This window comes from Flavobacterium sp. NLM (genome assembly GCF_002210235.1).
GTDB lineage: Bacteria > Bacteroidota > Bacteroidia > Flavobacteriales > Flavobacteriaceae > Flavobacterium > Flavobacterium panici.
This window is the reverse complement of record NZ_LIAC01000010.1, coordinates 57,672-173,014: the sequence shown is the minus strand read 5'-3', so window position 1 is coordinate 173,014 and position 115,343 is coordinate 57,672. Positions and strand designations below refer to the sequence as shown.

Below are 115,343 nucleotides of genomic sequence, written 5' to 3'. Positions count from 1 at the left end.
AAGCTCCAAACTCTTTGGTACGATTTAAAAGGAGATAAAAAATTTCCTTAAGTGTTTTATCCGTTTGCCAAAAAGCGGCAACTTCACTATTGAATAAATCTCTTGCTTTAATAGAATCGTTTAACGGGTTGTTTGTGTCTTCAGTCTGAAGTTTATCATCTTTTAATAAGGAATGGTAAGGCTTAGTTGGAAATAACAAAGGAGATAAATGTAAAGTGTCAATTATATTTGAAGGGTTAATACCAGCATCATAAATTGCTTTGCCTATATATTTTATATCGTGATTTAAAATGTTGTGTCCGCATATATAATCGCCACCTTTGAGGAATTGGACAAAATCCCCTAAAGATGCTTTATGAAATTGATTACCGTTATCTTTAATTGCTCCTATATCAAGGATTTTGCCCTTTGCTGGTTCAATTTCGGTATCAATGAAGGTAATTAAACGGGTATTATTTTGTTCATCTATTAGCATTAAACTCAATAAGATTATGTTTTGGTTTTTTATTAAGATGTAAAGACGCAAATATTTAAAGGCGAGGATGATAGATAGCTAATTTAGGGTTTAATTTCTAAATTTGAAATAGTTTAAATAAGATTTTTTATGTTAAATGAATTTAAGAGATGGATATAGGTCCTCTCAATAATAAGTTTAATAAAAAGCTTCAGAGAAATCTGGAGCTTTTTTATTGCAGGGAACCATTCTGACAAAAACTTTAGAATTAAAAACTGAATTCGTATATTGTTCTTCTAAAATTAAAATAGTTGCCTTCAAACTTTTTCAGTTCATTTTAATAGAAATCATCTAGATTATGAAAAAAACATTAATGCTCTTTATTGCAATCTTAGCTTTTACAGCGTGTTCAAAACATCAAGAAAAGAAAAATGTTGCTATCACCGGAATAGATTCTACATTGCGGCCTGGTAATGATTTTTTTAAATATGTAAATGGAAAATGGTACGATTCTGTATCAATACCAGCATCTCAAGCAGGAGTTGGTGCTTACATGTTTATGAATTTCCCACAACGAATGCGCCTGCAGGGAATACTGGATAGTGTTTCGAAAAGCAAAAATGCAACAGGAAGTATAGCACAAAAGGTAGGAGACTTTTATGCATCTGGTATGGATACTTTAACCATTAACAAACGCGGTTATGAACCTGTCAAGCCTCTACTTGCAAAAATTGAAGCAATTAACGATTTGCCGTCATTAATGAACTTTGTAGTTAATGAAGTAAAAGTGGGCAATTCTTCTATTATAGGTTTTACAGTCACACCCGATGATAAAAACAGCAAAATGAACATTGCTCAACTTTATCAAACAGGCATCGGATTGCCTGACAGGGATTACTATTTCAAGTCAGATTCATCAACTGTTGCCATACAGGGATCATACAAAAAATACCTTACAGCCTTATTTCAACAAACAGGAAGCAATGCACAAGAAGCTAAAAAGAATGCTGATTTAGTTTATGATATTGATAAAAAACTTGCTGTTTCGCATAAAACAAAAGTTGAACTTAGAGATGTGCAGGCAAATTATAATAAAATGGCTGTGGCAGATCTTGTAAAAAAACATCCCAACATAAACTGGACTGCTTTTTTAAATAATTTAGGTGCTAAAACCGATTCCATTAATGTAGGCCAGCCTGCTTATTATGATGTCCTAAATAAACTTTTAAAAACCATTCCCATTGATAATTGGAAAATTTATCTGAAAGCAAATTCTCTGGAACGATATGCAGATGATTTAAGTAAACCTTTTGTAGATGCTTTATTTGAGTACACCAAAGTGCTTTCTGGTCAGGCTGTTCAAAAATCACGCGGCGAAAAAATGGCTAATGTCATTGACAATTATTTAGGCGAAGCGCTTGGTGAATTGTATGTGAAGAAATATTTTTCTGAAGATGCCAAAAAACGAATGTTGGTTCTCGTGAATAATTTGCAAAAAGCCTATGCCAAAAGAATTGATAAATTAGAATGGATGAGCCCTGCTACAAAACAAAAGGCTAAAGAAAAATTGTTTGCCATTACTAAAAAAATAGGATATCCAGATAAATGGAGAGACTATAGTAATGTACAAATAGGCAGGGATACTTATTTTGAGAATATGGTTTCGGCCTCTAAAGCTGCATATCACTTTCAATTGGCAAAATTGGGCAAACCAGTCGATAAATCAGAATGGTATACTACAACTCCAACAGTTACAGCATATAATAACCCTACTGCAAATGAAATTGTTTTTCCTGCAGGTATTTTACAAGCCCCATATTTTGATAATAATGCAGATGACGCACTTAATTATGGAGGAATTGGAATGGTTATAGGTCATGAAATAACACATACTTTTGATGATCAGGGTGCTCAATATGATAAAAATGGAAACCTGAAAAACTGGTGGACAAAAGAGGATTATGCGCAGTTTAAGTCAAGAATACAACAGGTGATTAATTTGTACAATACCTATACTGTTTTAGGAGATTTACACATTAATGGCGCAATGACAGTTGGCGAAAATACAGCAGATATTGCCGGAATAGCAGTTGCTTATGATGCTTTTAAAATGACCGAACAAGGAAAAGGAAACACAAAAATTGATGGTTTTACGCCAGACCAGCGCTTCTTTATATCTATAGCCAAAATATGGAGAGTAAAAATGAAAGACGAGTTCCTGCGTTTGTGGATTAACAATAACCCACATTCGCCGCCAAATTGGCGCGTTAATGGTCCTCTAATGAATACGACTCCTTTTTACAACGCATTTAATGTAAAACCTGGAGATAAAATGTTTTTGGCAGAGAAAGACAGAATAACGATTTGGTAATAATCTCGTTTCTCGAAATATTTAAAGTTTGTACTTTTGGCGTATGAATGATAATTTTATAAATGAATACTTTGGTATAGGAATTCAAAATGGTAAAACACCTGAAAACTTGGGAGTTTTATGGCGATCGGCTCAAAATATGGGTGCTACTTTTATATTTACAATTGGGAATCGATATGCGAAACAAGCATGTGATACTCATGATGCAGTAAAAGCAATCCCTTATTTTCATTATGAAACTTTTGAGGCTTTCTTTGAAAATTTACCTAAAGGTGCCAGATTGGTTGGTGTAGAATTAGCAGAAAAATCTTCTGATTTAGAAACTTTTGAACATCCAAGAAGATGTGTTTATTTATTAGGGGCAGAAGATCATGGATTGTCTAAAAAAGCAATGGATAAATGTCATCATTTGGTAAAATTTAAATCAGAAAAAAGTCTAAACGTGGCCGTGGCAGGAACTATTATTATGTATGACAGAAATTTGTCAAAACCACGTTCTTAAAACAAAAGCTTCAGAGAAATCTGAAGCTTTTTTTATTTATTATATGTGTGATACTAAACTCAAATTTTACTTGAATTAATATCTTTTTATAAAGTTTATTTATCGTTTAATAATTTCTCTAAAACCTTAATATGTTCATCTTTGGTTTTCAAAAGCTCCAAATTTAAACGCTTAATTTCCTCTAAAGCTTCGATCCATTTTTCTATTGGATTTACATTGAATGTTGGACTATGCCCTGCATTCAAATAGGCTCCATTATCAAATGTATTTGAAATAATATTAATTGCCTGTTCCTCATCAAAATTCTGAAAAGCTTCAACTGGAATTTTTAAAACTGCAGAGATTTGTTTCAACAGATTTTCTTCAATTACATCTTTCTGCTCCAGTAAAGAAATTTTCTTTTGGTTCCATTCTTCGCCCAAATCATAAGCTAATCCTTCCTGTTTTATGTTAAGCATTTCTCTGAAACGTTTTACGTTTCTTCCCTGATGTATTTTCTGTTCCATAATGAGTGTCAATTTTTCTAAAGGCTCAAAGACAAAGCCGTTTCAGATTAAAAATCCTGAGTTTCAAAGATAAAAAAATATCCCGTAAATATTTCTTTTGTCAGATATTATAACCAAATCTGTAATATTTTATTCATTTGAAAGAATGTATTCTTAGAAGGTATTTTGATTTAAATAATTGAACAAAAGCTGCAAAATGAGGTAAGTCCGTAAAAAATCAATATTTAGATAAGATATATTCGTACAATGTAAGTTTTCCCTAAGAAATAACCATGACTGAATTAAAATATTTTCTAAATGATTTTTCAGAAGAAAAAGCATTTGAGAAGAGATTTAATTCAAAATAAAATATAGAAAAAATTCTTGCGCGAGGATAGACAAAAATCCCAAGTGTCTTTAAATGATTGGGGTATTAACTAAATTTTTAAAACCTTAGATTATGTTAAAAAAAATTTTAAAATTAAACGGAGCTCAAGAATTATCTAAAGATGAGCTAAAAGCGGTAAATGGCGGAATAACAGAAATTTGCGTTAAAGGGATTGCAAGTGGACTGGCCATTTTAAAAACTGGACCATGTCCTCCAAATTATCCTCTAGAGGGTGGAGGATGTTGCTTCGCAGATTAATAATTAATTTCACAAAAAAATATTTATTGTAAGACATGGAAAATTTAAGAGGTTAAGCTACCCCATACAAAGGCAGTTAAATTTTCAAACAAAAAACTTAAACTAATGCTCTTACTTTGTTGATTGTATAATAATGATATGCTATCTTCAACAATAAATTTATATTTTTTAAGAAGAGAGGAACTTATTTCCTCTCTTTTTATTTCTTTAACAGTTTACGTAAGATATTAGTTAATATTCTATACATTTGATGCATTAATTTAACAAAAATTTTGCCTATGAAACTAAAGCTACTATTTATACTATTTTTGGCTAGCGTATCTTCCTTTGCCCAATACACCCTGATCCCCGATTTGTATTTTGAAGCAGAACTAATCCGTCAGGGAATTGATTCCGGCGTACCGGATGGTAAAGTTTTGACTTCAAATATAAACACCCGGACTACTTTGAATGTTAGGGGAGTAAGTCTCATTACCGATTTAACCGGAATTCAGGATTTTACTGCTTTGAAATCTTTGCTTTGTGATACCAATCAATTAACTTCTTTAGATGTTTCTAAGAATACTGCTTTAACATACTTGAGTTTTGGAAGCAATTACTTAACGACTATAGACGTTTCTAAGAATACTGCTTTAACAGAGTTACGTTGTTATCATAATCTATTAACAACTTTAGATGTTTCTAAGAATCCGGCTTTAACAATTTTACATTGTTATGAGAATCAATTAAAGGCTTTAGATGTTTCTAAGAATCCGGCTTTAACATACTTGGATTGTTCTGACAATGAATTAACGGGACTGAATTTGAAAAATGGAAATAATTCTAAATTATCGACAAATAGTTCCTTTAATGCTAATAATTTAAGTTGCATTCAGGTAGATAATGTGGCTTATGCTAATGCAAATTGGGCTTCAGCCAAAGATCCTCAGGCAAGTTATAGTTTAGATTGCTCAATTGTTGTTCAATACACTCTTATTCCTGATGTTAATTTCGAAAAAAAGTTAATTCAACTTGGTTATGATTTTGGAACTCCTGACGGAAAAGTTCCAACATCTAAGATTTCCGGAGTAACGACTTTAAATATTTCCGGTAGTTCTATTACTAATTTAACAGGAATTCAAGATTTTGCGGCTTTACAGCAATTAGATTGCAGCAATAATCAATTAACGGCTTTAGATTTTTCTAAGAATATTGCTTTAACAAATTTAAGTTGCAATTCTAATAAATTAACAACTTTAGATGTTTCTAAGAATGTTGCTCTAACCTATTTATATTGTTATTCTAATAAATTAACAACTTTAGATGTTTCAAATAATACTGCTCTAATATATTTATATTGTTATGAGAACCAATTAACGGCTTTAGATGTTTCTAAGAGTACTGCTTTAACAAATTTAAATTGTTATTCAAATCAATTAACAAGCTTAAATGTTTCTCAAAATGCTGCTTTGAAAGAATTACATTGTTATTCTAATAAATTAACAAGTTTCGATATTTCGAAGAGTATTGCTTTAACAAAATTATATTGTTATTCTAATCAATTAACAGCTTTAGATGTTTCTAAGAATACTGCTCTAATATATTTATATTGTAATGAGAATCAATTAACGGCTTTAGATACTTCTAAGAATACTGTTTTAAGATATATAGACTGTAGTTCAAATCAATTAACGAGTTTAAATTTGAAAAATGGAAACAATACTAATGTTAGTTCCTACAATTTTACAAACAACCCTAATTTAAGTTGTATTCAGGTAGATAATGATTATTATTCTAGTAACAGTTGGAAGTCATATAAAGACGCTACGGCAAGTTATAGTAAAGACTGCCTAGCTTCCACCCTTATTCCTGATGTGAATTTTGAAAAAAAGTTAATCTCTTTAGGAATTGATACCGGAACGGTTGATGGACAAGTGCCAACTTATAAAATAAACAGATTAACTTCTTTGGATATTTCTAATAGTTCTATTATTAATTTAACTGGTATTCAGGATTTTACGGAGTTAAATACATTGAATTGCAGCGGTAATCAGTTAACGGCATTAGATCTTTCTAAGAATAAGCTTGTAAATTCTTTAAACTGTAGTTCAAATCAATTAACCAGTTTAAATTTAAAGACTGGAACTAATACTTATTTAAGCATCAGAAACTTTAAAAACAACCCTGATTTAACTTGTATTCAGGTAGATAATGTTGCTTATTCTGCTGCTAACTGGGCTAGTTCAAAAGATCCTGTTGCAGGATTTAGTACAGATTGCTCAGCTGTTGTTCAATACACGCTTATTCCTGATGCGAATTTTGAAAAGAAACTAATCGCTCTTGGTATTGATACCGATGGTACAAACGGAAAAGTGTCAACAGCGAGTATTTCGTCATTGACTTCTTTGGATGTCACATATAGTAAAATTACTGATTTAACCGGAATTCAAGACTTTGCGGCTTTAAAGATTTTAAAATGTTTTGAGAATCAATTAACGAGTTTAGATGTTTCTAAAAATAATGTACTGGAAGAATTATATTGTTCCGAAAATCAATTAACGGCTTTAGATGTTTCTAAGAATGTTGCTCTAGAATCTTTATTTTGTGGAAAAAATCAATTAACAGCTTTAGATGTTTCTAACAATACAGCTTTACGAGCTATATCTTTTTATAATAGTCAACTAACAAATTTGGATGTTTCTAAAAATACTGATTTAAGATATTTGGATTGTAGTTCAAATTTATTATCTAATTTGGATGTTTCTAAGAATACAGTTTTATCAGCTTTTTATTGTTATTCAAATTCATTAACTAATTTGGATGTTTCTAAGAATCTTACTTTACTAGATTTGAGATGTGATACAAACCAATTAGCGAATTTAGATGTTTCCAACAATACTGCTTTAGATATTTTAAGTTGTGCTCAAAATCAATTAATTAATTTAAATGTTTCCAATAATAAAGCTTTGACATACTTAAATTGTAGTTATAACTTATTGACAAGTTTAAATTTAAAGAACGGAAATAATGTTAAAATGAGCGGTAATAACTTTACAAACAATCCTAATTTAAGTTGTATTCAGGTAGATAATGTTGCTTATTCTAATGCCAATTGGGCTGCAAAGAAAGATGCTACGGCAAGTTATTCTGATAATTGTTCTGGTGCTGTTGCAGTTAGTAGCGCGTTTGAAGACCAATTAATCGCTTTAGGAGTTGATACAGATGGCAAAAACGGTTCTGTTTTGCTGGCGAGTATAACAAATATAACTAGTTTAGATGTATCCAATTCTAATATTACCAGTTTGTCAGGAATCGAATATTTTTCAAAACTAGAAACCTTAAAATGTCAAGGAAATTTATTGACTTCAATAAATGTGTCTTCTAACTTGGCACTGAAATATTTAGATTGTTCAAAAAATCTACTATCGACTTTAGATGTTTCTAAAAACACCCAGCTTACAGAATTGTATTGTGATGGTATCGTAACAACTAGTAAAAAAATCAATGCCAAAACCAGCGCTGCTAATCAACTAACGGTCTTAGATGTTTCTAAAAATGTATTGTTGACTAAATTGAGTTGTTCTAACAATTTAATAGTAAGTTTAGACCTTTCTAAGAATACGCTGCTTACAGATGTAAATTGTTCAAATAATAAATTGACTTCTTTGAATTTAAATAATGGAAACAATAGCAAACTGGTCAACGTTAATTTCAAAACGAATGCTTCACAATCCTGTATTCAGGTAGATGATGTTGCTTATGCTAATGCCAATTGGTCAACAGCTAAAGATGCAACAGCAATTTATTCGAAAACAGCTTGTACTTTAGGGATCGAAGATCTGGTTTTTGAAAAACTCGCCGTTTACCCTAATCCTACCAAAGGAGAATTACACATTGATAACATTGTGTTAGAAAAAGCAAGCGTGTACGATGTATTAGGAAAGTTGGTGACAACTACGAAATTTACTAATGGTTCAAACACTAATAGCATCAATTTATCAGGATTCCCAAAAGGAATTTATTATGTGTATTTAGAAAGTGAAGGATCTACTATTGTTAGAAAAATAATAGTTAAGTAAATTAGAAAGCATATATAAGTTAAAAACCACATTTTCATTCGTTTGAAAATGTGGTTTTTTATTTTTCACTTATCAAGTTTACAAAACTTCCAGATTTCCCTGAAGCTTTTGGTCTTAGCAGCGGAAGCATTCAAATATCTAACTAGATTATCTTAAATTATTAAAATGTTTTAGCATGTGCATCTTAATTTTTCTCTACTTTTTGTTTGCATAGCCACTCATATAAGTGACAAAAAGCATCAATCAAAGTTAAAGTCCTTTTGACAGTTTGTAGTGGAAAAATTATATATTTGAAAATAAATCATGTGTGAAATTTATCACAGATATCTAACCAAATTTGGATGACTTTGTATGGTTTTGTCACACATATAAATAAGTTGATAGCAATTTTTCGAGACATCTCAGCTACATTAATTAACCAGAAATAAAAAATGAAATTAACAATTACGATCGGACTTCTTTTAATTGCACATCTTACATTTGGACAAGACAGAATTCAAAAAATTGACAGTTTACTCAATTCTCTTTATTCAAAAGAGAAAATCAATGGAAATTTTCTAATTGCAGAAAAAGGGAAAGTTATTTATAGCCATAGTTTTGGACTTGCAAACGAAACAACAAAAGAAAAATTGAACGAAAATTCGATTTTTGAATTGGCATCTTGTTCAAAGCAGTTCACAGCTATGGGGATAATGATACTTAAAGAAAAAGGGAAGTTGAATTTGGACGATGATATCGCAAAATACTTACCCGAACTTTCTTTTTATAAGGGTGTAACTGTAAGAAACTTATTGAATCATACTGGAGGTCTGCCAGACTATATGCAGCTTATGGATAGTTTATTTGACAAATCCAAAATTGCCACTAATAAAGACGTAATTAATATATTTAGTAAACATCAACCAAAAATATTATTTGAGCCAAATACTAAATGGGAATATAGCAACACGGGTTATGTTCTATTGGCATCAATAATTGAGAAAGCATCGGGTATGACATACGCTGACTATTTAAAAACAGCTATTTTCCAACCGTTGAAAATGAAAAATACCTTTGTTTACAATCGTAGATTATCGCCAAAGAAAATTGACAATTATGCTTTTGGATATGTTTACTCAGATAGTTTGAAAAAATATGTTTTACCAGACGAATTGAAAGAAACTAAATTTGTTATTTGGCTTGATGGTATTGTTGGAGACGGAACAGTTAATTCAACTGTCAACGATTTATTTATTTGGGATAGAGCATTATATGCCAATAAATTACTCACAAAAGAGGGGATGAAATCAGTTTTTGAATTAGCAACTTTGAAAGACGGAGCTAAAAGGAATTATGGTTTTGGTTGGGGAATTGAAGAAAATGCTGATTTTGGAAAAATTGCAAACCATGATGGGGGTTGGCCAGGTTATGTAACTTTTATCGATAGACATATTACAAATGATAAAACAATAATAATACTTCAAAATCACAGCAACGTTACAATTCCTTCAAAAGCAATTAGAAATATTCTATATAATAAACCATTGCCTGTGCAAAAAAATAGAAAAGAAATTAGTATTACACCTGAAGAACTTCAAAAGTTTGTTGGGACTTATGAAGTTGAAAAAGATTTTGAAATCAAAATTTCATTAGATAAAGACCAACTATTTTCACAATTGACAGGACAAGATGCGTTCAGAATATTTGTAGAAAGTGAAATGTTATTTTTCTACAAAGTAGTAGATGCACAAATTCAGTTTGAAAAGAACGAAAAAGGAGAAATTTCAAATTTGTTTTTATTACAGAATGGAAAAAAGATAGAAGCAAAACGTACGAAATAAAATTCGATCACTCCGATGTGTAGACAACAATAGCGCAGATTTGCAATCTGTGCCCATAAAGAGAATCAGGAAAAGGGTAAAAACAAAAAAAGCTTCAGAGAAATCTGAAGCTTTTTTTGTTAGTAGCCTCAACGGGACAAATGTCGAACTTTTTTTGGAAGATTTAGAAAGATTATTAAATATTTCTTCGAAATATTAGAAGCTTAAAAATAAAGAAGTCACCAAATTAAAGCCTTAAACAAAAAGTAAATATTCTTAGTATCTATTCTGGGAGTTGCTTCGGAGCAATCTAATTTGAAAGTTGACTAATGATTGCTCCCAAATTTTTTGAAAAAAAAGACTATTCATATGAATAGTCTTTTATAATTTAAAATCATCGTTAAATGAGTTCACTATTTATTAACTTTTGAATCTTTTTATCGGATTTATTAATTTCAATTTGCTTTAAAAATTGGTCTTGATTATCAATTTCATTTTGTAAGGAATTTAACCAATCACTTAAATTTACGCCACATGCTTGAAAGTGACTTTGATCCCAATTTATCTTTTTTATATCATCTAGAATTTTCTGTGCTTCTGACATACTTTTATATAGTGCGATTTTCATTTTCACTTGTAGAAATTCTGCTTGAAAATAGGAAAGTGGTGCCAGGCTAAATCTTTTTGTTTTAGAATAATCGGTAATCGTTTTGATTATCGATTGTGTATGTATATTTTTCTCAAGTAACAAAGGATATTGCTTTTTTATAATTTGAGAAACTTCATTAAAATATTGAAGATGTTTATCATATTCATATGGTATATCAAATTGGAAATCTTTCTTATTAAAAAACTCTTGCAATACGATAGGTACATCCAAGCACTCTTTTACACTTTTTTTCCATAAAGGATATAATACAAAATATGGTCTGTATTCATTTGTTCTTGGAAGTTTTACCAAATCTATTCCAAAAACTAGAGGACCAGTCATTTTATAAAATTTATTTTGCGAAAAAACTGTTAGTTCGCTAAAATTAGTCTGCCAATCACTGGCAATTTTATTCTTTAAAGTTTTATCATTTGTCATAATTATCATAGGATTACATAAAGAGTTAATATAAAAAGACTCTCGTTTCCCTCCATGTATTCGACGCTGAAAGACTTATTGCATCAGCTGTTATTTTAATTTCCATTTTTTTTATTTAGTCATTTTATTGAATGCTGAAAACACACTATGTTCCTCAAAATAATCGATTTTCCATTAACAATTTGAGCGGTTAACATAACTTAATTTTAAACAAGAAGGATTTTTGTTCTTAAATCAGTATTAAAAAAAAGATGAGTACTAATACTCATCTTTTACTTAATTAAAATAGATGTTTTTTTATAACAACTTAGTTTATTGAATATAAGTTATTTAAAATAGTATTCTAACTTCTCATTTTGCAGAATTATTTCAAAGGGATCATGGGTAATTACAAAAATATTACCTGATATATCAATTCCCAAGAAGTCTCCATCTTCTAAGTCTTTTAAATGATAGTAAATTTTATCATTCAATGAAACTTCGTAAATATCTGAGGCATTTAAAAATTTAAGTTCTTCTTCTGTAAATAAGAACTTTATCTTGTCAAAATCTTCATTCTCATAAAAGAAATTATAAACTAACTCAGTTTTAATTTGATTAATATCAGGATCAAATTTAAATATATCTTGTACTGAATATCCCAATACCAAACCATACCCAATAAAAATATCAAAAGATTTGTATTGACTAGAAATCTTATCAAATACCTTTACACCTTTTACGACAAACAGTTGTTCATTTTTCTTTTCATATTTATTGAGTAAAGAAATATTCAATTTGAAACTAATATAATCTTGCGATTTTTTATCAAATCTTACTGATTCAATAATTCCCTCTGCTATTTGTTTTTCAAATCTTAAATAATCATTTCCAAGAGCTTTAAAAATGTTTTCTAATAACTCATTTTCCCATCCATTAAGATGGATGCTTTTCTTACTTTTAAAAAAATTAAACATACTTTTATTTTTTATTGTGGAAATTTAGTAAACCAATTATATTCTTTAAACCAACCTACTTCTGACTTTAAACTTACACGTAAAAATTTAAACTCAGGATTTAAAACATTTTCTTTTATTTCTAAATTGAATGCAACAACTTCTGAAACTGCTTTTTTATCCCATCCTATTGGAGGGAATTTTTGCAATACATTTATTTCAATATCGATGGCTTTTAATAATTTACTAGACTCTACTTGATATTTATCCATTAATGGCAATAACTAATTTTTAGAATAATCCAATTACTTCTTTTTACGTGTTTCAAATTCAGCGAGTAAAGTATTTAATAATATAACTTCTTCTTGATTTATAAGTCCTTCCTGTTCATAAGGTACGATTACATCTATAACAAAATCATATTCTCTGATGTTATTAATTTTTTTTCTTTTTAAAATTTTTACCATCTTATTCTCTCGTTTATATGGTAAGTTCTGATTTTTTATTTCCTTCCAAAATTCTTCTACAAATGTTCCATGTCCTTCATGAAACATAGTCAATACACGTTGCATAACAAATTTTAAACTTGTTAAGTTAGCGAATTGAGGTTGAGGATTTTCCGCATCATTCTTCCATTCAATATAACAATTTACAATATGATTTACTGTCTTTTCATCCCAATATGAAGGAGGATATTGTTTAATTACCATTACAGCAATATCAGCTGCTTTACTTATATCATTTACCGATTGTGTATACTTATCCTTAATCATTTTATATTTGTTTATATATTTTTCTAAAATAAAAGTTTTATCCCCCATTCTAAATATAGTCCAATTTTATCATTTGTAGGACTAATTCCATTCATTCCATTTCCTGACATCTCTAATTTTCTCCATCTTTCAATTTGTATTTGTTCACTTCCTCTAATTGACCAATAGGATGGATCTGAAAATCTACTGAAATATCCTCCTGGAACCGTTGCAGGTAATGAACTTGAAAGCTCAGCAGGTCCATATTTGATATTGCCCTTGCCAATATGATGATTTAAATCTCGTCTTTTTACAATGTCTTCAGGTGTTCCGTATCCGCTCGATCTTCCAACGTAAACCAATCTACCATCTAAGCTAGTTTTTGTATAGGTAACATAATGAAAATCACTCGGATCTAATGACCTATGTATTGCATCCACAATTTCCCTTGCATCATCTCTTATAACTTCTCTGTTGTCCCAAACCCATACTGTCGCTGCAGTACCCCAGGCAACCGGAATCAAAACATCATCTGCAACACCTATAACCGTTACATCATCTGCGGCTAATCCGACGGTCGCTGCTGTAGCATAACCAAAAGCTTCATGATTATATCTTGACGCATTCTCATTGTTCTCTTTTGCATCATATAATTGAATATATTCATCTCCCGAATTAGTAGCGCTGGCACCTAAAGGCGGTTTATTATTGTAGCTATCTATATAGCTATTAGAAGCACCACTTACATAAGATGAAGCCAAACTAGAACCTGTCGAAGTGAAAGCACTCAACCAAGTATTAAGATTCCATTTTACAGGATTAAGCTCGCCACTGGAAGCTCCCCCATGAACATAAATAGAAAATAGAAATCCTGCTACAAAATTCCAAACTTCTCCACTCTGGTCAGTATATTTTAGAGGATTATTTAATACATAACCATAACGGTTGTAGTTCTGCATATTAAATAAATCCTGGACATTGTTATCAGGTTGTAAAAACCTGCGCAGTTTAGGATCATATAAGCGGCCGTTCATGTTTATAATCCCCACACTTTGTAGGTGCTCATGGCCGGTATATCCCCTGTCTAAAACTGTTAATCCATTAAGAGGATTACCAGCTCCATCCTGAACTTTAATAATACTTCCCCATGCATCAAACAGACGCTTTTCTAATACAGCTCCGTTTGCATCAGTAATGGCTAAAATACTTCCTTGATAATCGCGCTGTAAATATAAATAATTTTGCGTGTTTCCGTCACTTTTAACTATGGCTGGTGCTGAATAGCCATCACCGCCAATATAAGTAACAAAATCAAAAGTATTAGTTGTTCTGTTTTCTTTAATTTCCATTGTGCCATCAGAGGAATAATGCTTGCGCAATGGCCTTGGCAGTTTATCATCAAAGCTGCCATAAAACATAGTGCTTCTTTGATTATCATCATTATAAACAAAATTTATTCGCTCAATTCCAGGTTCTTTAATTTCATCAGGACTTTTAAAGACATTGTAAAAAATCTCCAGTTCTTTGGCTGTCGCAAGAGGAATACTTGTTTTACGAATTTGTACATCATCGTACCATATATTCCCTTGAGAATTATTATCTAAACGCAGGCGAATTTTCTTCACACTTGCAGGAACTATAAATGTTTTGGTTACCTTAGTCCATGCACCTTTAATATTTGAAACTACATTGTCATATGAGAGAGTTCCCACTGCATCTTTCATCACTAAGAAAACCTCGGCCTGCGGATTGTCACTATATACCCATGCAGAATAAGTATATTCGGTTGGATCAATGTTATTGATGTCAATCCACTTATCTGAATATACATATTGTTCAGTTGTTAATGTGTTTGCCAGTTTTAAAGTGTTTTTCCCTACTGCATGCCCGGTTTTTACAGCATCATAACTATAAAAATTTGTATTTGGAAATTTTTCAATACCCCAGCCGGTTTTTTCCTCCATGCTGTCATTAAAGATACCTTCTCTATTGGCATAATACCCTAAGGTTTCTTGAGTAGGTTCTATAGAACTATTCTGATATGGTTTGTCTGAATAATTATAATTATAAGTCCCTAAATTATTCTGTGTGATTCTTCCTTTATCATCATAGGACTGTGCTTCCTGAGTTCCTGAAAAATTATTGAATTTTGTCAGACGGTCTTTAGTATCATAATCAAAGCTTTCGCTCCAGCCAAATAAATTATTAGACCTGCTGGTAAAGTTAGTCTTAGTGGTGTCAAATAGCTGGTCTAAGGTTAATATGTTTGTTAAAGGAGTTGTTTTATCGAATTTAAACTGCTTCACATAGCCATTAGTATCATAATTTTTCGTAATCGTTGTTGGTCCGCTTTGTGCGGTCAATAGCTGTCCTCTGCTGTCAACTGAATTGGTCTGCCATATTACATTATTAGTAATACTGTCTAAGATTTGATAGGGAACTCCATTTTTGTAAGTATTCCGTACAGTTTTGATGCTTAGTTTAGTTCCTATTTTTGCTGTCGAATTTTCGAAATCAAGCCTGCCTAAAGCATCATAAGTAAATCTTTTTATAAATATAGCATAAGGAGTTGTTTCTGTTTTTTTTATTATTCTTTTTGAGGTATCATACTTATAGTCAATAATAGTATTAGTTCCATTTGCCAAATCATCAAATTTACTCTTGATCAATAGCTTAGAAGCTGAATCATAAGTATATGTGGTTTTAGAGCTTGTTTTATTTCCTGATATCGTTTTTGTGTCTAACTTACCTAAGCTGCTAAGATTATAAGTTGTTGTTCCATTTCCATTAACCTCACTTTTTAATTCTCCAAAATCATTATATGAGTATGTAACAGTACCGGCCGAAGGGTCGATAAGCTGCTTCTTTCGGCCCCATCCATCTTGAATGATTTTCGTTATGATACCTCCGTAATTTGTCTCTCTTAAATTACCATTGGGAAAATAAGAATAAGTGATTGTATTTGATGGAATGTCGTACATTGAAGTTATTTTGCCAAGTGCATTTTTAATGTAATATTCAGTCTTCGTACCATCTGACACAGTTGTTTTTAGTCCCGTATAAGTAACAGTTGTTGTTTTTCCTGTATATACAATACTCTGAAACAATCTTCCATACGCATCGTATTTAGTTTCGTTCCATTGGGAAGCAGTCGTTCCTATATAAGGTTCGCTGACTTTAGTGGTACGATCATGGATGTCATATAAATAAGAAATATAAGAGAATGATCCCATTATATTTTTGACTCCGGTCCTTGTTTTTCTCCCTAAATCATCAAAGGTTTCTTCTTCAACACTTCCGTCACTTCCTGTTTTTGTATGAACAGTAGTTCCAGAATTGTTTAAATAAGTAAAATCCGTAACAAAGTTTAAGTGATCTGTCTCTTTTGTTTTTTTAAACCATGAATCGTATTCGTATAAAGTTTTTTGTAAAAAAGGATTTATTTTGAATGCTAAAGTTCCATTTGGATTATATTCAAATGTTGTAACAAGGCCTTCAATATCAGTGCTTTTTTTCAAGAACCTGCCTGTAGGTTCATATTCAAAGTTCATTTCTCTAATATCAGAGCCTGCTGTAAATGTCTTTTTTATAATGTTTCCAAAATTGTTGTATGCGATATCTTCTGTCACTAAGTTCGTTGTGGCATCACCTTTTCTTTGTACTTTTGAAAGAAGATCGTCGTTATTGTAAAAATAAAATTCCTCACTTTTCATTGATTCAGTTCCTAATGTAGAATTGACGATTTTACTTTGGGGACGGCCTACCATATAATGAGTTGCAGGAATACCTTGGTATACAATATCCACTACGTTTTTCTGTATTTCTGTGCTTGCTTCTTTGAAAGTTGCTGTAACTTTTAAAGGGTTATTGTTAGAATCATAAACAGTTTTTACTTCTTTACTGGTTAAAGTTTGTCCATCATATTCTGTAACAGAACTACTTTTTAATTTGTATACTTTATTACTTTGAAGAGCATCTGTCGGCAGATTATACTCGATTACTGATCTTGAAATAAAATCGGAAGGAATAGGACTATTAGGATTATAAAGACCAAGCGCCGAGTAATTTTCGATATTTGCTCCTCTTCTTGTAATATCAAATCTTGAAACGTTTGATACTAAGGAAGAAACAGATGCATCATCAAACCAATTTGTCTGCATTGTCCCCCTAAAACCTAGAAAGCCCAAGCCTTCTACATTAGAGACTGCTCCATAATATTGAAAAATTTTCTTTTTAGAGCTCGTTGCACTCTTTTTTTCCAGCATAGTAACAACTAAAAAATTAGGATCATTAAGAATATCAATATTAGGATAATTGTCAACATTACTGCTGTTAGAATAAACAGAGTATGGTCCCTGCTGAGATTTTGTATCTAATGGCTGATAAGTGATCGTTTCTGTTACACCGTTTCCGGTAGTTATCTTATTTAATAAAACATCATATTTATTTACCCTAGTAGCATACAACCCATAAATTGAATTTCCTGTTATTAAAAAATAATTAGCACTTTTACTTGCATCGTTCAAATTTGCAAATATTGGTATAGGAAATCTATTTATATTATTTTCGACAAAATGAAAGGGTAATGTAGAAATGTAACTCATAACAGTTCCAGTAAATGACTTGGCAAACGATATTATGAATTTTGTCATCTGAGGACTTCTGTATGGTCTGGTAACCGCATTGCCGCTTTCATCTTTCTCAACAGTATAATTCTGCTGATTTAAAATATCGGTTTTCCCATCACCATTCATATCAATGGCCATAAAAGTATTTTCATTTAAACTAGTTGTCCATTCATTGTTATTAATAATGTTATTATAGTACTTTTTTACTTCTGATTGCTTGTATGCTTGACCTATTGCGCAGTTTACTTTATTAAAATTTGTTCCCGTTGACATAAAGAAGTTCCAACTGTCCTGGTCTACTGCATTTGGAATTACAAAGTCGGCCTTTCCATCTCCATTATAGTCTCCCAACAATATATCTTTATCAGTAACTATTGCATTATCAAGTTTTTCAAACAGCTTAACAAAAACATTATTAGCGTTCAATGAGTGAACCCGTACAATCCCATTTCTAATAACTATAACGTCAGATTTTCCATCACTATTCACATCTGCAATGTACAGTTTGGAGCTGCCATCTACAGTTAGACTTCCAGCATCAAAAACATAATTTCCCGTAAGGCGTTTATCCATGTTGATAAAATAAACAGTCCCATCATATAACTCATTTACTTCTTCAGGAACATCATCAGCGTTACAAGGTCCTAAGAATGTATATTGGATTTCTTTTTCAACTGCAATAATATCTGTAAGACCATCTCCGTTGAAATCTCCGTTTAGATAAATCTTAGAAATATTTTCAACTATTCGTCTATTAGGTCTGGTTTGGGTACAGCTTAAAGGATGTTCTGAGTAATAAATAAGCTGTGGAAAAGTAAATGTTTTTTCATACTGCAAACCTATTGGAGCTAATGTAGAAGATGCATAAGCTGAAAATTTTGCAACATTCGTGGCTGTATCATACTTTACTACTGTCCAGCCTTGTTTTGTCGATAATTTTAATCCTGTTGTTGTAGTTCCTTCAAGTAAAGAAGTCGGAAGTATTTCTTCAAATGCTCCGATAGTATTATCTACAAAACCTGTAATTAAAGAAGAACCTCCTATATTTTTATATAGTGAGTATTTCTTCTTAGCATCAGCTGTTGTTTTAGGGTAGAGTATAATATCCGTTTTTCCATCACCATCGAAATCTCCAGAAACATTTCCCATTGTCTGAAAGTCAATACCGGCCAGATCTAAAGTTACAGGAGCAGTATTTATTATATTACTATTAATTAAATCACCATACTTAAAAACAGTTGGGTTATAGCTTTTAGAATTATCTCCACTCTTTTCCGTTATATTAATTAATCTTTGGTAATCTTTATAAGTTTCATCATAAGCAAGTGAATAGTTCCTATAACCAATACCATTTGTAAAAATTTTAATACCACTTAAAATATTATTTTGTAAAATGCTTTGACCTCCAATATAACTTTGTTCCGGACGTTTTCTGTTTACATATGAAAATTGGATTTCGTTTATAGGGGTTCCAGTTGATAGTGCACCATATTTTATTGATGCGATATTTAAGTCATTGTTTGCTAATGTATATTCATAATTAATCCTTACACCTTTTGAGTTTTCCCAAGTAGTTATTGACCAGGTAGTCAAAGATCTTGAATGTACAGTGCTTCCATAATATGCTACTGATCCGTCTGGATATTCAACTTTAAAAGAATCAGGACCAAAACCGAGTCCGTTAGGATGAACTCCTAAAGAAGTAATCCTAATATTGGAATAATTTTCCGTTTCATATACAGTATTGTGCGCACCATACACATCTGTTCCATTTTTTACGATCAATCGCTGGCCATCTAAAGCAAACCTGTCTAAGGTATCAAAATCAACGGGATCAATTGTACCATCGTGGTGTTTTGTAGATGCAATACGGGTAATTGCCGAAACTCCGGCAATACCCCAGCCATAACCTGCAATTCCGTTGCCTCCCTGACTATTGTAATGTAGGCTAATTATTGGCGCAACTCCATTTATTCCTTGAGGTACAAGAATTGGAACGTCATAGTTAGCACCACCCGATAAAGAGACAGATAATTGACCATTGATAATACCTACTTCAGTTGAAGTTTGGGAATTTACAAATAACGTAAATGCAAAGAAAATGATTGTAAGGTGAAATTGTTTCATATACTATTGCTTGATAATTTTAATTGTTTTTTGGTCTCCTTGGGAATAGTTTAATTGTACTAAATAGACCCCATTACTGCAATCCTGAAAAGGGATATTGATACTGCTTTCATTGTCATTTCCGGTATAGGTTTTCAATACCTGCCCTGTAATATTATAAACCTGAATGGATGAAATAGTGTTTTGATCTATTACTTCCCATTTCAAATAAAGTTCCTCCCTAACAGGATTTGGATAATAGGAGATGGCATCATCAGGGGAAAATTTCTGAAGATCTTCCTCTGTTAATAATTCGATCTCTTTAATCTCTTGTGAGGATTTTGCAGTTCCTGTGCAGCCAAAACATAATGTACGTTTTATCTGGTTACCAGTTAAAGGATCATAAGTAAACACAAGTTTATCTTGCGCCTTTGCAAAAAGAAGCGTTAAAAACAAAAGCAGTGTTAAGGTTTTTTTCATAAATGCCTAATGGTTTTTAAATTATATTATTATAATATTTAAAAAACTGGCAAATATGATTTTATTATAAATATGATTTTTACTGGTAAACCGTAAACTGGCTACACAGTATAAAAACAGGTATAAATACGTGGTAATTCAGGGGAATTTCCTTTAAGAAAATTCTTTATTTACTATTTAAGTTTTCTGACATGAATTTTGAGCATGAGAGGGCAGAGCATTAATAGCGAAAAATAGATATAAATATTAATAAGTCAGTTGTGATGTTTTTAATGATACTTTTAAAATTGCGGAAAATCCGTAGACCCTGCGTGTTTTTTTTTGTAGTATTGCAAACTTTATATTAAAAGAGAGGGTAATTTACGTTGTATGATATATTGAATTAACAGTTTTACAAGAAAACGAAATGCATATAAAAGCAAAATTTAATAGAAATTAATTGATGCCTAATTACATAAAAAAAATAATAAGTGAGAATTCCATAAGTATCGTGGTATGTTTTTATATCGAACAAAATAACGTTGTAGAAATGGGGAAAAAAATTAAGAAAACTGTAAGTAATCCTTTCGGAAAATTTATAATTAGATTTTTTCCAAAAATAGGTTTAATGAATGGTTATGATTGGGAAAGCTTTTTAAATTATTATCTCAAAAAGAATTATCCCGATGTTTTGATGAATATGAACACAGATCCTGAAGCAGGAATGTATGTTGCTTTTTACGACTTTGGCATTGATAACGAAAAAAAGGCAGACAAATTGGTTGATATAATAATTGATTTTATCGAAAATGAACGTGATTCATTACAGAAAATAAAAGAAGATGGAAAACTAATTCAGTGGAATCATAACTGAATAAATACTATAAAATATAGCTCTTTTATGGATTTGGACAAGGGATTTATATGGAGTTAGTTTTGAATATTGGTTGATTTATAAATAAGAATGGGCTTAATTTATTAGAGCGTGAATATTTTACAAAGTATTAAAAATAAAAAAACTTAGCCAATGGAAAATAATTTTACAAAAGTAATGTCTAATAAAACAGATGAAGAATTAATTAAAATTGTAACTGTTGATATTGGAAAATATCAAGAATTAGCAATTGAAACTGCAAGAAATGAAATTGATTCGAGAAATATTGATTGGAGTCGATTTGAAGATACAATTAGAAAAGCTGAGGTGGAGAAATATACACATGAAAAATTAGAAAATCATACTGTAAGTTCACAAATTAGATTTCTAAATTTCGCAATTGATTTTACTTTGATTTTTGTGATTTACTTTATCATAATTCCAAATATTGAGACCTTCTTATTTCTTACTAATCAATTTGAAAGAGCCATATATAGAATTACCTCCTTTGTATTTTTTATTTTTTTCTACTACGCCTTTTTAGAACATAAATACCAGAAAACTTTTGGAAAGATTGTAACTAAAACTAAAGTAGTAAATTTAAAAGGAGAAAAAGCGGAACTTAGTGATATAATAAGAAGAACATTTTGCCGATTAATTCCATTCGATAGATTGTCCTACTTTTTTACTAGGAACGGCTTTCACGATGCAATATCAAAAACTAAAGTAATTAAAGATATCTAAAAAATCTTATTAATAATGCATATTTTCAAATATATTTATTAATCTGCAAGTTTATTTATTGTATCTACCCTGATGGCGGGAGCGTCCCGCTCGTGAACGCAACGAGATGTTAACAAAGAGAGTTAAAACAAAAAAGCTCCAGATTTCTCTGAAGCTTTTCTTTAGTAGCGGGAACAGGACTCGAACCTGTGACCTTCGGGTTATGAGCCCGACGAGCTGCCTACTGCTCTATCCCGCGATGTTTCGGGTGCAAAGATACGTTGATTTTTGAGAATTCCAACGAAAATTTTAAAAAATGTTTTATTTTCTGTATTAACTTGATATGACTACCTTTGCAAAATAAATAATACGCAAATGTCACATAAAGCAGGTTTTGTAAACATAATCGGGAATCCAAATGTTGGAAAATCGACACTAATGAATGCCTTTGTTGGAGAAAGATTATCCATCATAACATCAAAAGCACAAACAACACGTCATAGAATTCTAGGAATTGTAAATGGCGAAGATTTTCAAATGGTACTTTCAGATACTCCCGGAATTATAAAACCGGCTTATGAAATGCAGGAGTCGATGATGAACTTCGTAAAGTCGGCTTTTGAAGATGCTGATGTTTTAATTTACATGGTCGAAATAGGGGAGCAGAACTTAAAAGATGAAGATTTCTTCAATAAAATCTTTTATGCTAAAATCCCGGTTTTGTTATTATTGAACAAAATCGACAATTCAAATCAGGAACAATTAGAAGAACAGGTTGGTTTTTGGAAAGAGAAACTGCCAAACGCTGAAATTTTCCCAATCTCGGCTTTACAGAACTTTAATGTTCCGGAAGTTTTTGGCCGAATTATCGAATTGCTTCCAGAATCACCACCTTATTATCCAAAAGATCAATTAACAGACAAACCGGAACGTTTCTTCGTAAACGAAACCATTCGTGAAAAAATCTTATTGAATTACAGTAAAGAGATTCCGTATGCCGTAGAAATTGTAACAGAAGAATTTCATGAAGATGAAAAGATTATCAGAATCCGTTCTGTAATTATGGTCGAACGCGATACACAAAAAGGAATCATTATCGGACATAAAGGTGCAGCACTAAAGAAAGTTGGAACCGAGGCCCGTGCAGATTTAGAAAAATTCTTCGGAAAACAAATTCACATCGAACTTTACGTAAAAGTGAACAAAGACTGGAGAAGTAATGCCAATATGCTGAAACGATTTGGTTATAATCAGTAATCTAGTTTGGGCGTGTCCCTCCGGGTCGGGCTATCCGTTGCAATCTTTTGTTCCATTTCATTTCACAAAAGGATTTCCACTTCTATCCCTCACGCTAACAAAATTAATAAGAACTTTGATTTTATAAGAAAATAAATGAAAGTTAAAAAGACCGTTCTCATCATTATTTCAGTCTTAGCTTTAGGTTATGCAGGATTAAAAGCTATCAAGAAAATAAACCTAAATTCAGATTATAAAATAGGACAATCTCTGGATAGTTTGAATGGGGTGAAAGTCTATTATAATGGCGGTGTAGATCATGTTTCCGGAAGAAATGTTACAAAAGATAATTACAATTTAGGACTTAAATATCAATGTGTTGAATTTGTAAAACGATATTATTACGAATATTACAATCATAAAATGCCCGATGCTTATGGTCATGCAAAAGATTTTTATGATTCGAAAGTTAAAGATGGTGATCTGAATTCAAAGAGAAATTTAATTCAATATACAAATCCAAGTAAAAAGAAACCTGAAGTTGGAGATTTGGTAATTTTTTTAGGATCATTATTAAATAGATTTGGGCATGTTGCCATAATTTCTAGCGTTTTTGAAAATGAAGTTGAAATTATTCAACAAAATCCCGGGCCTTTTAGTGATTCGAGAGAAACAATTACTTTAGAATTTCAAAAAGGAAACTACAAAATAGAAAATGAAAGGCTGTTAGGCTGGTTAAGAAAAGAAAAATAATTTGTAATAAACTTTTCCTGAAACCCTAAAGCCCTAGCCCTGATAGAAGTGGAAATCCTTTTGTGACGCTTCTTTAGCGGAACAAAAGATTGAAACGGATAGCAGGAAATAGCTCCCAAAAAGAATATAAAAACTTAGGTACTTAGAAACTTAGCGACTTAGTCACTTTTTTAACTACCTTTGCAAAAAATTAAAATAAAGCATTTTGGATTACAGATGGTTAGGTTTTTAGGAAGCTGAAAATCTAAAATCTAAAATCCAAAATCTAAAATTCAAAAAAATGAATAACATTGTTGCGATAGTAGGAAGACCTAATGTAGGGAAATCAACCCTTTTTAATAGGCTGATACAAAGAAGAGAAGCTATTGTAGATTCAGTATCTGGGGTTACCCGTGATAGAAACTATGGTAAAAGCGAGTGGAACGGAAAAGAGTTTTCTGTGATTGATACGGGTGGATACGTTCGCGGATCTGATGACGTATTTGAAGGTGAAATCCGTAAACAAGTAGAACTTGCTATCGACGAAGCCGATGTTATTATTTTTGTTGTTGATGTAGAAGAAGGTATTACACCAATGGATGAAACAGTTGCAAAGTTGCTTCGTAAAGTAACAAAACCAGTTTTATTGGCTGTAAACAAAGTAGATAACGCAATGCGTGAAAAAGATGCGATTGAGTTTTATAATCTTGGTTTAGGAGATTATTTTACTTTCGCAAGTATTTCAGGAAGCGGAACAGGAGATTTATTAGATGCTTTAATTGATGCTTTTCCAGAAAAAGAACCTGTTGAGGTTACAGAAGAATTACCCCGTTTTGCAGTTGTAGGACGTCCTAATGCTGGAAAATCTAGTTTTATCAATGCCTTAATTGGTCAGGATCGTTATATTGTAACTGATATTGCAGGAACAACACGTGATGCAATTGATACAAAATTTGACCGTTTTGGTTTCGAATTTAACTTGGTTGATACTGCGGGAATTCGTCGTAAAGCAAAAGTTAAGGAAGATTTAGAGTTTTACTCTGTAATGCGTTCTGTAAGAGCAATTGAGCATGCTGACGTTTGTATATTAGTAATCGACGCAACTCGTGGTTTTGAAGGACAGGATCAAAGTATTTTTTGGCTGGCAGAGAAAAACCGTAAAGGTGTTGTAATCTTAGTAAACAAATGGGATTTAGTTGAAAAAGATACCATGTCAAGCCGCGATTACGAAGAGAAAATTCGTAAAGAATTAATGCCTTTTACTGATGTGCCAATTTTATTCGTTTCGGCTTTAACAAAACAACGTTTATTGAAAGCTTTAGAAGCTACAGTTCAGGTTTTTGAAAGCAGAAAACAAAGAATTGCAACTTCAAAATTCAACGAATATATGTTGAAAGTAATTGAAGCTTATCCGCCGCCGGCGACAAAAGGAAAATATGTAAAGATTAAATATTGCATGCAATTGCCAACGCAAACACCTCAATTTGTGTTTTTTGCCAATATGCCGCAATACGTTAAGGAACCATACAAAAGATATCTGGAAAATAAAATTCGTGATAACTGGGATTTTTCAGGAGTTCCAATCGATATTTATATCAGAGAGAAATAGATTTTCAAAAATCTTTGCCATAATAAAAAAGCAGTATTTCAATTCGAAATACTGCTTTTTTGATTTACAAAATGATTTTAAACATCATAAAAGAATAATTGTTCCAATGGTGTTCCGCCATCAGAATCGCCATAATCACCATTATGTTTTCTGGTTGACGAAAACAGTTTTAATGTATACGTACAACGCGTCATGTCTGCAGGAGGATTGTTCAGCTGCGAACTATTGTTGGTTCTTTCATCAACTGCCGGAAGTGTATTGATTACTCCATCCAGAATGTCTCTTTCAACCGTATGACTATTGTTGTTTAAATGCAGACTGCAGCCTGCTAAATACGGATGATAAACAGTATATCGCCCATGAATTGTTCCGCTTATTGGGCTGCAAAGACTGCTTTCGTCTAATTCCTTAATAGATAATTTTCTACATATAGGATTATTATTCATCACGACAGAATTCAATGTTTTTCCGTTTCCGCCAATAACACCAAAATTATTAGAAGGCTTGTCGATCACTTCTCTGATTTCAAATCTGATAGCAAATTTTTCTAACGGAATTTTACTTCCCGCAGGAATATTTTGTCCGGCATTAATGCTGTTTGCCGGAATACTCGGAGCTGTTGTAAGTGCTGTAGTATTTAGCGAAATCAGCGTATCTTCTTCAATAATATTATAAAGAGCTAAATCAGCAGGAGTTAATCCCACGGCAATTAAAGTTCTTTCAATAGCATGATTGACATCAAACCAGCCTTCGGCATCAAAATCACTTTGGTCGCTCCAAACAAAAATATCGTTAAGAATAAAAGAGAAAACTTTACGGGTTAGTTTAGAAACTATGCTTGAAGTAAATAATCCAGGAGTTACTCCAACAATTTTGGTAAAATTAGATTCTGGTAAACTAACCGTATTATTTGGTGCCGTTGTATCGCTCACTCTAAAACGATATTCGATTGGGTTTCCTGAACCTGATCTCAGTGCAGCTTGTCCCGTTAATCGTATAACAGAGTATAAAACGTTTTTACCAGATCCGGCAAAACCATCAGCATCAAAATCATAAGAGCTTGAACCGTAAGACGAACTAAAAGCAGCTCCAATTCCTGTCCACGCACTTGGGAAATTAGGATCATTTGGATCTACGACATTCACATCAGAACATAAATTGACACATAAGCAAAAACCAACATTTTTGCGTGCATCAGCTTTGGTTTCGTCAACTAATTTTGTACCGCCTAATTCCGCTTTAAAATAAACATCTGGCCCGCTCTGGAAGGAAAGAAAACTAGGATCTGTTTCTATGTTAATCCAAGGCGATAAAAATGTCTTTTTAAAATCGGCCGAAGTATAATCAATTCTAAAATGCCCGTTTGAATCTGTTGTTGCTGTTCCTAAATTATCATCGGTAAAAAAATCAGCATCCATTGCCGTAACTTTTGCATTAGCAATTGGTTTATTAGTCTGACAGTTCATTAAATGTCCGCAGATAACCCACGCATCAAAAAAATGTCCGCGAATATAGCACCACCATTTATAAGCAATTGCATATTCCCATCTGTGTTTTTCATCTTTGGCCTGTTTTTCAAGCTCTAAACGCATTGAGAAAGTTGTAATATGCAGCTGTACTATTTCATCTCTTTTTGGTTTTGGATGTTTTGGCGGCACAGTCCCGCACACAAAATCAATATCGAAGCTTGCATCAAGATGGTTTTCACTAACTTCAATTTGAAAATTACCTTCTGCATCTGTTTTTGCTTTATACACAAGTAATTCTGCTCTTTGTTTTGCTTCTTCTTTTGAAACAAAACGAAATGTTTCTTTTACATTTGAGGCCGCATTTGCAGTAGAATTAGCATTTCTGTATGGGTGATAAATTAAAATTTCTACTTCAGATACGGCTTCAAGACAATCTTCACATACATATCCTCTTAAGGAGCCTTTAAAAATATTTCTCATGGTAATTGGTTTTAAGTTGCCTACTCTTATCAGTTTTCGACTTTTCTGTCATACTCTGTTTTAGGATTTTCTGAATTCTCCTTTATTGTTGTCGCAAAGTTTTTGTATTTTGATGAAATAGAAGTAAGGCTTAATACTGTTTTTAAAAGGGCAGTTTTACCCTTTTTTGAAGGGTTTAAAATATTGAAAATCAATAATTTATTTATTTGTATAAAGCTTTTGATATATTTTTTGTTACCTTAATAGAAGCTAAAATGGCATACTATTTGAATAAATGTAAAAACTACAATTAAACCTTTTTGCTTTTATGTAGTCTAATCATCTAACTAACCAAATTTTTTATGACTAAGATTTATTCATTTCTTTCGTTTTTCTTCCTTTTTGTCTTTACAGCCCATTCGCAGAATGATATTACTATTAGAGGGGCAATTTTAGATGTTAATACCCAATTGCCGCTTGAAATGGCAACTGTTTATTTCACCACAATTAAAGATTCTACTGTTATTGAATATGCCACCACAGATAAAAACGGTGCTTTTAGAATGGATATCAAAAAATATGATAAACCTGTATTTTTGAAGGTAAGTTATATGGGATATCAAACCTATTTTGAAGAATATAAAGGACTTACAGAAAGCAAAGATTTCGGTAAAATATACATGCTTGAAAATGTAAACGCCTTAAATGATGTTGTTATTAAAACAGAAGCAGCGCCCATAACAATCAAAAAAGATACTTTAGAATTTAATGCGGCGTCTTATAAAGTCCGTCCGGATTCTAATGTCGAAACTTTACTAAAGCAATTGCCCGGATTTGATGTCGATAATGATGGAAAAATTACCGTTAATGGGCGAGAGGTCAATCAGGTTTTAGTAAACGGAAAGACCTTTTTTGATAAAGACGGAGCCATTGCGATTAAAAATTTACCTGCAGATATTATAAAAAAGATTCAGGTTTCTGATTTTAAAACCAAGAAAGAAGAACTGGCAAAACAAGAATCTACTTCAGATTTTTCGAGTATTAATATTACTATTGATGAAAAGAAAAACAAAGGATATTTCGGGAAAATAATGGGCGGTTACGGCACAGATGATCGTTATGAAGCCAATGTAAACCTGAATTATTTTAATAATAAACAAAAAATAAGCTTGCTGGCTTCTTCCAATAATATCAACGCAACCGGATTTTCTATGGATGATGTTTTTGATAATATGTCGGGCGGGAGAAACAGCAGCGGAAGAGGTGGAAGTACAAGTTCTGGCGGAAGCGGGAAGGGAATTACACAGTCAAATTTAGTGGGACTTAATTATTCTGATGACTGGACGAAAAATCTGCTGGCAATGGGAAGCTATAACTTTTCGAATACCATTAATAATAACGACAGCAAATCAAACCAGCTTAGTTTTTTGCCAACCGGAAATATTATTACAGAAGCCGAGTCTAAAACAAGAAACGAAAGTACCGGGAATAATGTCAATTTTGAATTAGAATATAAAATTAATCCAAGTATGCGTATTGTGGTGGCGCCTAAGCTGAATCAATCGCGCACAAACAGCAATTCGACTTCATCAAGTTCTTCTGAAGATGAAAACGGAAATGCATTAAACGAAAGCAATTCTAAATCATATTCTGAAAGTGATAATTTTAATTTTGGCAACACAATCAACTTTAATAAAACTTTTGAAAAGAAATCCCGAAATCTAAGTTTTGTATTTACTAATAATAATACAAGTACGGATTCTAATGGTTTGAATCTTTCTGAAACAATTTTCTATCAGGACAATCAGCCAAATGATGAAAGAAATCAGACTACAAAAAAGAAAAACAGCAGTGATGCTTATTCTGCAGATATCGAGTATACAGAACCCATAACCGATTCTTTAAGAGTAAGATTTGGATCTGATTTTGATTGGAATACTAGCGTAAATGATGAAAAGACTTTTAATTTCAATCCTGATACACAAGAATATAGTGACTTGAATTTGTCTTTAAGTAATTATACAAGTTCTGTACAAAATTCAGTTACGCCAAAAGTTGGAATTACGCTGCAAAAAAACAAGTTTACATTAAATCTTGACAGCCGAACTTCAATCGTAAATTTTGATAATCATTCGTTGTATTTAAATAATGCGACAGATTTAAATAAAAAATATGCATTGCCATTTGCGACAGCCATTTTTAGATACAAGTTTACGCGATCTAAAAATTTATCCCTTAAATATGATTATTCAAACGCTCTGCCGTCTGCAACGCAGTTAATGCCTGTTGTAAACCTTAACAATCCGCTAAATACAATTGTGGGAAATCCTAATTTGCATCCGGTTGAAAAAAGCAGTGTAAACTTCAATTTCAAAAATTACGATTTCCGTTCGCGTTCCGGTTATAGTTTATATTTAAAAGGAGATTATTATGATAATGATATAGTGTCGACTTCTATTTATGACGAAAGCGGAAAAAGAAATACAACGTATGTAAATATTTCGGGCGTTTACAATGCCTCTATTGGAGCAAACTGGAATCAGTCGGTAAAAAGCGGAGCACATACTTTACGATACGGTTTAGGATTAAACGCAGGTTATTCTTTTGACAAAGGATTTACAAATGCTGTTTTATACAATGCAAAATCAACTTCGATTACTCCAAAAGTTTATATGTCATACGATTATGGAGAAATATTGACTATTGCGCCATCTTATAATTTATCATACAATCAGTCGAAATATGAAAATTATTCAAGAGATGCGACGTCAAATGTGGTTCACCGAATCAATTTGCAAACGACAACGTACTGGCCGGAAAATTTAATCTTCGGAAATGATTTTGGATATACTTATAATTCGAATATTTCTGGCGATTTCAAAAAAGATTTTTATCTATGGAACACCAGTTTATCTTACGGATTCTTTGATAAAAAACTGTATGCAAAAGTAAAAGTGTATGATGTTTTAAATCAAAATTTAAGTGCTACACGAACCATTTCTGCAACCGCAATTCGCGATGAAGAAAATACTGTTTTAAGACGTTACGTTATGTTTTCCCTGGCTTATAAAATCGGAAACTTTACAGGATCTGAAAAAGGAGGGAAGAGAAGGCAGAGAGAGTAGGTTTTTTGAGGTTCAGAGGTTCAGAGGCTCAAAGGGGCAAAGGTTCGAAAGAACATAGAATAGAAAAAATCCTAAATCAAATTTATTTCATTTAGGATTTTTTCTATTTATTAAATAATTCTTTTTATTTATGTTTTGATTTTTTACATCTGTTGCTATTTGCTATTTCTGTTTTTGAATTTACATTTAGAATAATTTACATTTTAATTTATGAAATTCTCTTCATTGCAGGATTATGAAGCAGTTATTTGCAGACCTTTTCTCAGAAGTTCTAAAAAAACATCAGGACTTGTCATTTGAGAATATAAAACAATAAACATTTCATCTCCGTTTTTACTAAATACTGCGATATTGCCGTCTTGGGTAAGAGTAACGGTTTTCATATCAGAAAATAAAAAGTCTTTGTTGTTGATAATAACTTTTGTTTTAGATAAAACTGTATTTTTGTTGTACTTGCTTAATCTTGAAAGAGGTGCATGAACCATTTGATTCATTATTGGGTTATTATCCGTTGATGTTTTAAAAACAATATTGTTTCCGTTGTCTAGCTGCTCAGCCAAAATTGGTGTGCGTTGTTCGTGATAAAGATTCTTAAAATGATTTATTAATTCCATATAATTTTTAACATCCGAATTAATTATATACCATTCTTCACCATCATTTTTTTGAAATGCAAGATTTAATAATGACATTTTGCCACTATAAAAACTTACTTCATTTGTAATATCTCTAATAGAAATCTGTTTTCTTTTTTTAGTTTTTCGATTTATAATTGTAATATCATTTTCTGAAAGTTCAAAGTTTACTTTTGGTAACATTTTGCGTGATAATACGAAAAAGAAAATACCGCCAATTAGAAAAAGAAAAATGCTTTTTTTTGATTTGTTTGCTAATTCTGATATCTCAGCAGAATGGTTAAACAAGAAGAAAAAACAAGTTGCACCAATTGTTAGGCATAATATTGCAACAGCCATTAATAAATTACTATTTAATGCACTTGAATTATATGTTTTTTTCATAATATTTTATTGTAATACTTAATTCTTGCCAGATCTGGCATTTGAAGTTAAGAAGAGAGGTTAATTTGCTAAATGGCTGTTATATAATTTATGCAGATAAACAGCAGCTATAAGTAGTATTGTAATTATTAAACCAGTAAAGAACCATATTTTTGGAGCTGGAAGTTTTGTCTCGTATTCTTTTGTATAAGAAGACGGCATAGTATGGTCATCAGTACTATATCCACAGCTGGTGCATACGGTTACTCCTGAGCGGGAAAAAGGTATAATAGGGATAAACCAAATGTGATAATATTTTTGGTAATACTGAATTTGAGTAGTATGTGTTTTTTTGCAGTCTGCACAAGATATATTGTTTGATTGCTCCTTTTTTGTTTTTACAGTTCGTGTTCCGTAAACAATCATGATATATTATTTTTTAAAATAGTTATTGCCTAAATCGAAATTTATTTTTTTAATAAACAGATGATTTCAGGATGTTATAAAAGATAAAAACCGAGTGTAAATTTCTTCTTTAGGAGCTTTTCATAGGGCTTTTAAAAGTTCAAAAAATATTAAAAAAGGATATTTATGAATGTTTGTAATTGTCTGTTAATTTTAGAATTACAATAAAATCTAAATTGTAGAACAATATTTGGAGTCGAAAACGATGACTTTACTATTTAAGTTTAAAAAAGATTCCAGCTGCGGTATGATTTCCATTTCTAAAAAACGGACTTCGGGATTGGATTTATTTTCGTTTTTGATGCGGGCTGTTAATTTGATCTTTTTAATTTTAGTACTGTCCTTAGAAGTAAGAACATAATGATAACTCATTGCTCCGGACTTTGTAACAATATCTATTACATTGTTAAGTGAAATCACTTTCTTTTTACCCCGCAGCGTAATTTTGTACAAAGCGTTTTCGGTTTTATCAAAAATAAATGTCTTTTTATTTTTAATCATGAATTTGTAAATGCCATTAAAAATTAAAACAGCACTTATAAAAATAGAGATAATAAATCCGATTTTGAAATCACTTAAGTGTGATAAAATAAATCCGGAAGCCAAAACTAAAATTCCCGATATGCATTTTAAAATGATATTTGATTTTACATACCAATAAGGACTATATGACATTTGACTCGCTGAAACTGTGAAATTATAGTAATTCTGCATTTAGTATTCTCTTTATATTGCTGATTATCTTTTAGCTAGAAGAAAAATCATTGCTATGAAATACTAAATTCATTGTTTGAGACTAAAAAGGAAGCCTTTGTAAGTTTTTAAAATAACAGTTTAAGGTAATTTATGCTTTGAAGAAACATTTTGCAAAAAAAAAACGAGATACGTTTTACCGTATCCCGTTAATTAGTTTTTAGTTTTAATTTTTATTTATTCTCATAAGTTGTATTTCAATGTGATTCCGTAAGTTCTTTGATCACCTAATACACCAGCATATTGTCCTGCGTTACCTCCTGCAGGCAATAACTGCTCATAATAATCTTTGTTTAAAAGGTTACGTCCCCAAAAGTGAACAGATAAACCTTGAGATGCACGGAAACCTAAACGAGCATTAAAAATGGCATATCCCGGAACAACTAAATATTTTGAAGCCGAAGGGCTTGAAGAAAATTCAGAACGAGCGTAAGAATCAATAGCAAGGAAAACTTTTCCTGCGTTTCCAAAGAATCTTGCACTATCAGAAAGTTCACCGCCTAAAGATCCTGCCCATCTTGAAGCACCCGGAAGATTAGTTCCTGAAACATCTTTGAAAGATACCGGAGCTCCGGTTTCTTCTAACGGAAGCGGCGCATTAGTAAATTTTTCATAAATAGCATCTGTATAAGTTGCGGCACCATTTATCGTTAAATGAGAACTTACTACAAAACTTGCATCTAATTCAACACCTTGTACACGTACTTTATCTGCATTAGCAAGATAACCACGGTTTACACCCAGTTCAGCAGCCTGAACGTTAGTTTGAAAATCTTTAATGTCTGTTTTAAAGGCAGCAATATTGAAGATTGAATTTTTGAAAGGAGAAGTTTTTACCCCAACTTCATAGTGATATACTTTTTCAGGTCTAATAACCGCAAGATCTAATAAAGGAGCACCTTTAGAATCTGTTGGAAGTCCCGCAACGTTTACACCAACCGGTTTGTAGCTTTTTGCAAAAGTTCCGTAAGCATTGATTCTGTCATTTGCTTTAAAAGTAACTGTTATGTTTCCAGAAAAGTCAGTATTATCAGTACTTGAATCAAATGCCTGATCAGAATAAACTAATTTTTTCAAAGCTAACAATGCCGGATCAGTAGTTTGTAAACCTCCGTATGTTGTACGAGCGTAGTGCGCGTCTTTTTTATCAAAGTTATATCTTAAACCTGGTAAAACGTGTAACCAATCTGTAATTGCCCAGTCAATTTGTCCAAATACTGCAGCACTCGAAGCTCTGATTCTTGCATCAGTTTTAATTCCGTATCCTTCAAAAAGACCCGGAGTTTTCCATAATGCACTTGTTGTACTTTGAGAGAATCTCCATTGTGCATTTCCAGATTCTTCTGTTCCATCAGTTTGAGATGTTTGATCGATAAAGAATACTCCGGCAACACCGCTAATTTTTGATGTTAACTGCCCTGCGTAACGAACCTCTTGTGTAATTTGAGTTTGTCTTGTTGGGTTTTGAGATTTAGCCAATACTTGTAATCCTGTAAAATCCCTGTCATTTGATGGATCCCAGTTCCAAAAACGCCATGCAGTTGTAGAAGTAAGAGTTCCGCCTCCAATTTTTGTATCAACATTTAAAGATAAACCTCCCATATCCTGATTAGAACGCCAAGGTGTATCCTGATCAATTCTGCGATCAAAAGCATTTTGGCTTGGAAGCTGATAATTTAAATCTTTAATAATGGCATCAAACTGACGGTAAGCAGCTCTTTGAGTTGGAGCAACACCAGCAACAACCTGTGCATATCCATCAGGACGCTGCGTTGTAATATCAGCAGCAAATATAACGTTAGTATTTACAGTTGGAGTCCAAAGTAACTGACCTCTAATACCTTGATTGTTTAATGTATTGGTAGATCTTCCGGTTGCAACATTATCAACTAAACCATCACGAGATGTACCTGAAAAAGATAATCTACCTGCAACTTTGCTTCCTAAAGCACCAGTAACAGAAGCTTTAGCCTGAAGGAAAGAATAATTTCCGTAGCTCACTTCAAAGTCAGCGCCTGATGTAAAACTTGGTTTGCGAGTTGTAATATTGAATGCTCCGGAAGTTGTATTTTTTCCGAATAAAGAACCTTGTGGCCCACGTAAAACCTCAATTTGTTCTACGTCGATAAAGTCAAGAGTTGTCGCAGCCGGACGAGCATAATAAACACCGTCAACATAAAATCCAACTCCCGGATCGATACCGTCATTTGTTAATCCGAATGGAGAACCTAAACTTCTAATGTTGATTCCAGTATTTCTTGGATTTGAAGAATAAAGCTGTACTGAAGGAACTAATTCTTTAATACGGTTTACGTTAAAAGCTCCGGTTTGTTCTGCCTGTTTTCCTGTAATAACAGAAATGGCAATTGGCACATCCTGAACTTTTTCAATTCTTCTTCTTGAAGAAACCACAACTTCAATAAGTTCGTTTTCCTCTTTAAGCAAAACCTGAATTGGATTTACAGGGATTGAAGTAACTTCAATTTCAGATGTTGTATAACCTACATACTGAATTAAAAGTGTTAATGGCAATCTTCCTTTTGAATCGATTGTAAATTTACCGCTGTTATCTGTAACGGCACTTGTTGTAGTTCCTTTAATTACCACGTTTACGGCTTCTAAAGGGATATTTTCGCTTGTTGTAACAACACCTTCAATGTTTTGTGCAAATGAAATAGAGAAGGTTAAAAAGAATAAAATTGTAAGTATATTTTTAGTAGAATTTTTCATGTTTTATAGTAAGTATATATGATTAGTAGAATTTAAAATAAAATTTTTTTAAATCAACAGCACATACATATAATAGATGAATTTCTATTTACAGGAGCAGAAAGTCCTGTTTGTTTATTTTGCAAAAATTTTGATACACCCGATGGACTAAAATGTACTTTCATGTTAAAAATTTTGTAAATGGTTAGTTAATTATTTTGTGCAAATATAAATATTAATTCTATCGATTTACTAGGAATTAGAAAATATTTTTTTATTTATTTACCAATGAAGCTATTGTGATACCTTCCATAGCCTTTAAAGTTTTGTCTCTAATAAGCATTAAACCGTGACGCAGACTGCATTCAGACTCGGTTTTACAATCAGAGCAAGGCTCGTAAAAATTTAAAGAAGCGCATGGCAAAAGTGCAATTGCACCGTCAAATAATCGGTGAATTTCTGCCAAAGTGATGTCATTTTTTGATTTTATCAGGTAATATCCGCCAAATTTTCCCTGCTTACTGCTCACAAAACGTCCTCGTTTTAAGTCTAAAAGAATCTGTTCTAAAAACTTTTTAGGAATGTTAGCGCCATCAGCTATTTCTATAGTTCTAGAAATGTGATTTTCGTCTTGTTCTGCTAAATAAAGTAAGGCCTTAAGGGCGTATTTTGCTTTATGTGATAACATCTATATAATTAATTGTAAAATGTAAATGTATGAATTTAAACTTGAAACTGAAAACTGCGACTGCAAACTGTTTTTCTTTTTCTACCAGCTTCCGCCAGAACCTCCTCCGGAGAATCCGCCTCCGCCAAATCCACCGCCGAAACCGCCGCCTCCGCCAGATGAACCACCGCCAAAACCTCCAAATCCACCGCCGCTGCTTCTGCCAAGACTGCTTAAAAGGATTACATCCATCAGGCTTGGACCGCCGCCACTGCTGCCAGAATTTCCACCTCCTCTTTTGCCGCGGGAAAGTAAAATTAAAACAATTACAACAATTACGATAAATGGAAGTATAGGAAAGTCTTTTCCTTTAGACTGCTTGCGTTCGCCTTTGTATTTGCCTTTAAAAACATCAAAAAGCGCATCGGCACCTTTATCAAGTCCACGATAATAACTTCCGGCTTTAAATTCGGGAATAATAATGTTTCTGGTAATTTCTCCTCCAATTCCTGCGGTTAAACGATCTTCTAATCCATAACCAGGCGAAATCCAGATTCTTTTTTCGGCTTTAGCCAATAAAATTAAAACACCGTTGTCTTCTTTTGCTTGTCCAATTCCCCATTCCTGAGCCCATTTTGGAGTAAGAATTCCAATATCTTCTCCTTTTAAGCTTTCAATAGTAATCACTACAATTTGAGTGGAAGTGGAATCAGAATAACGAACTAGTTTTTCTTCTAACTGCGTTTTTTCAGCAGCACTTAAAACATTTGCATAGTCGTAAACAGAAGTTTGAAAATCCGGTTTTTTTGGAATATCAAATTGAGCAAAAATGCTATTGCTGATAAAAAGCGTGATTAACAAAAGAGTAAACTGAAAAATTCTGTTGGAATTTAAAATTTTATTATTGGAATTTTTCATTATTTATCCTTTTGAGATTTCGTTAGATAATTCGTTTGTATCGTCTGCTAATGAAGGAAAATGCTTTTTTAGCTGCTCACCGGCATTCAAAATACCGTCAACAATTCCCTGTTTAAAGTTACCAGATTTAAAATGATTGGTCATAATGTCTTTGGTACAATCCCAAAAATCATCAGCAACCAAATCATCGATTCCTTTGTCTCCGCAAATCACGAAGTTTTTATCCTCAACTGCAAAATAGAGTAATACACCATTTTTTAGTCTGGTTTCATGCATTCGTAATTCATGAAAAACTTCTAAAGCTCTGTCATAATGAGCTTTAGAAGTGGTTTTTTCTATATGAACCCTAATTTCGCCAGAAGTATTATTTTCGGCCATGCGAATAGCTTCAACAATTTCCTGCTCTTCTGCTTTGGTTAAAAAATCTTCTACTTTTGACATGTGAAATATTTTAGAGTTTAGATTTGTGATTTTAGATTATTTTCTAAAAATATTAAATTCTTAGAATTTTACTTCAACTGGTTTGTCTGCTCCGGTAGAAGCTTCGAAGTATGGTTTTTCTTTAAGACCATACATTCCAGCTAAAATATTTCTAGGGAAAGTATTAATATTATTGTTATAAGGCTTAACCGCTTCGTTAAAACGAGTTCTAGCTGTTAAGATTTGGTTTTCTGTACTGGTCAATTCATCTTGTAGTTTCATAAAGCTTGCATCAGCTTTAAGATTTGGATATTGTTCAACACTTACCAATAATTTTGATAAAGATGATGAAACTCCTGATTGTGCAGAGTTGAATGCGGCTAATTGTTCAGGTGTTACATTTGATGGATCAATTGTAATTCCTGTCGCTTTAGCACGAGCTTCGATAACTGCTGTCAATGTAGTTTGTTCATGTTTAGCATATCCCTTCACGGTATTAACTAAATTAGGAATTAGATCGTTTCTTCTCTGATATGCAGTATTAACATTTCCCCAACTTTCTTTTACGTTTTGGTCAAGCGTTACTGCAGTATTATAAATACCAGTTGCCCAGCTGTATAATCCAATGACGATTACTATTACAACTCCAAGAATTATTAATCCTTTTTTCATATTTGTTTTGATTTAAGTTTATTTCTATTTTTAATTACAATTCGTTTTTGATGTCGTTCAATTGTGTTTTAATGGTCTCTAATTTACGTATTATTTCGAATTTATCTAATGTTTTCTTCTGACCTTCTTTTAAATGTGTTTTGGCACCTTCAAGGGTAAAACCTCTTTCTTTAACTAAATGATAAATCAACTGCAGATTGGTTACATCCTCTGGAGTAAACATTCTGTTGCCTTTGGCGTTCTTTTTTGGTTTCAGAATATCAAATTCGCTGTCCCAAAATCGTATCAAGGATGCATTGACATTAAAAGCTTTGGCAACTTCGCCAATGCTGTAATATCTTTTATCTTTTGAAAGCTCAATATGCATGTTTTTTTGTTTCTAATTTATTTCAAAAATAATACTTTTTGCAGTATTAATCTAATGACTGATTTTCCTGGTTTGCCATTTTGGAAATTGCCACGTATTCTGCCGCCGAAATATTACCGTAATAGAAGTTCAGCGGGTTGACAACATTACCATCTTTATGTACTTCATAATGACAATGCGGCCCTTCAGATCTTCCTGTGCTTCCTACATAACCAATTACGTCACCGCGTTTGACATGTTGTCCGGGTCTGCAGTTATATTTGCTTAAATGCGCGTACAAACTCTCATATCCAAAACCATGCCTGATCACAACATGGTTCCCAAAGCCAGAAGCTGTGTTGTCAGCTCTTGCCACAACGCCGTCGCCGGTGGCATAAACAGGCGCTCCTGTGTTGGCAGTAAAATCCATTCCGTTATGCATTTTTCGCACTTTCGTGAAAGGATCGATCCTGTATCCAAAACCAGATGCAACACGTTTTAAATTTTCATTTCGCACGGGCTGAATCGCCGGAATCGCTAACAATAAACTTTCTTTTGCACCGGCTAATTTCAATATTTCATCTAATGATTTCGACTGAATCGCCAATTCTTTTGAAAGTTTATCGACTCTTTTTGTCGTATTCAAAACCAGCTGCGAATTGTTATAACCTTCTAATGTTTTATATCTTTCAGGGTTTCTAAAACCTGCATTTCTAATAGAATCCGGAATTTCGGCTTTATTAAAATATACTCTGTAAATATTATTGTCACGTTCCTCTAAAGCCTCTGCGGCAGCGTCAATTTCGTCCAGTTTTTTATTCAAAATGGAATATTGCAGCTTTAAATTTTCAATTTCACGTGCCTGCAAACGATCTTTTGGCGTTTCAAAATACGGAGTGTTAATTAAAAGTACAAAAACTAAAAATCCAAACAATGCCGAAGCCACTAAAAACAGTAAAGCATAACCGATTTTGATTCTTTTTCTGGTTTTTATTTTTGTATAAGCCAGATTTTCTGAGTCGTAATAATATTTTACTTTCGCCATATTTTAAAATACGCTATTTTTGCAGCTTGTAAAATCAATTAGTCGAACAATAGTGCTAAATGTTTCAATTGTTGACAGCTTTTTTACAAGAACAAAATAATTTGATAATTTGGGGGAATTACATAATTATATAATGCGCAAAATAGGCAATTTATTGTTGAAAAGCATAAGTTTTAATTTTCGATTTTAAAATTAACGCATTATTAATTTGAGATTATTTCTAATTGTCACATTATCAAATTGACACATTTGTAAACAGATACATTTTCTAATTTAAATATGAAATCACAAGACGTACGTAAGCAATTTTTAGACTTTTTTAAAAGCAATGGACACCTTATTGTTCCATCGGCTCCAATCGTTCTTAAAGACGATCCAACCTTAATGTTCAATAACTCGGGAATGGCCCAGTTTAAAGAATTTTTCCTAGGGAACGGAACTCCAAAAAGTCCAAGAATAGCCGATACTCAAAAATGTCTTCGTGTTTCAGGAAAACATAATGACCTTGAAGATGTAGGTTTTGATACGTATCATCATACTATGTTTGAGATGTTAGGAAACTGGTCTTTTGGAGATTATTTCAAAAAAGAAGCTATCAACTGGGCTTGGCAGCTTTTGACAGAAGTTTATAAAATCCCAAAAGAAAATCTTTATGTTTCTGTTTTTGAAGGAAGCAAAGAAGACAATGTTCCTTTTGACCAGGAAGCTTGGGATATCTGGAAAACATTAATCGATGAAGACCGAATTATTCTTGGAAACAAAAAAGACAATTTCTGGGAAATGGGAGATCAGGGACCATGCGGACCTTGTTCTGAAATTCACGTTGATTTACGTCCAGAATCTGAGAAAGCTTTAGTTACAGGAAAAAGTTTGGTAAATAATGATCACCCGCAAGTAGTTGAAATCTGGAATAATGTATTCATGGAATTCAACCGTAAAGCTGACGGATCTCTTGAAAAACTTCCTGCACAACACGTTGATACCGGAATGGGATTTGAGCGTTTGTGTATGGCTTTGCAAGGAAAAACATCAAATTATGATACAGATGTTTTTACACCGCTTATAGAAAAAGTAGAACAAATTACAGGTTTAAAATATACATCTGATGAAGTAAAAAACATCAGTGAAGAACAAAATAAAACCAACATTGCAATTCGTGTTATTGTAGATCACGTTCGTGCGGTTGCTTTTGCAATTGCTGATGGGCAATTACCGTCAAACACTGGAGCAGGTTATGTTATTCGTAGAATTTTACGTCGTGCAATTCGTTACGGATTTACATTCTTAAACACAAAAGAACCTTTTATCAATAAATTGGTAGAAGTTTTAGCGAACCAAATGGGAGAATTTTTCCCTGAAATTAAATCGCAACAGCAATTAGTTACCAATGTAATTCGTGAAGAAGAAGCTTCTTTTTTAAGAACTTTAGATCAAGGTTTACAATTGTTAGAAAATGTAGTTGCAGAAACTACAGGAAAAGAAGTTTCTGGCGCTAAGGTTTTTGAATTGTATGATACATTTGGTTTTCCAAAAGATTTGACAGCTTTAATTTTAAAAGAAAAAGGTTTCTCATATAATGAAGCAGAATTTGAAGTTGAATTACAAAAACAAAAAACACGTTCTCGTGCAGCTTCTGAAGTTTCAACAGAAGACTGGAATGTTTTGATTCCTGGAAATGTAGAAACATTTGTAGGTTATGATAAAACAGAAAACGAAGTAAAAATTACTCGTATTAGAAAAGTTGATTCTAAAAAAGATGGTATTTTGTACCAAATTGTTTTAGATAATACGCCATTTTACCCAGAAGGTGGAGGACAAGTTGGTGATAAAGGAACATTGGTTTCGGCAAACGAAACAATCGAAATTATCGATACCAAGAAAGAAAACAACTTGATTTTACATTTCGCAAAACAGCTTCCGGAAAACGTTGAAGCAGGTTTTGCAGCAAAAGTAAATACTGATTTAAGAACTTCAACTTCAAAAAATCACTCGGCTACGCATTTAATGCATTTAGCTTTGAGAAGTATTTTAGGAACGCATGTGGAGCAAAAGGGATCGTTGGTAAATCCAAATTACCTGCGTTTTGACTTCTCTCATTTCAGCAAAGTTTCTGATGAAGAGATTAAACAAGTTGAGGCTTCTGTAAACGCTCAGATTGAAGCACAATTACAGTTGGTTGAACATAGAAATATTCCAATTCAGGAAGCATTAGATAAAGGTGCAATGGCTTTATTTGGTGAGAAATACGGCGATAATGTTCGTATGATTGAGTTTGGTGATAGTAAAGAATTATGCGGTGGTATTCACGTAAAAAATACAGCAGAGATCTGGCATTTCAAAATTATTTCTGAAGGTGCTGTTGCGGCAGGAATTCGTCGTATCGAAGCGATAACTGGTGATGCGGTGAAAAACTTCTATCTAAACCAGGAAAATACATTGGCAGAGATAAAAGAAACGCTTAAAAATCCACAGGATATTTTGAAATCTGTTGCTTCTCTTCAGGATGATAATGCTAAGTTGAAAAAACAAGTAGAGCAGTTGCTTAAAGAAAAAGTAGGCGCTTTAAAAACAGAATTAGAGAAAGATTTCCAAGAAGTAAACGGAGTAAATTTCCTTGCTAAACAAGTAGATTTAAGTATGGCTTCTACAAAAGATTTGGCTTCGGCTTTAGGAAGTTCAAAACCGGATTCGTTTGTTTTTTTAGCTTCTGTTGAAGATGGTTTACCAAATATTCACTGTTATATCGCTAAAGAATTGGTTGCAAGTAAAAGCTTAAATGCTAATGTAGTAATCAAAGAATTAGGAAAATATATTGACGGAAATGGAGGAGGACAGCCTTTCTTCGCATCTGGAAAAGGAAAAAATGCTGCTGGAGTTGTAGAAGCTTTGGCTAAGGCGGTTGAGTTTTTAAAGTAAGTTTTTTTTTAATCTCGCAAAGACGCAGAGTCGCAAAGTTTTTTTAAGCTTTGCGACTTTTTTATTGTGCTGATTTTATTGCTAAGGTTTTTTTGTAAAGTGTTTTTAATCTCGCAAAGGCGCAGAGGCGCAAAGTTTTTTTTACAATCGTTGTGATATTTTTATTTTTAAGCTTTTATTTTTGTAAGTTTATACTTTAATTTTTAATAAATGACTGAGAATGAAATTTCGGCTGTTGTAGTTGATGCTTGTTATAAAATACATGTAAAATTGGGGCCTGGATTGTTGGAGTCAGTATATGAAGCTATTTTGTATCATGAATTGACAAAGAGAGGGTTGAGTGTTGAAAGACAAAAAACGTTGCCTGTTATTTGGGATCAAATAAATTTAGATATTGGTTTTAGAGCAGATTTAATAGTAGAAAATAAAGTGATTTTAGAAATAAAATCAATAGAACAGCTAACAGATATCCACGCAAAACAAGTGCTGACTTATCTTAAAATCACAAAAATGAAACTAGGCCTACTTATAAACTTCAATGTACCAATTATCAAATTTGGTATAAAAAGGGTAGTTTCAAATCTTTAATTAAACACTTATAAAAACTTAAAATAAAAAGCAAAGTCGCAAAGCTTTAAAAAAAACTTTGCGACTCTGCGTCTTTGCGAGATTAAAAAAAGACTTCTACTTACGCTCACCAATTTGCTGACGCCACATAGCGTAATACAAACCTCTCTCCACAATTAAATCATCATGTTTACCTTGCTCGATGATTTTTCCTTGTTCTAAAACGAAGATTCTATCAGCGTGCATTACAGTTGATAAACGGTGTGCAATTAAAACCGTGATTCTGTTTTTATCAGATATATTTCTAATTGTAGCATTAATTTCTTCTTCAGTAATAGAATCCAACGCCGAAGTTGCTTCATCAAAAATCAATAAATTCGGATTTCTAAGAATCGCTCTGGCAATAGATAAACGTTGTTTTTCTCCACCCGAAACTTTGATTCCGCCTTCACCAATTGTAGTGTTTAAACCATCTTCGGCACGTTTAAGAAGTTTATCACAGCTGGCTCTTTTTAAAGCGTCGTATAACTCTTCGTCAGTTGCATTTGGTTTAACGAATAATAAGTTTTCGCGGATTGTTCCAGAGAATAATTGTGCATCCTGCGTTACAAAACCTAATTGTTTTCTTAAGTCTAGTAAATCAATTTCTGTAGAATCAATATCATTATAAAGAACCTGACCTTCAGCCGGAGTATACAATCCAACTAATAATTTAACCAAAGTTGTTTTTCCGGAACCAGACGGACCAACAAACGCAACGGTTTGACCTTGTTTGATTTCAAAATTGATATTTTCAACGGCTTTGAATTTTGCTGTTTTATGCTGAAAACTAACATTCGAAAATAATAACGACTGAATTGCTCCAACATGTTTTGGATTTTTTGGACGGAATTCTTTTGGAGCGCTTAATAGTGTTTTGAAATTTTCCATTGAGACTTTGGTTTCATTCAAAGCAATAATGAAATTTCCAAGTTCCTGAAGCGGACCAAAAATGAAAAACGTAAAGAATACCATTGTAAGCAAATCACCCACAATAATTTTTCCTCCAAATAAGAAATAATACAAAGTGAAAACAACGCAAGTTCTTAAAAAGTGAACTGTTGTTCCCTGAATAAAACTCAAACTTCGAATAAATCTGATTTTTTCTAATTCTAATTGCAGAATTTTAAAAGTGTTTAAGTTCAAACGTTTCTCTTCTTGGTACGTTAAACCAAGACTTTTTACCAATTCGATGTTACGTAAACTTTCTGTTGTTGAACCTGCCAAAGCATTTGTTTGATTGACAATTTTTTTAGAAACAATTTTGATTTTTTTACCTAAATAAGAACTTACCAAAGCAATAATTGGAGCTGTAATTAAAAAGATAAGTGAGATTCGAAAATCAATTCGAGCAACATAAAGAATTACAAAAATGAATCCGATAACGGTTTGAAAAATCAAAGAAATCGAAAGCGTAATTAATTTTTCAGAATCAGATCGAACTTTGGTTAACTTACTCAAAGTTTCACCGCTTCGCTGATCTTCAAATTCAGCGTAAGGTAAATCGAGGGATTTTTTAATTCCGTCGGTATACATTTGAGCACCAGTTCTCTGGATCACAACATTAGTGAAATAATCCTGAAAGTTTTTGGTAATTCTGGAAATCATCGCAGCACCAAGTGAAAGCCCAAGCCAGAAAGAAAGAGATTTGATAAAACCAGTTGGATTTCCTTCGTATTTGTGTAATCCAACACCGCAATCCTGCATTAATTTACCGGTAATAATAGAGTCTGATAAACTGAAACAAATGTTTATGGAGGCCATAATCAAAGCAAAAAGCAAAAGCATTTTGTGTTTGATTATATAAGAATATAATAATTTCATATAGAGTATAAAAAAATGGAAGATGCAAAAGTAAGCAATAGTTTGTCTTGATGGAGTTGATTTTTGTTATTAAAAATGTAAATTTTTAATAATTGATTTTTAGCTTATATCGAAGGGATTATTGTTTAATAACACAATGAGCAAGTATTGGTATTTATTTGAGAAATTATATTTATAATGATAAAGATTATTATTGAATAGAATAGAATGCATCAACTAGTTCTTGAGATAAAAAATACCTTATTATAATAGTAAAATGACAGGAATAGCTCATTTTTTTAAGTGGTGTGCGATATGTTTGTTTGTATAAATCTAATACATGCCAAATGAAAAAGAATTTACTCCTTTTCTTAATTTTAATTTTTACATTCCTTTCATGTTCAAGTAATGATAGTGATAATACTGAAGATGATACGACAATATTACCTAAAGCCATTATATCTATTTATCCTGGGTTTAGTTCTGATACTGCTCTTTTTTCTTACGATAAGAATAAAATTAAAAGTATATCCTATAAAAAAGATAAAATTTATTACCATTATGAGGATAATGTAATTGTGGGTAAAACGTATTATAATATTGTTCAAGGTAAAGAAGTTAAAATTAACGAAGAGACCTATTCTTATACAAATGGAAGATTAGCATCAATTAAATATCTGGACAATTGGGCATCATCTCCTCGTAAAATTAATATAAGATCGGTGTACACATATTTATCAGATACTTTAGTTAAAGAACAAAGATTTAGTACAGATTATTTAACTAAGATCGAAGCAGAAGATGATTATTTTTCTTTACTTAAGATTAAAAATGGAAATCTGATTAAAAGGGATTATGTAAAAACAAAAACAGGCATCACTTCTTATACATATACTTATGTTTATGATAATATGAATTCTCCTTTTAAAAATATTACAGGTATGAGTTTACTTATAAATGATGAAGAATCATCTTTTAATAACCGTTTAAGTAGTTTTTCTGTCGATTCAAGTGATTATCTTGATATAAAAGACTATAAATATGATATGAAAGGATATCCAATCTTAGAAACATATTATAAAGGAGGAAAACAAGTAACAGCCATTACAAAATATTTATATTAATTACCCAGAACCAAATACTTCATGTATTTGGTTTTTTTATTGGTAAAAATTGGTGAAATTCGTGTTTAAATAATATGCCATGCAATTCAGAACTCAAATTCCAATTTCAAAAAGCAACAATCCAATCGATTATAATTCGAAGATACTTTCTGTAGGTTCTTGTTTTGCAGAAAATATGGCAGAGAAATTTGATTATTTTAAGTTTCAAAACGAAACAAATCCGTTTGGAATTATATTCAATCCCGTTTCAATTGAAAAATTATTTAGTCGGGTTTGTAAAGAAGAATTGTTTACAGAAAAAGATGTTTTTTTTCACAATGAACGCTGGCATAGTTTCGAAGTTCATTCAGACTTAAGTAATGCTGACCGACAAGAATTGTTAGAAACACTCAACAAAGCGGTTACAGAAACCAACAAAAAGTTAAAAGAAGCTACCCATATCATTATTACATTTGGAACTTCATGGATCTACAGAAATATCGAAAGCACTGAAATCGCTGCCAATTGTCATAAAGTTCCTCAAAAACAATTTTTAAAAGAATTACTATCAGTTGATGTAATTCAAAAAAGTATTCAAAACACAGTCGATTTAATTCAGACTTTAAATCCAGAAATCAATTTCATTTTCACGATTTCACCAGTACGCCACATTAAAGATGGTTTTGTAGAAAATCAATTAAGTAAATCACATTTATTTTCAGCGCTGCATTCTGCGTTAAATAGGGAACACTTTAAACTGAACACTGCATACTTTCCCTCATACGAAATCATGATGGACGAACTTCGCGATTATCGTTTTTATAACGAAGATATGCTGCATCCCAACCAAATTGCGATCGATTATATCTGGAAACTTTTCAGCGAAAATTATATTTCACAAGAAAGTATCTCAACAATGCTGGAAGTAGACGAAATTCAAAAAAGCCTGCGTCACAGAAGCTTCAATCCCGAATCAGAACAGCACCAAAAATTCCTTGCCAAACTTCAGCAGAAAATGAATCTTTTACAAGAAAAGATTTCCCATATTAAATTTTAATTTTCAGCAAGCACCAAACATTTATGAAATATTTAGGCATAAAAAAACTTTGTGTCTTAGAGCCTTCGTGGCTAAAACTCAAAAGTAAGAAATTAACTATTTTACAGTGAAATTTTAGAATAATTCCCAATAATTATGTAAATTGTTAAAGGCTTAAATTTTCCATTTTTGTAAGATGTGTAACCATGCTTTTTTCAGAAGCAATTAAATCCTGTATTTTATTGACCTATGAATAAGAAACCAATTTATTACGTAAAAAAAACACTTCGTGTACTATTATGGTGCGTGGTTTCTGTAGTTGCACTTTTATTACTTCTTATTATATTAATTCAGGTTCCTTCTGTTCAAAATTTCACCAAAGACAAAGCGATTTCCTATCTCCATAAAAAGATAAAAACCAAAGTTTCATTAGATCATATTTCTATCAAATTTCCGAAAGATGTAGTTCTGGAAGGTTTTTATTTTGAAGATCAAAAAAAAGATACTTTGCTGGCAGGTAAACGTTTAGAAGTCGATGTTGACCTTTTTAAATTGGTTAGCAGTAAACTCGAAATCAATTCTGTTTCGCTTGAAAATGTAAAAGCCAATATTTCCAGAAATAAAGACGGCGTTTTCAATTTCGATTATATCATAAAAGCATTCGAATCAAAAGAACCCAAAGTTGAAGATCCAAATGCTAAACCATTTAAAATATCAGTTGTAAAAGTAAATCTGGATAATATCAAATTTAATTTTAAAGATGATTATTCTAAAAATGACATTGCCGTAAAACTGACGCATTTCGATACTAAATTCAATAAGTTCGATTTGGATAAAATGGATTTTGATATTCCGAATATCGATTTAAATGGATTAAAATTAGTTTTAAATCAGGATGTTGTGGAACAAATTGCAGTTGTTTCGGTAAAAACCGTAGATACAATTTCAAAACGCAAAGACTTCAAATTAAAATTGGGAAAAATCAGTTTGTCAAAAATTGATGTTGCTTATGACAATAAAGATTCAAAATTAGATTCGGGAATAAAACTCGGAAATCTGAATTTATCTGTAAATGAAATCGACTTAAACAAACAAGTTTTAGATTTCGATACTTTCGAACTTAAAAACCTTAGCGGAAATCTGCGTTTAGGAGTAAAAGATAAACAAATACAAACTCCAAATTTAGATACAACAGCGATAAAACAAGCAGGCTGGAAAGCAAAACTAAATAAAGTCAACATACAAAACATTGCTTTTAAATTTGATAATATGCAATCGAAACCAACTTTAAAAGGAATCGATTACAGCCATTTAAATCTAAGTAAATTCAATCTTGAGGCCGAGAAATTATATTATGGTAACGATATTATTTCGGGCAATATAAAATCACTGGCAGCAACAGAAAAAAGCGGATTGAACATTCAGTCTTTAAAAACAGATTTTTTCTACGGTCCAAAAAATGCCTATTTAAATAATCTGTATTTAAAAACACCGCAAACGCTTGTAAAAGATAAAATCAAAGTTGAATACAAGTCACTCGCAGCACTTCAAAAAGATATTGCAAATCTTGCTGTCGATGCTAATTTGAAAGATTCAAAAATATGGTTTAAAGACATTTTGTTATTTGCTCCCGATTTACAAAAAACAAATCCTTTTAAGAGCAATCCAAATGCTATTTTATACATAAACAGCCGTGTAAGCGGAAAAGTAAAAGATTTGAATATTCCGAAATTCGAAATGAGCGGAATTGGAACTACAAAAGTTGCCCTTTCGGGGAAAATAACCGGACTTCCTGATGCGCAAAAAGCATATTATGATTTAGATATCAAAAAAATTGCTACGACTTCTAAAGACATAAATACGTTTGTACCAGCCGGAACAATTCCGAAAAATATTCAGCTTCCGTCGCAAATAAACCTGCAGGGAAAATTTAAAGGTTCTGTGCAGAATTTCAAAACCAATCTGGCTTTAAACAGCAGTTTCGGAAATGCAAAAGTTGATGCTTTATTCGATCAGCGTGTTAAGAAAAAAGAGAAATACGACGCAACGGTTTATTTACTTGATTTTGATTTAGGCCGATTAATCAAAAACGATTCGATTGGAAAAATTACGCTTAAAGCGAAAGTAAAAGGAAATGGTTTAGACCCGAAAACAGCAAAAGCAGAATTAGACGGAATTGTACAGAAAGCGGTTTTCAACAGATATACATATAGAGATTTAGCTTTAAAAGGAAATATTGCAAACGGTTCATTCGCAGTAAAATCTGGAATGCAAGACCCAAATTTGAACTTTGATTTAGTTGCAAGCGGAAATACACAAGAAAAATATCCGTCAATAAAATTAAAACTAAACCTGGATATTGCTGATTTGGAAAAACTAAATCTTCATGCCGGACCAATGAAACTTCGCGGTAATGTTGATGCGGATATTGCGAATAGTAATCCGGATTTTCTGAACGGAAAAGTATTTCTTTCGAACATTCAGATTTTGCAGGATAAAGAACCAATCGTTTTAGATTCAGTTCGTGTCATTGCTTTTTCAGATAATACCCGAAACAATATTAAAATATCTTCTCAGTTTTTAAAAGCTGAGGTTGATGGAAAATACAAATTGACCACTTTGACAGCGGCAATAAAAAAATCATTGTCAAAATATATCGATTTAAAAACTCCAAAAGCAAACGGAGAATCTGACGAGCAGCGTCTGGTTTTTACAGTAACGGTTGATAACGATCCAATTCTTTTTAAACTGATTCCGAAACTGACAGGTTTAGAACCCATTAAAATCACTGGAAAATACAATAACGTAACTGATTCTTTAGAAATAAGAGGAACAATTCCAAGAATCGTTTATGCAGAAAACACAATTGCCGACGGAAAAATTAATATTGAAGCCAAAGAAAATGCTTTAGAATATTCTGTTTCTATTGCCACTATTGAAAGCGGTTCATTAAAAATTCCGTTTACTAGTTTATCCGGAAAAGTAGAGAATAATATTTTGACTTATGCGCTTGAAGTTCAGGATGCAAAAGAGAAACAGCAATATTTTATAGCAGGAGAATTTAAAGCAGAAGATTCTAAAAACATATTTAAAATCGATGCGGAAAACTTCATTTTAAATTATGATAAGTGGAATATTGATCCTGAAAATGCAATTGAATTTGGAGACAAACGCCTTTATGTCAATAAATTTTTCCTGAACAATAACGGAAATGAATTAAAAATTCAATCGCAGGGAACACAGGACAATGCGCCGCTGCAAGTCGATTTTGTAAACTTCAAAATCGAAACCATTATGAACATGGTTAAAAAAGATAAACTGTTAATGCAGGGTTTAATTAACGGAAATGCTGTTGTCGAAAACGTAATGACAAACCCAACTTTTACTTCTGATTTAAAAATTGATGATTTTGCTTTTAGAGGGGATGCAGTTGGCGACATTGAAATAAAAGTGGATAATAAAACCACTAATTTATTAAATGCAAATGTGGCATTAACCGGAGAAGGAAACGAGGTAAACCTGACCGGAAATTACAAAATGGATGACGGAAACCTTGATTTAAATTTAGATATTAACAAATTGTATATCAAAAGTATTCAGGGGTTTACAATGGGTAACATAACAGACGGAACGGGATATCTATCGGGAAATTTTAAAGTTGCTGGCAACGCATCAAGTCCAAAAGTTGCGGGCGAATTAAACTTTAACGATGCCGGTTTTAGAATCACACAGCTGAATTCCTTCTTTAAAACCGATAATGAAAAAATCACTTTTAATAATGATGTAATTACCTTTGATAAATTCACGCTTAATGACGAAAACGACAACGAATTATCTGTAGACGGAACGGTTCAGTCTCCTGATTTCAAGAGTTATAATTTTGATTTAGTTGTTACAGCAGATGATTTTAGAGCGATACATTCTAAAGAAGTTGATAACGATTTGTTTTATGGTGATATGTTCCTGGATACCAAACTAAATATTACAGGAAATCTGGACAGCCCGGTTGTCGACGGAACAATTAAAATCAATAAAGAAACCAAGTTTACGGTTGTAATGCCGCAGTCAGATCCATCTATTGCAGATCGTGAAGGAATTGTAGAGTTTGTTGATGAAGACAATATGTACCTGAAACAAACTGTTGAGCTGCAAAATGAACTGAATCAGTCTGATGTAAAAGGAATGGACGTGAATGTAGCCATTTCAATTGATAAAGAAGCAGAATTGACTTTACTTATTGATAAAGGAAACGGTGATTATTTGAAACTGAAAGGTGAAGCTGAATTAGTTGGCGGAATCGACAAATCTGGAAAAACAACTTTGACTGGGAAATACGAGTTTACAGATGGTGCGTATGAAATGAATTTTAACGGAATCCGAAGAAAATTTGATATTCAAAAAGGAAGTTTTATCACCTGGAACGGTGAACCTACAATGGCAAATTTAAATATTACGGCAATTTATAAAGTAAATGCTGCGCCAATCGATTTACTCGGAAATCAGCTTGGAAACGATGATTCAGCCGTAAGAAATACATATAAACAAAAACTTCCGTTTCAGACTTTACTGAAAATGAAGGGAGAATTAATGAAGCCGGAAATTTCTTTTGGAATTGTACTTCCGGAAGGAAATTACGATGTTTCTTCAGATGTGGTTGAGCTTACACAAACCAAGCTGAAACAATTAGAACAAGATCCGGCAGAACTAAATAAACAGGTTTTTGCCCTTTTATTATTAAACCGATTTGTGGGTGAAAATCCGTTTGCAAGTGAAAGCGGCGGTACAAATGCAGAATCTTTGGCAAGACAAAGTGTGAGCAAAATTCTTTCGCAGCAATTAAACAATCTGGCGGGTGAATTAATTAACGGATTTGAAGTCAATTTTGATTTAGAATCAACCGAAGATTACACTTCCGGAACCATGCAAAACAGAACCGATTTGAATGTTGCCGTTTCAAAAAAACTGCTTGATGACAGATTAAAAGTTACTGTAGGAAGTAGTTTTGGTGTTGAAGGTGCGGAGCGTGCCAACGAAGAAAGCACCAACATTGCAGGAGACGTTGCGCTGGATTATCAGCTTACCAAAGACGGACGTTATATGGTTCGTGCTTACAGAAAAAATCAATATCAGGTAGCAGTTGAAGGTCAGGTTGTAGAAACGGGTGTTGCTTTTATTATTACGATGAGTTACAATAAATTCAGAGAACTTTTTCATCGATCAGAACAAGAAAAGCAAATGATACGTGAAGAAAAAGTCCGTAAAGAGAAAGAAAAACAAAAAAAGAAAGAAGCAAAAGAAAAGGAAAAATTAGAAGAAGAGCAGCAGGAAAATCAAATTGAAGGAAATGAACAAAAAACATAATCATATAGAAAATCAATATATAAAGTATTTTGTACTGTTTTGCCTGTTTTTTGTTTTAGGCTGCAGTAATACAAAATATCTGCCGGAAGGCGATTTGCTTTACGTTGGCGGTTCTGTAAAAGTCAAAGATTCTTTAATAAAGAAAAAAGAAAGAAAAGCACTCGAAAAAGAATTAGAAGATTTATTGCGTCCAAAACCAAACAAACAAATTTTAGGATTACGTCCTAAATTATGGATATACAATCTTGCCGGAGAGCCTAAAAAACAAAAAGGAACCAGATATTGGCTTCGAAATAAAGTAGGTGAGCCGCCTGTACTTTTCAGTAAAGTCGATTTAGATTATAATGCTTCTGTTTTAAGAAATTTTACCGAAAACCGAGGCTATTTTAAAACCCGTGTCAGCGCCGATTCTACAGTTCGAAACAAACGAGTTACGGCAGAATATACCGTTATTCCTAAAAAACAATATATCATTAAAAGCGTGACTTTTCCTGATGACTCTTTGGCAATGTCCAGAATTATAGGAAGATCAAGCCGAAGAAGTTTATTGAAAGTTGGAAAGCCGTATGATTTGGACGTTATAAAAGCCGAAAGAGAACGAATTGACGCCAGACTTAAAGAGAAAGGCTATTTTTATTTTAACCCAGATTACCTTTTGGCTCAGGTAGACAGCAGCAAAGGCGATCACGAAGTAAAAGTTAGAATTGTAATAAAGCCAGATACGCCGCCAAAAGCCCTTACAGCGTATAAAATCAATAATATTTATGTGTATCCAAATTATTCTCTTTCGAATGACAGTGTGGTTTATAGAAAAAGAGATATTACAAAATACAAAGATTTTACAATCATCGATACAACTGAAACCTTTAAGCCAAGGATTTACGACCGAACGATATATTTTAAAAAAGGAGATTTATACAATAGAAAAGATCATAATTTAACCTTAAACCGTTTTGTAAATTTGGGAACATTCAGCTTTGTAAAAAATGAATTTAAACCATCAGACAGTATTCCAAAGACTTTAGATTCGTATTATTACTTAACGCTTCTGCCTAAAAAGTTTATTAGGGTTGAGGTTTTAGGGAAAACAAATTCGGCCAGTTATACTGGAACGGAGGTTAATTTAAATTGGAATAATCGAAACTTTTTTAAAGGTGCGGAATTATTTACTGTCTCTGTTTTTGGCGGTGCCGATTTCCAGCTTGGCGGGGTTAACAAAGGAAAAAATATTTATAAACTTGGAGGAGAAGTTAGTTTGACCTGGCCGAGATTTATAACGCCATTCAATATTGAAGGAAACAGCGAATATGTGCCAAGAACAAAAGCGACTTTAAGATATGAATACCAAAAACGAACTCAATTATATGCGTTAAATTCTTTTAATGCATCGTTTGGGTATTTGTGGAAAGAAAATATAAGGAAAGAACATCAATTAAATGTGATCGATGTTACGTATGTAAGTCCAAATCATGTTACGCCCGAATATTTAGAAGATATTGATGAGGATCCGGCTTTAGGGAAAGTAATTGAAAAGCAATTAATTTTTGGCCCGACTTACAGTTATACGTATACAAACACGATGCAGAAACGCCGAAAAAATACGATCTATTTTAATGGAGAATTAGATTTGGCGGGAAACATAACGGGATTAGTTACAGGAGCAGATTATCCAAATAAAGTAAAAACCATATTTGATGTTCCGTTTAGCCAATATGTGAAAATTAAATCAGATTTTAGGCATTATTTAAAATTAGGAAAAGAAAGTGAATTAGCCAGCAGATTAATCGTTGGCGCTGGATTTGCTTATGGAAATTCAAATACATTACCTACATCAAAACAATTTGTAGTAGGAGGAACCAATAGTATTCGAGCCTTTAGAGCCAGAACTTTAGGGCCGGGAAGTTATGTGATTCCGCCAACGACAAATAACAATTATACACCCGATCAATCGGCAGATTTAAAACTGGAATTCAATACAGAATATCGTGCAAAATTATTTAGTGTTGTAAGAGGCGCTTTATTTATAGATGCAGGAAACATTTGGCTCTTAAATGCAGATCCTAATAAACCCGGAGCTGAGATCTCAAAAGATTTTATGAAAGAGCTTGCCATAGGAGCAGGAGCAGGATTGCGTTTTGATTTGTCGTTCCTTGTTTTAAGAACTGATTTGGCCTTTCCTCTTAGAAATCCAGCGCTGCCAGACGGGCAAAGATGGGTAATCGATGATATTAATTTTGGAAGCGGACCATGGCGAAAAGACAACCTGATTTTGAATATCGCTATTGGATATCCTTTTTAGAAAAAGTTTTGACACGATTTTTTTTTGCCACGAATTTCACGAATTTCACGAATTTTTTTGAAGATGCTTAATTTATGAATTGATCAATAGATACAACGCATAGAATTAGTGAAAATTAGTGAAATTCGTGGCAAAAAAACTTTAGTAAGCTTCAAAAAAAAGAAGTAAATTCGTCTAAATATTTTACAGGAATGCAAAACTTGATCAAAAGAATTATTAGTGTCGGTATTACTATTTTAGTCATTGTTCTGGCTTTTAAATACTGCCAGTTTAAAAAAGATGATGACTCTACAATTGATTATAATACCAATTTAATTCAGCAGCAAATTTTAAATGTTGGAAAACTGGTGGTTACCGAAGGACATTTCTCTGAAGTGATCACTTATAAAAATCAGCAGAAGTATTTGATGAATATGATTTCATTTGAGAAAAAAGCACTTATTGTGGTAAATGCCAATGTTACAGTTGCCTACGATTTGCATAAAATGAAATACGATATCGACGAAAAAAACAAAACCATTACGATTTTAAATATCCCAAAAGAAGAAATCACTATAAATCCCGATATTCAGTTTTATGATGTCGAACAAAGTAAACTGAATCCGTTTACTGGCGACGATTACAATAAAATCAATAAATCGGTAAAAGCCAATCTGGCAAAAAAAATCGAGAAATCAACCCTAAAAACAAACGCCCAAAACAGACTTATAAGCGAATTGTCAAAAATCTTAATAATGACAAATTCAATGGGTTGGAAATTACAATATAACGGAAAAACTATTGAGTCTGAGACTGAGTTGAATCAGGATTTGAAGCTGTAGAGGTTTGCCACAAAGGCGCTAAGACGCTAAATTTAAAGTAATGATTAATCTTAATGTTTGTCATTTCTCGTTCCTCGAAATGACAAGATTGTGGAAAACTTTATGAGAAATAAATCAGCGTATATCAGTTTAAATCAGTAAAATCAGCGGGCAAAAAAACTTCATGCCTTAGTGCCTTTGTGGCAAAGAACTATCAAAAATCAAATCCAATCCCCCAGAAATTAAATGCGCAATTTCAGGACGTTTTTCTTTCAATTGATCCAAATAAACCAATACTTCCTGCAAAAGCTGTTTTTCATCTGAATCTTTTAAAAGTTCCGCAATTTCAACAGATAATAACCAATCGTTTGAATGATTGTTTTTTAGGTTTTCAAAAATAGATTTCAACTCCGTTTTAGAACCTTTATTTTTTCTAATATCTCTAACTGACGCATATAAGTTCTCCAATTCATCACGTTCATCAGTATGTTTTGCTTTTATGGTTTTAGTTGTCGGAACAATATTTATTAAATCAAAACTGTTTACATCAGCTGGGCCAGAAAATGCCGAAATCACTTTTTTACCAATCGCCATATCGTAATTTCCCCAGTCAGGCTGAAACAAAATAGTTTCGCCATGCGTAACAGTACAATTTCTAAAACTGATTAAAATAATTTCTCCGTGTAAGTTTCGGGAGCCTGTAATAATTTCACCTTCAACAATAATATTACCTTCAAACTCCAGTTTTACAGTTTCATTTTCCACAATGCTGTAAGCCTGTAAATCCTTCGGACTCATATCTTCAATTGCCAGATTAAAACCTTTCAGTTTCCCAATCGGACTTCCAAATCCGTGTGGATGCGTTAAAGTTCCATGACCAACTAATTCTTTTTCTCGATATGATAAAGCTGTTTTTCCGGTTGTTTGAATGTAAACCGGTTTTCCTTCTTCTTCAATAACATTTGTAAAAACTCCCGAAATTTGTAAACCCGTACTTAATTCAATTGTACCTAAAGCATTGGATTGAATTAATTTTTTAATTCCCGAAAGTCCTCCGGTGCGAAGTGCCATTTTATTAGCAAACTCTTCCAGAACTAAACTTAAATAAGAAAAAGTAGGCGTTACATAAAGCTGTGGCTGCAATTGCGTAATGTCAAAATTCTGATTTGCAGCCGAAATATCATAAGGGATTTTCTTTACATTATCGGTCATACACCAGGCACTTTCTCCAATCGAAGAAAGTAATCCTGCGCCGTAAATTTTCGGATCTTCAACCGTTCCAATCAAGCCATATTCAACCGTCCACCAATGCAGGTTTCTAATTTGAGCCATTTCAGACAATTCGCCCATATCGTTTTGTAAATCAGCAACTGCTTTTTCGGCTTCGTCGATTTTATCTTGCGGCGTATCTTCGGCTTCTTTTAAAATTGAAAGCAAACGAATCGCTTCATACATTTGATAATCTTTGTGAGATGAAATTGCTTTACAGCCAATTTCACCAAAACGTCTCAAATATTCCGCATATTCAGGATTTGCAATAATAGGAGCGTGGCCGGCACCTTCGTGAATAATATCTGGTGCGGGTGTATATTCAATATGTTCTAATTGTCTGATATCCGAAGCAATAACCAAAACATTATAAGCCTGAAACTCCATAAAAGCATTTGGCGGAATAAATCCGTCAACAGCAACTGCAGCCCAGCCAATTTCAGTTAGAATACGGTTCATTCCGTACATACTCGGAATAGAATCGATTTCGATTCCGGTTTTACGTAAACCTTCTAAATACGAATGATGCGCTACTTTAGAAAGGTAATCTACATTTTTACGCATAACATATCGCCAAACCGCCTGATTAATAGGTGTATAATCACTATAATCCTGAGGCTTAATAAATTGCTTTAAATGTTTTGGCAATCGTTCTAATAACGGATTGGTTTCTATAGATGCATTCATTTCGAAAACGTTGTAGATTAGAATGTAAAATTACGAATTTAGGTCGCTATTTTTTGCTATTCATCACAAAATTTTTATTCGAAAGTGATTTTTATTGCGTTTTTATAGATTTTTTGAAGTTGACAGAAAACTAAATTTAGCAGTCATTATTTTCATAATTAACTTTTTCCAATGTTTTCTCGAAGTTTTCAAGTTCTTTCTTCGTCATTGCGGCTTCTTTCAAGTCGACTGGTAATTGTTTTTTAGCATCAGAACTAATCCACAAACCCGTAAAAGTGTTTCCGGTTTTCTTTAAAATTAATACACCGCTGAAACCGTGTTCAACTAAAACAAATTCATTTTCTTTCTTTTTATTTTGCGTAATATCAAGCTGAATCCATTTTTTTGATTTGTCGTATCGATACATAGACGTGTACATTAAATCGGCAGTACATGGATTTTCTTCTGTTTTGATATAAACGGTTACAGCTATTTTTCCGTCGACAGTTCCTTTATATAAATTAAAAGCTGGAGCTTGTGATTGTGCGTTTAAGAAATTACAAAAAGAGAAACAGATTATAAAGAACAGGATAAGTTTTTTCATAAAATAAAGAATATAGATTTGGGTTTAATTCAATTAATCAAATATATTGAATTAGAAATCTTTTTCTTATTTGCGAATTAGTTTTTATGATTTTTTTGAACACATTTTATTTTTTTGTTTCAACAGATATATTTAAGCAATAACATTTGTTGATACTAGATGCTTTTTTATTTCATTTATTTCTGTTTGAGAAATCTTATTAGTCGAAACTCTTAATGTTTTAAGTTGTTTCATGGTTAAAATGCTTTTAGGCAAGTTTTCTAAAAGATTATTATCTAAATCAAGTTTTTTCAGTTTTCTTAATTCAGATATAGTTTCTGGTATTTTATTTATGCTTTGACAACTCCATAATTCTAAAATTTCTAGATTTTCAAGTTGACTTATTTCGTTAAATAGATTTTTGGTGTCAATTTTATTTTTCCAGTTTGAGTTTAGTTTGAGAATTCTTAATTCTTTTAAATTTCCAATTCCTTCTTTAACTTCAATTAACTGATTTATTCCTAAATCAATTTCCCTAAGTTTATTTAATCTATAAATGGAGTCAGGATATGAAGTAAGTTTATTGTCACCAGCAGAAAATTTTTGTAATTGTTTTAGTGATGATATATTGTTAGGTATTTCTGTAATGCCATTTTTATTAAGATTCAGTTCTTTCAAATTATTGCATTTTGATATATTTAGAAAAATTTCATCAAGTTTTAATTTAATAGGTTTCTCATCCAAAAACAATGCTTGCCAAAAAGAGATTTTTTTTAAATTTTTTAATTGTTCTATTTTTTTCGAAACAGTCGAAATTTTGGTGTCAAAGAATTCTAATTCTTCAAGATTGTTCAAATCATAAATTAAATCAGGAACTTGATTTATTTCTCCATTTAATATAATCGATTTTAAAGATAATAGATCTTTTAATTCTTCTGTAAGAATGTGTTTTTTTGAAATATAAATGGATAATTTTTTAAGACTTTGATTGGAAAAAAAAGATTTAGGTTGGCTCTTTAATTTTGTACATCCTAAATAATTTAATTCTTTAAGTTTTGGAAGTTTAAAGACAAAATCTGGGATTTCATTAATTTCGGTATAAGAAATATTAAGTATTTCAAGTTGAAGACAATCTTTAATGATTTCTGGAATTTCTGTTAGTGTATGTTGTCCAGATAAATCTATTTTTTTTATTGTATCTTTTTCATTGAGAATTTTTTCTAATATTTTCTTCATAAGTTGGGCTTTAAGATTTACCAGATGAATTTCGTAACTCATTTTCGGCATTTCTAAAATACTCAATTTTGTGATTGAACATAAAAGCCATATTTGTAGCACGCATTTTTGCTTCTTCCGTAATTACTCCTGCAAATTGCGCATCGATTGTAGTATTGAAAATTTGTATCCAGCGGTCAAAATGAGTTTTATCAACCGGTAATTGTTTGTGCGGAGGAAAAGGCGTTCCGGAATAAGCGCGAACATCAAATAAAATAGTCTGCCAAAAACCATACATTTTTTGCAAATGCGGTTCCCAGCGATCCTGAAGTTTATCATTGAAAATAGGACCAATAAGATCATCTTTTCTAACATTATCATAAAAGCTGTTCACCATTTGTTTAATATCTTCTATGGTCGAAATATCTTTAAGCGTTTCCATGTTTTCTAATAAAATTGAAATGCAAAAATACGATATAACTTTAGGTTCGTTCCATGATATTTGTCATTTATGAAATAATTATAAGTTGCATTTTTAGATTCAAAACGATAATTTAATTACTGATTTTAAAACTTTTGTAAATGCTGAAATTTAAATGTAAGTTTTTTATGGTTTTTAATATTTTAAATTATTGATTTTAAATTATTTATAAAAAATAAAGATGTGTTTTTGTTAAGGTAATATTTACAAATGATGTGTATTTGTAAAGTTGTAATTATAACGATTTCGTGAAAATTGATATATTTTTGAATTGTTTTAATAAAAATAATCATAATAAAATGAGAAAAATTTAACTATCAACAAACCACAAAAACCACAAAAAAATGCACAAAATTACTCAAAAACCTACAAACCGAGTAAGAGCTTTTATGACACAAGTCATTATTATAATGCTTTTATTTATTACCAAAACAAATGCGCAGACGGTTACACCTTTTATAACATCAGGTGATCAAACGAGATTATTACAACAGCAAGGTACTGTAAGTTTCGGAACAAACTCAGGAACAAATCCTTCTACAGTTACAGTAAACGCAGGAACAACGTACCAAACTATGGATGGTTTTGGTTATACGCTTACCGAAGGAAGTGCCGAAGTAATCAGCGGAATGGCAGCAACGCAGCAAAACCAATTATTGAATGATTTGTACAATCCGAATACAGGGTTAAACGCAAGTGTAATTCGTATTAGTATTGCAGCTTCAGATTTAAGTAACTCTTCGTATAGTTATAACGAAACTGCCGGAGATACTAACATGAATAACTTCAGTTTAAACGGACCGGATTTAACGTATCTGATTCCGATTATCAAAAAGATTCAGCTGATTAATCCAAACATTAAAATTTTGGCAACACCTTGGTCAGCGCCACGCTGGATGAAAACCAACGGCTCCTGGATTGGCGGAAGTCTGCAGACACAATATTATGCTGCTTATGCGAGATATTTTGTAAAATACATTGCAGCAATGCAGGCACAAGGAATTCCGATTTGGGGAATCACGCCGCAAAACGAACCAGAAAATCCAAATAACGAACCAAGTATGCTGATGAATTCTACCGAACAAAAGAATTTTATCAATCAACAACTTGGGCCACAAATGGCTGCAGCTGGATACGGAGGTGTCAAAATTATTGCTTTTGATCACAACTGCGATAATACAGCATATCCAATTGATGTTTTAAACAACAGCAGTTATGTTGACGGAGCGGCATTTCACTTGTATTTAGGAAATATCTCAGCGATGTCAACTGTAAAAACGCAAACAAACAAAAACGTTTATTTTACAGAACAATATACTGGTTCAGGCGGAAGCTTTGGCGGAGATTTTGGCTGGCACATGCAAAACGTTGTTATAGGGAGTACAAACAACTGGTCGAAAACTGTTTTAGAATGGAATGCTGCAAACAATTCAAGTTTAGGGCCAAGAACTCCTGGCGGATGTAATACTTGTTTAGGAGCTATTACAGTAAATAATAGTACAAGTTATACTAAAAATGTGGCCTATTATATCATTGGTCAAATCTCTAAATATGTAAAGCCGGGTGCAGTAAGAATTGGCTCTTCAAGTACAAACGGCAGTATTTTATCTGTTGGATTCAAAAATCCTGATGGCTCAACTGCACTTGTAATTTACAATTCCGGAGGATCAAATACCATAAAAGTGGTTTCAGGATCATCAGCATTTAATTATACAGTTCCGGGATCATCAGCAGTTACTTTTACGTGGGGAGCAGGAACACCGCCACCAACAGGTTTTCCGGGGTATTATAATATTATTTCAAGAAACAGTAATAAAGGACTGGATGTAGCAGATAATTCAACTGCAAGCGGCGGAAGAATACAGCAATATGATGTAACAGGCGGCGGCGGAAATAACCAGCGCTGGAAATTTGTTTCTGACGGAGCAGGAAATTATTACATCATTGTAAAATCAACTGGAATGTATTTGGCAGTTGAAAATAACGGAACTGCTAATGGACTAAAAGTACAGCAAAAAACGTTCTCCAGCTCTAATGAATTTAAATGGACGGTTGCAAGTCTTGGCGGTGGATATTACAAAGTTACCAATGTAAATACAGGTAAATCACTTGATGTCGAAAATGTTTCTACAGCAAATGGCGCTAATATTCAGGTTTGGGATTACACAGGCGGATTGAATCAGCAATGGCAGTTTGTTCAGGTGGAAGCGACAGCGAAAAAAGCTTTGACAATAACAGAAGATGGTGAAAGCACAAACGATATGGCTATTTTTATTAATTCGGCAAACGATTATTTAAAAATTGATACCAATCATGAAGGAAGTGCCGAGGTAGCAATATTTAATATTGCAGGACAAACTATCCTGAAAAAGAATGTAAATTTTATAAAAGGAAATCAATCTGAAATCGAAATTTCAAGACTTCCAAAAGGAGTTTATGTAGTAAGAGTAACGGATAGTCAAGGATCTTATTCTAAAAAAATATTAAAGCAATAATTACAAATCGAGAATTCAATTAGTAATTTTATATTGATGTTTAAAAGGCTGTCTAATTTTTAGGCAGCCTTTTATTTTTTATCCAATTAGCTGTGTAAACAAATCCTGATTATCGTTTAAATATTGAAATTCAAATCCGTATTGGGTCATTTTCATTTTGATAGGCAGAATATCTTTTTTCTTTTTCAATTCTAAACCAACAATAACAGAACCAACTTCACGGCTGTTTTTCTTGGCAAACTGGAAATAAGTAATATCATCATCCGGCCCTAAAATATTGTTTACAAATTCTTTTAAAGCTCCGGGACGCTGCGGAAACTGGATCATAAAATAGTGCATTAAACCTTCATAAAGTAAAGAACGTTCTTTGATTTCGGCCGTTCTTTCAATGTCATTATTACTTCCGCTGACAACGCAGACTACATTTTTGCCTTTAATTTTATCTTTATAAAAATCCAAAGCAGCAATTGTCAACGCGCCCGCAGGTTCTACAACCATGGCTTCTTCATTGTACAATCGCAAAATGGTCGTGCAGACTTTACCTTCGGGAACCAAAATAATATCTTCCAGATTATAACGGCAGATTTCAAAAGTTTTATCGCCAACTTGTTTTACAGCCGCGCCATCAACAAATTTGTCGATCGTTTTCAGCGCTGTATTTTTATTTTCTTCAATGGAAGTTTTCATCGAAGGAGCGCCTTTTGGCTCAACGCCGATAATTTTAGTATTCGGGCTTAAATGCCTGAAAACTTCAGATAAACCAGAAGCCAGTCCGCCGCCGCCAATTGGAACAAAAACATAATCGATTGGTTTTGTATAACTTTCCAGAATTTCAAGCCCAACAGTTCCTTGTCCGGCAATTACTTTTTCATCATCAAAAGGATGAATAAATGTTTTATGATTTTTAATTGCATCTGCCGTTGCCGATCCGTAAGCATCATCAAAAGTATCTCCAGTTAAAACAATTTCAACAAACGATTTTCCAAATAATTGTACTTGTTTTACCTTTTGTTTTGGAGTTGTTTTCGGCATGTAAATTTTCCCTTTTATATGCAGCAGATTACAGGAATAAGCAACACCCTGCGCATGATTTCCTGCGCTTGCACAAACAATTCCGTTTGCTTTTTCTTTATCATTTAACGTAGAAATCTTGTTATAAGCGCCTCTGATTTTATACGAACGAACAATTTGTAAATCTTCTCTTTTTAGTAAAATAGTCGATTTAAACTCGTCTGAAAGATTTAAATTTTGGGTTAAAGGCGTCGCGGCAACTACATTTTCGAGCTGCTTTTTTGCGTTAAGTACTTCGTTAAATAAACTCATAATTTGGTTGTTTTTTATTTTTTTGCCACAGATTTCACAGATTCTCACAGATTAAAATCATTTTAATCCTTTAAATCTGTGGCAAAAAAATATTCGGTTTTTAAAATCTTTTTTAAAATAAAAAACCTCCCGATGTGGGAGGTTTTTATAAATTATATTTTACTTATTTATATAACACCTCGCCATCATTGCTGAATTGCAATAATGCTGATAATCGCGATAATAATGTTATTAAAGTTTTTCATTTTTAATCGATAGAGTAACAAATATACTTATTTTTTTCGAGTAATAAACAGCGGTTTTGTAAAAAAACTGAATACTAAATACTGAAAACTGTATACTATTTTTTAACCGGCGGATATTGAGCTAAAATTTTGTTTACGAACTCAGCAATTTTTTCGTCTTTTTTATCAACGTTTTTAGTCAAAGTTCCTAAACCTTCACCTTGCCAGATCATTTCTTTCTTTTTAGCATCAATTAAATCAATGTACAAAGTTCCTTCTGTAGAAGTCGAAACCGTAGTTTGTCCGCCATACATCATATAAGGATTCCAACCCCAGCCCCAGCCGTAACCCCAGCCAGCACTAAATTGGTTTACATTTACTTGTTCTCTCGATTTAGTAAAAATGTTTACTAATAAATCAGGATTATCACTTTTTGTGAAACCTTTTGCCGCCATTTCATTATCAATGGCGTGAAGAATACGTCTTTTATCCAAATCTGAAATCTCAACTTTGTCAATTCCGGGCTTAAAGAAAGCATAAGTTTTATAAGGCGCAAAATCGACATTTTTGTCGTAATCAGAATAAACAGTAACACTGCTGCAGGATGAAAGTATCAAAAGCAGAAAAATCGGAACTAACTTGAATGTTTTCATATTATTAGAATTAAATGTTCTTGTTCGGTTTATTTTATCATAAAAGCAAATTTTACGTCTGTCAGGGCTGAGCGAAGTCGAAGCCCTTTTTGTTTCTATAAGCCTTCGACTTCGCTTAGGATGACATTATGGTTACTTTAAAATTTCTTTTACAAAAGTTAAAGTAAACTTTCGTCAACAATATTAGGTAAAGTTACTTTTAATAAAGGCTCGACTTGCATAGCTCTTTTTATAGCAAAAATAGCTTCGTCATTTCGGGCCCAGCTTCTTCTTGAAATTCCGTTGTTCACATCCCAAAAAAGCATTGATGCTAAACGCTTTGAAGCCTCTTTAGAACCATCAAGAACCATACCAAATCCGCCGTTTATAACCTCTCCCCAGCCAACTCCTCCGCCGTTGTGAATTGATACCCAGGTTGCTCCTCTAAAACTATCTCCAATTACGTTTTGAATCGCCATATCGGCCGTAAAACGAGAGCCGTCGTAAATGTTTGAAGTTTCTCTGTAAGGCGAATCAGTTCCGGAAACGTCATGATGATCGCGTCCTAAAACAACAGCGCCAATTTCTCCTTTGGCAATCGCCTGGTTAAAAGCTTCAGCGATTTTAATCCTGCCTTCGGCATCAGCATAAAGAATTCTCGCTTGAGAACCTACAACCAGTTTATTTTCCTGTGCACCTTTAATCCATTTAATGTTATCCTGCATTTGCTGCTGAATTTCACTTGGAGAAGTCTTCGCTAATTCTTCTAAAACCTGACTTGCAATGGTATCTGTTTTTTGTAAATCTTCTGGTTTTCCCGAAGTACAAACCCATCTAAAAGGCCCAAATCCGTAATCAAAACACATTGGTCCCATAATATCCTGAACATAACTAGGATATTTAAAATCGATATTATTTTCGGCCATTACATCTGCACCGGCACGAGAAGCTTCCAATAAAAATGCATTTCCGTAATCAAAAAAGTAAGTTCCTTTTGCTGTATGTTTATTAATAGCAGCTGCGTGACGACGTAAAGTTTCCTGAACTTTTTCTTTAAATAAATCCGGATTATTTGCCATCAAATCATTTGCTTCTTCAAAAGAAATCCCAACCGGATAATAACCTCCAGCCCACGGATTATGAAGTGAAGTCTGATCTGAACCTAAATCAATCTTGATGTTTTCCTGATCAAAACGTTCCCAAACGTCGACCACATTTCCTAAATAAGCAATCGAAACCGTTTCTTTATTGGCTTTCGCCAAAGCTACTCTGGCAACTAATTCATCTGTAGAAGTCACAACTTCATTAATCCATCCTTGTTCGTGACGGATTTTTGTAATTTTCGGATTTACTTCGGCACAAACCGTAATACATCCGGCAATATTTCCGGCTTTTGGCTGAGCGCCAGACATTCCGCCCAAACCAGAAGTTACAAATAAACTTCCTTCTGGATTCTGTTTTATTTTTCTAAAACCATTCAAAACAGTAATCGTAGTTCCGTGTACAATTCCCTGCGGGCCAATGTACATATAACTTCCCGCCGTCATTTGTCCGTATTGCGAAACTCCAAGTGCGTTCATTTTTTCCCAATCGTCCGGTTTCGAATAATTTGGGATGACCATTCCGTTTGTAACCACAACTCTTGGTGCTTCTTTGTGGGAAGGAAATAATCCCATCGGATGTCCTGAATACATCGTTAAAGTCTGCTCATCTGTCATTTCAGACAAATATTGCATTGTCAATAAATATTGTGCCCAGTTTTGAAAAACTGCTCCGTTTCCGCCATATGTAATCAATTCATGCGGATGCTGTGCCACTGCATAATCCAAGTTATTCTGAATCATGTGCATAATCGCTTTTGCCTGCAACGATTTCCCCGGATATTCATCAATTGGTCTCGCATACATTCTGTAATCCGGACGAAGGCGATACATATATATACGTCCGTATTTTTCTAATTCTTCTGAAAATTCAGGAATTAATTCAGCGTGATGTTTTGGTTCAAAATAACGTAATGCATTTTTAAGAGCCAGTTTTTTTTCTTCTGCCGAAAGGATTTCTTTTCTTTTCGGAGCGTGATTAATAGCCGGATCGTACTCCTTTTTTTGAGGTAATATATTTGGAATTCCTTGTTTTATTTCTTCTTGAAAAGTCATTTTTTTGAGATGCTGAGTTGCTAAGGTATTTTAATTAGATTAACAACAGATTAATTTTTTGTTTTTTAAATTATGTAATTCCTTTGAAGTTCAAATTCGACTAACGGTTAATTGATGCAATTGGAATTTGGAATTTATCCCGAGGCTTCGGGATTGGGATTTATATTAAAAAACTAGGGATAACGGATATCCGACCTGTGATAAGACTTGTGGATTTTAATCCTGAATTTTCTTGAATGGATATCCATATGATATTTTAGATTGTTGATTTTAGATTTTAGATTGGAATTTGGAATTTAAAATTTGGGATTTGATTTTCTGATTTCTCCCGTTCTTTTATCAAAACCGTACGGACAATGACGACAGCCGCTTTTGCAGCAATAGCCTCTTTTTAAATGATGTTTTTCAGTAAAGCATTTGTAACCTTCGGGTGTATAGTAAAAATCTTCGCCTTCGATTAATTTATTTTCATTACTTTGCTCTTTCATAAATCTGCTTCGCGTTCGTGTTTCGGTAACTTTAAAATCAAAAATATAAATATTTGATTATGATTTTATTGAAATCGAACAATTTTATAGCTACAAATTTATAAATTTTACAGCCAATGTTTCTGATTGTTGCCAAATATTTAATTCCGAAAGGATATCGCGGAATGGCTGTATTTCCGTGTGTGATTGTAAAATATGGTTTTGATAAAGCAAATGCAGTTTTTGTTAATCATGAAAAAATCCATTTGCGACAGCAGTTAGAACTTTTAGTAATTCCGTTTTTTGTCTGGTATTTTCTGGAATATTTAATTCGCTTACTTCAATATAAAAATGCAGAATTGGCGTATCGAAATATCAGTTTTGAAAGAGAAGCTTACGCGAAGGAAGCCGATTTTACTTATTTAAAAAACCGATCATTTTTTCAGTTTCTACATTACATTAAAGTAAGCAATAAGCAATAGGCTTTAAGCGTTAAAGATATAAGATATGAATTATCACTTTCGACTTTTGACTTTCGACTTTCAACTTTAAAAAATGAACCCAGTTTTCAACCAACATATTTCTATTGATTTCCCCAATGATATTTCTTTGACAATAAAGCGTGAAGATTTAATTCATCGATTTGTTTCGGGAAATAAATTCCGAAAATTAAAATACAATTTACTTCAGGCGAAAGCCGAAAACAAAGATACTTTACTGACTTTTGGCGGTGCATTTTCTAATCATATTGCAGCGGTTGCTTTTGCCGGAAAAGAGCAGGGTTTTAAAACTATTGGCATTATTCGCGGCGATGAACTTTTTGATAAAATCGTTGAAAACCCAACTTTAAAATTTGCTCAGGAAAATGGAATGAAATTTGAATTTGTTTCTCGTGAAGAGTATCGTTTAAAAAATGAAACGTCCTATATAGAAAAGCTAAAAGACAAGTTTGGCGATTTTTATTTAGTTCCCGAAGGCGGAACAAATGAACTGGCCGTAAAAGGCTGCGAAGAGATTTTAACTAATGAAGATTCGGTTTTTAATTACGTTTGCTGCGCTGTTGGAACGGGCGGAACAATTTCGGGATTAATAAATAGTGCGCTGCCAAATCAGAAAATTTTGGGCTTTCCGGCGTTAAAAGGTGACTTTTTAACGGATGAAATTCGTATTTTTGCAAAAAAAGATAACTGGAATTTAATTTCTGACTATCATTTTGGAGGCTATGGCAAGATAAATTTGGAATTAATTGAATTTATCAATGGTTTTTTTGAAGAAACAAAAGTGCCCTTAGATCCAATTTATACGGGAAAGATGGTTTTTGGCGTTATAGATTTAATCAACAAAAATTATTTTCCTGCACATTCAAAAATACTACTCATTCACACCGGCGGATTACAGGGAATTGAAGGAATGAATATAAAGTTGAAGCAGAAAAAATTACCAATACTTAAAAAAAATGATTAAAAAAATTGTACTGCTCTTTACAATACTAGTTTTGGCAAGCTGTTCGTCAAGCAAACCAGCTGTCGCTACGACTAAAAGAACGACGGTTCAAAAGCCAAGAGTAGCGACGACGAAAAAACCAGTCTACAGCAAACCAGCAGTTAAAAATTACCCTTCTACAAATAATACAACTGAGGTTATTCAATCTACTTCAAAAACAGTTGTAACCAGCGATTTAATCAATAATTACATTTTGCAGTTCAAAGATATTGCAATGGGAAATATGAAAACGTACGGAATTCCGGCAAGTATTATTTTGGCGCAGGGAATTTTAGAATCGGGTGCTGGTAAAGGAGATTTAGCGCTTGAAGCGAATAATCATTTCGGAATTAAATGTCACAAAGACTGGCTTGGAGAAAGTGTTCGTCACGACGATGACTCGGCACAGGAATGTTTTAGAAAATATCCTGAAGCCGCAGAATCATACAGAGATCATGCTTTATTTTTAGTTGGAAAAAACAGATATGCAACTTTATTCACTTACGAAAAAGACGATTATAAATCGTGGGCAAAAGGTTTACGGGCGGCAGGTTACGCAACAGATCCTAATTATCCCGATAAATTAATTAGTTATATCGAGCGTTATAATCTGCATCAATACGATTGTCAGGTTACCGGAAAAAATTATACGCCAATTAGTAAAACAACTGCAAGCCCAACTAAAAGTACAACTCCGGTTAAAAGTTCAAATTCAAACGATCCTAATTTGTACGAAGTACAGCAAGGAGATACATTATATTCAATTTCAAAAAAATTCAATTTATTGGTTGACGATTTGAAACAAAAAAATAATTTAACTGATAATGCGATTTCAATAGGGCAGAGGTTGAAGGTTAAGTAAGAAGTTTTCAGTCGCAGTCTCAGTTTTCAGTCTGGTTTTGAAATAATCTAATAATCCAAAAATAAGTTTTCAGTTTAAATCTAAAATCTGAATTCTAAAATCTAAAATAAGAATGTTATATAAAAGAAGTAGTCAGCTTTTTGCTGAAGCAGAAAAAGTAATTCCGGGAGGAGTAAATTCACCAGTAAGAGCGTTTAAAGCGGTTGGCGGAACTCCAATTTTTGTAAAAAGTGCCAAAGGTGCTTATTTGTATGATGAAGACGGAAACAAATTAATAGATTACATCAACTCTTGGGGGCCAATGGTTTTGGGGCATGCTTATCAGCCGGTTGTTGATGCAGTAATCGAAAAAGCAAAACTGGGAACTTCATTTGGAATGCCAACAGAACTGGAAACAGAAATTGCAGCTTTGGCTGTTTCTATGGTTCCGAATATTGATAAAATCCGTTTTGTAAATTCTGGTACAGAAGCTTGTATGAGCGCGATTCGTCTAGCTCGTGGATTTACAAAAAGAGATAAAATAATAAAATTTGCAGGCTGTTATCACGGACATTCTGATTCATTTTTGATTCAGGCGGGAAGCGGCGCTGTAACTTTTGGATCTCCAAATAGTCCAGGCGTTACAGAAGGAACTGCAAAAGATACTTTATTGGCAAAATACAATGATTTAGAGAATGTAAAAACTTTAATCGAAGCTAATAAAGGTGAAATCGCAGCAATTATTATCGAAGCGGTTGCAGGAAATATGGGATGTATTCCGCCTGCAAAAGGTTTTCTGGAAGGTTTAAGAGAATTGTGTACTGCAAACGGAATTTTATTGATTTTTGATGAGGTTATGACAGGTTTCCGTTTAGCCCGCGGAGGAGTTCAGGAATTGTATAATATCAATGCTGATATTGTAACTTTCGGAAAAGTAATTGGTGGCGGACTTCCGGTTGGAGCTTTTGCAGCGCGCGAAGAAATAATGAATTATTTAGCACCTCTTGGACCAGTTTATCAGGCAGGAACATTATCTGGAAATCCGTTAGCAATGGCGGCTGGATTAGCGATGTTGAAAGCGTTAGATACTGATCGTGAAATTTTTACGCGTTTAGAAGAAAAAACAGCTTATCTGGAAGCAGGAATCGACAGAGTTTTAAAAGCTAATAATGTTGTTTTTACCATTAATAGAGTAGGTTCTATGATTTCTGTTCACTTTGATGCAAATCCGGTTACCGATTTTCAAACGGCTGCAAAAGGAGATAACGAAACGTTTAAAAAATTCTTCCACGGATTATTGCAGGAAGGAATTTATATTGCGCCATCGGCATACGAAACATGGTTTATTACAGATGCTTTAACGTACGAAGATTTAGACTTTACTATTAATGCGATCGATAAGGTTTCGAAAACATTTTAAATAATAAAAAAGAGGTTTTTAAAGCCCACGGGATAACACGAATTTCACGAATTTTCACAAATTTTCATTTAGCCTAGTTTGTGGAATTTATTGCAACAACAAGTTAATCGGTGTCAATTTGTGAAATCCGTGTTTATAAAAACAAAAAAGAGGCTTTAAAAAGCCTCTTTTTTTTTGATCTCAATTACATTTTATCTTTTCGGTGATCTTTCATTTTGTCTTTATGCTCTTTTTTAATTGCAGTCCATTTTTTGTATTGATCTGCATTTAAAATAGATTTCATTTTTGCATCTGCAGCTTTGTGATCTTCTTCTATTTGTTTTTTCATGGCTTTTCTTTCAGCATCAGTTGGTTTTGCATCAGAATCTTTTCTGCTTTTTTTAAGCATTTCCATTTTTGTACTTCTTTCAGATAAAAGTTCACTTACTTGTTTTTGCTGATCAGCGTTTAAGTTTAAATCAGTCGTTAATTTTTGCAAATGTGCCTGATTACGTTCTTGCGGCGTTTTATGATCTTTATGATCTCCTTTTCCTCGGTGGACTTCATGCTCTTTTTTTAGAGCCGTCCATTTCGTGTATTGGTCCGCATTTAAAATTGCTTTCATTTTAGCATCGTTTGCTTCTCTTTCGGCAGTAATTTGTTTTTTAAAAGCTTCTCTTTCTGCATCAGTAGGTTTTGTTTTACTGTCTTTTCTGGTATCTCTAAATTTTTCTGCTTTAGCACTTCTTTCAGCCAAAAGTTGTTTTACCTGCTCCTGCTGCTTTTTATCTAAATTCAAATCAGAAGTTAATTTTTGTAAATGCTTTTCATTACGCTGTTCCGGAGTTAAATGTTCTCTTTGATCACGTGCTGGTTTCTGATTGATGTCTTGCGCAAAACTTACTATTCCAACGAATAATAAAGCTGTGATAAATAATTTTTTCATTTTTCGTTTTTTTAAAGGTTTATAGCAATTAGACATCAACAGATTTATTAAGTTTAATGAGATTGTCAGATTTATCTTTTATTTAACAGAAACTATTAAGGAAAACATAAATCATTTTTGAAAATAAAAAAGAGGCGCAGCCGCCTCTTTTTGTAAACTATATTTAGTTGTTTTCTTTTTTGTAATCTTTCATTTTGTCTTTGGCTTTCTCTTTATTTTTTTCTCTTAAAGATTGCCATTTCGTATATTGATCTGCAGTTAAGATTGCTTTCATTTTTGCTTCGTTTGCTTCTTTTTCTGCTTTTAATTCATTTTTAAAAGCTTCTCTTTCAGCATCAGTTGGTTTTACATCGCCGTCTTTTTTAGCTTCTCTTGCTTCTCTGAATTTTTCTGCTTTAGCGCTTCTTTCAGCCAGAAGTTGTTTTACCTGCGCTTGCTGATTAGCATCTAAACCCAATTCTGTAGTTAACTTTTGTAATTGTTTCTCGTTACGTTGTTCGGGAGTTAATTTTTCTCTTTGTTCACGTGCCGGCTTTTGGTCGCCATCTTGTGCAAAACTTGCTATTCCGATCAATAGCATAGCTGCGATAAATAATTTTTTCATGATTTGTTCTTTTAAGGTTATAGTGTTTAGACTTTATTAAACTGAATAGGTTTAATTAATATTGTTTGAATTGTTATTTATTTAACTTTTTGAAATGTAAATATTTAAGGTCAAGGGTTTCCTGCATATTGAAAATATTTTCTTATTTTTAGGAAACCAATATATACAATCCAAAAACAAATTATCATGAACTCTTCTTTTTCAAACCATAAAATAGCTTTCTTTTCAACGCAGCCATATGATAAAACTTTCTTCAATAAATACAATGCCGATTTTGGTTTTGAACTGGATTTTTTTGAAACACAATTAAACCCACAAACGGTAATTTTAATTGAAAAAGCAGAAATTGTCTGCGTCTTTGTAAACGACATTGTCAACGAAGCTGTAATTAAACAATTAGCAGAAAAAAAAGTGAAAATCATTGCATTACGGTGCGCAGGTTTTAACAACGTTGATTTAGAAGCTGCCAGAAAATACAATTTAAAAGTATGCCGTGTCCCAGCTTATTCGCCGCAGGCAGTTGCAGAACATGCCATGGCGATGATTTTAACCTTAAACAGAAAAACGCATAAAGCCTACAACAGAGTTCGGGAGCAAAATTTCTCTTTAAACGGATTGTTAGGTTTTGATTTATTCGGAAAAACAATTGGGATTATTGGAACGGGAAATATCGGAAAAGCTTTTGCTAAAATCGCTTTAGGTTTTGGCTGTAAAGTTCTGGCGTATGATATTGTGACAAATGAGGAAATGATGAAAGACGGCGTTTCTTTTGTTGGTTTAGAAGAAATATTTAAATCGAGCGATATCATTTCGCTTCACTGTCCGCTAAACGATCAAACGAAGCATGTTATTAATAAAGATTCGATTGTTTTAATGAAACACAGCGTTATGATTATCAATACAAGCCGCGGTGGATTAATAGAAACGGCCTGTGTTATTGAAGGTTTAAAAGAAGGTAAAATAGGTTATTTAGGAATCGATGTTTACGAACAGGAAGAAAAATTATTCTTTAGAGATCTTTCTGCCGATATCATTCAGGATGATGCGATTCAGCGTTTAATGAGTTTTCCGAATGTTTTGGTAACGGCGCATCAGGCGTTTTTTACCAACGAAGCTTTAACGCAGATTGCTTTGGTAACTTTCAATAATATAAAATCATTATTGACGCAAAATGATATTGAAAATAAAGCGGCGCAGCTGGTTTAATGAGCTTGTCGAATATTTTTCGTAATTTAATTAGTTGTAAAGGAAGATGTAGATTTAAAATATCAGATTATGAAAAATAAAATTCTAATTCTATTCGCAATTCTGGCATTGTATTCTTGTCAAAGTAAAACGGAATCAAAAAGTATTATTAAAACGATTGTTCAGGATACATTATATAAAACAATTGGAGGAACTGCCGACGTAAGTAATGCTCCCGCAAAAGATGATAAAGCTGTAGAATTGATTCGGAAACAATTGAATGTTCTATTAAAGAAAGATATTCCCGCAATGACAAAAGAAGACAGATTCTTTTATTACGAGGCTTTTGATTTAAATAATGACAAGAAAAATGAATATTTTGTTGGCTTCTCAAATTCCTATTTCTGCGGAAGCGGAGGCTGTTCTGGATATATTTTAAACAATGACGGAAGTGTAATTAATCATTTCACCGTTACCAATTTCCCAATTTATGTAACGACTTCATCAACGGAAAAATTTTATGATCTTTTAATGAAAAGCGGAGGTTTGTTTCATCATATAAAAATGAGAAACGGAAAATATCCAGCAAATCCATCTATTGAGGTAAAATGGAAAGGTGATCTTCCAAAAGAAAGTACAAAGGTTTTGGATATTTATGAGAAGAAGTTGGAGAAGTATTCGTTTTAAATTCCAATTTTAATGTAAATACAAATTTATTTAAACTGGACTGAAGTCCAGCTCTACAATATGATTTGTTCCTTCGGAACTAAAAAAAAAGCTTCAGCTCGATTTATATTGTAGGGCTGGACTTTAGTCCAGTTGATGAGGTTTCAGTTGGATATATGAATTGTAAAAATAAACCCGACAGGTTTTTAAAACCTGTCGGGTTTACTATGCGTAAAAATGTACACAAAGATATTCCGTAGAGACGCACAGCAGTGCGTCTACGCAATCTAATTCGACAACAATAAGACATAAAAAAACCGATGGTTTCCTGTCGAGGTTAATATCATATTTGAGAAAGCCATTCAAGATCTTCTTTGTCTAAATCTTCCTGAGAAATAACTCTGCCATATTTTATATCTTCTTCGCTTTCTTTAAGCATATCTAATTCAAGTTGGTTAAACTGATAAACGTTTAAAGTATTCATAATTCGATTTTTTTTTATACAATTTTAAATAAAAAACCCGATAAGTCATAAACCTATCGGGCTGTATTTGTAATAAAATAAGACAAAAATTACTCCACCAATTCCACAGTTTTAAACTCGCCGTCAACGACAACTTTAGTCAAACCATGTTTCGATAAGTTTTTCATAGACGCATCCCATTTTTTACCGCTTAAGTTAGCCGTAACTTTTAGTTGTCCTAATTCCATTTTATTTTCATTTCCTTTCAATAAAGTAATGATTACTTTTTCTTCATCAGAAAGTTCAATTTGAGCTTGTTTTTTCTCCGGACGCATTTGTGGGAACAATAAAACTTCCTGAATAGAAGCATTGTTTGTTAAATACATAATCAAACGATCCATTCCAATTCCCATTCCAGACGTTGGAGGCATACCGTATTCAAGCGCTCTTAAGAAATCTTCATCGATAACACCGTTTGCTTCATCATCACCTTTTTCAGATAAACGCATTTGATCTTCAAAACGCTCACGCTGATCAATTGGATCGTTTAATTCAGAATAAGCATTTGCGATTTCTTTACCACAAACCATTAATTCAAAACGCTCTGTAAGTTCAGGATTGTCGCGGTGTTCTTTACAAAGAGGTGACATTTCTTTAGGATAATCAGTAATGAAAGTTGGCTGAATGTAGTTTCCTTCGCATTTTGCTCCAAAAATTTCATCAATTAATTTTCCTTTACCCATTGTTTTGTCAACTTCAATTCCCATTCCTCTTGCAGCTTCAAACAATTCTTCTTCCGTTTTTCCTGAGATATCAAATCCAGTAAAATGTTTGATAGAATCTGTCATTGTAACGCGTGCATAAGGCGCTTTAAAGTTGATTTGGTGTTCTCCAAAAGTAACTTCACTTGTTCCATTTACCGCAATTGCACAATGCTCTAGTAAACCTTCTGCAAATTCCATCATCCAGTTGTAGTCTTTGTAAGCTACATATATTTCCATTGCCGTAAATTCAGGATTATGCGTTCTGTCCATACCTTCGTTACGGAAGTTTTTAGAGAACTCATAAACACCTTCAAATCCACCAACAATTAATCTTTTTAAGTACAATTCGTTTGCAATACGCATGTAAAGCGGAATATCAAGCGAATTATGGTGCGTAATAAACGGACGCGCTGCAGCTCCACCCGGAATTGGCTGTAGAACCGGAGTTTCAACTTCAAGATATCCTGCATCGTTAAAGTACCCACGCATAGCGCTAAATAACTTAGTACGTTTAATGAAAGTTTCTTTAACATGTTGATTAACCGTTAAATCTACATAACGCATTCTGTAACGTAACTCCGCATCATTAAATGCATCGTGAACATTTCCTTCTTCATCTACTTTTGGTAAAGGAAGCGGACGTAATGTTTTACTCAAAAAAGTAAATCCGCTTACACGAATACATTTTGCACCAACTTGTGTAGTAAATAATTCACCTTCAATACCAATAAAGTCACCTAAATCAGTTAATTTTTTAAATACCTGATTGTATAAAGTTTTATCGTCACCTTCACACAAAACATCACGATTCACGTACAATTGAATACGTCCTTCGCTATCCTGCAATTCAGCAAAACAAGCTTTTCCCTGATCTCTCACGCTCATCAAACGACCCGCAACGATAACCTTCTTACCTTCTTCAAATGACTCCTTTATTTGCTTAGAAGTATGATTTACAGGAAAAAGATTAGCTGGATAAGGATTGATTCCCAGACTGCGTAAGTTTTGAAGTTTTTCTCTTCTGATGATTTCTTGTTCTGATAATGCCATTTTGTGCTCTTTTTTTAAGTGTGCAAAGATAAAGAAAAGAATGTAGATTTTAGAATGCAGGTTTTAGATTTTTTGCAATAGCAATTTATTGGATTTCAATCTTTAAAATGAATGGGAAAATGGGTGAGAAGATTAATAAAAAACGAATGAAAAATGGACGAATTGAAATCCGGTGATTGATTTTGATCGTGAGATTGCTTCGTTCCTCGCAATGACAAAAAAACTCAGTATCTTAGCAACTTAGAACCTCAGAACCTTCCAAAAAAATGAAATACCTCTCAGCCTTTCTATTTCTAATTCTATTAACAAGCTGTCAAATTACCGAAACCATAACCATTAATCCTGACGGAAGCGGAGACATCAAAATGGAGCAGCTTCGCGAAGAAAATAGTTATATGCAATTGGCGGGAGAGTCGTATGGACGTGAAAATGTGTTTCAGGACACCACATATGTTTTTAAGGAATACATTGAAAAATACAAGGAAACATTTTTAAAATATACGCCCGAAGAGCAAAAGCTGTTTCAAAAATATGCCAATGTAAAAGTACATCTCAAAAAGAGTTCGTTTGAGAAAGAATTTCGAAGCGTTTTTTCGCTTCATTTTGATAAAGTTTCAGAAATTCCGGATTTGTATAAAACAGAAGATTATGCAGACGATCTTCAAAATAATTACGCATTAACTACCGAAACTCATTACTACAAGATTTCATATGATTTTAACGGAAAAGTTTTTAAACGTTCTGTTTCAATTATTAATGCAGAAGAACTTCAAAAAGCAAAAGACGGATATAAAAACTATGAATCTAAATACGGAAACTTAAAACTAACACAGACATATACTTTAAAATATAGTTTTCCTCAAAAAATAAAATCAGTTTCAAATAAAAAAGCGGTTATCAGCCCTGATAAAAAATCTTTAACCTTAGAATTTCAACTTTCAGATTGTTTACGTGATCCTGAAATGACAAATTTAGAGGTGGTTTTAGAGTAGGTTTTATGGATCACGGATTTTACGGATGAAACGGGTTTACACGGATTTCTTTTTTTTACTGTGGGGAACTTTGTCAAAGTTTAAAACTTTGACAAAGTTCAGCTAAACAATAACCTGTGTAAACCCGTTTCATCCGTAAAATCCGTGGTCAATTTTCCAGTTAAACATTAAAAACCACACTCCAATCTCAGTACCTTAGAATCTCAGAATCTTAGTATCTTTAAAATAAAATAGTCTTCGTATATTTGATAAAAAATTATACTACGATGAAATTATACAAACTACTTAGTTTTTCTTTTTTAATAGCGACATTAACAAGCTGTACTTTCACTGAAAATATTTATATTAACGATAACGGAACCGGAAAATTCTCTGTAGACATGGATGGTTCTGCATTGATGGAAATGGCGGGCGACCAAGTGGGCAGTCAGATGGGAGCCGACGCTAAAAAAGACATTGATTCTACTTTTACCTTCAAACAATTATTTGCAGATAAAAAAGACAGCATCGCAAAAATGTCTCCCGAAGCACAGCAGGAAATTAAAAAACTAGAAAATTTTGTAGTTCATACTAAAATGAGCGCTGAGAAAAAACAGTTTTTAATGACTTTTGAGACTGATTTTAAAAGCGTAAACGAACTTCAGGATATTTTACAAACTGCCAGTACACTTCAAAAATTAGAAGGCGGGGCAGCAGCGGCAAATCCAATGGGGAGTAATTTTGGAAACAATAACAGCAAACTAAGTTATACTTACGACGGAAAGAAATTTACAAGAAAAGCAATAATTGATAAGCAAAAACTGGCAGAAGTAAAAAAAGATTCCGCACCAGATATGTCTAAAATGATGTTTGCTTCATCGAATTATATTATCAAATATCACTTTCCGAAGAAAATAAAAAAAGTATCAAACCCGAATGCTTTATTCAGCGACGATAGAAAATCAATTACAATTCAATACACTTTCACGGATTATATGGAGAATCCTGACAAACTTAACTTTGATGTTGAGTTTGAAAAATAATTAAAATGAATACAAAAATTCAACTTCAAGATCTTGGAAACCGGGATTATAAATCGACTTGGGAATATCAGGAAGAACTTTTTCAGGATATTGTCGATTTAAAAATCAAAAACAGAAGAGAAGAACTTGACTTGCCAACACCAAATTATTTGTTGTTTGTAGAACATCCGCATGTTTATACTTTAGGCAAAAGCGGCGATTTTGAAAACTTATTATTAAACGAAAAACAGCTCGAAGCAAAAGGAGCTACTTTTTATAAAATCAATCGCGGCGGTGATATTACGTATCACGGACCGGGACAAATTGTAGGATATCCAATTCTGGATTTAGAAAATTTCTTTACCGATATTCATAAATATTTACGTTTTCTGGAAGAGGCGATGATTCTAACTTTAGCAGAATATGGTTTGGAGTCGGGCAGAAGTGAAGGCGAAACCGGAGTGTGGCTTGGCGTTGGAACTCCGTTTGCGCGTAAGATTTGTGCAATGGGGGTTCGCGCTTCACGCTGGGTTACCATGCACGGATTTGCTTTAAACGTAAATGTTGATTTAGGTTATTTTGATAATATCATTCCATGTGGCATTCGCGGAAAAGGCGTTACATCTTTAAACGTTGAACTTGGCGTAGAAAAAGTTGACGAAGAAGAAGTAAAGGCTAAGATTATCAAACATGTAGCTAATTTGTTTGAAGCTGAGTTTATTAAGTAAAACGTTAGATATAATTTTAACACATAGAAACATAGATTTTGCTACTTTAAAAAAGGCGTTTCACTTACTCTAAATACACATAAATACTATGTGTGAGAAATGAGTTTCTCTTGATTCCCTTTTTTACACATAAAAAAGCTATGTTTCTATGTGTTTAATTTTTTTAGATACAGAAACGGATTAAAAAACTTTAGAAGATAAAGTATGAAAAATGCTGAAGAAAATAACAATTACAGAATTGCCGTTCCTTCAGCATTTGAAACTGTTTTTTCGCATTTCTACTTTGCCGAAAATAAAACAGAATTTCCCATAACCAAAACCTTATTACCAAGTTTTCAAAGTATTCTGGCTTTTAACTTTGGAACAAAATCCTCTTTAAAATCGCAGCAAAATACTTTTTTAGAAGTAGAAAAATGTATTGTTTTGGGACCAATCAAACAAGCTTTTGATTATACTTTAGAACCTGGCTCACAAATTTTGGTTGCCAATTTTAAAGAAGATGCTTTTTACAGATTCTTTGGCAACGCACTTTTTGATTCGATGCCTATTCATCCCGATGATTTAATTAATGAAAACTGTTTTACGGTTTTATGGGAAGAACTTCAAAACATTCCTGATCCAAAAGAACGTGTCGATTATATTTTAGATTTCTGCAAACCTTATTTGCGGGAACAAAATACAATTACGACTCTTTTAAATGATTTTCAGGACGAGAATTTAAATCCCATAAAAGCGATTGCTTCGCAGATCAATCAAACCGAAAGAAACATTCAGCTCAATCAAAAAAAGGTTTTTGGTTATTCCGTTAAAGAAGCCAACCGTTATGAACGGTTTTTAAAAGCCGTTGATCAAATTCAGAAAAATATTCTAAACGAGTTAAAAATAGATTGGTTAACCATTGTTGACGAATGCGGATATTACGATCAAAGTCAGCTTATTCATGACTTTAAATATTATATGAATATTTCGCCCACAAAATTTCTCAAATTTCAAAGCGATATCTGCAGTTCAAAACCTCAGTAAAGCCGATTTCGTTTTCTTACAATTACTCCCCAAACCTGCGTTATACATTTGTCATGTTCAATCTTTAAAACTAGAAAACATGAAAAATTTAATTATTTACGCACATCCAAACGAAGCAAGTTTAAACCATTTCTTCAAAAACACAATTGTAGCATCTTTAAAAAAATCAGGACAGGAAATTGTGGTTCGCGATTTAAACGAAATCAATTTTAATCCGGTTCTTTCTTTGCAGGATATGCAGAGACAAAGAATGGGACAAGTTGCTGAAGATATCCAAACAGAACAGGATTTTATTTCGTGGGCAGATCAAATTATTTTTGTTTACCCAATTTGGTGGACTGGAATGCCGGCTATTATGAAAGGTTATATTGACCGTGTTTTTAGTTACGGATTTGCGTATCGATACGATCAGGGCGTTCAAAAAGGTCTGTTGACAGGAAAAAAAGCCATTATTGTAAATTCTCATGGAAAATCGAATGCTGAGTATGAAGCAATGGGAATGGACAAAGCTTTGGAATTAACTTCAGACATTGGAGTTTTCAAATATTGCGGATTTGAAATCAAACACCATTTTTATTTTGATAAGGCAGACAGAGCTTCGGCAGAAAGCGTTTTAGAATGGGAAAAGGAACTTAAAAATGCTTTTAAACATGTTGATGAAGTTTCTGTTTTTCAATAGAAATTTATTTTTCAAAAGAATTATTGCAAAAAATCTAAAAATGGTCAGTAAACGCTCAGGATTTTGAATTGATGGTAAATTGCAGCAATATCGTGGTTTTCTAATGTTTTTATGGTAAATTTGGTTTTCTACTTAAAATATAAGCTTTTAACTAAATCTAATCTAACAACTTATGAGAAAAATCTACTTTGTATGTTTCCTTTTTATGCTGAATGGCCTTTTTGCTCAAAAGAAAGATAAATTAAATCCAATTGCGGTTTATGAAAAAGTTTGGCAGGAGAAAAATAGTGATGCAAGATTAAAATTAATCAAATCAATCTGGCTGGACGACAGTACTTTTGAAGATCCTTCGGCTTCTATAAAAGGTCAGGCAGCTTTAAATAATGTAATAAATGAGTTTTATAAAAAGTTTCCTGATGCTGTATTGACATCAGGTGCAAAAGTTGTAAAAGACAATTATGTAACCTGGGAGTGGAAAATTATTGACGCAAAGAAAAAAGAACCTATAATGGGAGGCCGCGATTTTGCCAGATTAAATGGAAAAGGTCAGGTAAGTAAAATTATTGGTTTTTGGAATACAGAAGTTACTTTGTCTGATGCTGAAGTTTTACAAAATCTTGAAGCTGATAATTTTAAAGTTGTAGCGCAATATTACGAATGTCTTTTTAAAACAAGAGATTTTGTAAAAATGGCAGCCATAATTGAAGATGGTGCAGTTTATAGTCAAGCAGAAGGTTTGCCTTACGGCGGAACTTATATTGGGTTTAACGAATGGACTAAAATGTATGCAAAATCTGCTGAGTTTTTTGATTTAGAAATCGAAAAAGAACCTACTTATTTTAGCGATGCAACTAAAAATGAAGTTATTATTTATTTTACCATAAAATGTAAATCAAAAAAATCTGGTAAATATCTTTCAATGCCTATTTCAGAACATTTTGATTTAAAAAACGGAAAAATTACAGCCATTCGACCATTTTATTTTGATACTAAACAATTTGCTGAATTCTTAAAAAGCAGAAAATAATATACGGGAAGTTAAATAACGATGTAGTATGTTATGTTTCTGTTTATTAAAGTTTTTAGCGCAATTTTTTTCGATAGTTTAAGTTATTTATTTTAACAACTAAAAACTATTTCATTTCTAAAACCTTGATAATCATGGAATGTGTTATTACAGATTTATCCCGAATGATAGAATTTAATGAAGAAGAAAGCTTGGCTTTTGAAAGCATACTTCGCTTTAAAAACGTCAAAAAGAACGAACATCTTTTGGTAGAAGGAGATATTTGTAATTTCGGAATTTTTATTGCTGAAGGCAGTATTCGCTATTATTATTTGGTTGACGGTGTAGAATCAACCGGAAATTTCTTTTTTGAAAACGATTGGTATTCAGATTTTGAAAGTTTTTTATACGGCAAACCTTCTTTATTAAACATTGAAGCTCTCGAAGATTCTGTAGTTTATTTGGCCTACAAAGAAGATTTTGAAAAACTGGTTTTACAATATCCTGTTTTTAATTCTTTCCTTAGAATTATGATGGAACGCACGATTAAAGGTTTAACGGGAAGAAATATGGCCATGTCATTGTTATCTCCGGAAGAACGTTATTTACGTTTTTTAAAATACTGTCCAAAAGTTGTCGAAAGAGTTTCCTTAAAACATATTGCCAGTTATTTAGGAATTCAGCCGGAAAGTTTAAGCCGAATCAGAACCCGAATTACTTTAAGCAGTAAATCTTAACCGAAGTCAATTTTTAAGAAATCTCAGCATTCTATTTTTGCTTTTATAACCAATAAAGCAAAAATAAAATGAAGAATATACTATCAATTGTCTTAAGCCTTTTGGGCTTGATTTCCTACGCTCAAACGGGCGTTGTGAGAGGAAAAATAATAGACAAGCAATCTGAAAAACCTATCGTCGGAGCCATTATTTCTTTAGCCGGAGATGAAAGCATTCAAACAGAATCAGATGCTGATGGAAGTTTTAGATTAATCAATATTCCGCTTGGGAGGCAGAGCATCAATATAAATTTTACGGGATATGAAGATACTTCAGTTTCAGATCTTGATGTAACCACCGGAAAAGATAACCTGTTGACTGTTTCATTAATTGAAAAGTTTAATACGCTTGATGAAATCGTCGTAACATCTGGAACGAATAAAGCAAAGCCGTTAAACAAAATGGCATTGGTTTCGACAAAACAATTTACTACAGAAGAAGTAACCAGATTTGCGGGCGGACGAAGCGATGTGGCGCGTTTGGTTTCTAATTTCGCCGGAGTTTCTACCGGAGACGACAGCCGAAATGATATTGTTGTGAGAGGAAATTCTCCATCGGGAATGTTATGGAGAATTGAAGGAATGCCGGTTCCGAGTCCAAATCACTTTTCAACTTTAGGAACAACGGGCGGTCCGGTTTCGGCATTAAATCCAAATCTTTTAGCAAATTCTGATTTCCTTACTTCGGCTTTTCCGGCAGAGTATGGAAACGCAATTGCGGGTGTTTTTGATTTAGGTTTTAGAAAAGGAAATCCCGACGAATACGAATATATGATTAGTGCCGGAGCTTATCCGGGATTAGAGTTTATGGCAGAAGGGCCGCTGGGTAAAAAAGGCGGATCGTTTGTTGCCGCGGCAAGATATGGTTTTGTGGGCATTACCGGATTGGCCGGAACTGATGCACAGCCCAATTACAGCGATATTAGTTTTAATGTTGATTTTGGAAAAAGTAAATTGGGGAATTTTTCTGTTTTCGGAATTTATGGCGTTTCTGATATTGATTTTCTTGGTAATAAAATCGACAAAGAAGATCCTTTTGCAGCACAGGACGAAGACAGTTATGTAACTTCCGGATTTGCTTCTTTTGGATTAAAACACAATTTAGAGATTGGCTCAAAATCATATCTAAAAACCATTGTAGGTTATTCGAATGCCAATAACTCGTATAAAAATTTCCGTTATTACAATTATGGTACGCCAACAGAAAACAGGCTTCCGTTTTCGGATATTAAAAACGATGAAAACAGATTCACGTTTTGGACTTTATTCAATTCTAAAGTCAATAAAAAAATAACTTTTAGAGCAGGATTATTGTATGAAAATTATACGCTCGATGCAAAAATGTCTTCAAGAGACAGACAGCAGGATTCAGACGGAGACGGTTTCCCGGATTTTGTTCCGTTAATCAATAACAACGGAAATTATAATGTCGTGCAGCCGTTTGCGCAGGGGCAATTCCGCTTGACGGAAAAATTAACCTTTAACGCAGGAATTCACGGGCAGTATTTTTCAATAAACGAACAATTTGTTTTTGAACCCAGAACGGCTTTATCATACGCAATAAATCCAAAAAATACAGTAAGTTTTGGTTTCGGAATTCACCATCAAAGTGTTCCGGTTCCTATTTTATTTTTGAATGAATTTGTAAACGGAGTTCAGGTTCAAACCAATAAAAATCTGGATTTAGTGCAAAGTCAGCATTATGTTTTAGGTTACGATGTTCGTTTGGCTAATAAATGGCGCGGAAAAGTCGAATTGTATTATCAGGATATTAGCAAAGCTGCAGTTGAATCGTTTCCTAGCAGTTATTCTTCTTTAACAGAAGGCGCAGATTTTGGTTATTCGATCGATAAAACTTCTTTGGTAAATAAAGGAACAGGATTAAATCAAGGAATTGAATTTACTGTTGAAAAATTCTTTAGCGAAGGTTATTATGCCTTGTTTACGACTTCTCTTTTTGAAAGTAAATATAAAGGAAGCGATAATATTGAGCGAAATTCTCCTTTTAATAATGGTTACGTAATCAATCTTTTAGGCGGAAAAGAGTTTAAAGTTGGCAAGACAAAAAGGAATGTATTTTCTATAGATACTAAATTTACAACTGCAGGCGGACGCTATTATACGCCAGTTGATTTAGCAGCGTCAAACAATGCAGGTTATGAAATTAGAGATGATGCAAATGCTTTCAGTAAGCAATATGATGCGTATTTACGATTAGATGTAAAATTCGGAATTAAATTAAACAGCAAAACCAAAAAGAGATTTCACCAGTTTTACATCGATCTTCAAAACGTAACCAATAATACAAACGTGTTTACAAGAGAATACAATAGATTAACAAACAGCATAAATCAAAAAGATCAAATTGGTTTTTCGCCAGATTTTGGATATAAATTTCAGTTTTAGTTAAGAATGTGTTGGGGCAGATTTTTAAAACCAAAAAGGCTTATCAATTTAGATAAGCCTTTTTTTTATCTTACATGTTTTCTTGTTCTGTAGGAACATTTCATCGTTAGAAAAATTATATTGTTATAATGAATTACGTTCTGTAGGAACGTTTGATTTTGACATTGTTTTTTAATAATCTGACCTGTCAAACGTTCCTACGGAACGCAAATATGACTGATCTTTAATTTTTCTACCGACGAAACATTCCTATGGAATGATAAATCGGATATCAAAAAAGTGGCCAATTAAGTCACTAAAAACAAACAAAATAATTGTAGTGTATGAACTGCCTCGACAAGACAGCTTCTTTTTTTATTCTTCAAAGAAATTGAGTTCTAATTGATCCGGCAAAAGCCTGAAACTCATTCTGTGATATTTTGTTGGGCCATATTTCTTAATGGCTTCACGATGTTCTTTTGTTGGATAACCTTTATTTTGTTTCCAGTTGTACATGGGGAATTCTTCATGAATTTGATCCATATATTCATCGCGGTACGTTTTTGCTAAAATAGAAGCTGCGGCAATACTCAGGAATTTGGCATCACCTTTTATAATGCTTTGATTGGGAATTGATTTTAGTAACGCAATTTCGTCCTTAGAAAACTGTTTTCCAAAACTGTTTTTCAGACCCAATTTTGCATTTATAGAACGATTCCCATCCACAATAATGTATTCAGGAACATGCTTTAATTTTAAAATACATTCCTGCATTCCTTTCATTGAAGCATTCAGGATATTGATTTCGTCAATTTCATCTGGAAATAAATGCGTTACAGCAAAACATACGGCATGTTGTTCGATAATTGGTTTTAAAAAAAACCTCATTTTTTCAGACAATTGTTTACTGTCATTTAAAATTTCGTGTTCAAAATCTTCAGGCAGGATTATAGCTGCGGCAGTTACAGGACCTGCAAGACAGCCTCGGCCGGCCTCGTCAGTTCCAGTTTCTAAAACAAATCCCGAGAAATTTTTTGCAAGCATTTTTTTGAAATTTTAAAAGGCAAATATCATAAAATTTTATGCAAAAATATTCGTTTTCATACTGTCTGCCAAGGTAATTGTATAAATTGAAGTGTTTTTTTATTTATACATATTTATCTTTTACCTTTGCTCAACAAATTTTGTCGAAATAATTACATATAAAGCCATCAAATGAGAATATTCATTTTTCTATATCTATTAATTGTACCAGCATTATTGTTTTCTCAGGAAAAACCTAAACCAGCTTCTAAAAATAATTTAGATATGAATACGCAATATTCTAGTATAACAGATACTGTTAAAAAGAAGAAGGCAAAAATTGCAACGATAGATCAATATCAAATTATTACGCTGGAACACGATACTATTTATGCCGACACGTCGCTGACAATAAAAAGCGCTTACAAACAAAATCACCTGCGAAAAGACCTTTTTGGACTTTTAGAATCCTCTAATATTGGTCAGCCGTTAAATACATTACAATATAGTTTAACGAGTTTTTCGCCGTATCCGGAAATTGGTTTTAGCGCCATGCATTCGAATTATATACAAGCAGACGAAGTGAGATATTACTCTGCAGCGACACCTTTTACAGAATTGTTTTTTAATACAACGATTAATAAAGGACAAAATGTTGATTCGTTCATCACACTGAATGTGTCTAAAAACCTTAATTTTTCTATTGCATACAGAGGTTTACGTTCAGAAGGAGATTATATAAATCAATTAGTAAGTGCCGGAAACTTTAGATTTACAACGAGTTACGCTACTACTAACAGAAGATATGCATTAAATGCACATTATACATATCAGGATAATTCGAATGAAGAAAACGGTGGAATTACAACTCCGGAAGATTTTGAAAGCGACGATCCCGATTTTAAAAATCGTCAGCGTCTGCAGGTTTATTTAACAGATGCTAAATCATTTTTAAAAGGAAGACGTTTATTTTTTGATCACGCTTTTAGAATAAATCCTACACATGGAGACAATAATTTATATGTAAACCATCAATTAAATTACGAAAACAAATTTTTCGAATATAATCAGCCAACTGTACTTTCTGCAGTCGACGGAATCGATGAACCGGTAAAACGTTTCGGGGAATCGTATGTAACAAGTAATATAAACGATCAAACACATTTTGAAAGACTTTATAATAAAGTTGGAGTTGCTTATGAAAATTCTCTTTTAGGAAAATTTAATTTCTTTGTTGATGATTACAGGTCTAATTATCAGTATGATAAAATTATTATTTTTAAAGACGGAAGAACAATTCAGGATAATTTATTTCTACAGATTAATAATGTAGGCGGACAGTATGAATATCAAAAAAATAAATGGAACGGTAGATTTTTGTACACAAGATCAATCACCAATCAATCGCTTTCTGATCTTGATGCAAAACTGCGTTATAAATTAAACGATAAAATTCAGTTTGATTTTAGATACAGAAACATCAATAAACTGCCAAACAACAATTATAATTTGTACCAAAGCAGTTATGTATCGTACAACTGGTCGAATGATTTTAAAAATGAAAAAATCAATTCATTAGGAGCCAGCATTAATACGCCTTGGTTAAATGCCGAAGTTAATTATACCATTTTAAAAGATCATTTGTATTTTGAAGATGTATCTGATGCTGATGACGATGCGGTTAGAACTCAACTCATAAAACCGGCTCAATACGAAAATGCAATTAATTATTTAGAGATAAAAGCAAATAGAGAATTTAAATTTGGAAATTTTGCTTTAGACAATACACTTTTATATCAAAAAGTAGATCAATCAGATTTGATTTTAAATGTTCCTGATTTTGTAACCAGAAACACACTTTATTATTCAAATTATTATTTCAAAAAAGCATTATATGCTCAGGCAGGAGTTGTATTTAATTACTTTACTAAATATTATGCTAATGATTACAACCCTGTTATTGGAGAGTTTTTTGTGCAGGATAAAAAAGAAATTGGAAATTATGCCACTTTTGATGTTTTCATAAATGCAAGAATTCGCCAAACGCGTTTTTATGTAAAAGGAGAACATTTAAATGCTTTATTTTCAAGCACTAATTATTACTCAACACCTAATAATCCATATCGTGATTTTGTAATCAGATTTGGTTTAGTCTGGAATTTCTTCCAATAAAAACGAAGCGTAACTTTACTTAAAAAACCAAATATTAAACTTAAATAAAAATGGACTTTTCAAATAATATTTTAGAAACAATTGGTAATACGCCATTGGTAAAACTCAACAAAATTGTTGCTGAAATTGATGCGTTAGTACTAGCAAAAGTCGAAACTTTTAATCCTGGAAATTCTGTAAAAGACAGAATGGCTGTGAAAATGATTGAAGATGCCGAAGCTGACGGCCGACTTAAACCAGGCGGAACTATTATTGAAGGAACTTCTGGAAATACCGGAATGGGACTTGCTCTTGTTGCGATTATAAAAGGTTACAAATTGATTTGTGTAATCTCAGACAAACAGTCTAAAGAAAAAATGGATATTCTGCGTGCTGTTGGCGCAAAAGTAGTCGTTTGCCCTACAGATGTCGAGCCTACTGATCCTCGCTCTTATTATTCAGTTTCAAAACGTCTGGCAGAAGAAACACCAAATTCATGGTATGTAAACCAGTACGATAACTTGTCGAATTCATTGGCACATTACGAGCAGACGGGACCAGAAATCTGGAAACAGACAGATGGTAAAATCACGCATTTTGTGGTGGGGGTTGGAACTGGCGGAACAATTTCAGGAGTTGGAAAATACTTAAAAGAGAAAAACCCGAACATTAAAATTTGGGGAATTGATACGTATGGTTCTGTTTTTAAAAAATACCATGAAACCGGAATTTTTGACGAAAACGAAATTTACTCGTATATAACAGAAGGAATTGGAGAAGACATTTTACCAAAAAATGTTGATTTTTCTCTAATTGATGGTTTTACAAAAGTTACCGATAAAGATGCTGCTGTTTATACCAGAAAAATTGCGATGGAAGAAGCTATTTTTGTTGGAAACTCTGCCGGAGCTTGTATCAAAGGTTTATTGCAGTTAAAAGAGCACTTTAAGCCAGATGATGTTGTTGTGGTATTATTTCACGATTCTGGAAGCCGTTATGTGGGTAAAATGTTCAATGACGACTGGATGCGCGAACGTGGATTCTTAGAAGAAAACATTACAAAAGCCGAAGACGTTATTAAAGATCATATCGATAAAGAATTGATCGTTGTTCGTACAGAAGAATTAGTTTCGCACGCGATTGAGCGTATGCGTAAATATAAAATTTCGCAGATTCCGGTTGTTGATATCAACGGATTTGTAGGTTCTGTTGATGAAACAGATTTGTTTAGAAGTTATGTTGCTGATAAAAACGTAGCCGAAAAACCAATTAAAGAAGTAATGGGGAAACCTTTCCCGATTGTAAAATTAGGAACTCCAATCGAAGAAGTTTCGAAATTATTTACAAAAGAAAATGATGCCGTTTTAATTGATTTAGGAAACGGAAACCATCATATTATTACTAAATATGACATTATTGGTTCTATAAAATAGAACTTAATCAAAATAATTTTCATCCATAAATCTAGCTTTTGAACAGTTAGATTTATGGATTTTATCTTTTTAAAAATAATTAAAGAATGAATTTTACGGCCATAGATTTTGAAACAGCAACAGGACATCATCCATGTTCTGTGGGAATTGTTACTGTTGAAAATGGAATTATAGTAGATGAATTCGTTACTTTAATTAAACCCCCCAATAACGAATACAATCCGTTTACGATTCGTGTTCATGGTATTTATCCAAAAGATACAATTAATGCAAAACCCTTTTTTCAGGTATATCCTGAAATTGAGAAAAGATTAAAAAATAGGGTTGTGGTGGCGCATAACGAAAGTTTTGATCGAAATGTTTTAATGAAATCTATGCTGCTTCATGGTTTAAATTATGAAGATTTAAACATTGCCCCAAAATGGGAATGTACCGTTAAAATTTATAAAGCAAAAGGTTTAAAGCCAACAAAATTAAGTGATTGCTGTCGCGAAATGAAAATACAGTTAAATCACCACGAAGCACTTTCAGACGCAAGGGCTTGTGCTAAATTATATATGCTTCGATAAATAGTTTTATTATTTGTAAGAATAGTATTAATTTTTACTATTTTTAGATTTTTGAAATATATAAAATCTAAAAATGAAAGAAGACTTTCTTCATTATCTCTGGAGGTTCAAAAAGTTTGATACTTTGAATCTTGTAACTGCTCAAAATGAATCTATTACCATTATTAAAACTGGTGATTATTTAGAACTTTCGGGGCCTGATTTTTTTAATGCCCATATTAAAATCGGCAGTCAAAAATGGGCTGGAAATGTAGAGATTCACGTAAAATCCTCAGATTGGTATCTGCACAATCATGAAAAAGATGTTGCTTATGAAAATGTGATTCTTCATGTAGTTTGGGAAAACGACACGGCAATTTTTAGGGAAAACAATACCGAAATTCCGGTTTTGGTTCTTAAAGATTATGTCGAAAAAGAAGTTTTAGATAATTACAATGCACTTGTTTCTCCTAAAACCTGGATTTCATGCGAAAAACAAATACATGAAATCGATGCTTTTGTTTTTAAAAACTGGCAGGAAAGATTGTTTTTTGAACGATTAGAACGCAAATCAAAGTTTGTTTACGAATTGCTGGAAGAAACCAATCAGGATTGGGAAGCGGTTTTGTTTTGCCTTTTAGCGAAGAACTTTGGTTTAAATACAAACGGTTTGGCTTTTCTTCAAATGTCAAAATCAATTCCTTTTTCAATCATCAGAAAAGAAAGTTTTGAAGTCGAAAATCTGGAATCATTGCTTTTAGGAACTTTAAATTTATTAGATGGAGAAAAAGAAGATGTTTATTTCAAAGATTTAAAGTTTAGGTATTTTTATCTGCTGCATAAATATCAGTTAGAAAAAACATTTATTGATCCCGTTCAGTTTTTTAAACTCCGACCAGATAATTTTCCAACAATTCGGCTTTCTCAGCTCGCTAATTTATATCACAAACATCAAAACTTGTTTTCGAAAATAATTGCGCTAAAATCAGCTAAAAGCGTGTATGAATTGCTGAATGTTTTTGCAAGTTCGTATTGGCAGAATCATTATCAATTCGATAAAGAAAGCCCGAAGAAAGCCAAAACATTATCCAAATCATTTGTAGATTTAGTAATCATAAATACCATAATCCCAATTCAGTTTGCTTATTCTAACATAATGGGAGATTCAGCTTCAGAAGATTTAATTGATTTTATGAATGAAGTCGCACCAGAAAAAAATGCGATTATCGATAAGTTTTTTTCCTTCGGAATAAAATCAAAAAATGCATTTGAAACCCAAACTTTATTAGAACTTAAAAATGAATATTGCAACCATAAAGCGTGTTTAAAATGCGCAATAGGAATGGAGCTGCTTAAAAATAATTAGATAATTGGGCAATTAGAAAAATTAGATAATTGGAAAATCAGTATTTTTGTAATCTAAAATCTTAAGTCTAAAATCTAAAATCTAAAAATGTCATCTATTTTAAAACTTAAATTCTTTTTTGAAAAATACGGTTTTCATGTATCATCCAGACTGGCTGATAAACTGGGAATGCGTGTAACAAGCGTAAGGTTATTTTTTATTTACATTTCGTTTGTAACAGCAGGGTTAGGTTTTGGAGTTTACCTAACATTGGCTTTCTGGATTCGTCTTAAAGATTTAATCCGCGCAAAAAGGACTTCTGTTTTCGACTTATAAATCAAAAGTTAACAATTTAAAAAATAAAAAAACCTGTTCAATTGAACAGGTTTTTTTATGATAAATCTTTTTTAGATTTCTTCGGTTTCGTTTTGAGGATTGTTAAGTTTCGCTCGTTTTTTACTGTAAGCAAAATAAACAATAATACCTAAAGTTCCCCAGCTTAAAAATGCGATCCAGGTATCGTGTCTTACCTGAGTCATTAAGAATAAATTGAAAGATACTCCTAAAGTTCCAACTAAATAAACCGCTGGAGTTTTGTAATGTCTTTCTAATTCTGGTTTTTTATATCTTAAGATCATAACGGCAACACATACCATACCAAATGCTAATAATGTTCCCATACTACACATTTCACTTACTTTTTCAATTGGAGTAAGCGCAGCAACAATCGAAATAATTGTTCCAACTAAATAGGTACTTTTATAAGGTGTTTTGAAAGTTGTGTGAAGTTTGCTGAAAAATGGAGGTAATAAACCATCTCTTGACATTCCTAAGAAAATACGAGTTTGTCCAAGCATCATTACAAGCATTACAGATGTTAAACCTGCAGTTGCAGCAATTGTAATAATAAATACAGCCCATGTTAATCCGTTTTCACTAAAAGCAGATGCAACCGGAGCAGCTTTGTCTAATTGATCGTAGTGAACCATTCCAGTTAATACTAATGAAACCAGAATATATAGAATTGTACAAATAATTAAAGAAGCGATAATAGCAAATGGCACATCTTTTTTAGGATTAATTGCTTCTCCAGCCTGAGTCGAAACAGCGTCAAATCCAATATAAGCAAAGAATACAATTGTTGCAGCCGTTAATACACCTCCAAATCCGAAATTCATTTTTCCAGTTGCATTTCCTAACGCATCAAGAGCAGGAACTTCAGTAGGAATAAATGGATGCCAGTTATCAGTATTAATGTAGAAAGCACCACAAACAATTACAAAAAGAACTACAGCAATTTTTACAATTACAATAATATTATTTGTACTTGCAGCCTCTTTAATTCCTTTTACAAGAATTGCAGTTACAACCCATGTAATTAAAAAAGCAGGTAAGTTAAATGCAAATGTTGGAAGATCAATTAAATCGTGAGGAAACTCTTTATTATGTTCGATGATTTTTTCTGTAGCAGTATGAAAATCATTGCAGAGCCAGATTGGGATATTAATTCCAAATAAATGGAGAAGTTTTACAAAGTATCCGCTCCAGGCGACGGCGACGGTGGTGGCACCCATCATGTACTCAAGAATCAAGTTCCATCCAATGAACCAGGCAAAAATTTCGCCGATTGTTCCGTATGCATAAGCATATGCAGAACCTTCTACAGGTAATACTGAAGCAAATTCAGCATAACAAAGAGAAGCAAATAAACAGCCTATACCTGCAATAACAAAGGATAGAGCCAGAGCTGGACCCGCATAATCATGAGCTGCGATTCCTGTTAAAGTGAAAATTCCTCCACCTATGATTGCCCCAATTCCTAATGAAGTTAAACCCCATCTTGTAAGAACTCTTTTTAAATCACTTTTTTTCATATCGGCCTCAAAGGCAGATATTGGTTTAACTCTCCAAATTGACATACTATTTTATTGGTTTATTGTTATTAAGCTCCAAATGTATCGTTTTTTGTAAAAAATAAAAACAATTATGATATTTTAAGTTATAAAATATTTAAATTTTTGATTTATTCTGTTTGCAATCTTCTGTAAGAGCTGAGTTTATTTTAATCTCTATTATAGCGATTGAGTTTGAAATATCAAATTCAGAAATAATATTTTTAGTATTTTTCCTAATAAATATAAAATTTATCCCGTATTTTATACTTTTTATAATAGCAATATATTTATAATAATCTCAAATTTCAAGATGTTCAATCAATATTTTAAATTTACAAGCCAGCAAAGAATCGGTATTTTTTTACTTTTTATAATTATCATCACACTGCAGTTAATTTATTTTTTTGCAGATTTTAACCAGTATGAAAAAACTTTTCCTGAAGAGAAGAAATGGCTCTCCTTACAAAAAGAAATAGATGCTGCAAAAGAGACAAAATATAAGGACAAACAAAAAGTATATACTTTCAACCCAAATTTTATTTCTGATTATAAAGGATACAAACTCGGAATGTCTGTTGAAGAAATAGATCGTTTATTGGCTTTCCGAAAACAAGATAAATATGTAAACTCAGCCGAAGAATTTCAAAAAGTAACACAAATCTCAGATTCATTATTGAAGGTAATGTCTCCCTTGTTTAAATTCCCGGATTGGACACAAAAGAAAAATGATTTTAAAACAGAGAAAAAAGAGTACGTTCAAAAAGCATCTTTCAAAAAAGAAAGCATAATAATTAAAGATATAAACCAAGCCAGTCAAGAAGATTTAATTGCAATATATGGTATTGGCGAAGCTTTGTCATCAAGAATATTAAAGCAGAAAGAAATTTTAGGCGGTTTTGTTTCTATGGAACAGCTTGAAGAAGTTTGGGGACTTTCGCCAGAAGTTATTGCCCAGCTTAATAACCATTTTAAAGTAATTATGCCGTCAGGTTTTAATAAGATAGCCATAAACGACGCGACATTAAAAGAGTTATCACAGTTTCCGTACTTTAAATATACACTTGCAAAACAAATTGTCACCTATAGAAGTATGAACGGAAATTTTAATAATATTGAGGATTTGTCAAAAATTAAAGGTTTTCCTGTTGAAAAAGCAAAAATAATTAGTTTATATTTGGAGTTCTAAAAAAATAGTACATAATGAATTTTGATTATAACGAAATGCAGTCGATGATTGCTCAATCTATAAAAGACTTTGCAGAAAAGAATATTAAGCCCTTTATAATGGAGTGGGATGAAGCCCAGATTTTTCCGGTTGATTTGTTTAAAAAACTGGGAGAAATGGGGTTTATGGGGGTTTTAGTGCCCGAAGAATATGGGGGATCTGGATTAGGTTATCATGAATATATTACGGTTATTGAAGAGATTTCAAAAGTAGATCCCTCAATTGGTTTGTCAGTTGCAGCGCATAATTCGCTTTGTACCAACCATATTTTGACCTTTGGAAACGAAGAGCAAAAGAAAAAGTATTTACCAAAATTAGCTACTGCCGAATATATAGGAGCGTGGGGATTAACAGAACATAACACAGGATCTGATGCCGGAGGAATGAATACAACGGCTGTTAAAGACGGAGATTTCTGGGTTATTAATGGAGCTAAAAATTTTATCACACATGCTATTTCTGGAGATGTAGCAGTTGTAATTGTTAGAACAGGAGAAAAAGGAGATTCTAAAGGAATGACTGCTTTTGTATTAGAAAAAGGAATGGCAGGATTTTCTTCAGGAAAAAAAGAAAATAAATTAGGAATGCGTGCAAGTGAAACTGCTGAGTTAGTTTTTGACAGCTGCCGTGTTCCGGATGCAAACAGATTAGGTGAAGTTGGACAAGGATTTGTTCAGGCAATGAAAATTCTAGACGGAGGCCGAATTTCAATTGGAGCTTTATCATTAGGAATTTCAAAAGGTGCTTATGAAGCTGCATTAAAATATTCAAAAGAAAGACATCAATTTGGTCAGCCAATAAGCAGCTTTCAGGGAATTTCATTTAAACTAGCTGATATGGCAACAGAAATTGAAGCCTCAGAATTATTACTGCACAAAGCAGCGTATTTAAAGCAACAGCATAAACCAGTCACAACATTAGGTGCAATGGCAAAAATGTATGCATCAGAAGCCTGCGTTAAAATTGCAAATGAAGCAGTGCAGATTCACGGAGGTTATGGTTATACAAAAGATTTCCCAGTAGAGAAATTTTACAGAGATTCTAAATTATGTACAATTGGAGAAGGAACTACTGAAATTCAAAAATTAGTTATCTCTAGAAATTTGTTGAAAGAGTAAAGAGTAAAGAGTAAAGAGTAAAGAGTAAAGAGTAAAGAGTAAAGAGTAAAGAATAAAGAAGCTCTGTCTATTCTCTATTTTCTATACTCTATTCTCTCAGAAAAAAAATCACAATTTATAACTCATAATTAATAATTAATTTTTACATTTGCAGCCTTAACGAGAGGAGGTGTCTATATTATGTTAATTATACCAATTAAAGACGGAGAAAATATCGATAGAGCATTAAAGCGCTATAAAAGAAAATTTGATAAAACAGGAACTGTTCGTCAATTAAGAGCACGTACTGCTTTTATTAAGCCTTCTGTTGTAAAAAGAGCTCAAATTCAAAAAGCTGCTTACATCCAAACTTTGAAAGATAGTTTAGAAAGTTAGTATTTCGCTTTTCAAAAATAATTACCGTTAGTCATCAAAAAGTTTTAACTTTGATGCTAACGGTTTTTTTTATTTTAAAAATCTTCTAGTGGTTTATATATAATAGGTATAAATCAAAAAAAAATCTTTCTTATGAAATCAAACAAAGAAGCTTTTCGTGATTATTTACAGCTGGAAAAAAAATATTCTCCACATACGGTTAATGCTTATTTGAATGATATTGGTTTTTTTGAAGAATTTAATAAATCCCGTTTCGAGCAGGATAATGTAGAGCAGGTTAATTATAGTCAAATAAGAAGCTGGATTATTTCTTTAGTCGATCAGGAAATTTCTAATGTTTCTGTAAATCGAAAAATGGCTTCCTTAAAAGCCTTTTATAAATTTCTTTTAAAGATTAAGCAAATTGATGTAAATCCAATGCTTAAGCATAAAGCGCTTAAAACTCCTAAAATTGTCCAGATTCCATTTTCAGAAAAAGAAGTAAACGATTTAATGCTTGGGGTAGATTCTCCATCCGGATTTGAAGAAATAAGAGATAAGCTTATTGTTGATCTTTTTTATACAACGGGAATGCGTCGTGCAGAATTAATAGGTTTAATGATGAGGAATGTTGATTTGTCTTCGAATCTTATTAAGGTGTTAGGGAAAAGAAACAAAGAGCGAATTATTCCGCTTTTGCCTATAGTTGCAGATCAGATTAATTTGTATTTAAAAGAAAGAGTGGAGGTTGAAGAAATCAAAGATTCTGATTATTTTTTTATTTCGAAAAAAGGGTTAAAATTGAGTGAATCGTTTGTGTATCGATTAATAAATTGTTACTTTAGTAGGGTCTCTGAAAAGGTAAAAAAAAGTCCTCACGTGCTTCGGCATACTTTTGCGACTCACTTATTAAATAACGGAGCAGATTTAAATTCAGTTAAGGAGTTATTAGGGCATTCGAGTTTGGCATCTACGCAAGTTTATACTCATAATAGTTTAGCAGAACTTAAAAAAGTTTATTCAGATGCTCATCCAAGAAATAAGTAATAACTCTGAAATGTTTAACCCTAAAATAATTATTATGAAGGTAGATGTTCATGCAGTTAACTTTACTGTCGACAGAAAATTGGTGGATTTTATTCAAGAGAGAATGGATAAGCTGGAAAAGTATTACGACCGAGTTGTTTCGGCTGATGTTTTTTTAAAAGTTGAAAGAACAAGTGATAAGGAGAATAAGGCGGTAGAGATTAAGATTAATGTTCCGGGAGATGAGTTTTTGGTTAAAAAGCAATGCAAATCGTTTGAAGAAGCAGTTGAGCTTTCGGCAGAATCTTTAGAACGTTTATTGGTAAAAAGGAAAGAAAAAATAAGAGCACATATTTAATTGAAATTTTTTTTAAAAAATGTTTTGATTCAAAGATAAAATAGCTACATTTGCAGTCCGTTAGAAATAGCGGACTTTTTTAATGTATTCGCCGATGTAGCTCAGCTGGCTAGAGCAGCTGATTTGTAATCAGCAGGTCGTGGGTTCGAGTCCCTCTATCGGCTCAAAAATATTTCAAATGCGATTTGAAATTGGTTCTTTTAAAATATTGGAAAACAGAAATTTAGGACAAAAAATATGATTTGGAGAAATCTAAAATCTAAAATTTAAAGTCTAAAATTACAAGGGGAGATACTCAAGCGGCCAACGAGGGCAGACTGTAAATCTGCTGTGTGAACTTCGCAGGTTCGAATCCTGCTCTCCCCACAAAAAAAAGAAGTTAAGATTTCGGATTTTAGATTTTAGATTTTCAAAATCTAAAATCTGAATTCAAAAATCTAAAATCAGAACTCTCTGCCGGTGTAGCTCAGGGGTAGAGTGCTTCCTTGGTAAGGAAGAGGTCTCGGGTTCAAATCCCGACATTGGCTCAAGTAAGTAGGAAATTGAAAATTAATATATAACTAAGATTAAAAATTAAGTAAAATGGCAAAGGAGAATTTTAATCGTTCCAAACCGCACTTAAACATAGGTACAATTGGACACGTGGATCACGGAAAAACTACATTAACTGCTGCAATTACAAAAGTATTGTCAGATGCTGGTTACTGTCAAGCAAAATCGTTTGATCAAATCGATAACGCTCCAGAGGAGAAAGAAAGAGGTATTACTATTAATACATCTCACGTAGAGTATGAAACAGCTAACCGTCACTACGCTCACGTTGACTGTCCAGGTCACGCGGATTACGTAAAGAACATGGTTACTGGAGCAGCTCAAATGGACGGAGCTATCTTAGTAGTTGCTGCTACAGATGGTCCAATGCCACAAACTCGTGAGCACATCCTTTTAGGACGTCAGGTTGGTATTCCAAGAATCGTTGTTTTCATGAACAAAGTGGATATGGTTGATGATGCTGAGTTGTTAGAGCTTGTTGAAATGGAAATTAGAGATTTATTATCTTTCTACGAATATGATGGAGATAATGGTCCTGTTGTTCAAGGTTCTGCTTTAGGAGGATTGAATAATGATCCTGCTTGGGTACCAAAAATCATTGAATTAATGGAAGCTGTTGATGCTTGGATCGAAGAGCCAGTGCGTGACGTTGCTAAACCATTCTTGATGCCAGTTGAGGACGTATTTACAATTACTGGTCGTGGAACTGTTGCTACAGGTCGTATCGAAACTGGTATTGCTAATACAGGTGATGCTGTTGAAATCATTGGTATGGGAGCTGATAAATTAACTTCTACTATTACAGGAGTTGAGATGTTCCGTAAAATCCTTGATAGAGGTGAAGCTGGAGATAACGTAGGTTTATTGTTAAGAGGTATTGATAAAGAATCTATCAAAAGAGGAATGGTTATCATTAAGCCAGGATCAGTAAAACCACACGCTACTTTCAAAGCTGAGGTTTATATCTTGAAAAAAGAAGAAGGTGGACGTCATACTCCATTCCACAATAACTACCGTCCACAGTTCTACGTACGTACAACTGACGTAACAGGAGTTATTACTTTACCAGAAGGAGTAGAGATGGTAATGCCAGGAGATAACTTGACTATCAATGTTGCTTTATTAAGCCCAATCGCAATGAGCGTAGGTTTACGTTTTGCTATCCGTGAAGGTGGTAGAACTGTAGGTGCAGGTCAGGTGACTGAAATCATAGGATAATCCTATAACAAATTATAAAAAGCCAGTTGATTTTTTTAACGAAATCACTGGCTTTTAATTACGGGCGTAGTTCAAGGGTAGAATAGCGGTCTCCAAAACCGTTGATGGGGGTTCGAATCCCTCCGCCCGTGCAATAAAAATTATATCAAATGACAAAAGTTACTAATTATTTATCAGAGGCTTTCGAAGAATTAAAGTCAAATGTTACTTGGCCAGCTTGGGCTGAAGTTCAAAAATTGACAATTGTTGTGGCTGTATTTTCGATTCTGTTCGCTTTGGCAACTTGGGGAGTAGACGAATTTTTTGCAAAAGCTTTGGCTGGATTTTTTAACTGGTTAAAAGGATAATTTTTTTGTGATGGCAGATAATAATGTGAAAAAATGGTATGTGGTTAGAGCAGTAAGCGGCCAGGAAAATAAGGTTAAAGCTTACATCGAAACTGAGATTGCCAGACTAGGGATGGAGGATTATGTTTCCCAGGTTTTAGTGCCTACTGAAAAAGTAGTTACTGTAAAAGAGGGAAAAAAGATGTCTAAGGATAAAGTGTATTTTCCTGGATACGTTATGATTGAAGCTAACTTAGTTGGTGAGATACCTCATATTATTAAATCTATTACAAGTGTAATTGGTTTCTTAGGTGAGATTAAAGGAGGGGAACCTGTTCCTTTGAGATTGTCTGAGGTAAATCGTATGTTAGGTAAGGTAGATGAGCTAGCTGTAAATACAGATACTCGTGCTATTCCTTTCAGCTTAGGTGAAACGGTAAAAGTGATCGATGGTCCTTTTAACGGTTTCAATGGTACGGTTGAAAAAATCAATGAAGAAAAGCGTAAACTTGAAGTAATGGTTAAGATTTTCGGAAGAAAAACTCCATTAGAATTGAGTTTTATGCAAGTTGAAAAAGTATAATTTTTTGTTACATATAATATCTATCACAATCGCTTCCAATTGATTGTGTATTAAATTTTTTAAAAATGGCTAAAGAAATTAGTAAGGTAGTTAAACTACAAGTTAAGGGAGGTGCTGCGAACCCGTCGCCACCGGTTGGACCTGCTTTAGGAGCTGCTGGGGTTAATATCATGGAGTTCTGTAAGCAATTTAATGCTAGAACTCAGGATAAACCTGGCAAAATTTGTCCAGTGCAAATCACTGTGTACAAAGACAAATCATTCGATTTTGTTGTTAAGACTCCTCCAGCAGCAGTTCAGTTAATGGAAGCTGCAAAGCTAAAATCTGGTTCTGGTGAGCCTAATCGTAAAAAAGTAGCTAGTGTTACTTGGGAACAAATTAGAGCTATTGCTGAAGACAAAATGCCTGACTTAAATGCTTTTACAGTAGAAAAAGCAATGAGTATGGTTGCTGGAACAGCTAGATCTATGGGTATAACTGTATCAGGAGATGCTCCTTTTTAATTAAGAAAAAGACATGGCAAAATTAACAAAAAAGCAAAAAGAGGCTGCTTCAAAAATTGAAAAGAACAAATTATACTCTCTAAAAGATGCTGCGGCATTATTGAAAGTTGTTGCTTCTGCAAAATTTGATGAGTCTGTTGATATCGCAGTGCGTTTGGGTGTTGATCCAAGAAAAGCGAATCAAATGGTAAGAGGTGTGGTAACTTTACCTCACGGAACAGGAAAGGATGTTAAAGTATTAGCATTGGTTACTCCAGATAAAGAGGCTGAAGCAAGAGAAGCTGGAGCAGATCACGTTGGTCTTGATGATTACTTACAAAAAATTAAAGATGGTTGGACAGATGTTGATGTTATCATCACTATGCCGGCTGTTATGGGGAAATTAGGTCCATTAGGTCGTATTTTAGGACCTAGAGGTTTAATGCCAAACCCTAAAACAGGTACTGTAACTATGGATGTTGCAAAAGCTGTTCAAGAGGTTAAAGCTGGTAAAATTGACTTTAAAGTTGATAAAACTGGTATCGTTCACGCAGGAATTGGTAAAGTTTCTTTTGGAGCTGAGCAAATTGTTGACAACGCACACGAAATTATTCAAACATTAATAAAACTTAAACCAACTGCTGCTAAAGGTACATACATTAAAGGTATTCACCTTACAAGCACAATGAGTCCTGCTATTGCATTAGACCCAAAAGCAGTATAATTGGTAGTTAAAAATTTTTAGTATGACTAGAGAAGAAAAATCAATCGCGATTGAAAATTTAACTGCGCAGTTAGCTGGTACAAATATCATTTATGTATCTGATATTTCTGGTTTAAACGCAGAAACAACTTCAAGCTTACGTAGAGCTTGCTTTAAAGCAGGTATCAAATTAGAAGTTGTAAAGAACACTTTGCTTGCAAAAGCAATGGAAGCTTCTTCTACTGATTATGGTGACTTACCTTCAGTTTTGACTGGTAATAGTGCTATTTTCATTTCTGATGTAGCTAATGCTCCTGGAAAAATCATTAAAGATTTCCGTAAGAAATCTGATAAACCAGTTTTAAAAGGTGCTTTCATTAACAATGAAGTTTATATTGGAGATAACCAATTAGATGCACTAGCAACTATCAAGTCTAAAGAAGAGTTAATTGGAGAAATCATTGGATTATTACAATCTCCAGCTCAAAGAATTATTTCTGCTTTACAAAACAAATTCGCTGGTAGCGAAGAAGAAACTGAAGCATAATAATCAAAGCAGGGAAGCTTGCTTCCTTGTTGCTTAATTAGCGCACAATAAATAAATTATATTTTTACAAATCATTTTAAACGATAGAAAAAATGGCAGATTTGAAACAATTCGCAGAACAATTAGTTAACTTAACAGTTAAAGAAGTTAACGAATTAGCAACAATATTAAAAGACGAGTATGGTATCGAGCCTGCTGCTGCAGCTGTAGTAGTTGCTGCTGGTGGTGGAGAAGGTGCTGCTGAAGAAGCACAAACTGAATTTACAGTTGTATTAAAAGAAGCTGGTGCTTCTAAATTAGCAGTTGTAAAATTAGTTAAAGAACTTACAGGTTTAGGTCTTAAAGAAGCTAAAGATGTAGTTGACGGTGCTCCAAGTACTGTTAAAGAAGGTGTTTCTAAAGAAGAGGCTGAAGGTCTTAAAAAATCATTAGAAGAAGCTGGAGCTGTAGTTGAGCTTAAATAATTCAACTCAGTTTTAAGAACTAGGTTTAGGTCCTGAGTTAACACTCAAAGGCCTAAACCATTTTTCGTATAATAAAATACATTAAATTTTATTATCAAATAGTTTAAAATACGAAAAAGTTTTTGATCAATACGAAGAAAAAAAATGCAACTGATTTTATCTGTTTATTTTTAAAGATGTATTGATTTTAAAAAGAAAGTATAAACTAAGCACTGTGTTTTTACACAAAAAAATTACTTTTTTTTAATCAAAATTTTGTCCATTGATGATAACAAATCAGACTGAAAGATTGAATTTTGCCTCTACAAAAAACATTCCTGACTATCCGGATTTCCTGGATGTTCAGGTTAAATCTTTTAAGGATTTCTTCCAATTAGAAACGAAATCTGACGAAAGAGGCAACGAAGGGTTATACAATACCTTCATGGAAAACTTCCCAATTACAGATACAAGAAACAACTTTGTATTGGAATTCCTAGATTATTTTGTTGATCCGCCACGTTATACAATTCAAGAATGTATAGAGAGAGGTCTTACTTATAGTGTGCCTTTAAAAGCCAGGTTAAAACTATACTGTACAGATCCAGAACACGAAGATTTTGAAACAATTGTACAAGATGTATATCTTGGAACAATACCTTATATGACTCCTAGTGGTACTTTTGTAATCAATGGTGCCGAGCGTGTAGTAGTATCACAATTACACCGTTCTCCTGGGGTTTTCTTTGGACAGTCATTCCACGCAAATGGAACTAAACTTTATTCTGCGAGAGTAATTCCTTTTAAAGGATCTTGGATAGAATTCTCTACAGATATCAACAGCGTAATGTACGCTTATATCGATAGAAAGAAAAAATTACCTGTAACAACTTTATTCCGTGCTATCGGTTTCGAAAGAGATAAGGATATCCTTGAAATTTTCGACTTAGCAGAAGAGATTAAAGTTTCTAAAACTGGTATTAAGAAATATATTGGAAGAAGACTTGCTGCACGTGTATTGAACACATGGCACGAGGATTTCGTTGACGAGGATACTGGTGAGGTAGTTTCTATCGAACGTAACGAAATCATCCTTGATCGTGATACAATTATCGACAAAGATAATGTTGAAGAGATCATCGATTCTAACGTTAAATCTATCTTGTTACACAAAGAGGATAATAACCAGGCAGATTATGCTATTATCCACAACACGTTACAAAAAGATCCAACAAACTCTGAAAAAGAAGCTGTAGAGCACATTTACCGTCAGCTGCGTAACGCTGAACCGCCTGATGAGGAAACTGCTCGTGGTATTATAGATAAATTGTTCTTCTCTGATCAACGTTATAACTTAGGTGAAGTTGGTCGTTACAGAATGAACAAAAAATTAGATTTAGATATCCCAATGGATAAGCAAGTGCTTACCAAAGAAGATATCATTACAATCGTAAAATATTTGATCGAATTGATCAACTCTAAAGCAGAGATTGATGATATTGATCACTTATCAAACCGTCGTGTTAGAACAGTTGGTGAACAATTGTCTCAACAATTCGGTGTTGGTTTAGCACGTATGGCTAGAACTATTCGTGAGAGAATGAACGTTAGAGATAACGAGGTGTTTACACCAATTGATTTGATCAATGCTAAAACATTATCATCAGTTATCAACTCTTTCTTTGGTACTAACCAGTTATCTCAATTTATGGATCAAACGAATCCATTAGCTGAGATTACACACAAAAGAAGACTTTCTGCACTTGGACCAGGTGGACTTTCGAGAGAGAGAGCTGGTTTCGAGGTTCGTGACGTTCACTATACGCACTATGGTCGTTTATGTCCGATTGAAACTCCTGAGGGACCAAACATTGGTTTGATTTCATCTCTTGGTGTTTATGCAAAAGTAAACGGAATGGGATTCATCGAAACTCCATACCGTAAAGTAACTAATGGTGTAGTTGATTTAGAAAGTACTCCAATTTACTTAAGTGCTGAAGAAGAAGAAGGTAAAATGATTGCTCAGGCAAACATTGAAATGGACGAAACTGGTAAAATTACAGCTAGCAATGTTATTGCTCGTGAGGAAGGTGACTTCCCGGTTGTTGAACCATCTGTAGTTCATTATACAGACGTTGCTCCTAATCAGATTGCATCGATTTCTGCGTCATTGATTCCTTTCTTGGAGCATGATGATGCGAACCGTGCGTTGATGGGATCTAATATGATGCGTCAGGCAGTTCCTTTGATCCGTCCTGAAGCACCAATTGTAGGTACAGGTTTAGAGCGTCAGGTAGCTTCAGATTCAAGAGTATTAATCAATGCTGAAGGGCATGGAACTGTTGAATATGTTGATGCTAATATCATTACTATTAAATACGATCGTACAGAAGACGAGAGAATGGTTAGTTTTGATGCTGATGAGAAAACATACAACCTTATTAAATTTAGAAAAACCAATCAAGGTACAAGTATTAACTTGAAACCAATCGTAAGAAAAGGTGACAGAGTTATTCCTGGACAAGTATTATCAGAAGGATATGCTACTCAAAATGGAGAATTAGCTTTAGGTAGAAACTTAAAAGTTGCGTTCATGCCATGGAAAGGGTATAACTTCGAGGATGCGATTGTAATTTCTGAAAAAGTAGTTCGTGATGATATTTTTACATCTATCCACGTTGATGATTATTCATTAGAGGTTAGAGATACTAAGTTAGGAAACGAAGAGTTAACAAACGATATTCCTAACGTTTCTGAAGAAGCTACTAAAGATTTAGATGAAAACGGTATGATCAGAATTGGAGCAGAGGTTAAACCTGGCGACATTTTGATCGGAAAAATTACACCAAAAGGAGAATCAGATCCTACTCCAGAAGAGAAATTGCTTCGTGCAATCTTCGGGGATAAAGCAGGTGATGTAAAAGATGCTTCATTAAAAGCTTCTCCATCTTTACATGGTGTAGTTCTTGACAAAAAATTATTTGCAAGAGCCGTAAAAGATAAACGTAAACGTACTCAGGATAAAGATGCTTTAGGCGCTTTAGAAATGGAATTTGAAACTAAATTTGTTGAATTAAAAGACAGATTAGTTGAAAAATTATTCTTGATCGTTAACGGAAAAACTTCTCAAGGTGTAATGAATGATTTGGGTGAAGAAGTTTTACCAAAAGGTAAAAAATATACTCAAAAAATGCTTTACGCAGTAGAGGATTTTGCTCACTTAAGCAAAGGTCAATGGGTTGCTGATGACGCTACAAATAAAATGGTTAATGATTTAATTCATAACTATAAAATTAAGCTGAACGACTTACAAGGATCTTTAAGAAGAGAAAAATTCACTATTACAGTTGGAGATGAATTACCATCTGGAATCTTGAAATTGGCTAAAATCTATATCGCTAAAAAACGTAAGTTGAAAGTAGGGGATAAAATGGCAGGACGTCACGGTAACAAAGGTATTGTTGCAAGAATCGTTCGTCATGAAGATATGCCTTTCTTAGAAGATGGAACACCGGTAGATATCGTATTGAATCCACTTGGGGTACCTTCACGTATGAACATTGGTCAGATTTATGAGACTGTTCTTGGATGGGCTGGTATGAACTTGGGTAGAAAATTTGCTACTCCAATTTTTGACGGTGCTTCTCTTGATGAGATCAATGCCTTGACTGATGAAGCTAACGTACCACGTTTTGGACATACTTATCTTTATGATGGTGGAACTGGTGAGCGTTTTGCACAAAAAGCAACTGTGGGTGTAATTTACATGCTTAAATTAGGACACATGGTTGATGATAAGATGCACGCACGTTCTATCGGACCATACTCGTTGATTACACAACAACCACTTGGAGGTAAAGCTCAATTTGGAGGTCAGCGTTTTGGAGAGATGGAGGTTTGGGCACTTGAAGCTTATGGAGCTTCTAGTACACTACGTGAAATCTTAACTGTTAAGTCTGATGACGTTATTGGTAGAGCTAAAACTTACGAGGCTATCGTTAAGGGTGAAACTATGCCAGAACCAGGTTTACCAGAATCATTTAATGTATTAATGCACGAATTGAAAGGTCTAGGTCTAGATCTTCGTTTGGAAGAGTAATAAAAGTTTTCAGTCACAGTCTCAGCATTCAGTTCCGTACTGAAAATTGAGACTGCTAACTGTGACTAAATATTAGAGTTTTTAAGATTTATACCCGTAACCCGTTCCGATTTTTTATAATAATGCAAGGCATTTTATAACTAGCGCTTCAAATTAAGTTTGGAGTTTAGAGAAGTAACTCGTGGTAAGCGTAATGATTTAACTCTTTTTTAAAGGGAACTTTTTGAAAGATGTAGATTGTGAATCTAAATCAATTTTTAATAGCAAGTAAATCAATAGTAAAAACTATGATGAATAATAGAAATAATAAAGATAAGAATCCAATTAAAAGATTTAACAAAATCTCTATTGGATTGGCTTCACCAGAATCTATCTTGAAAGAATCAAGAGGAGAGGTTTTAAAGCCAGAAACAATCAACTACAGAACTCACAAACCAGAACGTGACGGACTTTTCTGCGAAAGAATCTTCGGACCTGTTAAGGATTTTGAATGTGCTTGTGGTAAATATAAAAGAATTCGTTACAAAGGTATCATCTGTGACCGTTGTGGTGTTGAAGTTACTGAGAAAAAAGTACGTCGTGACAGAGTAGGACACATCAACCTTGTTGTGCCAATTGCTCATATCTGGTACTTCCGTTCTCTTCCAAACAAAATTGGTTATATCCTTGGTCTTCCATCTAAGAAATTAGATATGATCATTTACTACGAAAGATACGTAGTAATCCAGGCTGGTATTGCTAAAAATGCAGATGGAGAATCTTTACAAAGACTTGATTTCTTAACTGAAGAAGAATATTTGAATATTTTAGATACTCTTCCACAGGAAAACCAATATTTAGATGATTTAGATCCAAATAAATTTGTTGCCAAAATGGGAGCAGAGTGTATTATGGATTTATTGGCTCGTATTGACTTAGATGCTTTATCTTATGAATTAAGACACAGCGCTAACAACGAAACATCTAAACAACGTAAAACTGAAGCTTTAAAAAGATTACAAGTTGTTGAGTCTTTCCGTGAGTCTAACGAAAACCGCGAAAACCGTCCAGAATGGATGATTATGAAAGTGGTTCCAGTTATCCCACCAGAATTACGTCCGCTTGTGCCGCTTGATGGAGGTCGTTTTGCAACTTCAGATTTGAACGACTTATATCGTCGTGTAATCATCCGTAACAACCGTTTAAAAAGATTAATGGAGATTAAAGCTCCAGAAGTTATCTTAAGAAACGAGAAACGTATGTTGCAAGAATCTGTAGATTCATTATTTGATAACACTCGTAAAGCTTCTGCTGTTAAAACAGAATCTAACAGACCATTAAAATCATTATCTGACTCATTAAAAGGTAAGCAAGGACGTTTCCGTCAAAACTTACTTGGAAAACGTGTGGATTATTCTGCTCGTTCGGTAATTGTTGTTGGTCCTGAGTTAAAATTATTCGAATGCGGATTGCCAAAAGATATGGCATCTGAATTATACAAACCTTTCGTTATCCGTAAATTGATTGAAAGAGGTATTGTAAAAACAGTAAAATCTGCTAAGAAAATCATAGACAAAAAAGAGCCGGTAGTTTGGGATATTTTAGAAAATGTAATTAAAGGACACCCAGTATTACTGAACCGTGCTCCTACTTTACACAGACTTGGTATTCAGGCTTTCCAGCCAAAATTAATTGAAGGAAAAGCGATCCAGTTACACCCATTAGTATGTACGGCTTTCAACGCCGATTTCGATGGTGACCAGATGGCGGTTCACTTACCTTTAGGACCAGAAGCTATTTTAGAGGCTCAATTATTAATGTTGGCTTCTCACAATATCTTGAACCCTGCAAATGGTGCACCTATTACAGTACCTTCTCAAGACATGGTTTTGGGTCTATATTATATGACCAAAGAACGTATTTCTACAGAAGATCACATTATTTTAGGTCAGGATTTGACTTTCTATTCTGCTGAAGAAGTAAACATTGCATTAAACGAAGGAAGATTAGAATTGAATGCTCGTGTTAAAATTAGAGCAAAAGATTTTAATGATGCTGGAGAATTAGTGTACAAAATTATTCAAACAACTGCAGGACGTGTATTATTTAATGAAGTAGTACCTGAAGCAGCTGGATATATCAATGATGTATTGACTAAGAAAAACCTTAGAGATATTATCGGACACATTTTAAGTGTGACTGATGTACCTACAACGGCAGCTTTCTTGGATAATATGAAAGATATGGGGTATAAATTCGCATTTAGAGGAGGTTTATCATTCTCTTTAGGTGATATTAGAATTCCAGAACAAAAAACAAAATTAATTGCAGATGCCAGAGAGCAAGTTGAAGGTATTTCTGTGAATTATAACATGGGTCTTATTACCAATAACGAACGTTACAACCAAGTTATTGACGTATGGACTTCAGCAAATGCTCAGTTAACAGAATTAGCAATGAAAAATATTAGAGAGGACCAACAAGGTTTCAACTCTGTATATATGATGCTTGACTCTGGGGCGAGGGGTTCTAAGGAACAGATTCGTCAGTTAACTGGTATGCGTGGTTTGATGGCTAAGCCTAAAAAATCTACTGCTGGTGGTGGTGAGATTATTGAAAACCCGATTCTGTCTAACTTTAAGGAAGGTCTTTCGATTCTTGAGTACTTTATTTCTACTCACGGTGCTCGTAAAGGACTTGCGGATACGGCTCTTAAAACGGCCGATGCCGGATACTTAACAAGAAGGCTTCATGACGTTTCTCAAGATGTTATTGTTAACATAGAAGATTGTGGAACTTTAAGAGGTGTTGAAGTTTCTGCATTGAAGAAAAATGAGGAAATCGTTGAATCATTAGGAGAAAGAATTTTAGGACGTGTTGCATTGCAAGATGTTATAAACCCACTTACTAATGAAGTAATGGTTCAATCTGGCCAGCAAATTACTGAAGCAATTATGAGAACTATCGAAGCTTCTCCAATTGAAAAAGTAGAGGTTAGATCTCCATTAACTTGTGAAGCTTTAAAAGGTATTTGTGCTAAATGTTACGGTAGAAACTTAGCTACTGGTAAGATGACACAAAGAGGTGAAGCTGTTGGAGTTATTGCAGCTCAGTCTATTGGAGAGCCAGGTACACAGTTAACACTTCGTACGTTCCACGTTGGAGGGGTTGCTGGAGGTATTTCTGAAGAATCTAGTATCATTACAAGATTCAACGGTAGACTTGAGATTGAAGATTTAAAAACTGTTAAAGGTGAAGACAGCGAAGGTAATGCGGTAGATATCGTAGTATCACGTTCAACTGAATTAAAATTAGTTGATGAGAAAACTGGAATCGTCTTAAATACACATAACATTCCTTACGGTTCTAGTATCTTTGTTAAAGATGGAGAAACTGTTGCTAAAGGAACTGTAATCTGTAAGTGGGACCCTTATAATGGTGTAATTGTTTCTGAGTTTACTGGTAAGATTGCTTACGAGGATTTAGAGCAAGGACAATCATTCATGGTAGAGATCGATGAGCAGACTGGTTTCCAGGAAAAAGTAATTTCTGAGGCTAGAAATAAAAAATTAATCCCAACGTTATTAGTTTATGGTAAAGAAGGTGAATTAATTCGTTCTTACAACTTACCAGTAGGTGCACACTTAATGGTTGAAAACGGTGAGAAAATTAAAGCAGGTAAAGTATTAGTAAAAATCCCACGTCGTTCTTCTAAAGCAGGCGATATCACGGGAGGTTTACCAAGAATTACTGAGTTGCTTGAGGCTCGTAACCCTTCAAACCCAGCAGTTGTATCTGAAATTGATGGTGTTGTTTCTTTTGGAAAAATCAAAAGAGGTAACCGTGAGATCGTTATCGAATCTAAATTTGGTGAGATTAAAAAGTATTTAGTTAAACTTTCTAGCCAAATCTTAGTACAAGAAAATGACTTCGTAAGAGCGGGAGTTCCATTGTCTGACGGTGCAATTACACCAGATGATATCTTGAGAATTCAAGGACCGGCTGCTGTTCAACAGTACTTGGTAAATGAAATTCAAGAGGTTTACCGTTTACAAGGGGTAAAAATTAATGACAAGCACTTTGAGGTAGTTATTCGTCAAATGATGCGTAAAGTAAGAGTTCAGGATCCAGGAGATACATTATTCCTGGAAGATCAATTAATTCACACTAAAGATTTCATCGTTCAAAACGATAAATTATATGGTATGAAAGTAGTTGAAGACGCTGGAGATTCTGCTGTATTGAAACCAGGTCAGATTATTTCACCTCGTGAGTTACGTGATGAGAATTCATTATTGAAACGAAATGATAAAAATCTTGTTGTAGCAAGAGACGTAATTACTGCAACTGCAACGCCAGTTCTTCAAGGTATTACAAGAGCTTCGTTACAAACTAAATCATTCATTTCTGCGGCTTCATTCCAGGAGACAACGAAAGTACTTAACGAAGCTGCAGTAGCTGGTAAAGTAGATGATCTAGAAGGATTAAAAGAAAATGTAATTGTTGGACACAGAATTCCTGCGGGAACTGGTATGAGAGAATATGATAACACTATCGTAGGATCTAAAGACGATTACAATGAAATGATGGCTAATAAAGAAGAATATATTTATTAATTAGGAAACTATGAGTAATCCGAAACAACAACAAGAGCAAATTAACATTGAGTTAGACGAAAGTATTGCAGAAGGAATTTATTCTAATCTTGCGATTATCAACCACTCATCATCAGAGTTTGTTTTAGATTTTGTCAGCATTATGCCGGGTATTCCTAAAGCCAAGGTAAAGTCAAGAATTGTCTTGACACCACAACATGCTAAAAGATTGTTAAGAGCAATAGGTGAAAATATCCATAGATTTGAGGCCGCTCACGGCGAAATCAAAGAAACGGAACAAGCACCAATACCGCTTAATTTTGGTCCGGCAGGACAAGCATAAATTTTAAAGCCCCATTTTAATGGGGCTTTTTTTTTGCTGTAGAGTTACAATAAATGCAGTTAATCTGATTTAATATACTTTAATCGACTAAATTTTCCTGCGTGGTTATATTGTTCTAATTTGGCTCTGCCTATGAAAGATTAATTTTTGAAATATAATGACTTAGTAAGGTTGATTTAATTCAAATTAAAAAAAAGCGCTAATCAAATTAGCGCTTTTTTTATGCCTAAAAATGAATAAATCAATTTATAATTTGAAAATATTTTGATCGCTTCCCAACCTTTTAATTTAAAATATACTCTATATAGATAAGAACCATTACAAAAGGTTTTAACTTAAATAAAGTATTAGTATGAAAAAGAAATTCACCTTAGAAATAAAAAATCCTTGCTCTGAAAATTTTGATAAAATGATTCCAAATGCAGGTGGTTCATTTTGTGATTCATGCATGAAAAATGTAATTGATTTAAGTAAAAAAACGAATTCTGAAGTTGCCAGGTTCATTGCCGGAAATAAAGATGCAAACATATGTGCACGATTAAAAACAACGCAGCTTGAAGAACAATTTGAATACAGCGAAACTTCTAAAATCAATACTTTAAAATATGCGGCAGTTGCAGCAACTATTTTACTTGCCTCAAACCTTACTGCACAAGAAAAAGAGCCTGTTAAAATCGAAAAAGCCTGTGCAGAGCCAATGTACAAATTAGGCGAAGTAGCATATAACCAAACAGTAAACGAAGAAGTTTTGATAACAGTAAAAGGAAAATTATTAGAAGCAAAAACACATAAACCTTTTAATAAAGAAACATATCCAGATTTAATGTTATCTGTTAATGGTTCAGAAACTCCTGTGAAAGTAAATCAAAAAACGGGAGAATTTACTATAGCAGCGCAAGTTGCAAAAACTAGTAAAACGCTAATAGTTACAATTTCAGGAAGCGATTATTATCTTTCAAAAGAAATACCTTTTACTATGAAAGCAGTTAAAAATAATGTTTTATCACAAAATATAATTGTTGATGCAGATGAGCTGACTAAAATTTTTATTGCCGGCGGATTAGGAATTAATTATACAGATCAATAAAACAAAATGTTGGGGATTGTAATGAAAAAAGGCTGTCTAATAGTAGACAGCCTTTTTATATTTTCTAAAGAAGTGATTAATCAAATTCAGAAGTGAAGTATAATTTCACACTTGGATATTTACTTTGTGTCATTTGAATTGTAAAATCAGAATCGGCTAAAAATACCAGCTGACCATATTTATCATGCGCAAGGAATTTTTGTTTGATACGTTTAAATTCTTTGAATTCTTCATTTTTAGCATCATCAGGTTTTACCCAGCAAGCTTTGTGAACAGGGAAGTTTTCGTAAGTACATTTTGCACCATATTCGTGTTCTAAACGATATTGAATTACTTCATATTGAAGCGCTCCAACAGTTCCAATAACTTTACGATTGTTCATCTCTAAAGTAAACAACTGCGCTACACCTTCGTCCATTAACTGATCAACTCCTTTTTCTAATTGCTTAGCTTTCATCGGATCAGCGTTGTTGATGTATCTAAAGTGTTCCGGAGAGAAACTCGGAATTCCTTTAAAGCTCATTACTTCACCTTCTGTTAAAGTATCTCCAATTTTAAAGTTTCCGGTATCGTGTAAACCAACAATATCTCCAGGATAAGAAATATCAACGATTTCTTTTTTCTCTGCGAAAAAGGCATTCGGGCTTGAAAATTTTAAATTTTTCTTCTGGCGAACGTGGTAATAAGGTTTGTTTCTTTCAAAAGTTCCCGAAACAATTTTTATAAAAGCTAAACGGTCACGGTGTTTCGGATCCATGTTAGCGTGAATTTTAAATACAAAACCAGACATTTTTTCTTCTGCCGGATCAACCAAACGAGTTTCAGAATCTTTTGGTCTTGGTGAAGGAGCAATCGCCACGAAACAATCTAACAATTCGCGAACTCCAAAATTATTCAAAGCAGAACCAAAAAATACAGGCTGGATTTTTCCATCTAAATAATCCTGACGTTCAAATTTTGGATAAACTTCATCAATTAATTCTAATTCTTCACGAAGTTTTTCAGCTGCTTTTTGACCAACAATTTTATCTAATTCAGGATTGTTTTGAACATCAGAGAAAGCAATAGTTTCTTCGATATTTTTACGGCTGTCTCCGCTGAAAAGATTGATGTTTTCTTCCCAAAGATTATAAATACCCTGAAAATCATAACCCATTCCGATAGGGAAACTTAAAGGAGTAACTTTTAATCCCAGTTTTTGTTCCACTTCATCCATCAAATCAAAAGCATCTTTACCTTCACGGTCTAACTTATTGATGAAAACAATCATAGGAATGTTACGCATTCTACAAACAGCAACCAATTTTTCCGTTTGTTCCTCAACCCCTTTTGCAACGTCAATAACCACAATTACACTATCAACAGCAGTAAGAGTTCTAAATGTATCTTCGGCAAAATCCTTATGTCCCGGAGTATCAAGGATATTGATTTTTTTATCTTTATAATTAAAAGCAAGTACAGAAGTCGAAACCGAAATACCTCTTTGGCGTTCGATTTCCATAAAATCACTCGTTGCTCCTTTTTTAATTTTATTATTTTTTACAGCTCCAGCTTCCTGAATCGCCCCTCCAAATAACAATAATTTTTCCGTTAATGTTGTTTTACCGGCATCGGGATGCGATATAATTCCAAATGTTCTTCTGCGTTGTATTTCTTTTAAAAAGCTCATATTTTGTATAAATAGGTTGCAAAAGTACTATTAATTACGGCTTAATAAAAATATTCAGTTCTTAAATTGAAAGCGATAAGTTTTCAAAACAGTACTTTTTATAAAAAAAAATAAGGCTGTTTTTAAAAACAGCCTTACATTGATATTGAAAAATAAATTATTGGTTAATTGACCAAACAGAATATCCTTTTGGCGGACATTGAATTTTTACCCATTTATCTGCCTGAGTTGTTGGATACCAGGTTGAATTCCCTGTAAAATCTTTAATCTGCGTATTAGCCCAATTGGTTTGAATCCATCTTTCCTGCCAAGCGTCCGAATTATTGATGTAAACTACTAACCCCGGATTTCCGTTATAACCGTTTCTTCTTGCTACATATTCATCATTATCAGAATATAAAATAGAAGTTGTACCTGTTGCTTTATTGTTGTGAATCCAGATCAAGTTGTTTAATTTCGCTTTATCCAGCCATTCTTCATAATCTCTATAGAAAATTGTTGGATAACCTTCGTGAGTTAAAATATAAGAATACGCCAGCATTTTGCTCCAAATTTCATCTGTATCATGATTCGTTACAAAAGTCACCGCTTTGTACGGATTTCTTTTCCACATCATATCATCATTTAAAAGCGCCAGATTATTACCGTCAAAAGCGTCGTTCATTTTGTAATAACAAGCAAAGTCAAAAACAGAGCTGTTAGCAGCGTTTGCCCAGTCATTTAATACATTTACGTTTGAATCCCATAATTCTCCAACCGAAAAACCGCCTACATTAGCGTTCCATGAATTTACAACCCACGCGCCAAATCCTTTTACGTAGTCAAATCTCCAGCCGTCAAACTTCATGGTATTTTTGTAATATTTACCAACTCCGTCAGCTCTCAGCCAAAGCCAGTCCTGAACATGAGGATTTGCATGGCATAAATCAGGGAAACCGCCAAAAGCGCCTTCATCATTATTTCCGTAGCTGTTTTTATAGAAGTCATTATAATTACGTGTAAATTTTCCAGAAGCAACACCGCTGAAATTTGTCCACGTGCTGGTGCCTGTATACGGATTTGCTTCAGATTGACCGCCGCTGTTGTGATTAATTACGATATCGGCATACACTTTTATGTTTTCTGTGTGAGCAGACGTTATTAGGCTTACTAATTCTGTTTTAGAACCAAAACGAGTTTCGGTACTTCCATTTTGATTGTAATCTCCAAAATCAAAATAATCCGTTGGATCATATCCCATAGAAAATGCTCCATTTTGAGCTTTAGAAGCGGGTGGAAGCCAGATAGAGCCAATTCCGGCATTTCCCCAGGCAGT

Annotated in this window: 90 protein-coding genes and 5 tRNA genes (2 of these 95 cut by a window edge); 58 read left to right on the top strand and 37 right to left on the bottom strand. The window is 33.1% G+C overall.

Annotated elements, in window-relative coordinates; all coding sequences use genetic code 11:
- Positions 1–475, bottom strand: the beginning of a protein-coding gene (locus tag APR43_RS13975) for a RecQ family ATP-dependent DNA helicase (RefSeq protein ID WP_053470564.1). It extends 4,370 nt beyond the left edge of the window; the window shows 475 of its 4,845 coding nt (coding positions 1–475); the start codon lies at positions 473–475; its stop codon lies beyond the left edge, outside the window.
- A gap of 337 nt (positions 476–812) precedes the next feature.
- Between APR43_RS13975 and APR43_RS13970 the strand changes: the two genes are divergently transcribed.
- Together APR43_RS13970 and APR43_RS13965 are read left to right on the top strand one after the other, a co-directional pair.
- A complete protein-coding gene (locus APR43_RS13970) occupies positions 813–2,825 on the top strand; it encodes a M13 family metallopeptidase (RefSeq protein WP_053470563.1) in 2,013 nt (670 codons plus the stop codon).
- A gap of 43 nt (positions 2,826–2,868) precedes the next feature.
- Positions 2,869–3,327: an RNA methyltransferase gene (locus APR43_RS13965; RefSeq protein WP_053470562.1), complete on the top strand. Its 459-nt coding sequence runs from the start codon at positions 2,869–2,871 to the stop codon at positions 3,325–3,327.
- Positions 3,328–3,422: 95 nt separating this feature from the next.
- On the opposite strand, the gene APR43_RS13960 is transcribed toward APR43_RS13965, so the two are convergent.
- A complete protein-coding gene (locus APR43_RS13960; RefSeq protein WP_053470561.1) occupies positions 3,423–3,833 on the bottom strand; it encodes a helix-turn-helix domain-containing protein in 411 nt (136 codons plus the stop codon).
- Between the two features lie 439 nt (positions 3,834–4,272).
- Between APR43_RS13960 and APR43_RS13955 the strand changes: the two genes are divergently transcribed.
- The 3 genes from APR43_RS13955 to APR43_RS13945 all read left to right on the top strand — a co-directional run bounded on the left by APR43_RS13955 (position 4,273) and on the right by APR43_RS13945 (position 10,336).
- Positions 4,273–4,458, top strand: coding sequence for a class IIb bacteriocin, lactobin A/cerein 7B family (locus tag APR43_RS13955; RefSeq protein WP_053470560.1), 186 nt, complete (start codon positions 4,273–4,275; stop codon positions 4,456–4,458).
- Between the two features lie 278 nt (positions 4,459–4,736).
- Positions 4,737–8,516 carry a T9SS type A sorting domain-containing protein gene (locus tag APR43_RS13950; RefSeq protein ID WP_082356373.1) on the top strand — a complete coding sequence of 1,260 codons (3,780 nt, stop codon included), beginning with the start codon at positions 4,737–4,739 and terminating at the stop codon, positions 8,514–8,516.
- A gap of 431 nt (positions 8,517–8,947) precedes the next feature.
- The gene (locus tag APR43_RS13945; protein ID WP_053470558.1) at positions 8,948–10,336 is read left to right on the top strand and encodes a serine hydrolase; all 1,389 of its coding nucleotides are present in this window, start codon (positions 8,948–8,950) and stop codon (positions 10,334–10,336) included.
- 379 nt (positions 10,337–10,715) lie between these two features.
- Here APR43_RS13945 and APR43_RS13940 read toward each other — a convergent pair whose 3' ends face one another.
- The 6 genes from APR43_RS13940 to APR43_RS13915 all read right to left on the bottom strand — a co-directional run bounded on the left by APR43_RS13940 (position 10,716) and on the right by APR43_RS13915 (position 20,303).
- Entirely contained in the window at positions 10,716–11,402 is a 687-nt protein-coding gene (locus APR43_RS13940; protein ID WP_053470645.1) for a hypothetical protein, read from the bottom strand.
- Positions 11,403–11,728: 326 nt separating this feature from the next.
- Entirely contained in the window at positions 11,729–12,358 is a 630-nt protein-coding gene (locus APR43_RS13935) for a hypothetical protein (protein ID WP_053470557.1), read from the bottom strand.
- Positions 12,359–12,369: 11 nt separating this feature from the next.
- A complete protein-coding gene (locus APR43_RS13930) occupies positions 12,370–12,618 on the bottom strand; it encodes a hypothetical protein (protein WP_123924596.1) in 249 nt (82 codons plus the stop codon).
- Positions 12,619–12,642: 24 nt separating this feature from the next.
- Complete coding sequence (locus APR43_RS13925) at positions 12,643–13,158, bottom strand: hypothetical protein (protein ID WP_053470555.1); 516 nt, start codon at positions 13,156–13,158, stop codon at positions 12,643–12,645.
- Positions 13,134–19,844: an RHS repeat-associated core domain-containing protein gene (locus APR43_RS13920; protein ID WP_053470554.1), complete on the bottom strand. Its 6,711-nt coding sequence runs from the start codon at positions 19,842–19,844 to the stop codon at positions 13,134–13,136. Before APR43_RS13920 ends, APR43_RS13925 begins: the two co-directional genes overlap by 25 nt.
- Positions 19,845–19,847: 3 nt before the next feature.
- Complete coding sequence (locus APR43_RS13915; protein WP_053470553.1) at positions 19,848–20,303, bottom strand: T9SS type A sorting domain-containing protein; 456 nt, start codon at positions 20,301–20,303, stop codon at positions 19,848–19,850.
- 442 nt (positions 20,304–20,745) lie between these two features.
- Between APR43_RS13915 and APR43_RS13910 the strand changes: the two genes are divergently transcribed.
- Both APR43_RS13910 and APR43_RS13905 read left to right on the top strand, forming a co-directional pair.
- Positions 20,746–21,156 carry an Imm51 family immunity protein gene (locus APR43_RS13910; RefSeq protein ID WP_082356372.1) on the top strand — a complete coding sequence of 137 codons (411 nt, stop codon included), beginning with the start codon at positions 20,746–20,748 and terminating at the stop codon, positions 21,154–21,156.
- Between the two features lie 153 nt (positions 21,157–21,309).
- Positions 21,310–21,900 (top strand): RDD family protein, encoded by a 591-nt coding sequence (locus APR43_RS13905; RefSeq protein WP_053470551.1) that lies wholly within the window; start codon positions 21,310–21,312, stop codon positions 21,898–21,900.
- A gap of 165 nt (positions 21,901–22,065) precedes the next feature.
- Here the strand turns inward: APR43_RS13905 and APR43_RS13900 are convergent.
- Positions 22,066–22,138: transfer RNA gene (locus APR43_RS13900), tRNA-Met, on the bottom strand.
- Positions 22,139–22,254: 116 nt separating this feature from the next.
- Between APR43_RS13900 and era the strand changes: the two genes are divergently transcribed.
- From era to der, 3 genes are all read left to right on the top strand, one after another.
- Positions 22,255–23,136 carry a GTPase Era gene (gene era / locus APR43_RS13895; protein WP_053470550.1) on the top strand — a complete coding sequence of 294 codons (882 nt, stop codon included), beginning with the start codon at positions 22,255–22,257 and terminating at the stop codon, positions 23,134–23,136.
- A 135-nt stretch (positions 23,137–23,271) separates the two neighbouring features.
- Positions 23,272–23,868 carry a CHAP domain-containing protein gene (locus APR43_RS13890; RefSeq protein ID WP_053470549.1) on the top strand — a complete coding sequence of 199 codons (597 nt, stop codon included), beginning with the start codon at positions 23,272–23,274 and terminating at the stop codon, positions 23,866–23,868.
- Between the two features lie 280 nt (positions 23,869–24,148).
- Positions 24,149–25,456 (top strand): ribosome biogenesis GTPase Der, encoded by a 1,308-nt coding sequence (gene der, locus APR43_RS13885; RefSeq protein WP_053470548.1) that lies wholly within the window; start codon positions 24,149–24,151, stop codon positions 25,454–25,456.
- A 77-nt stretch (positions 25,457–25,533) separates the two neighbouring features.
- Here der and APR43_RS13880 read toward each other — a convergent pair whose 3' ends face one another.
- Positions 25,534–27,405, bottom strand: coding sequence for a hypothetical protein (locus tag APR43_RS13880; protein WP_053470547.1), 1,872 nt, complete (start codon positions 27,403–27,405; stop codon positions 25,534–25,536).
- A 341-nt stretch (positions 27,406–27,746) separates the two neighbouring features.
- On the opposite strand from APR43_RS13880, the gene APR43_RS13875 reads away from it, so the two are divergent.
- Positions 27,747–30,509 (top strand): outer membrane beta-barrel protein, encoded by a 2,763-nt coding sequence (locus APR43_RS13875; protein WP_053470546.1) that lies wholly within the window; start codon positions 27,747–27,749, stop codon positions 30,507–30,509.
- 233 nt (positions 30,510–30,742) lie between these two features.
- Here the strand turns inward: APR43_RS13875 and APR43_RS13870 are convergent, their stop codons facing one another.
- The 10 genes from APR43_RS13870 to APR43_RS13825 form a co-directional block, all read right to left on the bottom strand.
- Positions 30,743–31,528, bottom strand: a complete 786-nt coding sequence (locus APR43_RS13870; RefSeq protein WP_053470545.1) for a hypothetical protein — start codon at positions 31,526–31,528, stop codon at positions 30,743–30,745.
- Between the two features lie 60 nt (positions 31,529–31,588).
- The gene (locus tag APR43_RS13865) at positions 31,589–31,933 is read right to left on the bottom strand and encodes a zinc-ribbon domain-containing protein (protein ID WP_053470544.1); all 345 of its coding nucleotides are present in this window, start codon (positions 31,931–31,933) and stop codon (positions 31,589–31,591) included.
- A 210-nt stretch (positions 31,934–32,143) separates the two neighbouring features.
- Positions 32,144–32,686: a hypothetical protein gene (locus tag APR43_RS13860; RefSeq protein ID WP_053470543.1), complete on the bottom strand. Its 543-nt coding sequence runs from the start codon at positions 32,684–32,686 to the stop codon at positions 32,144–32,146.
- A gap of 222 nt (positions 32,687–32,908) precedes the next feature.
- The gene (locus APR43_RS13855; RefSeq protein WP_053470542.1) at positions 32,909–35,455 is read right to left on the bottom strand and encodes a TonB-dependent receptor; all 2,547 of its coding nucleotides are present in this window, start codon (positions 35,453–35,455) and stop codon (positions 32,909–32,911) included.
- 253 nt (positions 35,456–35,708) lie between these two features.
- On the bottom strand, positions 35,709–36,122 hold the full coding sequence (locus APR43_RS13850; protein WP_053470541.1) for an RrF2 family transcriptional regulator: 414 nt from the start codon (positions 36,120–36,122) through the stop codon (positions 35,709–35,711).
- 81 nt (positions 36,123–36,203) lie between these two features.
- Entirely contained in the window at positions 36,204–37,019 is an 816-nt protein-coding gene (locus APR43_RS13845) for a TPM domain-containing protein (RefSeq protein WP_053470540.1), read from the bottom strand.
- A 3-nt stretch (positions 37,020–37,022) separates the two neighbouring features.
- Positions 37,023–37,460: a TPM domain-containing protein gene (locus tag APR43_RS13840; RefSeq protein WP_053470539.1), complete on the bottom strand. Its 438-nt coding sequence runs from the start codon at positions 37,458–37,460 to the stop codon at positions 37,023–37,025.
- A gap of 60 nt (positions 37,461–37,520) precedes the next feature.
- The gene (locus tag APR43_RS13835; RefSeq protein WP_053470538.1) at positions 37,521–38,111 is read right to left on the bottom strand and encodes a LemA family protein; all 591 of its coding nucleotides are present in this window, start codon (positions 38,109–38,111) and stop codon (positions 37,521–37,523) included.
- Between the two features lie 34 nt (positions 38,112–38,145).
- Positions 38,146–38,478 (bottom strand): MerR family transcriptional regulator, encoded by a 333-nt coding sequence (locus APR43_RS13830; protein ID WP_053470537.1) that lies wholly within the window; start codon positions 38,476–38,478, stop codon positions 38,146–38,148.
- A gap of 46 nt (positions 38,479–38,524) precedes the next feature.
- Positions 38,525–39,502, bottom strand: a complete 978-nt coding sequence (locus APR43_RS13825) for a peptidoglycan DD-metalloendopeptidase family protein (protein ID WP_053470536.1) — start codon at positions 39,500–39,502, stop codon at positions 38,525–38,527.
- Between the two features lie 279 nt (positions 39,503–39,781).
- Here APR43_RS13825 and alaS point away from each other — a divergent pair, with 279 nt between their 5' ends.
- Together alaS and APR43_RS13815 are read left to right on the top strand one after the other, a co-directional pair.
- Complete coding sequence (alaS, locus tag APR43_RS13820) at positions 39,782–42,418, top strand: alanine--tRNA ligase (RefSeq protein ID WP_053470535.1); 2,637 nt, start codon at positions 39,782–39,784, stop codon at positions 42,416–42,418.
- 210 nt (positions 42,419–42,628) lie between these two features.
- Positions 42,629–43,006, top strand: a complete 378-nt coding sequence (locus APR43_RS13815) for a GxxExxY protein (RefSeq protein WP_053470534.1) — start codon at positions 42,629–42,631, stop codon at positions 43,004–43,006.
- A 96-nt stretch (positions 43,007–43,102) separates the two neighbouring features.
- Here APR43_RS13815 and APR43_RS13810 read toward each other — a convergent pair whose 3' ends face one another.
- The gene (locus tag APR43_RS13810; RefSeq protein ID WP_053470533.1) at positions 43,103–44,848 is read right to left on the bottom strand and encodes an ABC transporter ATP-binding protein; all 1,746 of its coding nucleotides are present in this window, start codon (positions 44,846–44,848) and stop codon (positions 43,103–43,105) included.
- 326 nt (positions 44,849–45,174) lie between these two features.
- Between APR43_RS13810 and APR43_RS13805 the strand changes: the two genes are divergently transcribed.
- The 5 genes from APR43_RS13805 (at position 45,175) to APR43_RS13785 (ending at position 55,447) form a co-directional block, all read left to right on the top strand.
- Positions 45,175–45,951 carry a hypothetical protein gene (locus APR43_RS13805; protein ID WP_053470532.1) on the top strand — a complete coding sequence of 259 codons (777 nt, stop codon included), beginning with the start codon at positions 45,175–45,177 and terminating at the stop codon, positions 45,949–45,951.
- Positions 45,952–46,030: 79 nt separating this feature from the next.
- Positions 46,031–46,987 (top strand): GSCFA domain-containing protein, encoded by a 957-nt coding sequence (locus tag APR43_RS13800; protein ID WP_053470531.1) that lies wholly within the window; start codon positions 46,031–46,033, stop codon positions 46,985–46,987.
- 228 nt (positions 46,988–47,215) lie between these two features.
- A complete protein-coding gene (locus tag APR43_RS13795; RefSeq protein ID WP_053470530.1) occupies positions 47,216–52,327 on the top strand; it encodes a translocation/assembly module TamB in 5,112 nt (1,703 codons plus the stop codon).
- Positions 52,311–54,626: a BamA/TamA family outer membrane protein gene (locus tag APR43_RS13790; RefSeq protein ID WP_082356371.1), complete on the top strand. Its 2,316-nt coding sequence runs from the start codon at positions 52,311–52,313 to the stop codon at positions 54,624–54,626. The genes APR43_RS13795 and APR43_RS13790 overlap by 17 nt, the downstream gene beginning before the upstream one ends.
- A 191-nt stretch (positions 54,627–54,817) precedes the next feature.
- Complete coding sequence (locus tag APR43_RS13785) at positions 54,818–55,447, top strand: DUF4230 domain-containing protein (RefSeq protein ID WP_053470529.1); 630 nt, start codon at positions 54,818–54,820, stop codon at positions 55,445–55,447.
- 168 nt (positions 55,448–55,615) lie between these two features.
- Here the strand turns inward: APR43_RS13785 and APR43_RS13780 are convergent, their stop codons facing one another.
- From APR43_RS13780 to APR43_RS13765, 4 genes are all read right to left on the bottom strand, one after another.
- Positions 55,616–57,382: an aromatic amino acid hydroxylase gene (locus tag APR43_RS13780; protein ID WP_053470528.1), complete on the bottom strand. Its 1,767-nt coding sequence runs from the start codon at positions 57,380–57,382 to the stop codon at positions 55,616–55,618.
- Positions 57,383–57,518: 136 nt separating this feature from the next.
- Positions 57,519–57,965 carry a hypothetical protein gene (locus APR43_RS13775; RefSeq protein WP_053470527.1) on the bottom strand — a complete coding sequence of 149 codons (447 nt, stop codon included), beginning with the start codon at positions 57,963–57,965 and terminating at the stop codon, positions 57,519–57,521.
- A gap of 132 nt (positions 57,966–58,097) precedes the next feature.
- Positions 58,098–59,180: a leucine-rich repeat domain-containing protein gene (locus tag APR43_RS13770; protein ID WP_165590665.1), complete on the bottom strand. Its 1,083-nt coding sequence runs from the start codon at positions 59,178–59,180 to the stop codon at positions 58,098–58,100.
- A 10-nt stretch (positions 59,181–59,190) separates the two neighbouring features.
- A complete protein-coding gene (locus tag APR43_RS13765; RefSeq protein WP_053470525.1) occupies positions 59,191–59,601 on the bottom strand; it encodes a group III truncated hemoglobin in 411 nt (136 codons plus the stop codon).
- 383 nt (positions 59,602–59,984) lie between these two features.
- Between APR43_RS13765 and APR43_RS13760 the strand changes: the two genes are divergently transcribed.
- Positions 59,985–62,135, top strand: coding sequence for an RICIN domain-containing protein (locus tag APR43_RS13760; protein WP_053470524.1), 2,151 nt, complete (start codon positions 59,985–59,987; stop codon positions 62,133–62,135).
- A gap of 78 nt (positions 62,136–62,213) precedes the next feature.
- Here APR43_RS13760 and ilvA read toward each other — a convergent pair whose 3' ends face one another.
- From ilvA to APR43_RS13740, 4 genes are all read right to left on the bottom strand, one after another.
- A complete protein-coding gene (gene ilvA, locus APR43_RS13755; protein ID WP_053470643.1) occupies positions 62,214–63,458 on the bottom strand; it encodes a threonine ammonia-lyase IlvA in 1,245 nt (414 codons plus the stop codon).
- A gap of 340 nt (positions 63,459–63,798) precedes the next feature.
- A complete protein-coding gene (locus APR43_RS13750) occupies positions 63,799–64,335 on the bottom strand; it encodes a DUF4136 domain-containing protein (protein ID WP_053470523.1) in 537 nt (178 codons plus the stop codon).
- A 158-nt stretch (positions 64,336–64,493) separates the two neighbouring features.
- Positions 64,494–66,470, bottom strand: a complete 1,977-nt coding sequence (locus tag APR43_RS13745) for a urocanate hydratase (RefSeq protein ID WP_053470522.1) — start codon at positions 66,468–66,470, stop codon at positions 64,494–64,496.
- Positions 66,471–66,766: 296 nt separating this feature from the next.
- Positions 66,767–66,958 (bottom strand): DUF5522 domain-containing protein, encoded by a 192-nt coding sequence (locus tag APR43_RS13740; protein ID WP_053470521.1) that lies wholly within the window; start codon positions 66,956–66,958, stop codon positions 66,767–66,769.
- A 116-nt stretch (positions 66,959–67,074) separates the two neighbouring features.
- Between APR43_RS13740 and APR43_RS13735 the strand changes: the two genes are divergently transcribed.
- The 4 genes from APR43_RS13735 to hemL all read left to right on the top strand — a co-directional run bounded on the left by APR43_RS13735 (position 67,075) and on the right by hemL (position 70,680).
- The gene (locus APR43_RS13735; RefSeq protein WP_053470520.1) at positions 67,075–67,419 is read left to right on the top strand and encodes a hypothetical protein; all 345 of its coding nucleotides are present in this window, start codon (positions 67,075–67,077) and stop codon (positions 67,417–67,419) included.
- Positions 67,420–67,492: 73 nt separating this feature from the next.
- Entirely contained in the window at positions 67,493–68,401 is a 909-nt protein-coding gene (locus APR43_RS13730) for a 1-aminocyclopropane-1-carboxylate deaminase/D-cysteine desulfhydrase (protein ID WP_053470519.1), read from the top strand.
- Positions 68,394–69,281 (top strand): glucosaminidase domain-containing protein, encoded by an 888-nt coding sequence (locus APR43_RS13725; RefSeq protein WP_053470518.1) that lies wholly within the window; start codon positions 68,394–68,396, stop codon positions 69,279–69,281. The genes APR43_RS13730 and APR43_RS13725 overlap by 8 nt, the downstream gene beginning before the upstream one ends.
- Positions 69,282–69,393: 112 nt before the next feature.
- Positions 69,394–70,680 carry a glutamate-1-semialdehyde 2,1-aminomutase gene (gene hemL / locus APR43_RS13720; protein WP_053470517.1) on the top strand — a complete coding sequence of 429 codons (1,287 nt, stop codon included), beginning with the start codon at positions 69,394–69,396 and terminating at the stop codon, positions 70,678–70,680.
- A gap of 184 nt (positions 70,681–70,864) precedes the next feature.
- Here hemL and APR43_RS24680 read toward each other — a convergent pair whose 3' ends face one another.
- Together APR43_RS24680 and APR43_RS13710 are read right to left on the bottom strand one after the other, a co-directional pair.
- Entirely contained in the window at positions 70,865–71,605 is a 741-nt protein-coding gene (locus tag APR43_RS24680; protein WP_240514955.1) for a hypothetical protein, read from the bottom strand.
- A 163-nt stretch (positions 71,606–71,768) separates the two neighbouring features.
- Positions 71,769–72,209 carry a hypothetical protein gene (locus tag APR43_RS13710; protein ID WP_053470516.1) on the bottom strand — a complete coding sequence of 147 codons (441 nt, stop codon included), beginning with the start codon at positions 72,207–72,209 and terminating at the stop codon, positions 71,769–71,771.
- Positions 72,210–72,395: 186 nt separating this feature from the next.
- On the opposite strand from APR43_RS13710, the gene APR43_RS13705 reads away from it, so the two are divergent.
- Together APR43_RS13705 and APR43_RS13700 are read left to right on the top strand one after the other, a co-directional pair.
- Positions 72,396–73,415 carry a 2-hydroxyacid dehydrogenase gene (locus APR43_RS13705; protein ID WP_053470515.1) on the top strand — a complete coding sequence of 340 codons (1,020 nt, stop codon included), beginning with the start codon at positions 72,396–72,398 and terminating at the stop codon, positions 73,413–73,415.
- Between the two features lie 69 nt (positions 73,416–73,484).
- Entirely contained in the window at positions 73,485–74,081 is a 597-nt protein-coding gene (locus tag APR43_RS13700; protein WP_053470514.1) for a hypothetical protein, read from the top strand.
- 322 nt (positions 74,082–74,403) lie between these two features.
- Here APR43_RS13700 and APR43_RS24475 read toward each other — a convergent pair whose 3' ends face one another.
- A complete protein-coding gene (locus APR43_RS24475; RefSeq protein ID WP_165590690.1) occupies positions 74,404–74,544 on the bottom strand; it encodes a hypothetical protein in 141 nt (46 codons plus the stop codon).
- An 89-nt stretch (positions 74,545–74,633) separates the two neighbouring features.
- Positions 74,634–76,337 carry a lysine--tRNA ligase gene (gene lysS / locus APR43_RS13695; protein WP_053472325.1) on the bottom strand — a complete coding sequence of 568 codons (1,704 nt, stop codon included), beginning with the start codon at positions 76,335–76,337 and terminating at the stop codon, positions 74,634–74,636.
- A gap of 266 nt (positions 76,338–76,603) precedes the next feature.
- Between lysS and APR43_RS13690 the strand changes: the two genes are divergently transcribed.
- The 8 genes from APR43_RS13690 (at position 76,604) to APR43_RS13655 (ending at position 84,947) form a co-directional block, all read left to right on the top strand.
- Positions 76,604–77,329: a hypothetical protein gene (locus APR43_RS13690; RefSeq protein WP_053472324.1), complete on the top strand. Its 726-nt coding sequence runs from the start codon at positions 76,604–76,606 to the stop codon at positions 77,327–77,329.
- 266 nt (positions 77,330–77,595) lie between these two features.
- Positions 77,596–78,351, top strand: coding sequence for a hypothetical protein (locus tag APR43_RS13685; protein WP_053472323.1), 756 nt, complete (start codon positions 77,596–77,598; stop codon positions 78,349–78,351).
- Between the two features lie 5 nt (positions 78,352–78,356).
- The gene (gene lipB / locus APR43_RS13680; RefSeq protein WP_053472322.1) at positions 78,357–79,058 is read left to right on the top strand and encodes a lipoyl(octanoyl) transferase LipB; all 702 of its coding nucleotides are present in this window, start codon (positions 78,357–78,359) and stop codon (positions 79,056–79,058) included.
- A 204-nt stretch (positions 79,059–79,262) separates the two neighbouring features.
- Complete coding sequence (locus tag APR43_RS13675) at positions 79,263–80,081, top strand: AraC family transcriptional regulator (RefSeq protein WP_053472321.1); 819 nt, start codon at positions 79,263–79,265, stop codon at positions 80,079–80,081.
- Positions 80,082–80,160: 79 nt separating this feature from the next.
- Positions 80,161–80,760 (top strand): NAD(P)H-dependent oxidoreductase, encoded by a 600-nt coding sequence (locus APR43_RS13670; RefSeq protein ID WP_053472320.1) that lies wholly within the window; start codon positions 80,161–80,163, stop codon positions 80,758–80,760.
- Positions 80,761–80,932: 172 nt separating this feature from the next.
- Positions 80,933–81,787, top strand: a complete 855-nt coding sequence (locus tag APR43_RS13665) for a nuclear transport factor 2 family protein (protein WP_108422298.1) — start codon at positions 80,933–80,935, stop codon at positions 81,785–81,787.
- Between the two features lie 134 nt (positions 81,788–81,921).
- On the top strand, positions 81,922–82,503 hold the full coding sequence (locus tag APR43_RS13660; protein WP_053472318.1) for a Crp/Fnr family transcriptional regulator: 582 nt from the start codon (positions 81,922–81,924) through the stop codon (positions 82,501–82,503).
- A 68-nt stretch (positions 82,504–82,571) separates the two neighbouring features.
- Entirely contained in the window at positions 82,572–84,947 is a 2,376-nt protein-coding gene (locus tag APR43_RS13655; RefSeq protein WP_053472317.1) for a carboxypeptidase-like regulatory domain-containing protein, read from the top strand.
- Between the two features lie 354 nt (positions 84,948–85,301).
- On the opposite strand, the gene APR43_RS13650 is transcribed toward APR43_RS13655, so the two are convergent.
- Positions 85,302–85,970: a ribonuclease HII gene (locus APR43_RS13650; RefSeq protein ID WP_053472316.1), complete on the bottom strand. Its 669-nt coding sequence runs from the start codon at positions 85,968–85,970 to the stop codon at positions 85,302–85,304.
- Between the two features lie 171 nt (positions 85,971–86,141).
- Here APR43_RS13650 and APR43_RS13645 point away from each other — a divergent pair, with 171 nt between their 5' ends.
- The 5 genes from APR43_RS13645 (at position 86,142) to APR43_RS13625 (ending at position 91,762) form a co-directional block, all read left to right on the top strand.
- Positions 86,142–88,121: a putative porin gene (locus tag APR43_RS13645; protein ID WP_053472315.1), complete on the top strand. Its 1,980-nt coding sequence runs from the start codon at positions 86,142–86,144 to the stop codon at positions 88,119–88,121.
- Between the two features lie 50 nt (positions 88,122–88,171).
- A complete protein-coding gene (locus APR43_RS13640; protein WP_053472314.1) occupies positions 88,172–89,533 on the top strand; it encodes a pyridoxal-phosphate dependent enzyme in 1,362 nt (453 codons plus the stop codon).
- 86 nt (positions 89,534–89,619) lie between these two features.
- The gene (locus APR43_RS13635; RefSeq protein ID WP_053472313.1) at positions 89,620–90,102 is read left to right on the top strand and encodes a 3'-5' exonuclease; all 483 of its coding nucleotides are present in this window, start codon (positions 89,620–89,622) and stop codon (positions 90,100–90,102) included.
- Between the two features lie 73 nt (positions 90,103–90,175).
- Entirely contained in the window at positions 90,176–91,447 is a 1,272-nt protein-coding gene (locus APR43_RS13630; protein WP_053472312.1) for a DUF2851 family protein, read from the top strand.
- 87 nt (positions 91,448–91,534) lie between these two features.
- Positions 91,535–91,762, top strand: a complete 228-nt coding sequence (locus tag APR43_RS13625) for a PspC family transcriptional regulator (RefSeq protein ID WP_053472311.1) — start codon at positions 91,535–91,537, stop codon at positions 91,760–91,762.
- A gap of 71 nt (positions 91,763–91,833) precedes the next feature.
- On the opposite strand, the gene APR43_RS13620 is transcribed toward APR43_RS13625, so the two are convergent.
- The gene (locus APR43_RS13620; protein ID WP_053472310.1) at positions 91,834–93,345 is read right to left on the bottom strand and encodes an amino acid permease; all 1,512 of its coding nucleotides are present in this window, start codon (positions 93,343–93,345) and stop codon (positions 91,834–91,836) included.
- Positions 93,346–93,631: 286 nt separating this feature from the next.
- On the opposite strand from APR43_RS13620, the gene APR43_RS13615 reads away from it, so the two are divergent.
- The 20 genes from APR43_RS13615 to APR43_RS13520 all read left to right on the top strand — a co-directional run bounded on the left by APR43_RS13615 (position 93,632) and on the right by APR43_RS13520 (position 112,359).
- A complete protein-coding gene (locus tag APR43_RS13615; protein ID WP_053472309.1) occupies positions 93,632–94,507 on the top strand; it encodes a ComEA family DNA-binding protein in 876 nt (291 codons plus the stop codon).
- Between the two features lie 14 nt (positions 94,508–94,521).
- The gene (locus APR43_RS13610) at positions 94,522–95,664 is read left to right on the top strand and encodes an acyl-CoA dehydrogenase family protein (RefSeq protein WP_053472308.1); all 1,143 of its coding nucleotides are present in this window, start codon (positions 94,522–94,524) and stop codon (positions 95,662–95,664) included.
- Between the two features lie 180 nt (positions 95,665–95,844).
- Positions 95,845–96,039 carry a 30S ribosomal protein S21 gene (gene rpsU / locus APR43_RS13605; RefSeq protein ID WP_012024008.1) on the top strand — a complete coding sequence of 65 codons (195 nt, stop codon included), beginning with the start codon at positions 95,845–95,847 and terminating at the stop codon, positions 96,037–96,039.
- Between the two features lie 132 nt (positions 96,040–96,171).
- Positions 96,172–97,065: a tyrosine-type recombinase/integrase gene (locus tag APR43_RS13600; RefSeq protein WP_053472307.1), complete on the top strand. Its 894-nt coding sequence runs from the start codon at positions 96,172–96,174 to the stop codon at positions 97,063–97,065.
- Between the two features lie 34 nt (positions 97,066–97,099).
- Positions 97,100–97,402, top strand: a complete 303-nt coding sequence (hpf, locus tag APR43_RS13595; RefSeq protein WP_053472330.1) for a ribosome hibernation-promoting factor, HPF/YfiA family — start codon at positions 97,100–97,102, stop codon at positions 97,400–97,402.
- Between the two features lie 90 nt (positions 97,403–97,492).
- Positions 97,493–97,566, top strand: a tRNA-Thr gene (locus APR43_RS13590).
- A 121-nt stretch (positions 97,567–97,687) separates the two neighbouring features.
- Positions 97,688–97,768, top strand: a tRNA-Tyr gene (locus tag APR43_RS13585).
- A gap of 89 nt (positions 97,769–97,857) precedes the next feature.
- Positions 97,858–97,929, top strand: a tRNA-Thr gene (locus APR43_RS13580).
- 55 nt (positions 97,930–97,984) lie between these two features.
- Entirely contained in the window at positions 97,985–99,172 is a 1,188-nt protein-coding gene (gene tuf / locus APR43_RS13575; RefSeq protein ID WP_053472306.1) for an elongation factor Tu, read from the top strand.
- Between the two features lie 60 nt (positions 99,173–99,232).
- Positions 99,233–99,303 (top strand) — tRNA-Trp (locus APR43_RS13570).
- An 18-nt stretch (positions 99,304–99,321) separates the two neighbouring features.
- On the top strand, positions 99,322–99,519 hold the full coding sequence (gene secE / locus APR43_RS13565; RefSeq protein WP_008466927.1) for a preprotein translocase subunit SecE: 198 nt from the start codon (positions 99,322–99,324) through the stop codon (positions 99,517–99,519).
- 10 nt (positions 99,520–99,529) lie between these two features.
- Positions 99,530–100,081 carry a transcription termination/antitermination protein NusG gene (gene nusG / locus APR43_RS13560; RefSeq protein ID WP_031456759.1) on the top strand — a complete coding sequence of 184 codons (552 nt, stop codon included), beginning with the start codon at positions 99,530–99,532 and terminating at the stop codon, positions 100,079–100,081.
- A gap of 65 nt (positions 100,082–100,146) precedes the next feature.
- On the top strand, positions 100,147–100,584 hold the full coding sequence (gene rplK, locus APR43_RS13555; protein ID WP_026713295.1) for a 50S ribosomal protein L11: 438 nt from the start codon (positions 100,147–100,149) through the stop codon (positions 100,582–100,584).
- A gap of 13 nt (positions 100,585–100,597) precedes the next feature.
- Positions 100,598–101,287, top strand: coding sequence for a 50S ribosomal protein L1 (gene rplA, locus APR43_RS13550; RefSeq protein WP_012024013.1), 690 nt, complete (start codon positions 100,598–100,600; stop codon positions 101,285–101,287).
- Positions 101,288–101,309: 22 nt separating this feature from the next.
- The gene (gene rplJ / locus APR43_RS13545) at positions 101,310–101,813 is read left to right on the top strand and encodes a 50S ribosomal protein L10 (protein WP_053472305.1); all 504 of its coding nucleotides are present in this window, start codon (positions 101,310–101,312) and stop codon (positions 101,811–101,813) included.
- A 92-nt stretch (positions 101,814–101,905) separates the two neighbouring features.
- Positions 101,906–102,277, top strand: a complete 372-nt coding sequence (gene rplL, locus APR43_RS13540) for a 50S ribosomal protein L7/L12 (protein WP_025572412.1) — start codon at positions 101,906–101,908, stop codon at positions 102,275–102,277.
- A gap of 265 nt (positions 102,278–102,542) precedes the next feature.
- Entirely contained in the window at positions 102,543–106,355 is a 3,813-nt protein-coding gene (gene rpoB / locus APR43_RS13535) for a DNA-directed RNA polymerase subunit beta (RefSeq protein ID WP_053472304.1), read from the top strand.
- A gap of 287 nt (positions 106,356–106,642) precedes the next feature.
- Positions 106,643–110,950 carry a DNA-directed RNA polymerase subunit beta' gene (gene rpoC / locus APR43_RS13530; protein ID WP_053472303.1) on the top strand — a complete coding sequence of 1,436 codons (4,308 nt, stop codon included), beginning with the start codon at positions 106,643–106,645 and terminating at the stop codon, positions 110,948–110,950.
- A 10-nt stretch (positions 110,951–110,960) separates the two neighbouring features.
- On the top strand, positions 110,961–111,272 hold the full coding sequence (locus APR43_RS13525) for a DUF3467 domain-containing protein (RefSeq protein ID WP_053472302.1): 312 nt from the start codon (positions 110,961–110,963) through the stop codon (positions 111,270–111,272).
- A gap of 352 nt (positions 111,273–111,624) precedes the next feature.
- Complete coding sequence (locus APR43_RS13520; protein WP_053472301.1) at positions 111,625–112,359, top strand: hypothetical protein; 735 nt, start codon at positions 111,625–111,627, stop codon at positions 112,357–112,359.
- Positions 112,360–112,435: 76 nt separating this feature from the next.
- Here APR43_RS13520 and APR43_RS13515 read toward each other — a convergent pair whose 3' ends face one another.
- The gene (locus APR43_RS13515) at positions 112,436–114,028 is read right to left on the bottom strand and encodes a peptide chain release factor 3 (RefSeq protein ID WP_053472300.1); all 1,593 of its coding nucleotides are present in this window, start codon (positions 114,026–114,028) and stop codon (positions 112,436–112,438) included.
- Between the two features lie 157 nt (positions 114,029–114,185).
- Positions 114,186–115,343: the 3' portion of an alpha-amylase gene (locus APR43_RS13510; RefSeq protein WP_053472299.1), read on the bottom strand. It continues 282 nt past the right edge of the window; 1,158 of the gene's 1,440 nt are visible here — the last part of the coding sequence; the start codon falls outside the window, past its right edge; the stop codon is at positions 114,186–114,188.

Excerpts from the sequence above, each read along its gene's own strand:
- APR43_RS13970 (WP_053470563.1), top strand. The coding sequence starts at position 813 with ATGAAAAAAACATTAATGCTCTTTATTGCAATCTTAGCTTTTACAGCG.
- APR43_RS13965 (WP_053470562.1), top strand. The coding sequence starts at position 2,869 with ATGAATGATAATTTTATAAATGAATACTTTGGTATAGGAATTCAAAAT.
- APR43_RS13960 (WP_053470561.1), bottom strand. The coding sequence starts at position 3,833 with ATGGAACAGAAAATACATCAGGGAAGAAACGTAAAACGTTTCAGAGAA.
- APR43_RS13955 (WP_053470560.1), top strand. The coding sequence starts at position 4,273 with ATGTTAAAAAAAATTTTAAAATTAAACGGAGCTCAAGAATTATCTAAA.
- APR43_RS13950 (WP_082356373.1), top strand. The coding sequence starts at position 4,737 with ATGAAACTAAAGCTACTATTTATACTATTTTTGGCTAGCGTATCTTCC.
- APR43_RS13945 (WP_053470558.1), top strand. The coding sequence starts at position 8,948 with ATGAAATTAACAATTACGATCGGACTTCTTTTAATTGCACATCTTACA.
- APR43_RS13940 (WP_053470645.1), bottom strand. The coding sequence starts at position 11,402 with ATGACAAATGATAAAACTTTAAAGAATAAAATTGCCAGTGATTGGCAG.
- APR43_RS13935 (WP_053470557.1), bottom strand. The coding sequence starts at position 12,358 with ATGTTTAATTTTTTTAAAAGTAAGAAAAGCATCCATCTTAATGGATGG.
- APR43_RS13925 (WP_053470555.1), bottom strand. The coding sequence starts at position 13,158 with ATGGGGGATAAAACTTTTATTTTAGAAAAATATATAAACAAATATAAA.
- APR43_RS13920 (WP_053470554.1), bottom strand. The coding sequence starts at position 19,844 with ATGAAACAATTTCACCTTACAATCATTTTCTTTGCATTTACGTTATTT.
- APR43_RS13915 (WP_053470553.1), bottom strand. The coding sequence starts at position 20,303 with ATGAAAAAAACCTTAACACTGCTTTTGTTTTTAACGCTTCTTTTTGCA.
- APR43_RS13910 (WP_082356372.1), top strand. The coding sequence starts at position 20,746 with ATGCCTAATTACATAAAAAAAATAATAAGTGAGAATTCCATAAGTATC.
- APR43_RS13905 (WP_053470551.1), top strand. The coding sequence starts at position 21,310 with ATGGAAAATAATTTTACAAAAGTAATGTCTAATAAAACAGATGAAGAA.
- era (WP_053470550.1), top strand. The coding sequence starts at position 22,255 with ATGTCACATAAAGCAGGTTTTGTAAACATAATCGGGAATCCAAATGTT.
- APR43_RS13890 (WP_053470549.1), top strand. The coding sequence starts at position 23,272 with ATGAAAGTTAAAAAGACCGTTCTCATCATTATTTCAGTCTTAGCTTTA.
- der (WP_053470548.1), top strand. The coding sequence starts at position 24,149 with ATGAATAACATTGTTGCGATAGTAGGAAGACCTAATGTAGGGAAATCA.
- APR43_RS13880 (WP_053470547.1), bottom strand. The coding sequence starts at position 27,405 with ATGAGAAATATTTTTAAAGGCTCCTTAAGAGGATATGTATGTGAAGAT.
- APR43_RS13875 (WP_053470546.1), top strand. The coding sequence starts at position 27,747 with ATGACTAAGATTTATTCATTTCTTTCGTTTTTCTTCCTTTTTGTCTTT.
- APR43_RS13870 (WP_053470545.1), bottom strand. The coding sequence starts at position 31,528 with ATGAAAAAAACATATAATTCAAGTGCATTAAATAGTAATTTATTAATG.
- APR43_RS13865 (WP_053470544.1), bottom strand. The coding sequence starts at position 31,933 with ATGATTGTTTACGGAACACGAACTGTAAAAACAAAAAAGGAGCAATCA.
- APR43_RS13860 (WP_053470543.1), bottom strand. The coding sequence starts at position 32,686 with ATGCAGAATTACTATAATTTCACAGTTTCAGCGAGTCAAATGTCATAT.
- APR43_RS13855 (WP_053470542.1), bottom strand. The coding sequence starts at position 35,455 with ATGAAAAATTCTACTAAAAATATACTTACAATTTTATTCTTTTTAACC.
- APR43_RS13850 (WP_053470541.1), bottom strand. The coding sequence starts at position 36,122 with ATGTTATCACATAAAGCAAAATACGCCCTTAAGGCCTTACTTTATTTA.
- APR43_RS13845 (WP_053470540.1), bottom strand. The coding sequence starts at position 37,019 with ATGAAAAATTCCAATAATAAAATTTTAAATTCCAACAGAATTTTTCAG.
- APR43_RS13840 (WP_053470539.1), bottom strand. The coding sequence starts at position 37,460 with ATGTCAAAAGTAGAAGATTTTTTAACCAAAGCAGAAGAGCAGGAAATT.
- APR43_RS13835 (WP_053470538.1), bottom strand. The coding sequence starts at position 38,111 with ATGAAAAAAGGATTAATAATTCTTGGAGTTGTAATAGTAATCGTCATT.
- APR43_RS13830 (WP_053470537.1), bottom strand. The coding sequence starts at position 38,478 with ATGCATATTGAGCTTTCAAAAGATAAAAGATATTACAGCATTGGCGAA.
- APR43_RS13825 (WP_053470536.1), bottom strand. The coding sequence starts at position 39,502 with ATGGCGAAAGTAAAATATTATTACGACTCAGAAAATCTGGCTTATACA.
- alaS (WP_053470535.1), top strand. The coding sequence starts at position 39,782 with ATGAAATCACAAGACGTACGTAAGCAATTTTTAGACTTTTTTAAAAGC.
- APR43_RS13815 (WP_053470534.1), top strand. The coding sequence starts at position 42,629 with ATGACTGAGAATGAAATTTCGGCTGTTGTAGTTGATGCTTGTTATAAA.
- APR43_RS13810 (WP_053470533.1), bottom strand. The coding sequence starts at position 44,848 with ATGAAATTATTATATTCTTATATAATCAAACACAAAATGCTTTTGCTT.
- APR43_RS13805 (WP_053470532.1), top strand. The coding sequence starts at position 45,175 with ATGAAAAAGAATTTACTCCTTTTCTTAATTTTAATTTTTACATTCCTT.
- APR43_RS13800 (WP_053470531.1), top strand. The coding sequence starts at position 46,031 with ATGCAATTCAGAACTCAAATTCCAATTTCAAAAAGCAACAATCCAATC.
- APR43_RS13795 (WP_053470530.1), top strand. The coding sequence starts at position 47,216 with ATGAATAAGAAACCAATTTATTACGTAAAAAAAACACTTCGTGTACTA.
- APR43_RS13790 (WP_082356371.1), top strand. The coding sequence starts at position 52,311 with ATGAACAAAAAACATAATCATATAGAAAATCAATATATAAAGTATTTT.
- APR43_RS13785 (WP_053470529.1), top strand. The coding sequence starts at position 54,818 with ATGCAAAACTTGATCAAAAGAATTATTAGTGTCGGTATTACTATTTTA.
- APR43_RS13780 (WP_053470528.1), bottom strand. The coding sequence starts at position 57,382 with ATGAATGCATCTATAGAAACCAATCCGTTATTAGAACGATTGCCAAAA.
- APR43_RS13775 (WP_053470527.1), bottom strand. The coding sequence starts at position 57,965 with ATGAAAAAACTTATCCTGTTCTTTATAATCTGTTTCTCTTTTTGTAAT.
- APR43_RS13770 (WP_165590665.1), bottom strand. The coding sequence starts at position 59,180 with ATGAAGAAAATATTAGAAAAAATTCTCAATGAAAAAGATACAATAAAA.
- APR43_RS13765 (WP_053470525.1), bottom strand. The coding sequence starts at position 59,601 with ATGGAAACGCTTAAAGATATTTCGACCATAGAAGATATTAAACAAATG.
- APR43_RS13760 (WP_053470524.1), top strand. The coding sequence starts at position 59,985 with ATGCACAAAATTACTCAAAAACCTACAAACCGAGTAAGAGCTTTTATG.
- ilvA (WP_053470643.1), bottom strand. The coding sequence starts at position 63,458 with ATGAGTTTATTTAACGAAGTACTTAACGCAAAAAAGCAGCTCGAAAAT.
- APR43_RS13750 (WP_053470523.1), bottom strand. The coding sequence starts at position 64,335 with ATGAAAACATTCAAGTTAGTTCCGATTTTTCTGCTTTTGATACTTTCA.
- APR43_RS13745 (WP_053470522.1), bottom strand. The coding sequence starts at position 66,470 with ATGACTTTTCAAGAAGAAATAAAACAAGGAATTCCAAATATATTACCT.
- APR43_RS13740 (WP_053470521.1), bottom strand. The coding sequence starts at position 66,958 with ATGAAAGAGCAAAGTAATGAAAATAAATTAATCGAAGGCGAAGATTTT.
- APR43_RS13735 (WP_053470520.1), top strand. The coding sequence starts at position 67,075 with ATGTTTCTGATTGTTGCCAAATATTTAATTCCGAAAGGATATCGCGGA.
- APR43_RS13730 (WP_053470519.1), top strand. The coding sequence starts at position 67,493 with ATGAACCCAGTTTTCAACCAACATATTTCTATTGATTTCCCCAATGAT.
- APR43_RS13725 (WP_053470518.1), top strand. The coding sequence starts at position 68,394 with ATGATTAAAAAAATTGTACTGCTCTTTACAATACTAGTTTTGGCAAGC.
- hemL (WP_053470517.1), top strand. The coding sequence starts at position 69,394 with ATGTTATATAAAAGAAGTAGTCAGCTTTTTGCTGAAGCAGAAAAAGTA.
- APR43_RS24680 (WP_240514955.1), bottom strand. The coding sequence starts at position 71,605 with ATGAAAAAATTATTTATCACAGCTTTATTATTCGTTGGAATAGTAAGT.
- APR43_RS13710 (WP_053470516.1), bottom strand. The coding sequence starts at position 72,209 with ATGAAAAAATTATTTATCGCAGCTATGCTATTGATCGGAATAGCAAGT.
- APR43_RS13705 (WP_053470515.1), top strand. The coding sequence starts at position 72,396 with ATGAACTCTTCTTTTTCAAACCATAAAATAGCTTTCTTTTCAACGCAG.
- APR43_RS13700 (WP_053470514.1), top strand. The coding sequence starts at position 73,485 with ATGAAAAATAAAATTCTAATTCTATTCGCAATTCTGGCATTGTATTCT.
- APR43_RS24475 (WP_165590690.1), bottom strand. The coding sequence starts at position 74,544 with ATGAATACTTTAAACGTTTATCAGTTTAACCAACTTGAATTAGATATG.
- lysS (WP_053472325.1), bottom strand. The coding sequence starts at position 76,337 with ATGGCATTATCAGAACAAGAAATCATCAGAAGAGAAAAACTTCAAAAC.
- APR43_RS13690 (WP_053472324.1), top strand. The coding sequence starts at position 76,604 with ATGAAATACCTCTCAGCCTTTCTATTTCTAATTCTATTAACAAGCTGT.
- APR43_RS13685 (WP_053472323.1), top strand. The coding sequence starts at position 77,596 with ATGAAATTATACAAACTACTTAGTTTTTCTTTTTTAATAGCGACATTA.
- lipB (WP_053472322.1), top strand. The coding sequence starts at position 78,357 with ATGAATACAAAAATTCAACTTCAAGATCTTGGAAACCGGGATTATAAA.
- APR43_RS13675 (WP_053472321.1), top strand. The coding sequence starts at position 79,263 with ATGAAAAATGCTGAAGAAAATAACAATTACAGAATTGCCGTTCCTTCA.
- APR43_RS13670 (WP_053472320.1), top strand. The coding sequence starts at position 80,161 with ATGAAAAATTTAATTATTTACGCACATCCAAACGAAGCAAGTTTAAAC.
- APR43_RS13665 (WP_108422298.1), top strand. The coding sequence starts at position 80,933 with ATGAGAAAAATCTACTTTGTATGTTTCCTTTTTATGCTGAATGGCCTT.
- APR43_RS13660 (WP_053472318.1), top strand. The coding sequence starts at position 81,922 with ATGGAATGTGTTATTACAGATTTATCCCGAATGATAGAATTTAATGAA.
- APR43_RS13655 (WP_053472317.1), top strand. The coding sequence starts at position 82,572 with ATGAAGAATATACTATCAATTGTCTTAAGCCTTTTGGGCTTGATTTCC.
- APR43_RS13650 (WP_053472316.1), bottom strand. The coding sequence starts at position 85,970 with ATGCTTGCAAAAAATTTCTCGGGATTTGTTTTAGAAACTGGAACTGAC.
- APR43_RS13645 (WP_053472315.1), top strand. The coding sequence starts at position 86,142 with ATGAGAATATTCATTTTTCTATATCTATTAATTGTACCAGCATTATTG.
- APR43_RS13640 (WP_053472314.1), top strand. The coding sequence starts at position 88,172 with ATGGACTTTTCAAATAATATTTTAGAAACAATTGGTAATACGCCATTG.
- APR43_RS13635 (WP_053472313.1), top strand. The coding sequence starts at position 89,620 with ATGAATTTTACGGCCATAGATTTTGAAACAGCAACAGGACATCATCCA.
- APR43_RS13630 (WP_053472312.1), top strand. The coding sequence starts at position 90,176 with ATGAAAGAAGACTTTCTTCATTATCTCTGGAGGTTCAAAAAGTTTGAT.
- APR43_RS13625 (WP_053472311.1), top strand. The coding sequence starts at position 91,535 with ATGTCATCTATTTTAAAACTTAAATTCTTTTTTGAAAAATACGGTTTT.
- APR43_RS13620 (WP_053472310.1), bottom strand. The coding sequence starts at position 93,345 with ATGTCAATTTGGAGAGTTAAACCAATATCTGCCTTTGAGGCCGATATG.
- APR43_RS13615 (WP_053472309.1), top strand. The coding sequence starts at position 93,632 with ATGTTCAATCAATATTTTAAATTTACAAGCCAGCAAAGAATCGGTATT.
- APR43_RS13610 (WP_053472308.1), top strand. The coding sequence starts at position 94,522 with ATGAATTTTGATTATAACGAAATGCAGTCGATGATTGCTCAATCTATA.
- rpsU (WP_012024008.1), top strand. The coding sequence starts at position 95,845 with ATGTTAATTATACCAATTAAAGACGGAGAAAATATCGATAGAGCATTA.
- APR43_RS13600 (WP_053472307.1), top strand. The coding sequence starts at position 96,172 with ATGAAATCAAACAAAGAAGCTTTTCGTGATTATTTACAGCTGGAAAAA.
- hpf (WP_053472330.1), top strand. The coding sequence starts at position 97,100 with ATGAAGGTAGATGTTCATGCAGTTAACTTTACTGTCGACAGAAAATTG.
- tuf (WP_053472306.1), top strand. The coding sequence starts at position 97,985 with ATGGCAAAGGAGAATTTTAATCGTTCCAAACCGCACTTAAACATAGGT.
- secE (WP_008466927.1), top strand. The coding sequence starts at position 99,322 with ATGACAAAAGTTACTAATTATTTATCAGAGGCTTTCGAAGAATTAAAG.
- nusG (WP_031456759.1), top strand. The coding sequence starts at position 99,530 with ATGGCAGATAATAATGTGAAAAAATGGTATGTGGTTAGAGCAGTAAGC.
- rplK (WP_026713295.1), top strand. The coding sequence starts at position 100,147 with ATGGCTAAAGAAATTAGTAAGGTAGTTAAACTACAAGTTAAGGGAGGT.
- rplA (WP_012024013.1), top strand. The coding sequence starts at position 100,598 with ATGGCAAAATTAACAAAAAAGCAAAAAGAGGCTGCTTCAAAAATTGAA.
- rplJ (WP_053472305.1), top strand. The coding sequence starts at position 101,310 with ATGACTAGAGAAGAAAAATCAATCGCGATTGAAAATTTAACTGCGCAG.
- rplL (WP_025572412.1), top strand. The coding sequence starts at position 101,906 with ATGGCAGATTTGAAACAATTCGCAGAACAATTAGTTAACTTAACAGTT.
- rpoB (WP_053472304.1), top strand. The coding sequence starts at position 102,543 with ATGATAACAAATCAGACTGAAAGATTGAATTTTGCCTCTACAAAAAAC.
- rpoC (WP_053472303.1), top strand. The coding sequence starts at position 106,643 with ATGATGAATAATAGAAATAATAAAGATAAGAATCCAATTAAAAGATTT.
- APR43_RS13525 (WP_053472302.1), top strand. The coding sequence starts at position 110,961 with ATGAGTAATCCGAAACAACAACAAGAGCAAATTAACATTGAGTTAGAC.
- APR43_RS13520 (WP_053472301.1), top strand. The coding sequence starts at position 111,625 with ATGAAAAAGAAATTCACCTTAGAAATAAAAAATCCTTGCTCTGAAAAT.
- APR43_RS13515 (WP_053472300.1), bottom strand. The coding sequence starts at position 114,028 with ATGAGCTTTTTAAAAGAAATACAACGCAGAAGAACATTTGGAATTATA.